This window comes from Paenibacillus sp. TC-CSREp1 (genome assembly GCF_050171015.1).
Taxonomy (GTDB): Bacteria; Bacillota; Bacilli; order Paenibacillales; family Paenibacillaceae; genus Paenibacillus; species Paenibacillus silvae.
In genome coordinates this window covers 1-115,343 of the sequence record NZ_JBNOKM010000017.1, presented here as the reverse complement: position 1 = coordinate 115,343, position 115,343 = coordinate 1, and the positions used below count along the sequence as shown (strand labels likewise).

Genomic DNA, 115,343 nt, shown 5'->3' with positions numbered 1-115,343 from the left:
TTGAAAAAGTTCAGTCGCTGACAACGAGTGAAGAGGAAACTCGGTGATGCCGGCGGATATTGTAACCAAATGATCAGTAACCAGAACACTCTCTTTTACCGATATGCGAATGTATTCTGCTATTAGATAAGCCATCATTGAATTGCTATCATGCAGCAATATAACGAACTCTTCACCACCAAAGCGGGAGCAGATATCTTCTGGTCTGACAGATGACTGAATTAACTGGGCTATCTTTTTTAGAACCTCGTCTCCAACGGAATGACCAAAAGTATCATTTATTATTTTAAAGTGATCAATATCGAGCACAATCATGGCAAAGGGAGCTTCATCCTGAATCCATTGCTGAATGACTTCTTCGAATGTTCTACGATTATTCAGGCCAGTTAACACATCCGTTCTCGCATCAATCACTAACTGATTTGTTTTGTTTCTGAAAATTTCCATAAATGCAAAAATTTTAAGATTGAGCATGTTTGCTTCTCTGTTCCAGTGTGGTTTCACAGGAGGCAGCTGCGTTTGCCCTGCGGCCACTTGGTTTATGAGATTAGTCAGAAATACAAAAGGTTGGGTTAGTTTTCGAGCGACCCTTAAAACAATCAAGATCAATATTATAAACGGGCCCAAGGTGTAGAGCAACAGCAACTCAATTTGGCGGTTTAACTGATCAAATACGGTTTGGGTCGGGGTAACGATAACGATGCCCCAATCGTTCGCTGGAACTTTGTAATAGCCAGCAAGCGAGTCGACATCTGATAGATTGACATATCGTTCTTTCCCGGACTGATCCTTTATTAATTTCTGCACGACTTTATTCTGGCTGATATCTTCCCCGATAAGGTTGATATTCGGATGAAAAAGCAATGTTCCTTTATGATCAACAATAAAAAAATAAGATCCATCGCTTCTTTTCAGTTGGTTTCCAAATGAAAGGTTCAATATGTTTTTTTGTTGCAAAAGTATGCTTCCACTTAAGATACCTTTATACTTCCCCTCCTTATCAAAGATGGGTTCACTGAGAAAGATAATTCTGTTTTTTGTATATGGTGTAATGTAAGCTTCCGATATGTAGGAGGCTCTGGCCTTAATTGCAGCTTTAGCATCTTCTGAACGAATATGTTTACCCACACTGACCAAAGAATACGGAGACATGCTTAATAGAAGTCCCGTCTCATCGGTCAAGGCTACGCTATTAAAATAGTCACTGCTATTCTGAATCAAACTGAGTGTGTTATTCAGCTTCAACTTGTGTGTGAAATCGGTATCTTGAAGATGAGAGGCACCGTACTTCAAACTTTGTTGCATCGACTGGAATAGTAAATCCAGGGTCTGACTCATCTGGACTGCGCTTTCATAGTTCAGCGCAAGAACGTTATTGATAAGGGACTGCTTCTGTGAAGTATATGAGGAGATAACCATGATCGTCAGGGTCATCAGAGTTGAAATGATAACCAGTCCACTAAGTAATGTGGTAAGGCTGATTTGTTTAAGATTATTGATCTCTGTACGCAACCTGTTTTTTTTGTTCTGTATAGTCATTTTGCTTCTCCCGGTTTACTAAAACGATTATATTTATAGTTTATAATATAATATTTCTTGTTGAACATGGATTAAAAAAGCATGCTAATCATACCATTTTTGAAGACTATAAAGATAGCCAAGTCACTGTTTCATGTTCGCTGTTCTTCCCGTAAGAGCAAACATCTACCCTCGATCAGCACGTTGACGTTGTGAAATACGTCCTTATAGGTGTCCTCCGTTTCGAAGCGTACCCGATGGTTTTTATGGTCAAGTTGTATTATTCCGTATTGAAGTCACCGTATTGAAAAACTTTTACCACGTCAAACGAGGAGTATAGCTCTAACGGGTCTTGTAGAAAAAACAGAACAGACTTAAGTCCAGTATCTCTTCCACCCGCAGCCCAGGGCTGCAATCCGTCCTTGGGCAGGTGTGTATTTGATCCTCAATTGGTATATTTTTTGAGGTAAAATATTATTTAGTTGGAAGGGGAACGGGTAAGTGAAAGTTTTACTGCGCATTTTTATGTATGTTTTTGTAGTTATCATTATTGTGGGAGGAGCAGGTGCGTTCGGTTTCATTCATACATCCAATGCTGGAATGTCCTTATATAATCAAAGTAATCCTCCTGCACTGGATCAGGTAAAGATACCTGCATATGATGCTAACAAGCCAACGGTAGCTGTTTTACTGTCTAATGAAGTAACGGAAGTTTTTGATTTTCTAGTCCCGTATGAGATGTTTGCTCTTACAGGAAAGTACAATGTATTCAGTGTTGCACCGGATTCGGGAATCAAATCATTAACCGGAGGCTTGGATGTCATTCCCCATTATTCTTTTGCTGATATGGACCAAATGCTTGGCAAAAGTCCAGATATTATCGTTATCCCTTATATGCCGATCCTGGATGAGAAAAAATATGCTCCCGTCCGTGAATGGATTCGCAAGCATTCGAGTGAACAAACGATTCTATTGTCCATATGTAATGGCGCAGAGAATCTCGCCGATACCGGATTGCTGAACGGTAAAAGTGCTGCGACACACTGGGGAGACATTCAACGTTTGATTAAAAGTTACCCGGAAATTCAGTGGGTAAAAGATCAGCGTTATGTTCCCCAAGGTAACATTGTCTCTTCAGCTGGTCTTACATCCGGAATGGATGCAACCCTCTATGTCATTTCGCAGCAGTTAGGTGAGGCAACCGCGAAGCAGGTAGCGAATGAACTCAATTATCCTTCCTACCATTATGTCATTGATCCGAAAATGGAACCTTTCACAGCAGGATTGAGTGATATTACGTACATTTTGAATCAATCCTATCAATGGAACAAGACCAAAGCAGGCGTACTGCTATATCCAGGTGCAGATGAATTAGATTTGTCCGCTGCCTTTGATACCTATGGAGCATCTGGAACAACGACGACTTTAACGATATCACGTGAAAATCAACCGATTGTAACCAAGCATGGCTTGAATTTGGTTGCGCGTTATCAGATGAACGAAGCTCCCTCTCTATCCAAGATGATTGTGGTTGGCTCTCAAGCTGAGACAACTGCTGCTAAGGATATCGGGCAATGGAAACAATTGAATAACGATACCGAACTGTTATTGTTACACAAAAATATGCAGGGAAGATTTGCAATGGATCCTGCGTTTGAAGATTTATCTAAACAAGAAGACGTCATGACTGCTCAATTTGCTGCCAAACGTCTCGAATATCGTGCGACAGACCATCTAAAACTGGAAGGAGCCCCTTTCTCTAAGGAATCGTTTGGGATACCCGTTTTACTTGTTGTGCTATCACTGTTGGCAGGTTATTTCCTGGATCGGCGATTATTTGTTAAAAAGCGAAAGTAGCTTGGGGAGTTCGCATCGCATATAGGTAGACCTTACAACTCAGAATGAAAGCTGTCTTCATATAATCCTTTTCTAGGTATTCAACCGGTACAAGTTCATGTTCTTGACTCTGGACACGAACTTGTACCGATAGATAAAAATGCCGCTGAAATAGCGACTTCAATGTGCATAAGGGCATTTTTCCTCTTAGTCAATTTTAAAAGCAATGTAAAAACTCCAATCCCTCATTTTCGATATCATGCCAGTGAGAAACACTCGTTTATTGACTTGTCTTCCCTCCTATATTCAATCACACCTTAAACAAATCACCGTTAGACGTAGTCACTATTTTCAGTTCTATATACTGCGTTTTTAAACTTTTATAGTGATATTAATATTTTAACATTACTTGACATGTGAATAGATTATCGGTATAGTGTGAATCAATTCTCAATACACCTTAAGGAGTAATCTATGCCAAAACATTCGTTCTTTCGTTTAGATGAAGCAAGGCGTGAAGAAATATCTAATAGTGCTATGTATCTTTTTGTTGATCATCTTTACGAGGATATAACGATGAAGATGGTTTTCGATCGTTTGTCTATGCACCCTGGAACATTTTATCGATATTTTGAAGACAAAGATGATCTTTATTGTCTCTTAATACGTAATGTTTCCCAGAAAAGAGCTGCCTATTTTAAGAACAATAATGGAGATTTCCTTAACCGGTTTTTCCTTACAAGCTTATTTGGTAACGCTAATGAGGTGGTGACCGAGCCGCTGAATGAGCTGGAAATCAAACTCACTGAAACATTTTTAAAAATTCCTGAGAACGTTTTGCTTAAAGTGTATCTGAATGTGCTAAAGGGCGAATCATTTCCCTTAATCAAGGACATTTTACGCCGAATGAGGGTTGATGGATATCTCCGACCTGATCTTGACGACGACCTGATTTCTTTTATGTTTGAGTCCATGCAGTTTAATTTAGTCATGTTTTTCAGAGAATTCGATATTAAGGATGCAACGCTGCAGCACAAGATTAGCAAATACTTTGCTGACTTTATGGGGCATGGGCTGCTTGAAGATCATAAATATGCTGAAATGGTTAGTGATCTCAAGAAAGCCAAGGAGTAGATAGGACTTTTATGAATCTAAGGGGGAACAAGAAAATGAAAACGTATGACTCATTTCCAGAACCCATTGGCAGCTATACGGTCGGTCGAACCCAGATGGATTTCGAGTATCTGGCATCCGATCACTCCAAAAGAGAACTGACGGCATTTGTGTACTATCCTTCTGACAGTAGTGAAGGTAAAACGACATCAACATATATGTTTCCTGAAGTGTACAAAATGTTTAATGAGCAGCCTCTTGTCACTGCATATCTTGAAGGGAAGGATTTTTTCTCTATAGATATCAGGACCCAATGTTATGACGACCTTGCTCTCTCCGAAAAACAGAAGCGTTATCCGGTTTTGTTCTATGTTTGCGGCGGTGGCGGTTCTCCGGAATGGGGTACCGTGCTCTGCACAGACCTGGCAAGCATAGGATATGTAGTGGTAAGCATCGGCCATCAAAATAGCACGATGTATAAGCGTAAAGATGGGCGCCTGTTTAATGTATCCAAGGATTTTTCGGATGTCATTATGGCGTTTTCTGAAGATCCGGAGATGCTGGCGTTAGCTGGCAAAATGGAGATGCGGCCTGATGACGAAACGGCCATTGCGATGTGCCGTAACGTGCTTGCACTGCCGATCCTTGCCAAGTTAACGGAGTATAGTAAATTACAGGCAGAAGATGTAAGAAACGTGGCCGATTATCTTTACAAACTGGACGCTGGAGAGTTCAATTCCATCTTTAAGGACAGATTGTTTCTAGACATTGGTATGGGCATCGTCGGACATTCATATGGAGGGCCTACGACGGCGATAGTTTGCCGGGACGACGACCGGTTCGTTTGCGGCATTGGCCTGGATAGTGGTGCGTTTGGACTTCTTGACAGCGACCTTAAAAAAACCTTCTTGCTCCTGTTTTGTGAACCGAACTATAACATGAATGCGATTATTGGTGCTAACAACAGCATGGAAACCTATTATTTCTCTATTGATCGTGTTGCACATTTAGATTACTGCGACATCGTGTTTACCCATGTTAATTCGGAGCTCAGAGGCGAACGGGATGCTATGGAGATGCGAAATCTTGTTACAGATTATACAAAGATTTTTTTTAATCAGTACATACTGCAGAAGGCTGCAAATGTTGAAAGCCTGGCATATGATGGCGTGAACTTGATCAAGAAGACCAGCAAGAAGTAACATAACTGAGAGATTGCTGATAAACTCAAGTAATTATATTTTTTGAAGCTACAACAAATAAAGGCAGCCGATCATGGTGATCATCACTGCCTTTTTTGGTTTGTATTCTTTGTTTTTTTATTCTATTTTTCCCTTTGAAAAAGGCTTCTATTAATCAAAAGGTAGTGCAGGTAATTCATCTATTTTCAAACGTAATAAACTATAAGGTTTTTTGCGCAGGTCTTTTCCATAATGAAATCTTGCCTGTCTATGTAATTAGTTCACAATTACATATAAGTATTGATCCGGCCCAATAGAAAACGTATCTGGCCATAAAATTCGGGGATCATGGGCAATGGTTTCCATGACTCCATTTGGCAATATCTTTCGAATGCTATCGTTCTCATAATCTCCAGCATAAACATTTCCTTTCGCATCCGTGATCATGCCATCCGATGCACCCTTCTCTCCCCAATACTGCACAAAATCACTTAACTTGAAATCCGGTATTGCTCTGTCTCTTAAAGATTCTGTTGAGATCGAGTATAACTGGCGGCTGCTTAACGGACAATAGAATAACGTTTTTCCATCAGGGGAAATGGCTATACCATCAGAGGCCAATCGAAAGGGAGATGTCGAACCATCTGCGTTTCGATTCATCAAAATTCTACCTTCCACTTTCGGTATAAAATACGGATCAGGTGAGGTTGAGCTTGCTCCATTCAACCGTCTATACGCATTTCCGTTTTCTAAATCCACAACGATAATAGCGCCTGGACCGTTGGAAGAAGAATCGGTTATATATGCGTAACCTGCTTTACCTACACGAAAGTCAAATCGGACATCATTCAGATACGTTGTCGGCAAGACTACATCCTCTGCAAATGTATATACCTTTCTTATCGTATTTGTTTTTAGATCTAAAGCAACTAATTTTGCCCCTCCCTTAATAGGCTCAGAAAAATTTGGTGCAGCCGGATCCAGGACCCACAGGGTTCCCCTTCCATCTGCAACTACACTTTGCACACTGATGAAGGACATCGTGATATTCGAAGGATTGAACAAATTCGTTTCTAAATCAGGATAAGGCTGCAACTGCCCCTCAACAATTTCCGCTACCGTAAATCTGACATCATCTCCCCATTTCGGAAAACAGATAAAAATACGTCCGGTTTCGGATACACTAACGCCTGTGGGCATAGCCCCATAAAATGAATGAACGAGTTCCAACTTACCAAAATATTCTTCCATAGGTAACATAGGTTTTATGATGTCCTCCTTAACCATAGTTGAATAGATATTACCTATAATATGTTCAAGACTTTTTCTAATACCTGGCCTTTAATCATTCTTTTTCTGTGTGTTTATGTAACGGTCCGAGACATCAAAAAAACAAAAAAACTTCGGCGCAAGCCGAAGCATTTTGACTGTGACTCTTTGTATCCTGGGACCCAGTATAACACCGGCGCCGTTTTATTGTTGGTCCGGCAGACGTAATGCGTTTGCTGAAGTTTGTGCTTGGTCTAAAAATTCTTCTGCTCGGGTTAATTGCTGCCGGGCTTTCTCCAACGCTTGTGAATCTGTAGCCGCATTGGATTCATTGACCGAGCTTATGGCCTGATTTAAAGCCGTTTGCACCTCAGAAACTGCGTTAGATGCATGCTGCTCCAGTGCATTTCCACTCGAGTTTAGTGCACCTTCTGCCGGTTTTTTTGCGTTTTCGGTGGCTAGATCAATCTTGTTTTGATTTGGCACAGTGAGCCCTCCTCCCTTTTGTAAACAACAATAAGTATCGGGTTAACAATTTGTTTATATTCCTGTGACTGTATGGGAAAAATCGGTCTTGCATCTACTTAAATCCATTACAGTATAAGAACCGATTGGATGGAAAGTCTAACGTTGATGAGAAAAGGAGGTGATCATTTCTCAATGAATAATCCAACGCTAGCGCCGCACGAATCGATGGAACTGCATGAAGCATTAAACTTTAAAACGCTGTGCCTCGCTAAATCAAAACTGATGCAAGGCCTGGTCTTTGACCAAGAGCTTAAAGCCTTAATGCAGAAAGACGTAACTCAATCCATACAACAGATCGCCGAGCTGCAAGCCATTTACGCGAAAGCTCCTTTCCAAGCGCCTGTTCCGAATAGTCCGACACCTATAACACATTAAGGGGAGTTCAAATGAATACCGATTATTTAGACCCGATTAATTCATTAAATATGCCGGAAATGGCAGATATGACTTTTGCCATGGACTTCCTTGTTCGTGCCAAGGAGGGTGTGCGTAATTTGTCCATCGCCCTTACGGAAGCGGCTTCACCAGATGTAAGAGCCCTGCTGCGCAATCACCTCAAGCAGGGGATTGCAATGCACCAGGAAATCACGGAGCTCATGATTCGTAAAAAATGGTTCCATCCTTACGAGCTGAACGAACAATATCAACTCGACCAGCTTTCAGCTAACAATACGGTGATGATCGGGCAGATGAATCTGTTCCCGGGTGATACGTCACGTAAAGGAATGTTTGATCGGACCCCAGATGAACATATTGGAGGACACCAAGCATGAAGGCGGTAACGTATCAAGGAATTAAAAATGTCGTGGTCAAAGAGGTTCCGGATGCAAAGATTGTGAAACCGGACGATATGATCGTAAAGATCACCAGTACCGCCATCTGCGGTTCTGACCTCCATCTTATTCACGGGATGATCCCCAACCTTCAGGAGAACTATGTCATCGGACATGAGCCGATGGGGATCGTAGAAGAAGTAGGCCCCGGCGTGACAAAGGTAAAAAAAGGTGACCGTGTAATCATCCCGTTCAACATCGCATGCGGAGAATGCTTTTTCTGCAAAAATCAACTGGAAAGTCAATGTGACAATTCCAACGAGCACGGGGATATGGGCGCATATTTCGGCTACTCGGGAACGACCGGCGGATATCCTGGGGGACAAGCCGAGTATTTACGGGTTCCGTTTGCAAACTTTACCCATTTCAAGATTCCCGAAAGCTGCGAACAACCGGACGAAAAGCTAAGCTTGATCGCTGACGCCATGACTACGGCATTCTGGAGCGTAGATAATGCTGGCGTAAAAAATGGAGATACGGTCATTGTTCTCGGATGCGGCCCTGTTGGACTCCTCGCTCAGAAATTCTGCTGGCTGAAAGGAGCCAAGCGGGTCATAGCCGTAGATTATGTCGATTACCGCTTACAGCATGCGAAGCGAACGAACAATGTCGAAATTGTAAACTTCGAACAAGATAATAACATCGGCAACAATCTCAAGGAGATGACCAAAGGCGGCGCCGATGTCGTGATTGATGCGGTAGGCATGGACGGCAAGATGAGCGATCTTGAATATTTAGCCAGCGGTTTGAAACTTCAGGGCGGCACCATGAGTGCATTTATCATTGCGTCTCAGGCTGTTCGCAAAGGCGGCACCATCCAGGTCACTGGAGTATACGGCGGACGTTATAACGGATTCCCGCTTGGTGACATCATGCAGCGAAACGTGAATATCCGTTCTGGACAAGCTCCCGTTATTCACTACATGCCGTATATGTACGAATTGGTTACGTCTGGCAAAGTAGACCCCGGCGATATTGTTACGCACGTCATTCCACTCAGCGAGGCCAAGCGGGGTTATGAAGTGTTCGATACGAAAACGGACAATTGCATTAAAGTTATCTTAAAGCCTTAAATATGGAGATACGTGGGAGGACAATCCGAATGAATTCCAATTACGCATTGCATGAGATGCTCGAGGTACATGAAATAGCTGCATTCAAGACGGTTTGTATGACGAAATCCATGACCATGCAAGCTCTGGTAACCGCCCCCGAACTGATGCAAATTTTGCAGCAAGATGTGACATTATCACAACAGCAGCTTCAGGAACTCGGTGGAGTGCTGTCTAAAGCGACTGTATAGGAGATAAAAAAATGAACCCAATACTAGAATACATGTCAGGCCTTCATACGATGACTGATGACGTGATTGCAATGGACTTTTTGATAAACGCCAAGAGTGCAGTCAGAAATTACGCGATGGCTGTGACCGAATGTGCTACCCCCGAAATCAAGCAAATTTTGATGAAACAGCTCGATGAAGCCATAGACTCTCATGAAAAGATTTCAAATTACATGATGCAAAATGGCCTATACCACCCTTACCATATTTCAGAGCAAATTCAACTCGATCTGAAAAACATTCAAACGGCTATGGACATACAGTCCTGATCCCGCTTAACTTAGATATTCGCCGAATCGGCAATCTCACGATGTTACTGACTATTCTGGCAATCGGTATAAGTTCTTGTCCTTTGCTGAGGATAAGAACTTGTACCGAGAAAATAAAAAAGCCGCTGAAAAAGCGGCATTCAAGGAAATATGTTCTTGTCCCAGAAGAGCCTGTATAGTTCAATACTCCCCTTTTATCACAAAGTACGTACCTCGAATTGTTCCAGCCAGTTTGGACTTTTGTCTGGCGAATTTAAACTTCTTTTCTTCCAGATCCTGAGGCACGTCCATTCTCTCTGAAAGCTTAAAACCAACGGCACGTTTTTTGGGGTCATCCACCGTATACAAGACATTGACTGCTAGACCATCCTCATAAAAGACAAAGGCCCACCTGATATTTTCCACTTGAAAGCGGGATGTCTCCAATGGTCTGGCCGCAAACTCAATACCACGTTCTTCTTTCAAAATTCGACTTACATATTCCAGCGTCTCTTGGCTCTCGCTGGCGGGTACGACCGTAAATTCATGCTTATATTTGTTCATAAAATAACGAGCTTCATTTGCTCGCAGGCCAGCAAGCTCTTCTGCAACAGGTGAAGATTCAAGACCAACGGTGGACACATTTTTAAAATCTACGCTATCGGACATGCTCGCTCCTCCTTTAATTTCATTTATTTCTTCACAACCGGAATCCACATTTCACCGAATACAAGGCCGTCTCGATGTTCCATCTCAACAGTTGTATTGGGCCCGCCAACATAGGCAAAATCGTCAGCTGCTGGCAAGACTTGACCAAAAGCGATACCGGTCAGCTTGTTACTCAACTCATCAGCCGTCTTCCCTTCCCCTTTAACGACGAGATATTGTCCCTTGGGGAATTGAATTACTCTGTGTTCTTCTTGTAATGATGCTTCTGTCATAACACCTGCATAATACATCATCTTATGATTTACTGCCTCGCTCACGGCAAAGATATAGTCGTTTGTTGCGATAGCCTTTAATTTGTCCAGCGTTCCATCCTGCGTCACAGTCTGCCAAAACGCCATCTTTTCTTTGTTTATACCCACGTAGTCCGTGTAATCGCTCTTCAGCTCCGTTCCGATACCTAACACAATGAAGCCGTCTTTTTCCTCAAGAGTGTATGCTGACATTATTCAAGCTCCTTTTATGAAATGGATTTTTCAAGGGATGCACATTGTCATGTTTCTTTAAAGATTTGTTTTTCCGCTTGATACGTTTATAATAGCCATAAATCATGTCAAAATATGATACTGTTTAGAGGGTCCCTATGAAAAAAGTGGAACGGATTAACATAATCATGCGGTATATCAATAACCGTGCTCATTTTACCATTTCGGAGATCATGCGAGAATTTAACATCTCTCGATCAACGGCTATTAGAGATATTCGGGAAATTGAAGCCATGGGCATGCCTCTTGTGGCCGAAGTAGGAAGAGACGGGGGATATTTTGTCATGAACAACTCTGTCCTCCCGACTGTCCGCTTTACGGATAATGAGATTAAAGCGCTGATTATTGCATTCATGGCTACCAAAAATCAACAACTCCCTTACCTCAAAAGTCGTCATTCTTTAGCAGAAAAATTATTAGGTCTCATCTCGGAAAGTCAGCAGGATGATCTCGTTTTGTTAAATCAGGTTCTTTTGTTTGAGGGGACCAACCCCCACAATCCTGATCTGCTTGATTTGTCTGATTTGCCCCATCCTATGTTGGAACAACTGATTCAAATTATTCTTGCAGACCGCTATTTATTGCTTTCCACGGAGGAAGCCGATGAAGTAAAGTCATATCCCATCTATTTGTTACATCTTTATCGTGAAAAAAACGCATGGCAAATCGAAGGCTTTGATCTTGAACAGCACCAGAGGCGCATTATTCCAGTCGACCTTCTCACAGATGTCAAACCCTATCCGGGGAAAAAAAGAATCCATCCAAAGAAGATTGCAGAGCGATTAAACAAACGGGAAGAAGCCATCAACCTTGTCTTAGAACTCGGGCCAATGGCGATTGCGCAGTTTAAAAAATACCATCCCTTAAAAATTTCAATGGCATACACCAACCCTTTTCAGACTACGGCAATTTTAAAGACTTTCATCAATGTTCAGCATAAGGATGAGTTAGCCGAAATTACAAATTGGCTGCTTTTCCTGGGTCGGGATATCCGGATCAGGGAAATGCCCAAAGAAGTTATGGAAAGTATTCATGCAACGATGTTTTTCTTATTCGGGGAATCTTAAAGCTCTTGATCCGTAGCACTACGGCTGCGCCTTTCATATTATTTAAATGGTACCCAAACGGATCGTGTCCAGGCAATTTGCATGCCGACTCGTTCCATATTGTTTTGACTGGAGCTGCCAAAACTTGCTTGAGCAACGACCAGTTCACAGTTCGCTTTATATGCTTCGTACATTCGCCACATCAGCAGGGCGGTTTGTAAACCTTTTTGTCTATACTCAGGAGCGGTTGCGGCTAATGTGAAAGAGGCAATATTGCTGCCGCTGCCGATATGCATAACAGCAACAGCGGCTGGTACGTCATCCCATGAGGCTAAGAATAATTTCCAACCGGGGCGATGAAGCAAACCGATATTGTTATTTACAAAATGATGTTTATGTATGATATCCATCCCGGACCCGACACAATGTATGCCTGCAAAGAGATCAAAATCCGCCTCATCTTCAATTGCACGAATGGTTATATTGGAAGGCAGCTTTGGTAATTCGCCTCTTGGCAAACCATACAGAACGGAATGAAAGCTGTCTTGATATAATCCTTTTTCAGCTAGTCGCCTTAACATTGCAGGATTAGTGGCCGCAGGATTGACATCTAGCTGAAATGCTCTATTTCTTTGATCATAGAATTCAATGATTTCTTCCAGCTTGTCAGTATCGTCCTGCGTGAAGCCCTTTACTGAATTGAATAAACCCCAAGGCATCGTTTGGATATAAAAAGCAGTCGTATCTCCGAGTTGCTTAATCTCCACTCCTTCCGGATTGCCGCTTCGTTCGCCAATGGATCTGATCCTTGAGGTCAAGTAATCGGTTTCACAATTCACAATACGTTTAGCGAGTTGTTCGTTAATAATGGGCAATTTCACTATTGCTCACATCCTCTTCATGTATTCATTCCAGCTTAAAATGATCAGCACTATGCTTAATAGGCATTTTGGCTATCTCTACCAATGTCATATTACTATTAAATTGAAACGAATGTCCAAAGATTCTTCACGGTGTTCCGTTGCTTGGGAAGCATATGTTCATATTGAAATCAAAAAAGAGGCAGCTTTTGTCAATAAAGCTGCCTCTCCTGTTCATCCATCCAACATAAAATAGGGTTCTCCGGAATGTAGAAACCCTATATGATCACTGCATTCCGGCGAGCTGCAAAACATCTTCCAGCTTCAATGTTCCAACAACTTGATACCCTTTATGATCTCCCAGTGGTTTAATAATGACTGTTTCCATACTCGCAAGTTCCCCTAAACCCACACCTGAAGGAAAAGAGTGAGCTACAATCAACCGGTTAGAACCCGCTTGAGGTGTTTGTCCAACTTCATTTGTAAATGCTTGAAGTGTACTGTTTACACTTTCAGTGTTTTGCATCTGACTGAGTTTATATATATTTAACCAGAATGCATTTACCTTTACGTCTTGTGTGCCAAAAGCAATCTGGGCGGTTTGGATCGTTCTACATAGGGGGCTTGCCTCTACGGGAAAAAGGACGGGGATATTCAGTTTTCGAATAGCATTACCATACTTCTCTGCCTGTTCCCTTCCAAGTGCACTTAAATTTCGCTGTGTGGAGCAATCTGCCAGACTGAAATTTTGCTGATCTTCCCCCACGGTTGCATCCCCGTGTCGAACATAAAGGATGTAACCACCTTTTTGGAGATCATTTATGAGAGAAGCTCCGGAAATTTCGGAGGCATCAGCTGTATAAGATGCTCCAACGATCAGAAAAAGACTCATGAACAAAACGCATAAACGGTACATGGAATTCCACCTTTTTTCTTCCTACGTTCCCCCTTATTATCCATTTTTATTCCAGCATTCCGATTTCTTATTGATTGCTCATCACGTGCAAATAAAAGTTCAGATCGTTTTCTAAATGTTTTTTCATCAATGCTTCTGCTTTCTCTCCATCTCTGGACTTAATTGCACTATAAATTTCCTCGTGTTCATCAATAAGATGAGGACGATTATAAATCACAACTGTTTTACGGAACAGATAAATAATAGCCTGCATCCGATCTATAATATCAATCATGAGTGGATTATTACTCGCTTTTACAATATCGTTATGAAAACTTTCGTTGGCTGACATGATCTCGTCCTTGGTCCCCGATCTCCCGATCTCCACATACTTGTACAGTTCCTCAATCTCATTGTCTTTCAGGAAATTCGCCGCGCATTTGGCCGAGTACCCTTCTAACAGTATACGAACATTAAATAAATTACGTAAATCCTTCTCGGTAGGCTTGACTACTCTCTTCTGAAGAATTAATCCTTCGTTCTCAAGCTTGCGTATCGAATCCCTGATGGGTGTTCTGCTCACTCCGAGCTCGGCAGCCAGCTTCTCTTCAACGATCTTCGTACCGCTAGGAAGATCACCATTCAAAATCTTGTCTCGAAGAATTTCGTAACACTGGTGATACGCCGGTCGCGAACTATTATTTTCATGCACTAACTTCACCTCAGTTTCATTTCTCATATCAATATAGTACCAAATTATGTTCATAAAAGCATTCCAATATACGAGGCTTCGCAATAAAAATATACGAAAACTCAAAAATTGTATACAAAATAAGATTTTAATGTATACAATTTTATATTTTTAGTATACAATGAAAACGCAAACAGCGATGTAAGCGGTTGCTGACAGGGTTTCAGGCTCTAGTTTAGAAAAGGTTTAGGAGGACAACATTATGGCTAAAAAAGTAGGTTTTATCGGACTGGGGATCATGGGCAAACCAATGGCTCTAAATCTTAGAAAAGCAGGACATGAATTAACCGTGAACGATCTTAATCAGGAAGCGGTTCAGATATTAATAGACTCTGGTGCTGCTGCAGCTTCTACGCCAAGAGAAGTCGCTGAAAACTGTGAAATTATTATTACGATGCTCCCTGCTTCTCAGCATGTGCAGGCTGTTGTTTTGGGTGAGCATGGCATTTTATCTGGAGCAAAAGAAGGCTCTATTATTATCGACATGAGCTCCATCACTCCTGCTGTATCCATCGCTCTGGCAGAAGAAGCGGCCAAAAAAGGAGTTGGCTTTCTGGATGCGCCAGTTAGCGGCGGGGAACCTAAAGCTATTGATGGAACTTTGGCAATTATGGTGGGCGGTAAAGAAAGCGTATTCGAGCAAGCCAAGTCAGTATTGTTTGATATGGGGACGGCAGTCACTCTCGTTGGGGATAGCGGATGCGGAGTTACAGCGAAGCTCGCAAACCAGATCATCGTTAACTTGAACATTGCTGCCATGTCCGAAGCGCTCGTCCTTGCAGCGAAAGCGGGTATAGATATCGAGAAAATGTACCAGGCCATCCGAGGCGGTTTGGCAGGCAGTGCAGTTCTGGATGCCAAAGTTCCGCTGATTCTGGAAAGAAACTTTGCTCCAGGGGGCACGATCGCGATTAATATGAAAGATATCACTAATGTCATGGAGACAGCACACGAGATTGGTGTACCTCTTCCCCTATCCAGTCATCTGTTAGAGATGTTCCATGCACTGAAGGTTGACGGGAAATTGATGCATGACCACGGCGGGATCGTGCAGTATTATGAAAAATTAGCGAATGTTGAAGTAAGGGGTCTTGATCATGCAAAACAATAATCGATCTGTTGAGGAAGTGTTCAATAACATACCTTCTGTAGATACCTCCCTTGTTCAGCAAATGATTGAAAAGGAACTTCAACAATTCGATCACAAAATTATCGTGCTCGATGATGATCCAACGGGTGTGCAAACGGTACATGGTGTATCGGTCTATACGGATTGGTCACTGGAAAGCATCGACAGAGGTTTTAAGGAAGAGCATCCCATGTTCTTCATTCTTACCAACTCACGCGGATTTACAGCTGCCGAGACAACAAAGGCACACCAGGAGATTGGTGCAAATATCGTTGAAGCTGCAAGGAGAAATAATCGCAAGTTTACGATTATTAGTCGTGGAGATTCCACATTAAGAGGTCACTACCCATTAGAGACGGAAGTGTTGAAGGATACAGTTGAAGCCAAGTCAGATATGCAATTTGACGGTGAGATCATCCTCCCCTTTTTCAAAGAAGGCGGACGCTTCACCATTGATAATGTTCACTATGTTCAATATGGTACGGAACTGGTGCCTGCTGGAGAAACCGAGTTTGCTAAAGATCGCACCTTTGGTTACTCCCGATCACACTTAGGCGAATGGGCTGAAGAAAAGTCGAATGGCCAGTATTCAGCAGAACATATGACTTACATCTCTCTTGAAAGTCTGCGCAGCATGAACATTGACCTGATCGAAAATCAGTTGTTGAGTGTTAAGGATTTTAATAAAGTCATTGTCAATGCGGTTGATTATACCGACGTACAGATCTTCACCATCGCTTTCATTCGAGCGATCCATAAAGGTAAGCATTTTATGTTTAGAAGTGCTGCTGCACTGACCAAGGTCATTGGAGGCATTAGTGACCGAAGTCTGCTAACGCGTGCAGAGATGATGAGTGACTACACCAATCATGGCGGATTAGTTATCATTGGGTCACACGTCCAAAAAACAACAGAACAGTTCGAAGAGCTGAAGAAGTCGAATGCAGTTGAGTTTGTTGAGTTTAACGTACATCTTGTTCTGGAACCTGATCAATTTGAGAACGAACTGAACAGAGTTGTTGAAACGACTAATAAATGGATTCTTGAGGGTAAAAATGTCGCTGTTTACACCAAACGGGAGCGATTAGATCTTGGAGAGGACAGAAAAGAAGATGAATTAAAGCTGTCCGTTCAAATTTCCGATGCCGTTACGAGTATTGTGAAACGTTTGGAAGTTCGACCGGCCTACATCATTGCTAAAGGCGGCATTACTTCAAGCGATATTGGAACCAACGGTCTTGAAGTCAAAAGAGCTACCGTTGCGGGGCAAATTCGTCCAGGAATACCCGTGTGGACCACAGGTAATGAAAGCAAGTTCCCGGGCATTTCCTATGTCATCTTCCCTGGTAACGTGGGTACCAAAACGGATTTAAGAGAAGTCGTTGAAATGTTAAGTGCCAAGTGATTCAAGTACATGCTTAATATGACCCTTATGTATGGAGCAGCACTGGACTGTCTATTAGTATGAAAACAGTGCCCTCCCTGCATGCGGTCTTTTGGATCAAGACCAATCAGAAAAGAGGAAAACATATGCCAATTATCTCCGTTACCATTGGAGTTGTTCTACTACTCATCTTAATGATGGCCTTTAAGTTAAACGCTTTCATATCATTGATTATTGTCTCTCTGGCTGTTGGAGTGCTGGAAGGAATGACACCGATTCAGGCTGTTGAGTCCATCGAATCCGGTTTAGGTGGAACACTTGGTCATTTAACGATGATTATCATCTTTGGAGGTATTCTCGGTAAATTAATGACCGATTCCGGCGGCGCACAGCGAATTGCAACAACGATGATCAGCGCTTTTGGCCAGAAACGAACGCAGCTGGCAGCCGTTATTACAGCAGCTATTGTTGGAATCGCTTTATTTTTCGAAACTGGGGTAGTTGTTTTGATCCCGTTGGTATTTACCATCGCCAGAGCTGCACGTGTGCCTGTTCTGTATCTTGGAATGCCTGTCATTGCAGCCCTTATAACGATGCACGGATTTGTGCCTCCGCACCCGGGTCCAACAGCTGTTGCTAATGTTTTTGGAGCGAATATCGGATTAACGATGATCCTGGGCATCCTGATTGCAATCCCTGCATTTATCCTTGCAGGTCCTGTGTACACCAAGCTGTTTAAAAAAGAAGCCTTGCAGATTGAAATCCCCAAAGGGTTATTTGATCCAAAGGAATTCAAGGAAGAAGAGCTGCCTAAATTCGGAATCAGTCTTTTCACGGCACTTCTACCCGTCATTTTGATTGCGCTGCAAACGATTGTGCATATTTTTGCACCTGGATCGGTAATCTCACCAGTGACTGATTTTATCGGTAATGCTAATGTGGCTTTGTTGATCTCTGTCATTGTTGCCATCTTCACGTTTGGATTGAATCTGGGCAAAAAAATGCCGGAAATCATGAAATCGCTGAGTGAGTCAGTAAGCGGCATCGGTATGATTCTTCTCATCATTGCTGGTGGCGGTGCGTTCAAGCAAGTATTGATTGACAGTCATATTGACCAATATATTTCCGATCTTATGGCAGGCTCCACTCTTTCTCCCCTCGTACTGACATGGTTGATTGCAGCCATCTTGAGAATTGCTGTTGGTTCTGCAACGGTAGCTGGTATGACAGCAGCTGGTATTGCCGCACCGCTAGTTGCCGCAACGGGGGTCAGTCCGGAACTGATGGTTCTGGCAGCTGGTGCAGGTAGTGTGACGTTCTCCCATGTAAATGATGCAGGCTTCTGGATTTACAAAGAGTATTTTAATCTGAGTATAGGCAAAACGATAAAAACCTGGTCCGTCATGGTAACGATTATATCCTTGGTAGGACTTGCGGGTGTTCTGATTTTGGATATGTTTATGTGATGTATTACCTAACCTAGAAGTGCAGAAAGAGTCGAAGCAGAGATCATCTCGCTTCGGCTCTTTCGTGTTTTCGGTCAATTCCCGCTCGTATTTCGGTTGTCAGGAGCAGCTTACTCTTCATGACCCTTCATATAATCATCATATAGCTGCTCAAAGGTTGCAAAACGTTTAACTTCCCTGCCGACCTTATGATACTGATCCAGATATTGATCCATTACTTCAAGGAATCTCTCTTCCATGACAGGAAGATCACTTGCATTAAAGTATTGCATCAGATCAAATCTCTTCGTGCCTTTTGTCATAGCCATTTCATCAAGATACTCTTGTGCTCCAAAAGCTGAAAGAAAGACGTAGGCGGCATCATTCGTTGTAACACTGTTTACGATTTTGTTACGATAGTTGCACCATAATTCCTCGTACGTTCCTCCCAGATTATCAAAGCTTGGAGCGGGTTTAACGATAAACATATCACACAGAGTGCGATGTAACATCTCAACGCTTTTCAACATATTAAAGGATGCCATTCGGATTTCTTCAATAGTGTGAGCTTCAATAATTGACATGTATAAGGATTCAAGATCATTCGGTACATAACGAAGCGATTGGATTTCCTCCAGATATCGCTTGATGCCTCGCTGGATACATGTATTATTCATGCTAACCAGGGCATGAACCAGATTGTACAGAACATTGGCAGAAGCCTGACGCACTGAACCGATCTCTTCACCCAGCATGGTGTCGCTGTATGCTTGCTTGGCCTGGTCGATCCATTCCTTTGCCCGGTTAAGACATGTTTCTCCAATCGGGGCTGCAAGTGCATCAAGAGCTTTTAGCCGGAAATCGTTCAATCTCTCCAAGTCTTCTGGCGCTGCATAATAGAGAATTTTTAAGTTGGTCAAGCTCGATACCGCGGGACTTTCCAAGGTGGATTGCGCTCGTATTCTTGTATCCCATGGTGTGCAATAGATGTCATATCCAACGTCCTCCAGAATGAAGCAATCGGATATTCCCCATCCCCGATCTGTATGATTAATAATAATCAGATCAAGATCACTCTTCTCATGAAAATCCCCCGTGCTAAATGAACCCGTAAGCCCAATAATGGCGATATCATCGGGAAAATCTCTTTTTGCGCGTTCAATTACCATGTTAATCAGCTGTTCATTTTTGTTCTGCAGCTTCTTCTTTATCATTTCGTTCATTCGTTACACCCCTTTTATAAAAGCTGCCCGTTTCTCTTCCCGGCAACCTTAACTTGAGTCTAACGATGCAGCAGTGTGGTGACTATGTATAAGTTGATTTAATCCATCTTTGCACAAAAAACCGCTAAACCGTCGATACGACCATTTAGCGGATGACATTAGCTCTTTTTATAAACAATTTTCTTAATGCTTTCGTAGGATAAAAAATACTGACTCGCCAATTCTTCTATGCTGAGCCCATTGCGAAATAACGATTGAATCTCCGCATTTCGAGCAGATACCCTGCTCTTGCTATGTGTTTTCTCGCCCCATTTCAGATGGGCCTCTTTGGGTTTCGGGATATAAATAAGTTCACCTTGAACGTATTCTTGAATAGTTCGCAGCAGTTCTTCAGGAAGAATAGATTCGGCATTGGAATATTTCATGGGCCTCACTCCTTATTTAATGGATCAATAAGGTGCAAAGCCAGTTATTTGAATACTAGGATTCAACGTTGGCAATATGGGTTGTTACTCAGCTCTACACAAAGCATTGCCATATCGTTCACTGGCTTTGCATAGAGCCAAGCATGTAAGAACCCCACTCCGATTTCTTTCACCAGACTCACCTCCCAGATTAATGAAAACTTCTTGCTATATAAGTTGAACTAAAATTTTACACCATCCACTCCAATTTGCTCATCAATCCAGACACATTAGTCAGATATCGTCTATCGCTCATGGCAAGTGGAAAGTGCAAGTCTGCCACCCTCTACTGCGAGCGCTAACGATCAGGAGAAGCCTTATTTCGGCATATTTGGGCTTTGGAAAATTCTAACGATCCCCAGAGACGCTATTCTGCTGAAATCAGCTTGATCAGGCTCATTTTTCAGGATTTCGAATGGAATAAGCTTCCTGGAGATCGTTAGAATTCAAATGTCCCCGATTCAGGGAAAATAAGCTCTATGGAGATCGTTAGCCTTCCCTCTTCGACTTAAACAGCCTACCAAGGCTGGTATCTTGCCCCATTACAGCGATCTTTGACGATCATGGATCGTTAAGCGGCATAATGTCGTTTCTTTAATTCAATTTATATAGCAAAATGAAAAACCTCAGCTCGGTTAAACCAGCTGAGGTAGCGTTCTAATTCCGTTAATAACGTATCAGGCGCTTTGAATAGCCTTGATGACTTCCACCTTTTTTTCCCCTGCTGTTTTCGCTATCTCTAATGTTGGATTATCCTGGATAAACACGATCGCACCAGCAGCCAGCATGGATACGGCTAAGACTGCGCTGAGGGCTATGGACATTTTCTTTTTGACCATAACGATTACCTCCAATGTAGATAAGATTTTCATTTTCCGGTTCAATAACATGAATCCGCAAGCAAGTTTCTTACACTAAATAACAGCATTTCTCTTTTATTGTTGGATAATGCACTTGTTTACTGCATTATATCGTAATACCAATGATTGTAAAAGGATTTTTATTCCTGCGGGATCAATTGAGAACAAGCCATGCATTGCAGTGTGTATTTCCATTAAATCTTACTAGCGAATTCACCATATAAAGTGGTTGTCCAGTTTCAGTAGTTTTTCAGAAAAAACTTCGTTGGCTCGGGTAGGTATTTGATCCTTTCGTCGAACGAGAGAAAAGTTTCTCTCCATCAGAATACCCGGAATAGAAATTTCTTTAAGCACTCCTGCGGACAGCTCCCTTTTTACAACCCAGCGAGACAACATCGCGATGCCTAAACCAGAGAACACGGCTTCCTTCACGCTCTGACTGCTGTTAAACACATATGAACGGCTTATGCGTAGTCCCGTCTGAGCCAGAAATCGGTCACTAACAGATCTGGTTCCCGAACCTGTCTCGCGAAGTACCCATACTTGATGCTGCAGCTGCTCCAGATCGATATTCATAGACAAGCTTAGCGGATGTGCTTCCGCAGCCACGATAATCAATTCATCCTGCATAAATGTTGTCACATTCAAGTCAGGAGCTTCAACGTCTTCCTCAACCAAACCAAAATCGATATCACTACGTCGAACAGCTTCAATAACCTGGGACGAATTTCGGATGAACACTTCCATGGAAACGTCGGGGTACTGCTTGGCAAAGGATGAGAACAGGCGAGGAAGCACATATTCTCCAATAGTAAAGCTTGCTCCGATCTGTAGTGACCCACTTACGTTATCTTGTAACCTGGCTATATCCAATTTCACCGATTCATACAGATTCAGCATTTCCTTGGCACGCACATAGAGTAGCTCTCCTGCTTCCGTCAATTTGACCCACTTGGGCGAACGATGCATTAACTTCACATTAAATTCCTTCTCCAATTTCCGAATCTGCGAACTAACACCAGGCTGTGACATGTGCAATATTTCTGCTGCTTTTGAAAAATTACGCTGTTCAACCACAGTGACGTATAACTTCAAGCTTTCAACAATCATGGTGAAGGTCTCCTTTTCTCGTTTAGATAGCTCTAATTCATTTTCTATTTCATACGGCTTCAATTCATTTAATAATTAGTTTTTATTATGATAAGCATTTCATTCCTGTATTTCTCTTCTGAATCATAACTAATTATAGTTATACATGAGCACGAAATAAAGGAATCGGATGTGATCTGCATGAGTCAAATTTACGTTTTACAGCAGGAGAACCACAAGGAAAAACGAGGCTTCCTGTCAGGCATTGCCTTAACACTCATCCTGGCGCTGGTTGCCAAATATGCAGCCAGCTTCCCATTGCTAAACATGATGGGTCAGCTCGTGCTCGCGATCCTGCTTGGTATGATCTGGCGGGCCATTCGCAATGTGCCTGAGCATATGGTAAGCGGCATTTCTTTTTCCTCCAAAAAGCTTCTACGATATGGAATTATTCTGCTTGGCATGCGATTGAACTTACGTGATATCCTCCATGCAGGTCCTAAGGTTGTTGTAATCTCCATTCTAAATGTTGCGATAACGATATTTGTTGTGTACGGCATTGCAAAATGGTTCAAGGTTGAAAAAAACTTGGGGCTGTTAACGGCATGTGGAACAGGCATCTGCGGCGCGGCAGCGGTTGTTGCCATTGCCCCTCAAATTAAAGCCAAGGATGAAGAAGCAACAATCGGTGCGGCTACCGTAGCCATTCTAGGAACTGTTTTTACAATCGCCTATACGCTTCTATATCCCTTTCTGCACTTGTCTTCATCAGGATATGGCATCTTTGCAGGAGCGACGCTGCACGAAATCGCTCATGTCATTGCAGCTGCGGAACCTGTGAATAAAGAGGCTGTGGATCTGGCAGTCATGGTAAAATTAACACGTGTTGCCCTTCTGGTTCCGGTTGCTATGTTGATGGGATTCTGGTCCAATCGTCAGTCTCATTCTAACGATACGGGGAACAGCAGGTTGAATACGAGAAGAAGTTGGAAAGCTCTGCCGATTCCTTGGTTTATATTGGGTTTCCTCATAATGAGCGCAGTGAATACGATGCATATTATCCCACATGATCTAACCAATCTCATCATTGTTACTGCATATTTGCTTATTGCTATGGCGATGGCTGGTCTGGGTCTTACTGTAGATACAGCCTCGTTCCGACAGAAGGGTTTAAAGGCTTTTGCGGCCGGTTTTATTGGCTCTGTGATTCTTTCCCTTATGGGGTATGCATTGATCCGAATGTTTGGGCTTGGCTGATGAGGGCGATTAATCTGTCAATTCCAGTGCCTGAATGCTAAAAAACCGTTGATCCGAAAGGGATAAACGGTTTTATCAAAGCGACTCGATTCTCTGTCTATTTTAATCTAAAACGGTTATGCGCATATTTTTTTACGAGAAGAACAGCGCTAGATAGATAGGCCGCAGTCAGGATTGTTAAAACAACGGTTAATGCCCATAGTGGAGGTGCCCAATACATCGTCACAATAAACCCCAAAGTAATGAAGCCGTTTGCCAATGAGAATAAAGGACTATTTGTCTCTAACTCCACTGTATAAGGTTGAAACAGATAATATAACAATAGATGGTGTACTGAGAAAAATGCAGCAAGTGCAGCGGTTATAACCCAAATGGGAAGTAGTGCACTTATGTTTGCCCCTTCAGTTAGTATGAGTACAGGTATACTTAGCACAGCTGCTAAACATAAACCTAATTTTAGATTTAACTTTAATATATTTCTCAATCTTAACAGAAAATGCTGTTGCGCATGCTCACGGTAAAATGGATAACGCATCAAGGGTCTATCACAATGGTAGAAGAAAGCTCTGCAAATCTGGCTTCCTACAGTTAGATGCAGCATAACTACAATGAATAAAGGAGAAAATCTTGCAATGAATTCAACAGAAATATGATCTTTGAAGATCAGTGCCAGGAAAGATAATATGAAACCAATGACCATAATCGCGATTAAACGTCTGCGGAACGGTGCCCGAAAGAGATTAGCGTGCCTCTTAACAAACAGCGCGTGCATTTGCTCGTATCCCTTGTTGCTTAGGGTGCTCTGTTCACCGACATAAAGGTTGGCCAGATCATTGTCTTTGGACTGAACCAATCTTTGCTGAAGATCGGCCATCATAATTTCTGTGTTCAACAATGGATCAGCATAATTTGTTACTGCACGCACTGCGGTTGCATAATCCGTATGTTTTAGCAGCGCATACCCAGCGACAATCCCTGACAGCAATATCAATATTACAAGCCATCGTTGATCAAATACCGCAGCTCCAAATGGAGGAATGCTCCATTGCGTTAAGGGAAGATAAGCAGCAGTCAGTGTAAGTAACATGGTCAAACTCATAAGCCATGTTTTTCGGACAAGAACGATGCCTTTCCATTGAAACAGCTGCAAATGAAAGAATTCGCACAGCACTCGCCAAAACGTCATGATTCCTACGACCATCCATGCGTGAATGATCGAAAAGTTAAAAAATACCGAAATAAGGGTAAATACAAAGCCATGATACAAGAAAAACGTTGTATACCTGTTTAAGAGTACAGCCCGTATAAACCGGTTTGGATTCATTCGCATAAGTCGAACAGCAGTATACTTCATCTTGTTGGATTCCAACACTTTTGCACCAGTTACCCCGCCCATTATGCCACTGATGCATAAATACATATGAAGAAGAAGTGTAAACCGCTCCGTATCCGGCCCTTCCGTCCATAACAGTATGGGCCATACGAGTAATACCCCAAAGTAGAGTATACTTTCGAACAAACCAGCACCAAGTCTTAAAATTACGGCGATTGCACCTAATATACGTTTCGTGCGAAAAGCAGCATACGTTTGATCACGGATTAACGAGCCTATAACCGGTAAGCTTTGCATGAAATATATTAAACGGTTGACTAGCGAAATCACCTGTAGCTGCCACATGCGAGAAATCGTACTAAAGATTCCCTGCATCGGCATTCTCCTTCTGAACATATTGCCCGTTGTCATCTCGCAATAACTCAATAATTTGTTCTTCAAAGTCGGGTTGCGTAAGGATTTCAGGTGAAATTGGAGTCAAACTGCCATGATTTAAAATAACTAATTCATCACACAGATCCGTTGCCAATTGTAAGATGTGCGTGGAGAAGATGAGAATATGATCCTTTTTCATATCACGCAGCAATTGTTTCATCTCGCTTGCAACGATGACGTCGAAGGAGGTCAATGGTTCGTCCAACAGAATCACCGTAGGTTTTATGAGTAAAAATAACAGCATTTGAACTTTATTTTTCATTCCGTGCGAGTAATACTTAATGAGCTTGTGTCGGTCATCCTCCGCAATGTGCATCATATCGAACAAGGCATCTAGATCCGTTCCTCGCTCTTCGATGACATCAGCATTAACCTCAATAAAAAAACGTACAAACTCATATCCCGTCAGAAATTCTGGCAGCATAGGCAGAGAATATACGTAACCTACGTCATGCATCTCTAAATTACGGGTTGTCGCTTCATGAACAAGTTTCATCGTACCGTTATCTGTTGGAAGCTCACCACTTAAACAATTAAACAATGTTGTTTTTCCAGTGCCATTTCGTCCGAGCAGACCATAAATCTTACCCTTTTCAAATTATAATCATTAATGAAAAAATAATACAACAAATCTTATTTGTATTCTTTTTCGAACAATGTAATTCCTTGTATTCACACAAAAAAGAATACCTGGCATAGCAAAAAAAGTCGCTAAAATAGCGACTTCAATGAGGATTTTGCGTGTGTCCTTCAATACGTATGATCGGATTCCAGTTTAATACAAATACCCTAATAAATCTAAAGCTCCTTTATTCCACTCTTTATTCCCAACGTTCTTTACCATTAATTCGTTCAGTGATTCGCAGCCTATTCCTGTGGTGGTCTGAGATTCATGATCAATTTTCATCCATGTACACTGGTTTTCAACCGTTGTATACCCATTTTTCTCATATAAAGCCATGTGATCTGCAAATAATAAAATAAAATCGATATTCCTCTCTACTGAGAATTTATCAACCTCTAACAATAATGAGGTGCCTATTCCCGCAGAGCGAGCTTGATGTGAAACACATAAATCAATGATACCTAATATTCTCACAGGTTCTCCACCTAGATTCATCACTCTGTAGTCTAAACCAACCTGCCCCACAAGCTGATTATCGTGATTAAACGCAAGAAATCTGAAATGAGGCAGCTGTTTAAAATAAATTCGATCTGAAGGATAAACTTTGGGAAAACAGCTACTTAATAAATCTTGGAGCTTTGTTTCTAATTCCTTATCAATATCATATTCAAATACTTGTTCTATCTTCAAACGACCACTCCTTGCAATTTACAACTTTTGTACAACATAGATAAGATTCATGCCTGCATCAAGAGTGCCCGGTAATTTGGTGAATTCAATTTCCCTTTCAACAATCAGCTTCCAAAATTCCGGATCATTACGCGCATTCTCCAGGGCAGCATCTCCAGCTTGCGTGTATAGTCCGGCAGAGCTTCTCTCCAGAACCCTAACTGGAAACGGAGCAAGTAATGCATCCAATTCGGTGCTTCTCATCATATGAATGTAATGCTTGCTTGAAACGGGATAATGCTCTTCATCTTGAACCCCTGTGCCCATAAGCCACGTTGTTGCTTCCATCCCGAACTGGTCTTTTTCAAGACGTGTCCATTCACGGTCACCATAGTTATCATATCGGTTTCTTGGAATTTCGGGGTTGTAACTCATGAAAGCATCTCCCTCTACTATTTAGTTTTAAAATCGGAGCAATATCACTAATATCGCTTTCACTCATACAACCACCTCCTCCCAATCCGCTTGCACCTATTATACTGCGACCTGAGCTGATTATCATACTAAATTTTCCAAGACATGGTCGAATGGAATTAATTTGATTTACATGCTATAGCATGTTTTAGCTATACTGCATTGCCTTTTCTAAAGTCTGGTTAATCTTCTTGATTTAGAAGAAATGATACACAGATACAATCAAACTGAGTACAAACAAAACCAGTGCAGGAATCGCTTTTTGTATCGGATCCTTAGCCAGAACAATCAAGGTGAACGCTCCGGCAAGCATGGTTCCGCCTAACAGTACACCAGCCAATATCGCCGTGACGGGCATCCATATTCCCACGATCATGCCAACGGCCCCCACAATCTCAAACGAACCAGTCATAACGTTAAAAAATGATGGCAGTCCAAAACGTTTAAATTCATCCGCCATTTTACCTGAAATGATTTTGCTTCCTGTAAAAAGGAAAAAGATACCCAATAAAACTTGTAGAACTGTGATAAAAATGCTCATTGCTATCCTTCTTTCATCCAGTTGTACATATACAAGTTAAATATGCTGTAGCATATTTAGTAATCAACAATCATATTTAACAACTATATGCCATAGCATGTATTTTGTTATATTTCGTTCTAAAAGTCAAGACACGCCCTAGTAAAATGACGTAAAAAAAAGCCGCTATCATAGCGACTTCAGAGACAAATGTTTTAAAATGTTTCTCCAGCATTTCCGAATCCATTAGCGACCCGCCACCATATCCAAATACCCTCTCAGCTGATCTTTGGCATTCGACTGAGTAGTCCAAGCTCCCAGATTCCAGGTCATATATCGAAGCCCCAGGTAACGGGAAGCGATGGTGTACAATTGATTCCAATGATGATCTGTAAATTCTATGCTCTTAGCAGATAGTAAATCCCTATAGTCATTCATCTGTTCAGGAGTTCTACAGCGCATAGCGATGTCGAGGAACAATGAGCCGTATTTAGCCTCTTCCCAATCAATAAAGATGACCTCCGTATTTTGGCGAACCAGAACGTTGCCTGGGTTAAGATCGTTATGAATCAAGGTTTGACTGCTCTGATCGTTTAATACATGCTGTATGTCCTTTAAAATGGCATCTGCTGCTGATTCCACTATGGGTATATAGTCGCCAAAAAGCGCAATAAAATGTTCATATTGTTTAGCTGCTTGCCACTGCGGCTTCCAATACTCGCCAATCATTTTTTCAACATAGCGAGTGTCTATCTCGGGCAGCCAGGATAGTGCTTTTTTTTGACCGAAATTTGAGATATGAATGTGTGATAAGGCTTTTATCTCACTTTTTTGAAGCAATCCAATGTCTAAGTTTGTATAGTCTGTTTGGTAATCCACATCCTCTATACAGAGAAGAGATCGTTCCTCTGCTTCCAAGTGATCAGAAACAGACCAAGATGACAAAGAAAAAGGTACATTTGCTTTTTGTGAGTAAAGCCATGTCAGCACCTGCTGTTCGATCCGGGCAGCTTGTTTTGAAACAAGAGATATACTTGATATTTGATCGGGTATCTTGAATTGTACATGATGACGCATCAAACGCACGGCCTGTGTACCCGAATGTATAGGCGTGGTTTCGATGTTTAGAATTTCTGCTGCAGGATGTATATATTCTTTTATTGTGCGCTGCAAAAGATTTTGAAGCTCATGATTTATTTCCATCTATTGCCCTCATCCATTCATAAAGTCAGCTCACTAGAAATATACCTGATTCAGGAAAATATATCTACTCCACGTCAACCGGGTGCTTTAATTGATCTTTATAGTAATCGATATAAAGCTTACCGTTACTCCCTATAACTGCATAGAAAACATCACTGATCTGTTTCTGATGTGACCTGAGCTGCTTCGTTAACTGGTCTTGGGAAACCTGACTTAAGCTCATATTATCTTTCAGTAATTGTCCGTCCATAATGATTTCGATGGGTAGTTGTTCCTTTGTTTTGTCTTTTTTGTGGATATCCTGCATCGTCACTGTCCTGAATTGCTTTTTCTTCATGACTGAAATTTGGCCGTTAACTTCTAATAAGGCGTATTCGACCTCGTTAATATCAAAAACCTCTTTTTGCCTGAGTGCCTGGTTAAGGGAATCCATAGTCATTTTGTTTTTGGACAGATTATGCTCCAATATCTTTCCGCCTTCAATTAACACTGTAGGAGATCCTTCTGCTAACAAACGGATTTTTCGACTTCGGAGGTTTAATTTAGACAGTAAATACGATGTCCCGGTAAAAACAACAAGGGAAATGATGAGATGGATCACCTCCATTTTTTCGTTAAATGCCAGATTCGCTGCAATGGCCCCCATAATCACAGCCGTAACGAAGTCATGAAAATTCATATTGGATAATGTTTGTTTACCAAGTATTCGTGCAATGACCAATAAGAGTAGAAATGCTGAAATACTTCGGATCAAAATAATGAAATGATCGTACAAAAGGATCACCCTTTCCTTGAAACTCAACTTCGGATTTTCCTAAAAGTATGTACATACCAGATTCAAAATATAATGTGTACACATGATTCTCAATTAAACTCAATAGTCAGTACACCATAGCTTTGCTGAAAATCATTTTTAAATGTGCTTGACACCGTACACGGGCGGCATCTGACGATGCTGCTTTTTTGCCTTTAAAATCATGAATTTTCTATAGAAATAAAAGCAAGTTCCTCTTTTTTCGCTGTATCTGCCTTTATTCATCTATGTAGCTTCGTGTTTGATTTATATATGCTTATATGGAGGCTGAATTTTCTATAGCGGCCAAAATAAATAAAGGAGAATTTTTTCGTGAACTCAAATATTGCTCTTGTAAGGAAGGATAACGCTGAGTTATCGTCTTCCAAACGTTTTCCGTGGATTGAGCTGCTGGCCTTGGCCATGGCCGTATTCATCTGCATTCTTACAGAAAGCCTGCCTGCTGGATTGCTGCCGCAAATCGCAAAAGATCTCGGAGTCACAGAAGCACTCGCTGGACAATGGATTACGCTCTATGCGGTTGGATCACTTCTGGCAGCCATTCCTTTAACAACAGCTACCCGAGGCTGGAGACGTCGCCCGCTTCTGCTGCTGTGTATCGTTGGCTTTCTTGTATTTAATACGATCACCGCACTATCTTCCGTTTATATGCTTACACTCGTGGCGCGTTTCTTTGCAGGTGTCTCGGCAGGAGTTCTGTGGGGAATGACAGCTGGTTATGCACGGCGCATGGTGCCTGATGCGCAGAAGGGTAAAGCGATGGCTGTAGCGATGATGGGCACCCCGTTGGCGTTGGCGCTGGGCGTTCCCTTAGGCACTTTTTTAGGTGCTTATACAGGATGGCGTCTTATATTTGGAGCAGTATCGTTGTTAACGGTAGTCCTTATTGGCTGGTTACTCTGGAAGGTACCGGATTTTAAAGGAGAGACTGCAGGTGAACAGCTCCCGATTCACAAGGTGTTCCTGATGCCGGGTGTACGACCGATTCTGTTTGTCGTGCTTGCATGGGTGTTAGCTCATAATATTCTATACACTTATATTGCACCGTATCTTGCGGAAACTGCGTTATCTCAACGCGTGGATTTGGTTCTTCTTATTTTTGGAATAACCTCGGTTGCTGGCATTTGGGTGATAGGTCTGCTGATTGACCGCTTTCTAAGAATACTGGTTCTAATCAGCATCACGGGCTTTGCTTTGGCTTCTCTATCCTTGGGCCTGGGAATGAATCAACCGGCTATCATCATTATCGGGGTTTCTGTATGGGGACTCACATTTGGCGGAGTTGCCACTTTGCTGCAAACAGCCATTGCACAAGCCGGGAGGGAAAATGCAGATATAGCCCAATCCATGCTGGTTACAACATGGAATGTGGCCATCGGCGGGGGAGGTATGATTGGCGGCTTATTTCTCGAATGGCTTGGAGCCGGCTTTCTTCCAGGCACATTACTGCTCCTCTTGATTCCCTCTTTGCTTGCGGTATGGCTAACAAGAAAGCATGGCTTTCCTTCCTGAAGGAGCCTTATGTGAGTAAATTCGCTTCTTCAATCAGGTTTTTGTAAGCAATCGGTGAAGACATCACAATTAGCGTAGTATAGGTGCCGAATTGATCGCAACGATTTTCAAACTCCTCCAGTTCCTGTGTTGTTTCTGTGAGGACCTTCAATAAATAGTTATGCTCTCCACTGATGCGGGAACATTCTATGACTTCTGGTGAAGAACGACAAAAATCAAGAAAAGGATAACAATTCCGAGTCCGAACAAGCATATAGGCTGTGCATTGCTTTCCCAATTTTTGCGAAGATATGACGGTTCGGTATTCCTCGATAACTCCCTTTTCTTCCATGCGTTTTACACGTTCAGTGACGGCTGGCTGAGACAGCCCCACCAGCTTTCCTAAATCTGTCATCGATAATCTGGCCTGATTCTGCAGATGGAGCAGTATATTTTTATCAATTTCGTCCAAGGTGATCGCCATCCTTCTTTTATAAAGTAATTTCTTTAGAATACCTTTGTAATCAATGCAAATCAATTTGTTTGCCTTGTTTGTCTTATGTAAGACGTTAGAAATTATTTATATAATAAACACACTTGCTATAAATAATCAAGTAAATCACTGTAGAAAAGGAGTAAGACGATGAGAAAAATGGATATTGAATTACTGCATAATGAAGTTAATGAAGTCATTAATCGCACACTTGAGGAAAAAAGAATTGTAGGTGCTGTCGTGCAAATCTCAAAAGGCGGGGAGCTAGTTTACAGCAGGCCTGCCGGCTGGGCCGACCGCGAGCAGCAACGACTGATGCAGGAGGATGCTTTGTTCAGATATGCTTCGGTAACCAAACCGGTTGTATCCACGGCAGCTTTAGTATTAATTTCGAAAGGAAAACTGCAGTTGGATGATCTTGTGGAGAAATGGCTGCCTGGATTTTGTCCCAAGCTGCCAAACGGACAACATACCTCTATAACGATCCAACAATTGATGACACATACTGCTGGCTTAACCTATCGATTCTTTCAGGAGGAAGGGGGAACTTATGCGCTGGCAGGGGTATCGGACGGCATGGATCTGGCGGGAATTACTTTGGAAGAGAATCTACGGAGGCTTTCTTCTGCCCCGCTTCTGTATAAACCGGGAACCATGTGGAGGTATTCTATCGCAACAGATGTACTTGGTGCAGTCATTGAAAAGGTTACGGCCATGCCGCTGCGTGAAGCGGTTCAGCTGCTTGTAACACATCCCCTCTCTATGATGGACACCGATTTCAGCCCTGTGGATATAGACAGATTGACCACGGCATACGCAGACGGAGAGGACGAACCGCGGCGATTGCATGAATTGGATTCGGTACCTTTTCTGGAGGGAACTGCGGGCTTCCTCCTTTCACCTGACAGGTTTGCTGATCAGTCAGCATATCCTTCCGGGGGAGCCGGTATGATTGGCAGCGCGGGAGATTTTCTTAAACTCCTGGAAGTTTTGCGGCAAGGAGGACATCCGATTCTGCCGAGGAATCTGGTCACAGAAATGATAACCAATCAGATTGGTGATCTTCCAATGCCCTATTGGCCTGGGCGAGGTTTTGGACTTGGATTTACGCTGTTAAAAGACCCGGTTGCTGCCAATACACCGGAATCTCCGGGAACATGGCGCATGGGTGGTACCTATGGTCACTCCTGGTTTGTTGATCCGAGTGAAGAGCTTAGTGTTGTAGCATTTACCAATACAGCGCTTGAGGGCATGTCAGGCAGATTTACCACGGAGCTGTGTGAATCTGTGTACAAAGCTTTGTTTTAGATGTTTACTTAGACGCATAAATAGGTCGTTACACCAGTCACAGTCCAAGACTTTATTTTTTCAAGTCTGTCGCTGTGGCTTTTTTTTTGCAATGGTTCTTCTATCACCCATACCCCCAGTTTATAGAATCCAGGCTTAATATTACGAGATATTGTTAAAGTGAATATACAAATTCAGATTGACAACAAACATAAATGTAACTATTATAGTTGCATGTTGTGTGATCTATGAGAAATTTCATATATGTTCTTTTTGCAAGTCAAAAAAATGGATGAGAAAGGTGTTATTATGAATTCTGAAAAAGAGCTTATCTATGTATGGGACGCTTATTGTGGCTGGTGTTACGGGTTTTCAAGTACAATTCGCAGTTTGCACGAAAATCATCCCGAATGGCCACTTACTATTTTGAGCGGCGGCCTGTTTGTTGGTGATCGCAGTCATTCAATCGCAGCATTCCCTCATATTCCCGAAGCCAATAAACGCATTAGTCAAATTACGGGAGCAAAATTTGGTCTTGCATATCAGGAGCTTCTAAACGAAGGAAGTTTTGTTCTGGATTCTGAGTCCGCAGCTATCGGATTTTATGCTTTGCGTTCACTGGCACCTGATCGTGCAATGGATCTTGCCTCTGCGATGCAAAAAGCTTTCTATTATGATGGCTTGAGTCTTAGCGCCCCACAAACTTATTATAAAATTGCCGTGGATCATCATATGGATGCAGACACAGTGATGAAGCTTTTAAGCAATCAAGAGACGGTTGCTGAGGTACACAAGGAATTTGACAAGGTTCAACGTCTTGGCGTAAACAGCTATCCAACCCTGCTTCTTCGTGATGGTGCTAACTTTGTTTCGTTAGGTGCGACGATGGATATCGATGAACTTGAAAAGCGTCTTGCGAGTACGATTGTTGCGCAGCCAACTAAAGAGGATCAATGTGCAGTGGATAATAAAACAGGCTGTTAAATTGAATCAAGCAAAAAGGGGTTAGTGGTAATTTGGGATGCCAATATTCCAGAAATCTCTCTGCTTCAGCATGCCCTGATGAGAGTAAAAAACAGCAGCTTAAGGCGCTGCTGTTAGAATTAATAATCAAATTTTCCCCTTTGAAAAAGGGAATCCAGAAAATCTGGGGATAACCGCTACTCTCCAGGTTGTTCTGTTATCGGAGTGGATTGTGTAAAGATTTTTAGTTCAACTTATATAGTCGCTTGCCATTTCAACCTGTTAACCTTTGCACTGAGCTGTTCTCACAATTCCGTCAATGACCTTCTCAAACAGCTGTTCCGGCAAATCATGCCCCATGCCTTCAAGCAGCATAAACTCAGCACCCGAGATAGCTTTCACTGTGTCTTCACCACATGCTGGCACAAACATGGGATCTTCCGCTCCATGGATGACTAGCGTAGGCGCAACTACTTTTGCGAGTTGCGGACGACGGTCGCCGGATACGGCAATAGCTGCAATTTGCCTTCCGATACTACCCGGATCATAAGCTCGCTGCAATTCCTCACGAATCATCGAGTGATACTCGTTCTCGTTAAACGGATAGCCTGTACCTGCAATTCGTCTGGCAAAAGCTGTGCTTTGAGCCAGGTACCCTGCTTCATCTTCTCTCGGGTTTGGAGCTGGACGAGTCATTAAAGCCATCACTTCTGGCGAGGTTGGCGGAAGTTCGGGATTACCTGTGGTTGACATGATTGAAGTCAGCGAAAGCACACGCTCAGGATAACGAATAGCAGTAAGCTGGGCAATCATGCCGCCCATGGAACGTCCGACGATATGTGCTTTCGCGATGCCCAGTGCATCTAACAATGCAATTGTATCATCAGACATATCCTCAAGCGTGTAAGGAATATTCGGGCGTTGTCCTGACATCAGCGTTCTGGCAAGTGCTTCAAAATCCAGTGTTTCGTGATCACTAAAATGGGTAGATAACCCGGTGTCCCGATTATCAAAACGAATCACCCTGTATCCTTTCGCCGCCAACATTTCACAAAATGGAACAGTCCATCGGATCATTTGTGTTCCCAGTCCGGCAATCAAGAGAATGGCTTCATTCTTTTCATCGCCATAACTGTCATAAGCAAGATCAATACCGTTAACGTTTAACATATTCATTGTTATGTTCTCCTTATCATTCATATCTCGGTAACTCTGTAATAGGCAAAAGCCGTGAATCTTCGATGGCGGCAGTTTGATGTCCGATCCCTTCCAGGTAAGATGTATGATCCGAAAAAGCCACGAATGACTCTATGCTGCTCTGACGGATCAACATGACAAAATCCCATTGCTCAGCCTCGGGACCAATCAGAAATTCTCCGCCTTTGCCCATAAAAACAATCTCGCCTCCGCTTTCTTCTAAAAACGGAAGTGTGTGCTGAATGTAACGCTGAAATGCTTCCTCTCCGCTAATCGGCTGCTCAGGGGTTAGATCAGGATGAGAGGAATAGTCAGCGATTTCACGAAAATGCAACAGATTCAACATGAATATACTGCCTTTAATATTTCGTCGCATCAGCTTCATGCCGCTAGTTTGAGTCGGTTCAATGTAACGAGTTGCTTCAGTCAAGTTGCTCTCCTCACTTTCCTTCTTTATCTGTTTTGCTTTTGTACACAGGATTAGTGCTGCATTAATTGTCTTCCTGCATGAACGCACCCTTGGCTAAATACTTGACATAGTCTCGGATATCTGGTGTCCAATCATCAATTAATTCGTTAAAGAGAGCTTCATTTCCCGCATACAGCGCTCTCAGAGCCTCTTCATATTGATTAAGATCCCCTGCCATTGCAGTCATAAAATGATACGCTGCTTCTTGAGCTGCGCGAACTTTACTTTCGCTTTCTCCCACACGGCGGGCCTCGTCAATCAGTTTTCGCAGTGTTACAGAAGCGCCCCCGGGTTGAGCCTTAAGCCATTCCCATTGTCTGGGGAGCAGCGTAACTTCACCCGATACGACGCCCAGCTTGGGACGACCAACCTTGCGAGCGGGCTGCTCATTTTCTTTTTCTTTTGTAACCGCAGCATGCCCTTCCCCACTCTCACTACTTAACCGGTCAAGCACTTCAGCTGTGCTCCCGCGAAAATCAACGTCGATTGGCTTACCTGTCCCATCATTGAAAATAAGGATTTGTGCAAGTTTGCTGTCCTCCAGAGAATCCTTCACGGTGGTCACCACATGCTGTAATGAGCCTTTGGCGAAGCATGCTCGATCTAGAAAAGCAGTGCAGCTGATTGGAATTAATGAAGCTTGCATATCATGCCTCCTTTTTTGATGCTTCACTAATATTACCCGGATAAAAACATAAAGTCAATATTACCCGGGTATAATTATTTTTAGCTAAAACAAAACAGCAGCCCGAGGGATGGACCGCTGTTATCAATCATAGTCAAGTTTGTAGTTTGTACTTTTTTAGTTTATACGCTGAGCTTTCGAACAGGACTTCCCTCAAGAAATGCTGCGATATCTTCCAATGCATGTTGATAATAGGTTTGGTAATTGTTCTGAGAAACATACCCCAAATGCGGAGTAGCAAGTAGATTGGGAGTGGAACGCAGTGGGTGTGAATCAGGGAGTGGTTCAACGTCAAATACATCAACGCCTGCTCCGGCTATCCAGTGATTGTGCAGCGCTTTAACCAGCATGTCCTGATCCACAATGGAAGCGCGTGAGGTGTTGATGAGATAAGCAGTCTTCTTCATTGACTTCAGTTCCGTCTCACCGATTAAATGTCGCGTCCGTTCGCTCAGAATGAGGTGGATGGAAACAATGTCACTTTGAGACAGGAGCTGCTCCTTCGTTGCAGCAAACTGAGCACCGGCAGCTTCTGCACGTTCAGAGGTTAGATTCTGACTCCAGGCGAGGACATTCATACCAAAAGCTCTGCCAATCTGAGCCATGGTTGTACCGATTTTTCCTAATCCAACCAGTCCAAGCGTTTTACCGCTCAGATCCGAGCAGACAGTGCTCTGCCAAGGGCCACCGCTTTGAAATGATTGATTTTCCGCAATAAGATTTTTGGTCAGACCCAAAATCAGAGCCCATGTTAATTCGGTTGGAGGCGCTGAACTGCTGGCTGTACCACATACTGTGATTCCCATGCTTTCAGCATACTTGATATCAATGGAAGCATTCCGCATCCCGGTTGTAATCAGCAGTTTTAATTTGGGTAATTGCGACAGCAGTGACGCTCTGAAAGGTGTTCGTTCCCTCATGAGTATGATGATTTCATAATCGCCTAATTCGGCTGCTGCCTCAGCTTCACTTGCAAAATGTGTTTGAAAGGATTTAACGTCTACCCTGTCGGATATCTTCGTCCAGTCTGCCATATTTAATGCGATATTCTGATAATCGTCCAAAATTGCACATCGAAGTCTCATCTCATGCTCCCCCAGTTCATTGATTCTTATCGTCCGTAATTAACTACATTATATATTATTATGTTTCCATGTGTTGGAAAATCTTCGCCAGACAACAAAAAGAAACATAACTCAATAGAGCCATGTCTTCTTCTCATTTTCATTAAGTTGTAAACAAGGTTTGAACGTTGCCTAAAGATGTTTCACCTTTGCAGCCTTGCATTATTTGGAAATCAACCTGTCCCTCCATGCAATTACGCCGCCTTGAAAATTAGAATGCCGATATTAATAACAGCATTTACGCTCACAGGAATCTTCCTTTCCATTCCTAGCAAAATAACAGCTCTTAACGGCATACAAACGTTTGAAGCCACGACGCGCCAGCATGCGTGCAGCTTTTTGACGGGAAAGCCAATTCCGTGAGAAGATCATGACTTCCTGATCCGGTGACAGCTCCTTCATCCAGACTGCGGACAATCGGCCAATGGATATATTGATTGAACCCGGGATATGATTTTCCCAAAACTCGCTTGAGTCCCTGACATCCAGCATTCTGACGTCAGACCACCGTTTGTGTGACGGGTCCCACTCCTCGCTGTTCACATAGGTTAGTGAGGAGACTGGCCACAGCTGAATAATAAGCCATATGATACCGATTGCGACTGCGATAAATACCAGTGTCATTCATGACATCCTTTCTTCACACGTGCTTGGGTTACAACAGTTCACAATCTTCATCGAACCAATTGATCGTAGTCCGTCCAGCTGCCAAGACCACCTGTCATATTCACAATCTGTAGACCTTTCTCATGCAAAAGCTCACAGGCAAGACCACTGCGGTTGCCGCTTCGACACATCACGATGATCTCCCCGGAGTCAGGCAACTCTTCTACCCGTTCCATTAACTGTCCTAACGGAATATGTTTTGCCCCCTGCACATGTCCTTCAATCCACTCCGCATCCTCCCGAACATCCAGCAGAAATAGCTGTTTTCCTTGTTTTAACTGTGCTGCTACCTCTTGCGGTGTAATTGCCTTTGGAATCTGAAACGCCATCTCAATCTGTCTCCAATCTGTTTTGGTTTGAAACGCAGCTAATCACGCAATAAACATATACCCCTATGGGTATTATAGCGTGAGATTAGAGCCTTCTCAAGCTCTGAATGGAAATGTGTTCAGCTATCTGCATTTCACAAGCAGTTCAATTGCTTCTTTCACCAGCTTGTCTGTATCCTTGTTGCCTGCTTCCTGCTCTGCCATGATACACTGCTGGAGATTCTCGGCAACCATCTGAGCCAGTGCTTTGTCAGATGCATTACGCACCGCAGACAGCTGAGCCACGACTTCTTTACATGGTTTTCCTTCATCCATTAAACGCAAAACGCCCCGAACCTGACCTTCAATTCTCCGTAAACGTGTTTTCAAGCTATCTGTGTAGTTATATTCCATCTGTGATCCGCTCCTTATGCATACCTGTATGGGTATATTATAAATGAAAATTCGCCATTGTACCATTTTACACACAAAGCGCTGGTTCATATTCGAACCAGCGCTTCCTTCGTTCATTTTACATTTCATCATCACATAGACCAATACGGGCTTCATACGGCTGCAATCGACCAGAAACCGGTTTCTCGTAGTTGTTCAGCCACATTTCTGATAACCGAATACCAAGCGCATCCTCCCCGATCTCCACGGTGTGTCCACTCAGGTTGATCAGCACCAGCACCTGTTTACTTTCTAATGTACGTGTGTATGCGAAAACTTCAGGATGTTCAGGCAATAAAAGCTCATACGTGCCGTAGATTAACGTGTCATGCTGTTTCCGTAGCCGAATCATCTGTTTATAGAATTGCAGGACAGAGTGAGGCTCCTGCAGCTGCTTTTCCACGTTAATATCGAGATAATTATCATTCACCCTTAACCAGGGAATACCTGTCGTGAACCCACCCTGGTTCCCTGCCGACCACTGCATCGGTGTTCTGGAATTATCCCGGCTGGATGCCCAGATAATATTCATAATCTGCTCGTGTGACATGCCTTCTTCCCGTTTGATCCGATACAGGTTATGGTCAGCGATGTCGTTGTAATCCTCAATTGAAGGATAAGACACGTTGGTCATTCCAATTTCCTGTCCCTGATAGATAAATGGCGTGCCCTGCATGAAAAAGTACATGGCACCAAGCGCTGTAGCACTTTCATACCAATATTGCGTATCGTTTCCCCAGGAGGAAACCTTGCGCGGTTGGTCGTGGTTTTCAATAAACAGTGCATTCCAGCCGATGCCTTCCAGTGCTTTCTGCCATTTGGTCATCACATTTTTCAGCTTGGAAACATCCAGCTGCCTGTCTGTGCTGTTGTTCCACAAGTCAAGGTGCTCGAATTGAAATACCATATTAAATTTGCCTCTGACTTCACAGATCCAGTCAAGTAAATCCTCGGAATCCTCTACTTTTACCCCATTTGCTTCGCCAACAGTGACAACATTATATTTGGACAGCGTTTCTTCCTTCATTTCCTGCAGATAACGTTGAATGCCTTTCACATTCATGTGCTTCTCAAATGAAGAAATGTATCTGACGCCTTCCTTGGCCGGCATATCCAGCAACCCCTCTTCTTTGTGGATGTGGCTGATCGCATCCACCCGAAAGCCGTCAATGCCTTTGTCCATCCACCAGTTCATCATCTGGTAGATGGATTTACGAACCTCGGCATTGGCCCAGTTAAGGTCCGGTTGTTTTTTGGAGAACAGATGAAGATAATACTGCCCTGTAGTTTCATCGTATTGCCAGGCCGATCCGCCAAAGATGCTTTCCCAGTTGTTTGGTTCCTCTTCGTTCCTGCCTTCTCTCCAGATGTACCAGTCCCGTTTCGGATTATCCAGGGATGAACGGGATTCAATGAACCAGGGATGCTCGTCACTGGTATGGTTAATGACCAGATCCATAATAAGCTTCATACCGCGCCGATGGACTTCCTGTAATAATTGATCAAAATCATCCATCGTTCCGAATTCATCCATAATAGAGCAGTAATCACTAATGTCATACCCGTTATCATCATTAGGCGACTTATACATCGGACAGATCCATATCAGATCAATACCAAGCTCCTGAATATAGTCCAGTTTGGACAGAATTCCTTGAATGTCGCCGATGCCGTCCCCGTTTGAATCCATAAAGCTCCTTGGATAGATTTGATAAGCGGTTGCCTCTTTCCACCATACTCTTTTCATTCGTACTCTTCCTTCTTTCTTAACTACGGCTGTTATCATTATATTTTTACGTCTCCATAAGGTACATTCTGGCTTCGTATGGACGTAATTCGTTATGAGCCAGATGATCTGAATAATTAGCCAGTAACAGTTTAGCAGATTCTGCCATTTGCTCCTGGAGCGGTAGTTCTACCTTATATCCCCGGAAATTGCAAACCACTATAATTTGTTTATCATGTAACGTTCGTTTGTAAGCAAACACATCGGAATGTTCCGGGAAAATCAATGTATAATCTCCATAAACAATGACTTTATAATCTTTTCTGAGCTGAATGAGCTGACGATAATAATGGAATATTGAATTCGGATTGTTTACATTTTCTGCGGCATGAATGTCCGTGTAATTCGGATTAACTTTGATCCAAGGTTCACCCGTAGTAAATCCTGCATGTTTGGAATCATTCCACTGCATAGGCGTTCTCGCATTATCGCGTCCCTTCGCGTAGATTGAATCCATCACATCCTGTTCAGCATACCCCTTCTCGATTCTTTCCCGGTACAAACGAAGCAATTCAATATCCCGATATTCCTCGATTTCATATTGAACATTGGTCATGCCCAGCTCCTCACCCTGATAGATGTAAGGTGTACCTTGCATGCCATGCAACAGGGTCGCAAGCATTTTAGCGGACTCAACTCTGAACTCGCCATCATTCCCCCAGCGTGAGACGATCCGTGGCAGGTCGTGGTTATTCCAGAACAGACTGTTCCATGCCTCTCCTTTAAGCTCGGTCTGCCACTTGGACAGTACCGTTTTCAATTCCATCAGATCCAGAGGTTTGAGATCCCACTTTCCCTTGCCCTCCTGCTCATCCAGGCTGATATGCTCAAACTGAAATACCATGGAAAACTCGCTGCCGTCCGGGTTGCTGTACAGTTTCGCAATGTCTGGCGTGGCTCCCCATGTTTCGCCAACCGTTAACAGCTCATTTCCTTTTTGGAACGTTTCCCGGCTTAATTCTTGAATATATTCATGGAGAAGAGGCCCGTTTCCTGTAATTTTGGCATCCGGCACTTTACCGATCAGATCAATGACATCGAGGCGAAACCCACCAACACCCTTCCCGATCCACCAATTGATCATATTGTACATTTCCTGCCGTACTTTCGGATTGGTCCAGTTAAGGTCCGGCTGCTTGACAGAAAATAAATGTAAATAATATTGGCCCATCTCGGGCACCCACTCCCAGGCTGAACCGCCGAAGGTAGAGCCCAAGTCGTTAGGCGGTGTTCCTTCAATCCCGTCTCGCCATACATAATAGTCATAGTATGGATTGTCTTTTCCCTTTTTGGCCTGCTGGAACCATGGGTGCTCATCGGATGTATGATTGAGAACCAGATCCATGATAATGCGTATGTTCCGTTTGGCAGCTTCATCAATTAAGGCTTCCATATCCTCCAGTGAGCCAAACATCGGATCAATATCCTGATAATCTGAAATATCATAACCGTAATCATCTTGAGGAGATTTGCATACGGGTGATAACCAGATTGCACCGATTCCAAGCTGCTGCAGATAATCCAGGCGGGATACAATGCCCTTCAAGTCACCAATTCCATCCCCATTGCTATCCTGAAAACTGCGCGGATAGATCTGATAAACAACCGTCTCTTTCCACCATTGCTTCGGTTCCATACGCTGCTCCACCTCTCTGACGCTGCCCAAGTGGCTGCGCCCTCTATCCTATTTTATTCTTGAGTGATTGCCCTTATATATTAAAATACTCACGTTTATGTTCTGATTGCAGCAGGTTATTCCTTGACCGATCCGACAACGATTCCCGTTACAAAGTATTTCTGGAGCAGCGGATAAATCAGCAGTAGCGGAATCACTGCCACTACGATTTTGGCCGCATTCAGATTTTTATTGGATATCTCGGTCAGATTGCTAAGCTCGCTGGAGTTTGTGCCAGCCTGGAGCAGGTCCGCAATATTCACGTTAAGTGACTGGATATAAGTCATAAGTGGATAGTTGCTCACTTTGGTCATGTAGATCAAACCACTGAAGAAATCATTCCATGTACCCACAATACTGAATAAAGCCACCGTTGCCAGGGCAGGAATAGACACAGGAACGTACACTTTGAATAAAACCTGAAGCGGGCTCGCGCCGTCGATGAACGCAGCTTCTTCCAGCGCTTTAGGAACGGCTGAGAAAAAGTTCATGACCAGGATCACGCTAAATATCGGTACCGCGCCGGGCAGTACAAGTGCCCAGATGGTGTTGAGCATATCCAGATTTTTGATCAGCAGGTAACTCGGGATCATGCCCCCGCTGAACAGCATCGCAAAGATCATAACATTCATATAGATGTTTCTGCCCTTGAATTCCCTTTTGGATTTGGACAATGGATAAGCCATCAAAGTAATCAAAATCATGTTCAGCACGAGGGAAAGCACTACACGCAGCACGGATATGCCGAAAGAACGCCAGAACTGAGCATCATCAATAATTCGCGTATAAGCTGCTGTTGTGAAGTTAACCGGAACAAGTCCAACTGCATTGGCTGATACCGCCTCGCTGCTGCTGAAGGAAATCGCTACAATATTCCATAAAGGCAGAAGGCAGATCAGCGCAAGCAGGATGACAATGGCATAGATGCAGAACCGGCCCAGTCGATCCTTGAAGTTTGCAGAGTATGACACAGACGTTGCCTCCTTAGAATATTTTGCGATCCGTATATTTTTTGGCGAGCTGATTGGCCGATAACAGTAAAATAATACCGATCACGGATTTGAACAAACCCACTGCCGTACCGAAGCTGTACTGTCTTCCAACCAGACCAATGCGGTAAACATACGTATCCAGAATGTCGCCTGATTCATAGACTACCGGATTATAGAGGTTATAGATTTGATCAAAGCCCGCACTTAATATATTCGTCAGACTCATGACACCCATGAGCAGAATAATTGGCAGCATGCCTGGTAGCGTAATGTGCCATACTTTTCTCCACCAGCTGGCCCCGTCCATGCCCGCAGCCTCATATAAGCCCGGGTCGATGGAGGTAATGGCAGCCAGATATACGATGGAGCTGTACCCGAATTCTTTCCATACATCTGTCCCGATAATCAGTGGCTGAAACCATGTGTTGCTGCCAAGGAAATTAATGTGCTGTACTCCGAAGAAGGTCAGGATTTGATTCACAATGCCATCCAGGCTGAACATATTAACAACGACCGAAGCAAGCACTACCCAGGATAGAAAGTGCGGCAGATATACAATCGTTTGTACCGATTTCTTAATCGTTTTGATGCGAATTTCATTAAGCAGCACCGAAAAAATGATGGCCATCAACGTACCGAGCAGAATTTTGCCCAGAGCGATGACCAGCGTGTTGCTCACCACTTGTGCAATGTCCGGCAATTTGAACATATAGATGAAATGTTTGAGCCCGACAAATTGAGAGCCAAACATGCCTTTGGCCGGGATATAGTCCTGAAAGGCTGTGATTACGCCAACCATCGGAATATAGCTGAATAGAAGCAAAAATAAAATGCCCGGGATCATCATCATATGGTACATTGTACCTGAGCTGATGCGGCCATTGATGTTTGATTTTCGTTGTTTCAAGAAGCATTCTCCTTCCCTGATGAAGAAAGGCCGCGCATGGATATACCCGTGCGCAGCCTCGCACATTCTGTAGATGTTTATGGTTGTGACGTGATCTCGGCTTCAATCTCTTGAATTACCTGGTCACCACCTTGTTTTTTCCAATTGACCACAAAAGTATCGAAGTAATCGAGCGGTTCAGACCCTGTCACAATTTTGATAAATGACTCCTGCTCCAGCTTGGTCAGGTTAGCCCAGGTCTGTTTCATGCTAGGTGTGGTTCCAGAAAACGCAGGAGTCATCCACACGAACTTGTCTTCTTTGGTCAGCTTGTCAATCAGTCCCACGCCGTTAATGCGTGAGTGATACTTCGACCAGGCTGTAGTATTATCCGTATCCATGTCGCTTAAATACGTTTTGATGCTGCCAATATTGTTTTTGGATTCGGTCGTACGGACCTCATCCAGGCTGATTTCGCCTTTAATTCCGCGAACGACATCCGAATAATCGTCCAACAGTGATGTCGCTGAGTTGACTTCGATGTTGAATGGCCGGGTCGATCCGTCGACGCCAGTCTCTTGATATTTGGCTGCTTCCGGCATCGTTGTTGCAACATCCTTGTCATTCGCCAGCTTGTCGTAGAACAGATTGACAATTTTAACCGCCAGCTCGGGGTGCTCGTATCCTTTTCTCACAACTATAAACTGGTTGGATGGATTCGCGTGTGCAACATTGACCTTGCCGTTTGCATCCTCTAACGTATAAGCCGAAAATTTGGCGTTTTTGTCCATCTGCTTCACACTGATCAGGCCCCAGTCAGGAATGTGCCAAGGTCCAAAGGCGATGCCGCTCTGTCCATTCGCATAAAGTGCGGTAATATCATCAAATGTACGAGTTCCGAATTGGGGATCAATGATGCCTGCTTTGAACCAATTTGCCATAATACCTAGCATTTGCTTCGTCTCTTCGGTTGTTGAGCCATAGAAGATTTTGCCGTCCTCACCTTTCATCCAATACTGTGGAAATGCATTCTGCGTTGAAGCAACACCCAGCATTGTATAGGCAGAGCCATTATAATCAGTCGTGTTCATGGTGTTTACAAAAGGAATACCGACCGGATTGCCGGATTGCCCCGGATCTTTTTTCAGAAATTGCTGCGCCGTTTGCTCGACCTCCTCCAGCGTGATCGCTCCGTCTCCATCTGCATCAAGCTTAATTCCGAGCAAATCCAGCCAGTCCTGGCGAACCCAAACCATCGTTGGCGCAGAATCCAGTGAAGTTGCCGGCAGTCCCATCAAACGCCCATCTATCGTTGCATTGCCCAAGGCACGACCATCGTAAGAATCGTATATTTTTTTAATCTCATCGGTGGCGTATTGATCATATACAGCCGTCAGGTCTTCAATCAGATCATTGTCTACCAGTTCCTTCAGCTCATCCTTGGAATCAACACGCATCATGTCGGGCAGCTCCCCGGATGCAATCGCAAGCGAGACCTGACGGCTATAGTCTTCACCGTTGGCTTCAAACTGGTCTGTAATTTTGGCATTAAACGTATCCTTGACCAGCCGGGTATATGCATTGTTCTCGTACGTATCTCCCGCCGGCAGTTTCGGATTGGCTGTGGTCACCCTTCCCATAGTGACGCTGATTTCGTCCTTATACGCACTAAAAGGCTCTCCCGGATTGACTTCATATTTGCCTGCATCCTCTGCAGTAGGTGCCTCTGTGCTTCCACCACAGGCAGCCAGAACAGTAACCATCATGGCAGACATGGACAGCACAGCCAAACGTTTCGTGAACAGATTGCTTTTCATGGACCTTTTCGTTGTCATCTTGTTAGATTCCCCTTCAATCTGATTATCATTTTTGTGTACGCTTTCATTATAAGTTGATTACTTCCCCTGCCGGGATAGGGATTGCGCGCTCAATTGGTTAGAGAAATGTTCACCGTTTTCGGGTGAGATTCCCCACATGACACAGCAGAAATACATTTATCCTACCTGCCGTCTTCCATTTGTCTACCCTTTGCTGATTCCACTACTCCATGTCTATGCCAGCTGTCGATATTCACTTGGCAGGAGTCCTGTCATCTCTCGAAAAATTCGGCTGAAGTATTTTTCATCTGTATAACCGACTTGCTCTGCAATCCACGCTATGGTGTGATTTGTATTGACCAGATATTCCTTGGCTTTCTCTACTCGAACGTATCGGGTGTAATCGTTAAATGTGCGTCCCATGAGCTCTTTGAAGCATTGACTGAAATAACTTCGGCTGATATTGAGCTGCTGGGATAGTCCGGAAGCAGTGTGCGCCTGTGTCAAATCATTTTGAATGATCTTCACGGCTTTTTTGACAGCCCCCATAATTTCAGGTGAATACCCGTGCTGCTGATCCGCTTGACGAATGCTCGCTGCTGTTTGTCTGATCCATGTCTCCACCTCGTACCAGGAATCAAATGAATGAATCATGTTGAGTTTCCCAAGAGAAGTCTGGGCAAACAGGCGATTCCACTCCATGACGATGAAGTACAACAGCCCCGTTAGCTGCCCTTTCTGCAACCGTAATGCTTTGAACTGGTGGATAAGTTCACGATAATGATGTTCATGATGTGTCCATGGTGTTTGAAACCAGGTTTGTTTAAGCTGATCCAGCTTCTCATCCTGCGGTGGTGCGAGTGTAAGCGGCTTGTCATCATTCATCGAAAGCGTAGTTACCCTAAGATCGGGAGTATATTTGTAGAACAACTCGGTTTCGGAGTAATGAATAATCCAGCTTTTGATCTGTGACCACGTTTGTGCTTGTACATCAGACAGCACGAATAGTGTGCTCTGCGGGGCTTGAAGCTGCAACTCCTTCAGCTGTTCAAACAGCTGCTGCTCCTGTTCTCTGCGAGCTGCCCACATACAGCAGTTGCGTTCAATCTCCCAAAGCATCTCATAGTCAGTCACGTTCATCTGTGAAACCCAGGGCTGTTCAGATTTGCGATCCTGAGACACAAGCACATATAAGGTTGAATAATGAACATTGGTTTCTTCGAGTGAAGGTACCGGGCGGGTTGGTTGAACTGACTCGTTAATACGTGTATAGATGCGCTGAAGAACATGCTCGAACTGCTCTTTCTCCAGCTGAACTTTGGCGATATAGTCAATGGCTCCCAGCCGAAGTGCTTCTTGAATATAGTCAAAATCCTGATGCAGGGTCAATACGACAATATGTAACCCCGGATAGAGCTGCTTCGCCGCTCTCATCAGCTCAATGCCGGACATGACCGGCATCGCCAGATCGGTCAGCATCAGATCGACAGGATGGGTTTGCAAAAATTCCAATGCTTTTTGCCCGTTGCCGGCTTCTCCAACTACCTCCATATCGAAATCCTTCCATGGCATTGCAGAGCAAATGCCTTTGCGTACCAGCTTGTCATCATCAACTATTAACACTTTTATCATGATGAGCGTCTTCTCCTTTTATAGGCAGTATCAACAGGATGTTTGTTCCCTTACCGGGTTCACTTTCGATGCGCAGCTGAGCCTGATTCCCGTATTGGGCCTTCAGCATGCGAAGAACATAATTCAGTCCGATGCCCATCCCGACTTTATCCTGCTCGGCTACCCGATTGTTCAGCAACTTCTGAATGGTCTCCTCGCTCATGCCTGCCCCGTTATCCTGGATCATAATGTTCAATGTAGAAGTGCAGGTGACCTCGATCTGAATAAAACCTTCATCGCTTAGTCCGTGATACAGCGAATTTTCAACCAGCGGCTGCAGGATAAAGCGAGGTACAGGAATCTGAAGCACCTGCTCATCTGCTGTGATGCGAACATCAAATTCAAAATCATATCGAATCTGCTGCAAAATCAAATATTGTCCCAACGCATTCAATTCTTCCTGCATGGTTGAGACTTGTCCCAGCTTGCCCAGGTTATAGTAAAGCAGCTTGTTCAGAGCCTGTACCAGCTTGTCGATCTCTCCCTGCCCGTTCATCACGGCGAGCCAGTGAACCGTATCCAGCGTGTTCATCAGAAAATGTGGATTGATCTGATATAACAGCTTCTCCACCTCCAGGTCAGCGCGAATTTTTTCCTTCTGCTGCACCTCCGTAAACAAATCGCTGATCTGATGCTGCATGTTGGAGAATTCACTGAGCAGAAAATCGAATTCGGGAATAGCTGTGCGAGCCTGCTGCCGATCTGCGGTTTGTGGATTTTTCGACATCCCATTAATCTCGGAATGAAACAGACCAAGCGGTTTATATACCATCTTCCACAGCAGCCAAGCGAGGAAAACGGTAAACCCGAGGAAAAATAAAGCAACCAGCATTATTCGAACCAGCCATTGATTTTTCTCCTGCTGGTATTGATCCTGGGAAATGACGGACACGACGCTCCATTTCTGCGGAGAATCGGTCTTGAACCAGTGATAACCGCGAGATGTGCCGTCTTTGCCGGATGCGCTCGTTAAGCTGTTGAAGTTTTCTCCGACTCGGATCGTATCGGGTATTTCACTGTAGACCGTATTGCCTTCGGCATCCAGAATAAGATGAGATACGGTGCTGCTCGATTGATTGGAACCCAGAATATCCTCGGTCAGACGAAAGCCGGATTCGACATAAATATACACATCATCTCTGCCAGAGAGCTTCACTTTACGCATTGCGGACAGAACCAACTCGTCATTGAAACGGTTCATGCTGACATGCGGGCTATAATAGCTGATGCCATAGGATTGAAAGAGGATTGGCAAAGCTTCGGGAGAAAACCGATCTTTGATCGGAAAATTGCCGAATTGCGTGGTCCCTTCTTTTTGAAAATAATACAAGGTCAATCCGATATTCGGATTGGTAAATGTCACAACACTTAACTCGCTCTTTAATTCGTCTCTTGCTTCAATTTTCTCAAATATACCAGAGGCAGGGTCCAGAAATTGCTGCAGCCTTTTGCCTGCCGTACCACTGTAGGACAATTGCTGGGTTACGTGGTTCAGGTTGGTGATGGAGTTCTCCAAAGACGAGGTCACCTGCTGCAGATTACTTCGAATTCCATCGTCAATCTTATTGGCAAAAATGGAGTCGATCGTGTAATACGAGATGGCAAATATACTGATAAAGGGGATAAACGCACTGAGGAAAAACAACAAAAAGATTCTTTTCTTTAGTGTCATGTTGATATTCTCCTTGCTAAATGAAACAGCAAGCCCCCTGCTGTGGAAGCTTGCCTTTGCTTTCATAATTATAGAAGGTTATTGGAATAAGTCAAACGCTTTCATCTGGAATTTTGATTAATCTCAATGGCATTAAACAGAAATGGTTTTCCGTCTAAATAGTGCTGAAGGATCGCTTGAGCGTAGGGCTGCTCCGCTTGAAGACTCTCGGTTTCGCGGGGATTGGGCGCATGATGGCTGGTATTTTCAATCAGGACCATCACGGCAAATGCCTCTAATGCAGCATACCAATCTTGATCCAGCATTCTGATGCTTTCGTAGCCTTGAATAACTAATTTTCTTTGTGCGGGATACAGACCCAGAATCACATGGGCCATATCGTATGTAAAGAATCCGTAGCCACATCTTCCAAAATCAATGGCGCGAGGCTGCCCGTCATGAAAAACGATATTGCCCTGATGGAGGTCTCCATGGATCAAGCCGTAGCTGTTCTTTTCAACCGAAAGTGTGGCGAGCCATGAGGAAACCCGGTCGGCGGCTTCACGATACAGCTGGAATTCTGCTTCACGCAGAAAGTTGCTGTAATACTTCGTTAATCGAGCCCAGGCTTGCTGAAATGTCTGCTGCCCCCATGCAGGACGTTTGAAATTGGAGTTTTGGGCGAGCGTCAAACCCTCGGCTGCTTGATGCAGTTTAGCCAAAAGCACACCTTCCTGATACACCTGATCATCCGTAAGCGCCCCTTGCGAATGCTCACCCTCAACCCAACTTAGTAATGTGGCATGATATTCGACATTACCATCTCGTTCGAGTGTAATTACTCTGGAGCCGGCAGCACTTACAAGCCCTTGAGGTATGATCAGGTCACTGTTTGCATGAAGAGATTCAAGTAATAATAATTCAGCTTCAATCTCCTGTATATCCATTCCCGAATGAATTCGAAGCAAAAGCTTTTGCTTCTCCTGTGTCTCCAATACAAAGGTACATGTGCCCGAGAGCTGGTTGAATCGAATCTGATCCCAGTCCAGCTGATAATAGGGTATTGCCTGTAAAGCGGCCTGTTTACATTGCAGCAGCGTCTGCTGAAGTTCTTCCTCTGATTCAAAATGAAACATGATGAGCATCCCCTTTTCCTGACGTTTAGTGTCATATGAACATGTATTAAAACAAAGTATCCATATCTGTAGTGTACAGGGAAGCTGATCTTCAATTATAGGCAGAGTCTGTTTATATTCATTCCTTACATAACATTCCTGAAGATGATGAATCAGTTTGTGTCGTTAACTTCGTTTGATTCATCTAGGATTAATATGATGAACCCGATCTGTAAGTCTGGTTGTAAATTCTTCAACCATTTTAGGAACCGGTTCATTCACTTTTGTAATTCTGCCCAATATAGCTTTGTTATCGGAACTGAGCTGTTCAATTGGAACTGTGACGAGCTGTTCCTTATAGGTGGAGGACAACGTATTCACGATAAAATCGGGTGCAATGGTAATTGCATTCCCCTTAACGACCATCTGAACCAATGCATCCGTGTTATTTGTAATCAGGGATATACGATTGCCAGCACTGGCAGACATCAGATAATGAGCAATATTCTCGATATGTTCGTCTTTATATAGAACAAACGCCTCATTTTCCAAGGCTTCTGGAGATATCGTTTTGAAATAACGTAGTGGTGAACTGATATTCATAACGATTACGGCATTACCGTCTACGATCGGCACCCATTCAAGCGAAGAGTTCTGTTGACTTTTACTATAGGATAATAAACCCATGTTTGCATAACCGTCCTGAACGTGCTTTATGACAGTTTGAGTGTCACCTTCGATCATCTGCACCTTGAGTGTGGGATAACTTTGCATGAGCTCTAACGTAGCCTGAACAACTTGCGGAACAAAACCGGGAATGGTTGCTATTGTAATGCTCTCCATATGATCTTCTTTCAGTATAAGCAATTCATTCTGCATGCTGTCTATATTTTTCAGAATAGCTGCGGCATGCTTCAGAACCAACTCCCCTTCGACTGTGGGAGCAACGCCCTTTTTGGTGCGGTGAAAAATAATCGTGTCCATCTCTTCTTCAAGCTGCCTGATGGATTGGCTGATTGTCGGTACGGTCAGATGATGCACACTTGCTGCCTTGGTAAATGAACCGAATTGTGCAGCAGATATCAGATACTGCAACTGAGTAATGTTCATCTCATTCTCCCTATCCTTAAATAAAAGTTTATGATACTAAATTATAATTAAATATATTTTATAATGCTAATCAAGTATGATTTGTCTAAGGAGGTCGGTATTATGCGTAGTATTCGAAGTTTTCTTGTAGAATTGTTGCTCAAAATGACAAAAAGAAAAATGAATGTACATGAATTTATCGAAGAACGTAGAAAAATCAATAGTGTGCCCTATGAAGTTCCCGCAAAACTAAAACATAAATACAGTATAACCAAGGATCAGAGCCTCCCCGTAGATACTTACACGATGAAATCGAAATCTCGATCGGATGAGCGGATCGTTCTATATTTGCCCGGTGGAGGATATATTGAGCAGCCACTGACATGGCACTGGCATTTCCTGAATCATCTCACGGAGCAATTAAATTGTACGGTATATGCAGCGGTGTATCCAAAGGCTCCGAATCATCAATGCATCGATGCGATTGCTAGTGTACTGATCGTCTATCAGCATATCTTGAAAACAGTTAAACCAGAAAACATCACCATTATGGGTGATTCTGCGGGTGGTGGCCTTTCTCTCGCCTTCGCGCAGTATTTGAAAGAACAAGGATTGCCGCAGCCAAAAGACATTATTCTCTTGTCTCCATGGCTCGACATTACTTTGAGTAGTCCGGAGGTTATGGCAATGATTGATAAGGAGCCTATGCTGAATTGGGACATGCTGGTTGCATCTGGTAAATTATATGCAGGTGAACTGCCACGTTCTCACTACCTGGTCAGTCCAATTCATGGAGAGATCAAAAATCTGGGTGAAATCTCGGTGTTTATCGGAACCCATGAATTTTTCCTTCCCGATGCACGTAAATTCAAAGAAAAAGCAGCCCGGCAGTCTGTTCATATCAACTATATTGAATACCCGAAAATGAATCATGTGTTCCCCGTGTTTCCGATCCCTGAAGCCAAAAAGGCACTCAAGCAAATTGTAGATATAATCAAAAGCTAAATGCTTAAATGTGCTCTGCCCGGCTCCTTAGATATAAGCAACTGAAAATACTGTCCTTTTGAACAGCTGGAAGTGTCCCGACTGTGAACATACGTTATATGAAAAGAATATTCAGAAGCATCAAAAAGCCCAACAATCTCCTGATCTGAGGGTTGGGCCAGTTTCTTTATTTGAACCATGGTGAGGCCAGGACAACGGCCGTGATAAAAAATAATTGCAGCAGCAAGCGGGGAAACACGGGCAGTACCTGTTTCCCATTGATGGTTATTTTATGGCGTGCGGCATGAATATTGGCAGGAAACATGAGAATTAACATAAGCAGAAGTCCGATAGACGCAATCCAGTCAATACCAGGAATCAGAAGGCCTGCAGCGCCTGCAATTTCGAGTATGCCTGTCCAGGTTACTGCCCGCTCTTTGTTTTTAATGCCCGGCGGGACCATATTTAACAGATCTGTTCTCCTTTTGCCCCAGTGAGCCGATGCGGTCATCAGAAACATAAGCGCTACTGCAAGCTGGAGAGCGGGATGCCAATGATCCAGCATTGGAACACCCAGCCAGCCGATTCCGCGGAACATGAGAAACGTTGTACATAATACGATAAATGGTGCCATCGTGCATCCCCTTTTCATCATTCGTCAGTGAATGTGTTATTGTGAAGCAGTTCTTAAAGTCTCTGCCATAAATGAAGCAAGTTCCTTTGGTTTAAGTCCGTCCTGGTCGTTCGTTTTCATAAAGCTTCGCACACGTAATCCCATGGAAAGCAGTACAAAGAGCTCTCCCATACTATTGGCGTCAACAGAACGGTTAATGACCTGATGCTGCTGCCCTAGTTCAATCCAGTGTGCAGAATGTTTAACCGAGGTATCGTAGAACTGCTGTAAAGCTTTGGATACTTCAGGATCATCTTCTTTCCCTAGTAAATACGCTAGAACCTTATTCGTAATCAGCTCCCGATCCTCCATCCCCGATAGATTGGCTGCGATAATCTGCATCGGTCCCTCGAACGTTTTGATCTCGGCTTCAGCAACGTTATTTAATACAGCTTCATGAATCATGTCGAGATGCTCAAGAAGGATCCAGACAAAAATTTCGTCTTTGGTTTTAACATAATGAAAGATGGCCCCTTTGGATAAGCCGGATCGCTCCATAATTTCTTTCAAGGTAATGGAATGGCAGCCCTTCTCATGCAGAAGTTCCTTTGTTGCTTTTAACAGCTGCTCTGTTGTCTGTTTACGTCGATCTTCATTTTTCATCAGAAGTCCTCCCAAATATGTTACCTTCATTATATAAACCGACCAGCGGTTTGTAAATAGCGATACGTTAAATTTCCCCATTTCTAAGGACGTTAACGTATTGAAAAAGAGCGATGCTGCTGCAGTAAAGCTTTAAGTTGCGTTATAGCCTGATTGTGGGATAGAAATTGGGGAAATTGGCCGAAACATCTGCGACGAATATTCCCCAGACGAATTCATCTGTCAATCGTTCTCAGTCCTTTTCTATAAAATGATCTACTGCAGCTTGCTCAATGGCAAGCCCTTTCTTGTAACGTTCCATGAACCGGGCAAATCCGTGCACGTCAACACGGTCTGGCTCCACCTTGCTCGCTTCTATACCATTAAACACTTGAAGTGTTAGAAAATCCACCAAGCTCTCGTTTTTCTTCTTCTGAATCATATAGGAAGCTAATATAGCTATTCCCCATGACCCGCCTTCACCAGCTGTTGACATCACGGATACGGGAACATCTAGTGCAGCTGCACATATTTTTTGACCGACAAGCGGCGTTTTGAATAATCCTCCATGTGCCAGAATATGATCGACAGTTACATTCTCCTTTTGCGTCAAAATATCCATTCCAAGTTTTAATGCGCCAAATGCACTGAACAGATGTGTCCTCATCAAATTAGCCAGATTAAATCGACTTTCCGGGGAACGGACAAAAAGCGGACGCCCCTTGCTTATTCCAGTAATGTTCTCACCGGAATAGTAACCATAACTCAACAACCCGCCGCCGTCGGGGTCTGCCTCCATCGCTTTATTAAACAAAACATGAAATAAATGATTGTGGTCAATTTCTAATCCCATGGCCTCACAACATTCATGGAACACTCTGATCCATGCGTTGATATCACTGGTGCAATTGTTGGCAAGAACCATGGCAACCGGGTTTCCATCAGGTGTAGTGACAATATCAATCTCGGGATATACCCCGATATCTTTGTCCAGAACGAACATTGCAAAAATGGATGTGCCAGCCGATATATTGCCGCTGCGCGTTTGAATACTATTCGTAGCGACCATGCCCGTTCCTGCATCACCTTCCGGAGGGCAGAACGGAATGCCAGCTTGCAGATCGCCAGATGGGTCGATAAGTCGTGCACCGGTCTCGTGAAGATAACCAGCATGTTCACCAGCCGTAAGTACAGAAGGTAAAATGTCTTCAAGATGCCAAGGGTAAGCATTTTCGCTAATGAGTTCGTTAAACTGTGCAAGCATCTTCTCATTGTACTTGCATGTTGTCCTGTCAATCGGGAACATGCCCGAAGCATCGCCCGCACCGATAGCCTTACTTCCTGTTAGAAGAAAGTGCATGTAACCTGACAACGTTGTTATATATTTAATGTGCTTGACATGTTCCTCATTGTTTATAATTGCTTGATACAAATGTGCAATGCTCCATCGCTCTGGAATTTTAAATTGAAATTGTCGGGTCAAGCAAGTTGCTGCTGTACTCGTGGTGGCATTACGCCATGTACGAAATGGAACTAATAGTTCTCCTGATTCATCCAGAACAATATACCCCTGCATCATGCCAGAGCATCCGATGGCACCTATTTTTTGCAGCTTTACTCCATAGTTTGTCATAACCTGTTGCTTGAGTTGACCATATACATCTTGTAACCCACGAACCATCTCACGTTGATGATAGGTCCAATAATGACCGATTAGCTGATTTTCCCATTCATAACTGCTGGAAGCGATAATTTCAAACTGGTTATTGATCAGGGCAGCTTTGATCCGTGTAGAACCAAATTCAATACCAAGTGAGCTTTCTCCGCTGACAATCGCTTCTTTAAAATGTTGATCCATTGGGTTCGATGCACCACCTTATAGGTTGATGAATGAGCTTTAGATTTTATTTCTGATGAGATGATAACATGTTCAAGGTACTTTGTATATTGGATAAACTAAGTTTGTTAATAAAATGTAAAGAGACATCTCTTATTCTCTATTTGCGTTTAATAGAAGGTTGACCAGCCGTCTACGCAAATGAGAACAAAACATGTCTCTCATCAGTATTGTCTATATAGCGCCCTACTCACTTTAAGCTGCTCAGCTTTTCAACAGCCTGCTGTTCATCTGGCAGGAAGAATATATCATTACCATTATTACTCTCATAAATAAAGTCTTTGAGGCTTTTACTGGTGTAACTCGAGAAGTCGCCAACGATTGCAATTTTGGTTTGATAGTTGATGAACTTTTGAAGCACTTCCCCTGCCAAACGTGTTTTCAGATCAAAGAACTCTTCACATACATCAGCTTTGTTAACAATAATGCGGTGACAATCGACTTCATATCTAACCGTTGCCATGAGATCGATCGCAGACTGAACATCTGTAATTAATTGTTCACTGCCAGTAACGTAAGCAATAGATACGCCATTTTCGTTGATTTTTTTAATGTTCATTTTTTATTCACTCATTTCTCAAATTTCATGACCCAATATCTTGCTCCAGGTTCGCCCTCTTCTACAACAGGCTGCCAGCCTTGCTTCTTATAGAAACCAAGTGCTTTATGATTGTCAGACACACATTTCAACGTAACGGGTGTTCCCAGTTCTTCGACGGATTGCTGAAGCAGCAGTTTACCCGCGCCTTTGCCCGCAGCAGTGGGGTCCACAAACAAATTATGAATAAAGCGGTCTGGTACGTACAGCGAAGCAAATCCAAGCACTTGACCATCTTCCTCTGCCAGCAGAATTTGTTCTTCTGATGTATCCCGGTCAAAATCGTCAAGAGACATCTCATCGGCATTCGCCCAATGGAAGCTCTCACGACGGGAATCCAGATATATTTTTCTTAATTTTGGGATGTCTTCAATATTTGCTTCTCTTATGATCATTCGATCAATCCCCCTGTCCTTTATTTGGTGTTGTGGTTTTATGGGTCGCCGTTTCTATAATTTGTTTGGCCTGCATCCGTCCAGCCTGCAACAAGTCATCGCTGAGCTTTGAATCGCTGACCGCACGTGCCAAAGCAACTGAACCGACCATACTGCTTACCAGCGCGTACCCCCCAGATGTATCAATCTCTGCCATGTTTGTGACAAATTCGATAAAGCGCTGTAGCTCTTGGGTGTAGGCTTCGCGAATCTCCTTCGATAATTGAGGTATTTCTCCCGACAAAGCGGGCAGAATACAGCCAATCTCTGACTGATCCCGATGAAGGGGGCTTAAATAAAATTCAATCACGGCCTCAATCGGCAGCTGGTCTTCATCTTTGTTTTTGTCAGCCACGCGCTGTAACGTTTCAATGGTATCACCAATGGCAAACTGACATGTCTCCATCACAAGCTGATCCTTGTTCTGAAAATGAGAGTAGAACCCTCCATGTGTTAGTCCCGCCCCCTTCATAATGTAGGGAAGGCTGATGTTTTGAACCCCGTGGGTTCGGAAAGCTTTTGCCGCGCTGGTGATAATATGCTGTCGCACTTTGAGCTTATGCCCTTCGGGATAAGGCATGTGACCTCCACTCCTTAATATAACTCTAAAATATGACAATTCATATAGTTCTAAAAATTTTTATTAATATAGCTCTAAAATATTATAACCATCATATTGTATAGGTGTCAATTCTGATGAGAGTACGTTGTACAAACGAAATACATCAGAAATCTCATATTGACTCCTTTAAAATATGATGACTATAATATATTACGTTCATCATATTTTAAACCCGGAGGTGCTCCACAATGAAACAGTTAGAACTCGTAGATACTTTAGTCATTGGCTCAGGACCAGGAGGTTATGTTGCCGCATTGCGCTCGTCACAGCTTGGTATGAAGACCGCCATTGTAGAGCGTGAGCAGGTTGGTGGTGTGTGTACACATGTGGGATGTATTCCTTCCAAAGCGCTGATTGCAGAAGCAGAGCGTTTTCATATACGCAAGCAGTTGGGGGCAGTTCACGAAGCTGATGCTTATCCGCAAGCTCAAGCTTTCAAGCAGGCCGTGGTTAACAAGCAGTCTGGAGGAGTTCAGTTTTTGCTAAAAACGGCGGGCGTTACCCTTCTGGAAGGCGAAGCTCGCTTAATCGATGCTCATACGGCCCGGATACATCATGCTGAAAACGGTGTGCAGCAGATCGGCTTTAAACATCTCATTTTGGCAACGGGGTCTCGCCCGATTGAGATCGCTTCTCTTCCCTTTGGCGGTCGTATTCTGTCCTCCACTGAAGCACTGTCCCTGCCTCATATTCCGAAGAGTCTGGTTGTCGTTGGTGGTGGTTATATCGGAGTAGAGCTGGGTCAGATGTTTGCCAGATTCGGAGCTAACGTAACCATTCTGGAGGGCGGTGAGCAAGTGCTGCCCGGATTCGAAAGTGAAATTGTGTCCCCTGTCATTCGCCAGCTGCAGAAGGATGGCATCACGATGATTACAGGAGCTAAGGTTTCAGGTGCCGAGCAGCATAACAGCAATATTGATCTGAATTACACGCGTCAGAATGAACAGTATGTTATACAGGCTGAATATGCACTGGTAACCGTAGGTCGAAAACCCAATACGGACGGAGCTCTCGGGCTCGAACATATCGGTTTGACCTCTGATTCAAGAGGCTTGATCGAGGTCGATGAGCAGTGTAGAACGGCTATTCCGCATATTTATGCGATTGGCGATATCGTTCAAGGCCCTGCTCTCGCTCATAAAGCTTCGTATGAAGCGAAGATTGCAGCAGAAGCGATCGCAGGCCAACCGTCCGCGATTGACTACAAGGCACTTCCGCTGGTTGTATTCTCACATCCAGAAGTAACAAGTGTAGGGTTAAGCGAGACGTCGTGCAAGCAACAATCCATCCCGGTTATCGTTGGGAAATCCGTTTTCTCTATTAATGGTCGTGCTCTGGCTCTCAAGGAAACCGAAGGTTTTGTCAAAATCGTTGCTCATGCCACAACCGGTCTTGTATTAGGTGCACAGATTGTTGGTGCTGAGGCTTCTACCCTCATATCCGAGCTGTCGCTTGCCATTGAGATGGGAGCAACGGTGGAGGATTTGGCAATGACCATTCATCCCCACCCGACGTTGGGGGAGATCATCATGGAGGCAGCAGAACATGCCTGCCGGAAAATCGAAAAGAATTAAAAATAGGGAGAGATCGTTGTGAAGTTTAAATGGGTAACTTATATGGTCATAGCTGTAATTATTATTTTGGCAGGCGGTTTGTTAGTTGCTGCAGGTACAGATGCTGTAAGTAAGGCTGAGAATACAAAGCAAGCTATCTTGAATACAGAGCCCGAAACAGAAGCGTTTTATGTAGACCTGTACATCCCGGAATCACAAATTAAGCAGTTTCGTACTCAGCAAAAGATAGATGTTCATTTTCCTTATTTGGAAGAACCTCTTGTAAAGCAAGGTGTGATTACTTCGGTATCTCCCTCTCCCCAGTTCGCCAACCTGCGCATGACGCGGGATAAGGGGCAGTCAGATTTGAGTATGTTCCTGATTCGAGTATCCATTCCATCCAGTAAAGAGCTGCTTCCCGGGATGACAGCGGAGGTGCGGGTTGATGAAATCACTGGCTGATGAGTGGAAACACATACGCGGGAGTAAATGGATTATTGTTATTTTCGTTGCTCCTCTGATTGCTGCTGTATTTTTCGGGCTTATGTTCTCCCGAAATCAGTTAAGCGAAACACCTGTTGTCGTGGTGGATGAAGACCATTCCTCCTATTCGAGACAACTTATCGAGAAAATCAATGCATCTCAATATATCGATGTCACCAATGTGTTTGCCAATCGACTCTCTCCCGATATGCTGCTGGCTAATGAGCAGGCTGTGGCTGTTATATACATCCCGGAAGGCTTGCAGCAGCGTAAAGACAAGGGGTTGTCTTCAAGTATCGGAATCTGGATGGACAATACGATGCCTTCCAGCCTGAGCGGGATTCGGCCTGCCATTCAGGAGATTATAACGACCGAAAATATGACGCTTTCTCTAACCCATCTTGCTGAAAGCGGTATGGACATGGAATCAGCCAGAAATCTGTTGTCCCCACTATCTATGGCACAACGCATGTTATATAATCCAACCTCCAGTTATGTTGGTACAATGGTGATTGGCTTTGTAAACATTATTATACTGATGCTTACGACAGGTGCGGCCGGTGCGATTGCTCCCCGCCTTCGGCAGGAAGGAAAACTGATGTCGGCTGGAGATTCTCCCTTCCATCTCTGGATTAGAGCTGTACCTTATGCATTATTGTGTACCTGCTCTTCCCTGCTCAGTTACGGGATGTTAAAGCAGGTAGGACATATGCGATTTGAAGCAGCACCTTATATCTTTGTTGTGCCTCTACTGCTGTATTCGATGGCATTATGTTTGCTGGCAGTGCTGCTCGGATACTCTGTTCGAAATGTATCCAAGGTTGGTGCACGAATGAGTATTATTCTGTACCCTTCATTTCTAGTAACCGGTATTCAATTAACACCGCTTGCGTTCCCGACATTCTTTCAGGTAACTGCATGGGCTCTGCCGATGAACTGGCTCAATCGTATGATCCGGGGGATGGCCTTCCGGCACGGTGAATTGGGTTTTTACAGCCTGGAGCTGGGAGCTTGTATTCTCATCATAGGTTTGGCCTCGCTAGGGATTGGAATATTCCTGCGGCGAGAGCTGCGGAAACAGTCCTCCCAAGCCTACGCTGAAGCTGCTGTATAACATGAAAATCGCCGCCAGCCTGTTATTGTTATCACGACAGGCTGCGGCGATTGTTGTATATAAGGTGAAGTACGCTGGAGTCTACACGTTACACAGTGGCGTACCTTCAGTTTTGTAGTGCTTACAGCTCATGGTTTATGAGGTGTTTCTACCGTTTTGCTCCCCATCGACATGGAAAGCTGTACACTGATCATCAGCACTACAATGACCAGCATAGCAATGATCGAGGCGTTGAAATGTCCGCTCAGATCAAAAATTCCTCCGATAACCAGCGGGCCGAAAGCTCCCATAGTATAACCACCCATCTGTGACATGGCCGACCAGGTTCCCGCTTCCTCTGCCGTACGCGTTTCTACAATAGGCAGCATTAAGGCCAAAGGGAATAATCCACCGGCACCTATGCCCAGAAAAATTACGGCAGGAAGCATGGGAACTGGTGATAAGAGTAATGCTAGACCAATGAGTTCCGAAATGCTGCACAAAACCAGCCACAGCTTGAGCTTGCCTGAGCGATTCACCAGATTTGGAATGAGCAGCGCAGCGGGCACTTGAATCAATGTAAACAAGGTAAGCAGGATCGTTGCATCTTGTGTGCTGTATCCAAAGCTGAGAGCAATCGGTGATATCCAGGCTGTCAGGCTGTAGAACATGCTGGCCATAAAGCCGAAGAACAAGGTGAACCGAATCGCTTTTTTGTTGCCCAGCGGAAGCCGAAGACGCTGCATTCTGCTGCTGGAAGATTGTTTTTTGCGAATAAGTGGCAGCCAGAAAATCAAAGCTAGTATTCCCAGCACAGTCCAGCAGGACAAAGCGAGTGTTAAGTTATTTTGGGCCTGATGATAGATCGGAATAGTCAACCCTGATGCCAGCGCCGCTCCAATCGTCATGGAGACGGAGTAGATACTGACAACGCCGGGGCTGCCGGGGAAATACTTTTTGATATAGCTGGATAACAGAGGGCCAGCGAAGCTGATCCCGATTCCTCCCGACAAAGCGGTAACCAGAAGCATCGTGACGGACTGATCTGCACCGCGCAGTGCAGTCGCTAATGTAATCAGCAGCAGTGATATAAAAAGCGTTCGCTCCAGACCCAGCCGCTGACTAAGCGCAGTGGCAGCAGGGGCAAACAGTCCCATACACAGCACAGGCAGCGTTGTTAGCAGACTTGCGGTTAATGCACTTATACCAAGCTCGGACTGAATCATGCCCATCATTGAAGCTACAGAAGTAATGATAGGACGCAGGTTCAATGCCGCGATCGATAGCGCCAATAATAAGAATGTTTTTTTCATCGTGTTCTTCCTCCTGAGTCTTGTTGAAGTCACTTTGAGTATAAGCTCGCCTGTTCCATTGATCAATCCAATAATTCGTATTATTATAATAGTAAAATACTATTATTTATTGGGGTGAAGTGTATCGATACTCGAAATATTACGTATTTTATGGCCGTATTTGAGCATCTTCATTTCACAAAGGCCGCAGAAGAATTGGGCATTTCCCAGCCTACGCTGAGTCAGCAGATTCGTCTGCTGGAAGCGGAATTGGGCACACCTCTCTTTGACCGGATTGGCAAAAAAGTCATTGCAACCGAGGCAGGCAAGCTTCTCAATCAATACGGGATGAAAATGCTTCAGGCGGAGATGGATGCGAAGAATGCGATTAAAGAGCTGTTATCCGAGAAACGTGGAACCGTACGTCTGGCTGTATTACCCTCTGACCTTGATTTTCAGCTCGTTCCGCTTTTTGTCGAGTTCAAAACCCGCTATCCTGATACTAAACTGCAGGCCTTCTCCACCATTTACGTTCGGGATGAAGTGCTGGCACATCAAGTCGATCTCGGGGTTGGTCTGCGTGCTCCTGTGGATAAAAGGCTGGTACAGATTCCGCTAGGCAGTGAGCCGTATGAAGTGTTTGTTCATACCTCAAGCGAGCTGGCGAAGAGACATGAGATTGCTCTTGAAGAACTGACGGAACACGCTCTTGTAATGTATCCTAAGGGGTATTTGGGCAGAGATTTGGTGGATGATGTTTGCCGGGAACAAGGCCTGGAATTAAGTACGGTTATGGAGGTTGGGTCTGCGTCTTCCCTGCTGCAGCTGGTTGCGGCAGGCATCGGTGCCACAATTCAGCCAAGAGGGCTACTGAAACAGCATTCCGGCTGGTCTGATATCGTTTCCATCCCGATTGCTGGACCTGTGCCTGTCAGGCATATGGAGCTGACTTATTATGCGGACCGTTTTATTAGCAAGGCTCAGCAGCAGTTAATGGAATGGCTGATTGACTTTTTTAAATCCAGAGTAGACTGAGCTTCAGTAGAACTGCTTGAATATTACGGATAACAGCGAAGACTATTAAAAGTTAAAGGATGATTTGTTGATGGAGAAAACAAACGAAGCGTATGCGGTGTCGGAGAGACTTGTTATTCGATCATTTAACATGCAGGATATACAGGCTTTTTATCAATACAGGGCTAATCCAGAGGTTGCTCGTTTTCAATCCTGGGAAAATTATACCCTTCAGGATGCTGAGACCTTTGTCAGTAAACAAATGGCACAATCTCCCGATCAAGCCGGGACGTGGTTTCAATACGCCATTGCCTTGTCCGCTAATAATCAATTGATAGGGGATTGTGCAATCCATACCCTTGGAGCTGAACCTCGTAATGTCGAGCTTGGCTTCACGCTGGCCCCCGAGTACCAAGGTATGGGATATATGCATGAAGCACTTTGCGCCCTGCTTGACTATGTATTTGGCTCACTGAACAAACATAAAGTGATTGCTTTTGCTGATGTGCGTAACGCCAAATCCATTCGAGTGCTTGAACGATTAGGAATGAGGCGGGAGGGACATTTGCTCGAAAATTACATGTCCAAGGGTCAGTGGATAGATGAGTATCAATATGCAGTTTTAAGATCAGAATGGATGGACAAGCCGTAACGTCTATAATTTCAGTGGGGTGATTACTTTATTCGGTACCCACCCCTTCTCCCCATCAGCAGTGAATACGAGACTCCACTCATTCAACTCTGATTCCTTCTCCACAATCATGCCCGGGGCAACATTCAATTCATGTGCAGAATAGTTTTGTTGAACACTTGCCATCAGTTTATCATCAGGTGCACTCAGGATTTGCTTTGGCACCCAGCCTTTCTTCCTGGAGTGCAATGCTTCACAGAAAATCCAGTTCGGGAATTCGGTATCTTCTTTTCCGTACAGAACCACATCTCCCTTGGACAACACAATCGGATCTGGATAATTCGAATGATGCGTGTGAACGACTATATACTTCTTCATATGTATTCCCTCCATCTTTCAAGGTTGTATTCTACATCATGGAATGACGCCCATAGGCGCAAAGAAAGACACGTACTCCTTCAGTAAGGATACGTTTGGTCTGGTCTTTCTCCAAAGCCCCATTTTTTTTAGGTTGATTAAATACCATTAAAAACGTTAATGCGGCAAAGTGTTTTGCTGCCATCTCAGGATCAGATACATGGAGCAATCCGGTTTGTCCAAACTCGGTAAACCTTCTGATAAGCCCCTCTTCCGTTGCATAATCCAGCTTTTCCAGAAATGAGGTTGGCAGATTATCAGCTTCTACCGTAACCAGACGGATCAAAGCACTGTAGTCAGACGAACCATTGGCCGAAGCCACGAATTGTTCGCAGAATGTGACAAGCGCCTGCTCCAAATCCTCGAATTCGAAAAGATGGTCTGCAATCCCTTGTTTGATCAGTTCGAGAACCGCCCCGCTCGTTTCTTCCACAACGGCAAGCAGCAAGTTCTGTTTGTCACCATAATAATCATAGACGGTCCGTTTGGAAACTCCTGCTTTTGCTGCCACTGCATCGACGCTGGAACGATCAAATCCATCTAAAAGAAACAGGTCTCTAGCTGCCCCAATAATTTTAGCTCGTTTGTCTAAAGAGCCTTTGCGAACTTTTTTGTTTTCCGTATTCTCCATTCGTAAGTTCCCCCTTATAGATATACTATCAAAAATAAGTTCCGCTTTACAAACTACACTGCACGGTGTAGTTTAGTATGTGTAACATAATAAAATATGAATCAAGGAGGATTTTACCCATGAAAGTCATGCAATCTTTTGTTGATGTCCTTATTGTCGGTGCAGGACCAACAGGACTTACCCTTGCTTGCGACCTTGCCCGTCGAAACGTTGATCATCGTATTATTGAACGAGGCGCCTCGTATAACACAGCCTCTCGCGCCAAAGGAATCCAACCTCGCTCACTTGAAGTCATTGATGATTTGGAGGCTGTTCAGTACATTATCAACACAGGTGTCGTGGATTTGCCTGTTCGTTATTACACTGAAGATGGCGGGTTTGCAGACAAGCCGCCAATTACAGTTGCAGCCAGCGCTGAACTTGAGACACCCTATCGTGATCCACTTTGGATTGCTCAATTTGATGTGGAAAAAGCATTGCGTAACCGATATTCGGTGCTTGGCGGCCAAATTGAGTTGGGAAAGGAAGCTGTCAAGCTCGTTCAGAATTTGCATAGTGTAGTGGTGACTGTGGACACGCCACAAGGAGAAGAACTCATTCACGCTCGCTATGTAGTTGGTGCTGACGGGGGAAAAAGTAATGTACGGAAGTTTATTCATTTGCCGCTGGTTGGTAAAACACACGATCATGAGCGATGGTATCTTGGTGACGTGCGATTGGAAGGGCTGGACCGTAATCATATTCATATCTGGACATCTCCGGAGGGTATGGTTGGGGTGACACCGTTACCTAAATCCGACATTTGGCAATTGCAGGCCACAATTCCTGCTGAAATCAAGGACCCGGAGGAGCCAACGTTAGAAGTGTACCAAGCTATGTTTGACCGACGATCGAGCGGCAAGGGGGTTCGGCTTATGGATGCCTCCTGGTTGTCCATCTACCGCATTAATGTCCGCATGGTTGAAAGTTACCGTAACGGCCGGGTATTCCTTGCGGGTGATGCTGCTCATGTTCATTCGCCAGCCGGCGGTCAGGGCATGAATACGGGGATTCAGGACGCATATAACCTGGGATGGAAGCTGGACGCCGTCCTGCGAGGAGCCGACGCAGCTTTGCTTGACACGTACGATGAGGAGCGCCGACCTGTGGCTCAAGCGGTGCTTGAGGATAGTACCAAAAAGATGGGAGGAGTCATCAGAACGGCTAGTGAGCGTGGAGCATTATCCCAATCATTAAGTACGGTTTCCGACGATCTGACGAGCGGGTTACTTATTTCCTATCGCTCGAGTTCTCTTGCCTATCCATCGCATCAAACGAATATTTCTCGCTTGATGCCCGGCGATCGTGCTCCTAATGCGGAGGGATTGCAGGGTGTGGGGTTTACGGGAAGTCTTTTTGACTTGTTTCGCGGTCCCCACTGGACTCTTCTGGCTTTTGTAAACTCTGCAGATATCCTTCCTCTCGAGAACTTCACATACGACGCAATTCATCTACATGTCATTCTGCCATCTCATGCCGAGGGTGTGGAAAATATAATCGACAAAGCAGGAAATGCCTATCGAATTTACGATGTGGTCAGCGATGAACTTATATTAATTCGTCCCGATGGTTACATCGCACTCCGCACCTCCATCCAGGACAGTCCAGAGATCTTTGAATATTTCAAATCCAGACTGACACTCGAACTCATTGAACATGACTCTTATTCATAAAACAACCATTATTCGAGTCTTGCTTGAGATGAGTAGATTATAGAATAAAAGCTCCTGATATCTAAAAAAGGCTCCCAGATAACGGCCAGATAACGGGAGCCTTCTTCTTAGTCTTTATAATGTGGTATACCGAAAATAATCAAAATCAGCATGCTTGCGTGTTCCGCCAAGATCCTGCACACAGAGCCCAATGTAGGTTCCGGTGAAGCGAATGTACTCCGGAGATTCATCACATAAATGCGTAATATCCGTCCACTTACCAGCCTGAATCCAGGAGGAATGCTCGTCTAAGCTGTAGTAAAAACAGGCACGATCATGATCAATCACCGTTTTCAGACGAATTCGATTCCCCTGCGTCAGAGGAATATCTTCCACCATAAGCTCATCATACACTCCATATCTGGATTGAATGATCCCAAGGCACAGCCCCTTCTCTTCATGATGTGTCACTCGCAGATAGAGATAATCCTTAGTATCGTAATAAAGAATCAATCCGGCCATCTGCTGTGGATGATCCGGTGCGAATTCAAGACAGGTCTCCGCTTCACCTTCAAAGGTTTGCAGTCTGCGGGCAACCATACTTTGTCGATGCGTAGAGCTCATCGACTCCATACCATACAGACGCAAGTAACCGGGGCGCTCCGTCAAACTAAGCCACGACGGGTCAGGCGGAATGCGAAGTGTATTCCAGTCGTTTCGAAGCACAGTCTGATCAAAATGATCCTTATCGGGCATCGCTTCAAAAGGATGCGGTGTTACGTTAGGTGCAGCGACCTGAAGCTCTGGATAACGATCTCCAGTAGCAAGTCTCAACCATCCTTCTTCGCTCCAGATACAGCGCTGCAGAGCCGTCTCTCGACCAAGAATGCAGTGCTTATCCTGGACGGGTCTTCCAACGAGATGTGCCATGTACCATTCACCAGTGTGTGTTTCCACGAGACTGCCATGACCTGCTTTTTGCAGGGGTAAATCCGTTCTGCCATTGGATGTGAGTATCGGGTTTGCCGGGTCAACCTCATAAGGGCCTTGTAACGTCCGTGAACGTGCAACGGTAACGGCGTGCTCATAGCCTGTTCCACCTTCTGCGGTAACCAAGTAATAATAGCCGTTGTGCTTATACAGATGCGGTGCTTCTGTAAGTCCCAGCTCGGTCCCTTTGAAAATATTAACTGCGGGTCCGATCAGCCTCTGTTCCTGAACGGAATACTCCTGCAGCACGATGCCTGCGAAGTGATTTTTGCCTTTACGGTGATCCCAGATCATATTAACCAGCCATTTGCGCCCGTCTTCATCATGGAATAAGGATGGATCAAAACCGCTGCTGTTCAGATAGATCGGGTCAGACCATGGTCCTTCAATATCCGATGCGGTGACAAGGTAATTATGTGTATCTTTAAAAGCACCCACCCGGCTCTTCACATCGGTATATATTAGATAAAACATCCCGTTATCATAACTGAGGCAGGGCGCCCATACGCCGCCTGAATTAATGTTACCCTCCATGTTGAGCTGCGCCTTGCGAGTTAGCGGATACGGCATTGCGCGCCAATGAACGAGATCCTTGGAATGGTGAATGCGTACACCCGGGAACCACTCGAACGTAGATGTAGCGATATAATAATCTTCTCCCGCCCTGCAGATAGAGGGATCGGGATGAAACCCGGGAAGAATCGGATTGATGATCAAAGGGTTGATCGTATTCATTGAATAAACCTCCGGTACATAAGTAATATCTGTTCCAAAAATATATACAGGCCAGAGCACCGATGCCAGAGTGACTTTGTTTATCCAGGTCCTGTTGGTTTAGTGCCAACCCAGTGCTTTTTTCCCCGCTTCGAGTGCGGTGATAATTCGATCGACATCATACACATTGCCTCTCCAGGTTCCCCCGCTGACCGCTTGAAGTGCGGCCCACAGGCGTGTATCATCTGGCAGCGCTTCATCTGCACGCATATTTGGATGAAACGATCTCTGTGCCAGAATAAAGGCTCCTTCCTCGGGAGTTACCTCCATGCCCACTGTTCCGACAAAATTAACACTTCCATCCAGTGTGCTTCGATTCACTACAATGTCAATTAGATCACCATCCCGCAGCTTGCCAATTGGCCCGCCCGCCAGAGCTTCAGGACCAACATGACCAATACATGCACCTGTGGAGACACCCGAGAACCTTGCATCCGTAATCAGGGAGACGTATTTGCCAAAAGACAGATGTTTGAGTGCAGACGTTAGCTGATAGGTCTCCTCCATGCCCGTGCCTGAAGGCCCTCGTCCAAGCAGTACGATAATGTCTCCGGCCTGAATTCCGCCTGTTTTGATGGCACGAATGGCTGCACGTTCGGTGGTAAACACCTTGGCAGTGCCCCGGTGACGATATATCCCATGCTCATCCAGAACATCCGGGTCGATAGAGGTCGATTTAATAACCGAGCCTTCTGGAGCGATGTTGCCGGTTGGAAAGGTCACTGTTGAGGAAATCCCGAGATGCTTCGACTGTTCTGCACTCATAATGACGGTGTCCGGATCAATGCCATCTCTCTCCTGCAGCTGCTTGCGCATGACATGACGACGTTCTGACGATTCCCACCAATCCAGTACATGATCCAAAGGCATGCCAGTTACGGTCGGTACAGAGACATCCAACAGGCCCAGGCGTCTGAGATGAAGCATGACCTCGGGAACACCGCCGGCCTGAAATACCCGAATGGTCGGGTAAAAGACAGGACCGTTCGGCAGCGCGCTTACCAGTCTGGGCACCTGTTTATTGACCTGAATCCAGTCCTGTACACCCGGCAGGGTTAAACCTGCGGCATGAGCAATCGCTGGAATATGAAGCAGCAGATTCGTAGACCCGCCGAAGGCAGCATGTACAACCATGGCATTGCGAATGGAAGCATCTGTAATAATGTCAGACATCGTCATACCCTGCTTCTCCATATGCATGAGCGCGCGCGCGGATTGACGTGCCATCTCGGTCCAGATCGGCTGTCCTGAAGGGGCCAAGGCAGCGTGAGGTACCGTCATGCCCAAAGCCTCCGCGACAACCTGCGCGGTTGCAGCTGTTCCTAGAAACTGACATCCCCCGCCAGGTGTAGCGCAAGCCCGGCACCCCAGCTCTGATGCCATCTCCAGTGAAAGCTCTCCATTCGAATACCTTGCACCAATAGTCTGAATTTTGCCAGCGTCCTCTCCATCCGTAGGCGGAAGGGTAACACCGCCCGGAACGATCACGCCTGGCAGCTGCGGCATACCTGCAAGCGCAAGCATCATGGCGGGCAGTCCCTTGTCACAGGTGGCAACCCCAAGCACACCTTTTCGCGTGGGCAGAGATCGAATCAAGCGGCGGAAAACCATTGCCGCATCGTTCCGATACGGAAGCGAGTCGAACATGCCGGTTGTTCCTTGTGATCTGCCGTCGCAAGGGTCACTGACATAACCGGCAAAGGGGATGCCGCCATGGCTGGACAGTTCTTCGGCAGCCGCCTTCATCAGCAGCCCAACCTCCCAGTGGCCCGTATGATAACCAAGAGCTGCAGGGCTGCCATCTTCATTTCGAATACCGCCCTGTGTGCTTAAGATAAGGAACTGTTTGCCGTTTAATTCTCCTGGCTTCCAGCCCATGCCAACATTCTGGGACATGCCGAACAAGTCACCGCTTGGAGCATTACGCAGCAAATCATCGGTCAATGGCAGATGACCTGTGGGCCCTGGAGCATGAGCTGTAATCTCGTAGCGGTCTGACGCCATATTCTCTCGATCAGACGCCGTTCCTCTCAGTTCGGTCACTGTTCCATCCTGTTCAAATGCTTTTCCCTCCAGAACAGCTGCTTTTCCCTCCATAATTGATAGGATCTGTTCGTACATGATATCCTCCCCGCAGGTTATGATTTCACGAAGATTGTTTTGATCGCGGTGAAAAATTCTATAGCCGCTTGTCCCTGCTCTCTGGAATGCGAGCTGGACATTTTCATCCCGCCAAACGGTGCCTGCAGCTCTACCCCTGCGGTTTCTGCATTAATTCTGACAAGTCCGGCATCCATATCCCGAATAAACGAGAGCATCGAACCAACGTTCTGCGTATAGATTGAAGCACTTAAACCATAATCGCTGTCATTGGCGAGTGTTATCGCTTCCTCGATAGAGTCAACGGGCATCAAGGCCAGCACCGGGCCAAAAATTTCTTCCCTGGCAATAGACATATGGGATTCGACACCTTCAAATACGGTTGGTTCTACATAAAAGCCCTCTGCAAGCTCGGGATTATTTGGTCTTTTTCCCCCAGCAAGCAGAACTGCGCCTTCATCCTGTCCTTTCTGAATGTAGCTCAGCACGGTGTTCAGCTGCCCTTCACTTGCACACGGCCCCATCCAGCTGCCAGCAGACATGCCGTCTCCCAAACGAATCTCCTGAACCTGTGACAGCAGCTTTTCCTTGAAGGCATCATATATTTTTCGTTCGATAATAACGCGGCTGGTCGCTGTACATTTTTGCCCTGTTGATTTCAGACCACCGCTGATCGTTCCTTCTACAGCCAGATCGAGATTAGCGTCTGCGGCAATGATTACCGGGTTTTTACCACCCATTTCAAGCTGGTATTTGGCACCCCGAGCGAGGGCAGCCGCACCAACCCGTTTGCCGACTTCATTGGAGCCTGTGAATGTAATTCCGTTTACATCCGGGTGCTCCGCCAGCGCGGAACCGATGACGGAGCCTTTACCACATATCAGGTTAAGAACTCCTGCTGGAAGACCCGCTTCCTCGAAGCATTCCATTACTATGGCTGCGGTAACCGCCGTTTCCTGAGCTGGCTTGAGTACAACGGTATTGCCGTAGATCAACGCAGGCGCTGTTTTCCAGATCGGGATCGCCACCGGAAAATTCCAAGGTGCAATCACACCTACCACACCAAGCGGTACACGGGTTGTGAACATCAGAGCTTCACTGTCCGTTGACGGAATAACATCACCTGTTTTGCGCATGCCTTCTCCTGCGTAATACCTGAGAATCGCGACGCCGCGCATCGTCTCTCCCTTGGCTTCAGGAAAGGTCTTCCCCATCTCCCTTGTCATCGCTTCGGCTACCTCGTCTGCCCGACGTTCGAGTACATTGGCAGCCTGAAACAGATAATTGCCGCGTTCCGCGCCAGTTAACCTGCGCCACGTTTTGGCTGCCGTTTTGGCCGCTGCCACAGCATGATTCAGGTCCTCCACACCAGAAGCTGGAACATAACCTACAATTTCGTTGCGATTCGCCGGATTAAGGCTTGGTTCGGTCTGGCCGGAACCTGCCTTCACCCATTCACCGTTAATAAAATTGTTATACGTCTGCTCTAACTGAAAACCCATTGCGCTCATCCTCCCTGTTCATTTGTTCGAATTCATCGATTATCGGTTTGAAATAACAGGATTCACCAGTGTGCCGATGCCGCTGATCGTAATTTCAATGCGGTCTCCTGGCTGAAGTGTAAAATCGTTAGGCGGTACGATATTTGTACCTGTCAGCAGCACGGTTCCGTCAAACAAATCATTATCTCTTGCCAAAAAGGAAACCAGCTCATCCAGCTTCCGGTTTAATTCGCTTGTACTTGCCTCACTATTCACCACAACCTTGCTATCGCGATAGATTTCGCAGACGATGTCAAGATCATAAGGATTAGCTACCGTTTCTGCCAAACGTATAGCTGGACCAATAGCGCAGGAGCTGCGCCATATTTTGGCCTGCGGCAGATAGAGCGGATTTTCACCCTCGATATCCCGGCAGCTCATGTCATTGCCAACGATGTATCCCACAATGCTGCCATCTGCGGTAATTACCAGTCCGAGCTCGGGCTCTGGAATCTGCCAGGTGGAATCGCTGCGGAGTGTTACAGCTTCATTAGGACCCACGGTCCGGGCAGCTGTTGATTTGAAAAAGATTTCCGGCCGTTCTGCATCGTAGACCTTATCGTAAAAGGTGTTCGCATCCAGCTTGCCGTCTGTCGCTTCATAATTACGCGCTTCCCGGCTTCGCTGATACGTCACACCCGCAGCCCACACCTCCGGAGCGTCAATTGGATTAATAAAATGCAGGGATGTCCAATCCTCTGTCAAACGGTTCACGGGTTTAAGAGCGCTTTCAACAAGCTGTACTGGAGATATCCCCTGTTCTCTGGACTGATGGATCAATGTGATGAAATCGGCTTGTGGCAAACGATAGGCTTGTTCGTCATCCGTAACGGCTGCAAGCCACTTCTGTTCTCCATCCAGAAATCGAATAATTCGCATGTAAGCGTGCCCCCTGTTTTCCCTTGGCGGGTTGATAATTATACCTTAGCATCATGAATGTCTCATGACGATGCTCTAATCCATCCGAAGAGTTACCCTTTTCACGCATTATTTTTCTGGTAAGATAAGGTTATATTTATTCGACAAAGGAGCTGAGCTGGTATGACCAAGCATGCGGAAGCGATGTATCTGGGCCGTCTTCCTGATGTTCGCATGTCGTTTCAACTCATGGGTCTGCATGCCCGAAAGGCAGATTCGAACTGGACCTATCCATCTCACGAGCACACGATGTACGAAATACACTGGATGATGGAGGGGCAGATGGATATGGTGGTTAATGGGCAGCTTTACAAACAGTCCAAGGGTGACCTGTTGTTCATCCGCCCTGGAATGACCCATTCCTGTACAGGCGCAGGGCCAGAGGGCTTCAGTTATTTTTCAGTGCATTTCAGTGTGCATGATACATCCTTCTGCCGGGAGCTCAACCGTTGTAATGATATCTATTATCCGGCTGTTTCCAATCTGGCCACGGGATTATCGGCCTCCCTGTCTGCATTATATGAGCTGTCAACGGAGCATTTGTCCGATTCATTATCCTCCTCCAAACAGATGAAGGTGCATGCTGCCGTATTTGAGCTGCTTGGCTCGCTGGTTGGACAGTTATCTGATCACGCCTCCGTTACATTATCCAGAAAAGAAATCATTGCCCATCAGATCGCGGAGCACATCGAGGATTCAGTAAACTACATTCATCTTCATGGCGAGATTCAGGAGAATAACCGTACATGGATTCAGGATATCGCCAAATCGTTGAATATGAGCACATCCCAGGTGAATCGGATTTTTCGCGAAATCTACGGTCAGCCGCCACGCAAATTTTTATCCGAGACACTTCTGAACGAAGCACAGCGACTCCTTAAACAGACGGATCTGACGATCGACCATATTGCCATGATGCTGGGCTATAAGACCAATGCGCATTTCAGTCGTCAATTCAAGCGGTGGACGGGCATTGCACCAAGCGAGTTTCGCAACCATTCACAGCAAGCAGAGCATGAAAAAAGCAGCTAATGGCGATTGACTCTCCACTAGCTGCTTTACATCCACCACATGATGCAGACATACATCACATGCCGGAAAAGGCGTGTAACCGCTTCTACTGAGGCATTCTTTGAATTCCGCCTAACATCTTATTCCAAGGCAAATGAAGCAAGACTTGCTCCGCCATTTCCTATATAAGTAAAATACAATGCTTGTGTGCCGTCCGGGATGGTGATTGGCGCGGTGTAAGCCTTCCATTCATTGGTAAAGTGAACCGGGATGGTTCCCAGAACCGGGCCGTCCCATGAGGTTTTCAACTCGAAAGCTCCGCTGCAGTATCCTCTTACCCTCAGGGTAACCTGGCGAATGCCATGACAATGGAAGTATTTATAACCTGCTGTTGCTGAATCAACCATATTGGCAATATACCCGATCTCCTCATCACCGTCTCTGCCGTCCTGTGTAATTTTCGGAAAGCGACTGTCCAGCCAGGCCCCTGCACCGAAACCTCCGGTGTATGTTTGATCATCACGAGTAAACAGATTGCATGCAATGTGTGCAGGATATTGTCCTTTACCCTCAAGTGCGCCTCCATTAGCGCCACAAGAGGTCATCTCCACCTGAGGAATTGATCCGTCCTCTTGAAATGAAATTTTCTCTATGCAACCCTGCCTGTTAAATGCATCTCCATTAGTGTGCCGGTGATAGAAAATATACCAGTCTGTATTCATTTCGATAATGCTGCCGTGATTGTTGCCTCCGTAATACATCGGCATATCGGCCGGTTTGTAGGTATCGATGTGGAGATCACAGTTACTCACAATTACGCCCCCGTATTCAAAACCTGCCGTTGGGGATGTGCTGGTGGCGTAGCATAATTCATGCATCACAATCGAGGAATAAACGAGATAGTACAGGTCCCCCCTCTTGCGGATCGAAGGTGCCTCAAAAAATTCATGTCCTTCGAATCCACTGCCCTCGCTGTACGGCTGACTTGGTGCGATGAAAACGGGTTCCTCCACAATCGTTAACATGTCCGGTCCAAGTACGGTTGCCATGGCGCCGTGTCTGGAACGATCGCCAGGTGCACAGAAGCCGGTATACAGATAAGTCAGCTGTCCTTCCGTCAGCACACCGGGATCAAACTGTGGCTCATCCCCTTCTCGTTCTCCAAGCCGGGTGCCATCCTCATATTTTACATAACCATAGAATTCATATTTACCAGCCGGTGTATCACACACAGCAACGGACACAACCGGAACTTTATCCAGCACATAAAATAGATAATAACGTCCGTCCGGCCCTACCGTTACATCGGGCGCGTACAGACACATATGGCCATCCGGGTTCAGCGGATCATCTGTTTTCAAATAAATGACGCCCTCATTGCGCCAGTTACCAAGATCGTCTATTGGTGCAGACCAGCATACATAATCGTTCAGGCAAAACACATGCCCGTTAAAACGGTCATGCGACCCGTACACATATACTCTGTCGTTAAATACGTAAGGCTCACCGTCAGGAACGTACTCCCAAGCCGGGAGGTAGGGATTCAACGCTTGCTTTTTCACTCGAGATGCACTCCTTATTGAAAAGATATTGAAGTTGAAAAGATATTGAAGATATTGATTAAAGGTTTAGATGAAAATAAATGAATGTATTTGCCGAGCGTTTAAGACAAACTTCCGTTTAATATAGAGCAGAAGTAACCGTATAATAGAAAACAGGAATAACCGTATATTACAAAGCAGGAGTAACAGTGTCCAAGTTCATATCAATTCCACAACCTGTATGGTAAAGGTGAAGAACGATGAATACTATTTTTTACGTTGAACATGATGCGGTACATCACAGTGGATTTGTGTTTGATGTGCCCGAAGGGCATGATTGCTGGCTTTTGGTCATCACAAAGACGGCGGCACAGTTCTGGGTAGATGGTGAGCTGAAGGAATATCCACCCCATCATGCTGTTCTATATGCACCCCATCAGAAAATCTATTATCGTGCGTGTGCGGAGCAGTATGTAAACGATTGGATTCGTTTGCATAGTGCTGAGCCTTATATCACCGAAAGCCGCCTCCCGCGCGGGAAGCCATTCCCGTTAGATGATCCTGAATATTGTCACAAGCTGTTCCAGTTACTGGTGGCAGAGCATTCTTTCAAGAAGGATTACCAGGAAGCATCGATGGATTTTTTGCTTCGAACGCTGTTTAACAAGCTGCTGGAGTCCTGTGTTCTTGAGAATATTGGCCCGCAGCATTATCCTCTAATGAAACTGCGGACGGCGATTCACAACAATCCCGGTCACCCATGGACGGTTGCGGCCATGGCCAAAACGATGAGTATCAGTCCAGGGTATTTGCAGCTGATTTATAAGAAATCCTTTGGTGTATCGTGTATGGATGATGTCATCCACAGCCGCATTCGTTTAGCCAAAGAATACCTCAGGCATTACCTTTACTCGGTAGCTGAAATCGCTGATCGCTGCGGGTACCGCAATGTGGAGCATTTCTGCAGACAGTTTAAACAGATCACAGGGGTATCACCCAAGCGATTCAAGCAGCAGAGCGTCAATGTTTTGACGGACAGAGCCAATCTTGATCAATAGTTTGATGAACGAAATAGACAGTTGAAGGTTATTTCATTTTGTATTTACGCTCAGCCTATGTTCAGATCCCTTCTGACTTATGTGATGGCATCGGTTACTAATATATTCAGGGTAAGGTATCGGGCATACAGTTGCAATGATGTATACTGATGGATTATTGATCAATCCTCATATGCTTCTTATATGTATCAGCTTATGCTGAATTCTGTAAAATGAAAAAACCACCGAATTAACGGCGGCTTGGTGGTGGACTATGTATCTGGGTTAAAAGTTTTTATCATAGGTCTCACGTTGGATAGTCTGCTGCTTGCTAGGGTTTAACTTTGTATTGGTGAAAAGGATTAGATTTGTTCAGAAAATCTGGATTGTCTACATTGTCTAGATTTTCTACATGGTTTGGGTTATCTAATTTGTCTACGTTGTTCAGATGGTCCACGTTGTTTGGACTACCTGGATTGTTTAGGTGATTCAGTTGGTTTTGAGCTGTCGCTTGGTTAAGCTTTTTGCGTTTTTGGAACATCATATAGGTTGTAAAGATCAAGATAGCCGGAATTCCTATATAAATCAGAATGATTAGAAAAATAGATCCAAAAACAATAATAAAGGTTTCCATCGGTGTGAAGATGTCGATCCCTCCTTTCAGAAAAATGTTATTGACCGTGATCTGTATATTATAATGCAAATCTGTAAAAATGCACCACTAGAACTTGCTCCTTTAATCCTGCTCCTTTCAAGATTGACATACTCCGCCGATGCTTCAAAGAGCTCTATTTTCTCTAACGATCTCAGGTAACGCTATTTGGCCGATTTTATACGTATTTCATTTCTAACGAATCGAGGGGACCCTATTCTCGGCATTTGGTGGGAAAATGGGTGTTTATTTTGCAATTTCAGCGAAATAAGGTTTGTGGGGATCGTTACAATTTGAGAGGGCTCAATCTTGATTAAATAAGCTCATATGGATTCGTTAGAGCAGGTATGTAGCTAGATAGGTAGGTTCTTCTGAGAAATGCTGCTGATAAATCGGTGTTTGGCGGGTAGCTACGATAATTGAAAGAATAATCCATTGAAGCTTACGATAAATGAAGGGTTAAATCCGAACCAGAGTCCAAAAGAGAATTCAAAAGAGAACGTGCACCAATATTGTAACCATGACGGACTCTAACCTTAACATCATGCTATGAATGTGATCTGCGCTGGGGTTCTATCTTGATTAATGGTAAAATAAACAAAAATCAATTCTAGTTAAAGGGGTTTTAGCATGAATATGAACGACAACCACATGAACGAACGACCTGAGTCACAAGAATATGCGTCCTTTTATGAAGGATACATTCGTCAAGTTCCTGAAGGCAATGTGTTGGAACTGCTGGAGAAGCAAGCCAAACAAGTGATTGCAGCTCTTCACTCCTTGACTGAGGATCAAGCGAATTACCGCTATGCCGAAGGGAAATGGAGTGTTAAGGAGGTTTTTGGCCATCTTATTGACAATGAACGTATTATGAGCGGTCGTTTGCTGCGGGTTGCGAGAGGTGATATGACATCGCTTCCGGGATATGATCAGGACACACTGATGGGCAGTCATCCATTTGACTCGTATACTGTGGCCGATCTGGCAGAAGAATATGAAGCTGTTCGGCATTCTACCCTGCTCATGCTTCGCCGCCTTAGTCCTGAAGCATGGCTGCGCACAGGTGTCGTCAATGATTACTCGACTACTGCTCGTGCAATTGCTTGGGTGATCACCGGACATGAGCTGCATCATTTATCTGTTCTTCGTAATCGTTATGAAGTACGTGTATAACGCACCAATGGCAGTATAAGAAGTGTAGAACGACGACAACAGCCCATCTATTCTATCGTCTGGAGTGAAGCCAGTTGAACTTATCTGCATCTTATTTAAGCCAGATTCGGCTGAAGCGTGATCAAATTGCTGCTTTTAATCAATATCCGTTTGACTTGGCCGTGATTCAACATCTACATACGCTAAATTTCCACCCCAAGGTCACGTATATCGTTGGTGAAAATGGAATGGGCAAGTCTACGCTGATGGAATCTATTGCTGTCTCCTGGGGATTTAATCCCGAAGGCGGAACGATGAATTTTTCATTTTCTACCCGGGCCACGCATTCCAATCTGTTTCAGTATATCCAACTGGTCAGAGGGTCGCGGCGTCCCAGGGACGGCTTCTTTTTCAGGGCTGAAAGTTATTATAATCTGGCGACAACGATCGATGAATTGGACAACGAGCCTTCGTATGGACCTCCGATAAAAGATTCGTACGGGGGAAAATCTTTACATGAGCAATCTCATGGAGAGTCTTTTTTTGCTACGTTTATACATCGTTTCGGGGGCCAAGGTCTGTATATTCTGGACGAGCCCGAGGCGGCTTTGTCACCGCTTCGCCAGATGGCTATGCTCGCTCGCATTCATGAACTGGTGCAGCAAAACTCACAATTCATCATTGCTACCCATTCCCCTATTTTAATGGCGTACCCGGATTCACAGATCTTTAATCTGACTTCAGAGGGCATCGAGCTCCAGACGTTGGAGGAAACAGATCATTATCAGATCATGAAGCAATTTCTGAACAACAAGGATAAGATGCTTCAACAGTTATTTGAGGAAGCTGACTCTGAGGGCTAAAGGGCACTAGCATAAGCAAGCAAATAACGAAGAATACGGGATAATGTAAAAAGAAGAGCATGAGCAGCAATTTTGACATGATAGACGCGGGTAGGTCTTTGCTTTGATCAATTCCTGTCACTCAGCGAGCGTTATACCCTGGAAGCAGCGAGTGATATAAATGATATACTAAATCCCCTATTCTATTTTTATTCTATTTCCATGAGAAAGAGACAGCAACTTTATATGATGAGCTGTCTTCTTCTCTATTCTTATCTTTGTTTTATCTTTATCTTTATCTTTATCCTTATTCTTATCCATTTTCTTCCTGCTCTTCTTTCTGCTTTTCTCTCTTATAGTTATTCTTCTTAATACCACTGTTCTCTATTAGGTATACTTCTTTTTAACCCTTATAGTAGAAATCCGGGATACTTGTCCAGCGTCTTTTAAGCTCATGTGCAATTGCCTTTGGTTTACGATCGCGTGTGAAAATGCCTTTTTTATTGCCCTGCACTCGAATGATGCCCTGACTGGTTGCGAAATCAGCAAAATTCCAAACCTGTTCTCCAACAAACTGTGGAAACTCATCGAACACTTCATGGTTGGCTTTGTAGAATTCAACCTGGTACTCTTCAGTAAACATAACGGGCTCGACATCGTGTAATCCGGCAACGGTATCTGCACCATACTCTGTCATCATCATAGGTGTGTGTGGACATCTTTTTAGCCACCCATTGAGTTCAGCGCGAAGTTTCTGTTTTGCCAAGTTCAGTTCCCCGCCATCCACATACCATCCGTAATAACGATTGAAGGTGAGCATATCCAGCAGCTCTGCAATCTGATCCTTCTCCGGCGACGATTCGATTTGGGTGACAATCGTAATCGGACGCTTCTGCGGATCTAATGCTCTGGTTAACTCCACTAGCGGTTTGAAGTATTCGTAGGCGCCCTCTTCTTCTGAAGCAGGCTCATTAGCGATGTTCCACATGACGACACATGGGTGATTTTTATCCCGCTGAATGAGCTCCCGAATTACGTCTTGATGATGTTCAAACGTTTCCAGTTCATCCCACGTATTTTTCAACACCCCGCCGCGATGGAGAACCAGCATGTTCAGATGCATACCCACTGCGGGCACCTCGTCAATAACAACAAAGCCCTCCCGATCGGCCAGCCGCATCATCTCTTCCGAATATGGATAGTGCGCGGTGCGGAATGAATTTGCCCCACTCCACTTCATCAGGTTACAATCGAGCACATTGGCCGCTTCATCAAAACCTCTGCCATGCATCGCGGTATCCTCGTGTTTACCGTATCCTTTGAAATAAAACGGTTTGTTGTTAATGAGGAACTTGCCTTCCTTTACCTCAACACTTCTCACCCCGAATGGCTGTTCATAGACATCTACGGTTTCATTTTCAGATTCCGTTTCAAGTTCAATGCGAAGCGTGTACAAGTAGGCATTTAGCGGCTCCCACAACCTGACGTCTGGAATGTGTGCCAGACCTGATGCCCCTGCAGATTCTGCCACAACCGCTCCTGATTCGTCCAGTACTTTAACTTTCACTTTAACTGCGGCCGAGCCTTCAATCTCGATAGCATAATCAACCTGTCCATCCAATTTGGCAACGATAGTGACGTCCTGGATGTAAGTTGCAGGGGTGGTGTATATTTTAACGGGACGATGAAGACCGGCGTAGTTGAAAAAATCAAAATTAGGCAGGTTCTGCACGACCTTCCCTACTCCGGCGATGTGTTTCTCAACAACTGAACCGACAGGTAAGGTAGTTTCGTCCACAACATTATGGACAGCAACGGTTAACCGATTTTTCCCTCTTTGCAGATAAGGGTTAATCACAGCTTCAAAAGGCAGAAATCCGCCCTTGTGCTCCACTACGAATTTGCCATTCACATACACTTTCGCAGCATGAGTGACCGAACCAAACCGTAAAACCAATCTCTCCCCGGTTAACAAATCCGGAATGGTGATGTCGCGCTCATACCACACCCAGCCCACGTGATCACGAATTTTTGCACTTACTCCAATGTCATTATATGAAGCAGGCACAGCCATGCATATCGTATTTTTGAGCTTTTCCTGCTGCCAATTCTCCTGAAAGCCCTGGCCTGAATCGAGTTTAAAATTCCATATTCCGTTCAGATCAATCACGTTGCGAGTCTCGGTAAGTATAGGGTATAACATATGAACATCTCCTTCATTCTCTTTTAAAAAGAATACCCTTGCTCTACCTCCCTTCGCTGTATATCTTGTTGGTCAGCTAATTGCTCATTCTCTTCGCGTTGATATCGCTTACAAGTTGAGCTGTGCGTTTTTTGTTTAAAGGATACAGCACAGCAATACATACAAAGACAAGAAATAATCCGATTGCGGGTACAAGTGTTGCTAACAGGTAAATCCCTTTAAGTGTCTCCGCAGTCTGCACTTGCAGTGAAGCGTTATATCCAACGGCTGCAACGGCTACACCACCGATCCCTCCGGCAACAGCCTGTCCGACTTTGCGTGAAAAGGAATAAATGGAGTAGATTGTGGCGTCCTCTCGAAGCCCTGTCAAATACTCATGATAGTCGACCAGGTCGGTTATAAATGCCCAGCTGATCAGATTAAACAGAGCGTAACCAAACAAACCGACGGACAAAATGATCATATATTGCACCACCGACAGATCAGGAATGAGATACAAAAGCAAATAGATCACCGTTGAAAGTAAAAATCCTGTCGCGGCGACTTCTTTTTTACCAAATTTTGCGACTAGCGGTTTAACCAAGGGCATGCCGATAAATATCGTTGCCGATTGAACGAGGCTGAGCACACTTAACAGTTGCGCGTTACCAAAGTAATCTTTGAACAAGTACGTGTTTACAGTACCAATCAGCATGAGATTGATTAAAAATATTAATGATCCGATCAGGAAAATGATCAGCGGTTTGTTTTTCAGCAGCCCCTGCAATGTTTTCTTCAAGTTTGTGTTGGGCTTCTCATTCTCATCCATGACAACACGTTCGATGGACAGTTTATAACATGCCATATACGAGGTGATTGACAAAATTCCGAAAATGACAGCACCCATCAGGAATCGATTGGCATTCGCTTCATTATTCACAAACATCAGCAGCGGGCCAAGCACGCCAACGATAAGCTGAGCGAGAGTTGCACCGAGTGATCTCCAGGTGGACAGCACGGTTCGCTCTACAGGGTCTGCGGTAATAACCGAAGCCATAGAGCCGTAGGGAATATTGACCGTACTGTACAACGTTCCCCACAAAATATAAGTCACATAAGCATAGGCAAGGTAGAATCCGTCGGACATTCCCGGGATGTATACAAACATAAGCACACCTGAGATGACCAGCGGGAAGGACATACGATAGATCCAGGGCTTGAACTTTCCATGCTTCGATGCTTTTCTCGTATCAATAAAACGCCCCCAGGTAATATCCGCTACGGCATCCCATAAGCGTGCTAACAGGAACAAGCCCCCCACCGCTGCAGGATGAATATGGAATACGTCCGTGTAATACACCATCAAAAACGAAGCTACCAATGCAAAAAAGAAATCATTCCCGAAATCACCAAACAAATAACCGAATTTATCTTTATATCCGAATGGACGCATAGTAACCCACCTTTTTATGTTTAATTGGGCATATCTCTGAATGATCATGGATGATATGAGATAGAATGATAACGCTCTCAATTTGTGAAATGCAACGTCTATTTATGCCAGTTCCAGTGATGTGACCTCCTTCAGATCTAGGCTTGAAATCGATTTCATGGAAAATTATAATCGGTATGATCCGTTTGATATGGTATTTTTCACAGATAAATCGGATGATTCACGTTTTATTTTAATAGGAATGAATTGAATTGGAGGTTTTGACGTGCAAAGCTTTACGGATGAACATCTGGAGTTTATATGTACGGTGGCCCATCATTTATACAATGTACCCTTCTACTATTTCGGAGAGCATAATCAACTGCATTATCGCATTCCTGTAAATATTGAACATAATCCTCTGTTTTCCTCGGATCACGAGATGATCGCAGCGTTGTTTGATGGCACGGAGGATCGGCGGTATCCGATTATTCGGGAAACGGTCTATCTGGAGAAGTTTTTTGCTATAAACCTCTTTGCTGACGATCAGCGGATAGGACGCCTCGTTGCGGGACCTGTAATTCATTTTAAAATGACCGAGTCCATCATTCATGTCACATTAAGTGATCTGCTAACCAAGGCAAATAACCAGGAACTGAGTATCTACTACGATCAAGTACCTGTAATGAGCAATTACACATTTATCAATTTTGCGATGGTTGTATATTACATGCTCTATCAGGAGCAGTTAACGCTGGCCGATGTATTGGGTAATCTGGAGAAGGATGACTGGAGAAAAGCAGCACTGGAGATCGAGCACCCGTATCATCAAATTATGGATGCGCGCCAAAATAACCTCATACACACCGAGATGCATAAAGAGAAAAAACTGCTGGATTATATTCGGTTAGGCAGAACAGATAAAGTGCTGGAAACCTTTCATTCCATCCATAAACAAGGCAAGAAAAGTGTTCTGTCCAAAACCAGTTATGTCAGAAGTCAGAAAAATCTGGCCATCTCCCTTATTACGCTTGCAACCAGAGCAGCGGTAGAAGGTGGTGTATTTCAAGAAATTGCTTACAATCTCAGTGATCTGTATATTCTTAAACTTGAGGAGTTGACGGATAGTAAAGCGGTGGATGATTTGATGGAAGATGCCTTGCTGGACTTTACGAAACGTGTGGAACACAGCAAAAAAAATAAATACTCCAAACCTATTAATATTTGTCAAGATTACATCTTCAATCACCTGCATGAACGGATCACCATTGCGCGACTGGCTGAACTGACTTCACTTCATCCTAATTATTTATCCAATCTGTTCAAAAAAGAAGTAGGGATCTCCATATCCCAATTTATGTTGAAAACCAAAATAGAAGAGGCTCAAAATTTATTGACATATTCTAATTATTCTCTGGCGGAGATCGCTACTCTTTTGAACTTTAATGATCAGAGTTATTTTGCGAAAGTGTTCAAAACCTATACAGGCTGTACGCCGAAACAATTCAAGGACCAAAAATAACAGACGTCCTGCGGCTTGCATAAGCAGCAGCACCAATCATCCCGGCTTGTCCACCCAGCTTCGCCTGTACGATTGTACAAGCTCCTGAAGCAAGCTGTAATGAATGCTTTTGAACGGTGTCCCGAACGCTGTTGAGAAGACGGTCACCTGCTGCTGACATGCCTCCGCCTACGATAATCCGTTCCGGATTTAACAGATTGATTACGTTGGCCAGACCAAATCCAAGAATCTCTCCTGTTTCATGCATAACCTCCATGGCAAGTGTGTCGCCAAGATCGTACGCATCCGAGATCATGTGAGCTGTAATTTGGGTGTGGTCTCCCTCTACCCATTCTGTAATGATACTAAGCTTGCCCGCATCAAGCTTATCTGTCAGCGTTCTGACCATGCCAATAGCCGATACATATCTTCCCAAACAGCCTGAGCTTCCGCAGCGGCAAGCGCGACCCTCTCTGTACATATTCATATGACCTATTTCCCCGGCACTGGAGGTTGTACCATAGATCACCTTGCCGTCATTGACAATACCAGAACCCAACCCGGTGCCCAATGTAATCAGTACCATGTTGCGATACCCGACACCCGCACCAAACAACCATTCACCATATAGATTTACGCGCACATCATTATCAATAAACACTGGAAACTCAAAATGCTGTTTCATGTGGTTTACCACATGAATATTCTCCCATTCAGGAAAATTAGGCGAAAAAACAGAGTTGCCCGTTTCGGGGTCCAACAATCCCGGTACACCAATTCCCATGCATTGAACTGCATCCGGCTGGATTCCGACAAGCAGCATCATCTCTTTTGCAATGTTCACCATTTTATTCAGTACATGAATGGGGCCTTGATCTGCTTCTGTTGCATCGCTTCGTTCGTGAATTTTTTTGAATTCCGTAGTGAATACGGCAGATTTGATATTCGTACCGCCCAGATCGATCCCGATAATATATTTACTCATTGCAGTTCCCCGATTCTGTTTATTAGAAATATCCAATTATTAAACTATAAAATCTACACGTTATTAAACCATATAAACCTACACGATGAATATAGTCTCTCCTTCACATGTACTCATTCCCATCTCCGTATTAGTTGTTCCAATGGTCCGCGGCTGTGACGTTTTTTCCAATAGAACGAAAAGCCTGCAGCGCCTGCGTAGAATATCAATGCATAGATGGTTGGGAAGACAACACTGCCATTTTCCAATAGTCCTGTTAACTGAAGTGGCACAAGTCCAATCATAACATGGGCAACATAATGTAAAAGTGAAAGTTGTCCTGTGATAGTCAGCGCTTGGACCCATGCTCCCTTCCTCCAACTCTCGGCTGCTTTAATGCAGACCACTATCTCATATTAATGGTAGTTTTCCGACCAGTCATAGCTGTAGTCCAACATAAATAGTTGAAGGATCGACACGATCACTGTGCATATTGCACCGATGAGTAGATGTGAGCTGGATGTCCTGATTAACACAGCAGCAATGACAAGGAAGACCGCATAACTCCTCTTCCGAAGCTCAGCGATACACCTATGCCTGCAAGAATGACAAATAACGCAGAAACCCGTCCTTCCAAAATCCCTGTGGTTGCGTGGATCCACCCCGGCTCTGCGGCTTGTGGATCCATCGCCAGCTTGTAATTAACCAGAATCATACCAATGACAGCAAGAGCCCTTGCCATGTCTAGTCCCAAAATTCTCCCTTTGGTCGTATGTAAGTTCATGCTATAACCTCCCCTTCTGCTTCTCAATAATGTTTGCAGCAACAAACACAAGATGAAGCATAAGGGCTTGGGAAAGACCTAAGGTCAAGTCTTATTCTAGTAAAATGAACAGCAGACTTCCATAAGAAGGCTGCTGTTTGGGTGAGCTGCTGTATGCAAAGCAAGCTAAGTTATTTTGCGTACAGCAAACCAAAGTTCTACAAATTGCTGCCCATCCTTACTTCCTGTAATTTCGAATTCCAAACCGTTCACCTGCTCATATCCCGCCGTAGGAAGCCATTCGGTAAAGAAGCGTTGGTATAAAGTTTCCATGACCCCATCAAATTGATCCCAAGTAAACGGCTCGGATGGAAAGATCGCCCAAGTAAACGCAGGTATACTGATTACCGTGTACCCTTCGGTTGTGCTTGTTTCCTTTTTGAAAGCACACAGCATATATGGAAATGTCTCTTCCTCCGTCGCTGTATAACTACACACCGAATGAACCTGATGATAGTGCGGATTCAAGAAACCAGGCACTCCTCCTGCATTCGCAGCAAGACGCTCAACCTCACCGTTCTCATGACTTTGCTTCCAGAAGTCAGCCGGAGTTTCTTGTCCATTTAGACTGAATATGCGCTCCATTCCAAACACTTCAAAGCTCTCTTTGGTTTCAATCCGATAATTCACAGGCTCAGCCCCTTTAATCGAGATGAGAAAGGACAGGCGCGGATAGGCTTTGAGGGCTGTTCCTTCTTCTCTAGCCTTGGCAGGATTCACACCATGTAACGCATAGAAAGCTCTTGCAAACGATACTGGAGATTCGTAGCCGTACTTGACTGCAATATCAACCACTTTGGTATCGCTGTTCTGAAGTTCGATGGCCGCCAGAGTAAGCCGCCTTCTCCTTATATACTCTGCAAGTGAAACATTAGTGATAAACGAGAACATTCGCTGAAATTGATGGGATGAGCAACAAGCACACTGAGCAACGTCTTTCAGCACAATCTCATTCGCTAGATTCATTTCAATATGATCCAAAGCGCGGTTCATTCTCATCAGCCAATCCATCTGATCCCTCCTCTCGATCAAAGTATAGTGTTCTGTCTGTCCTGTTTCGCAACATTTTGTGCACACTTTAGTTTCGTAATTGGATGTTGCAGAAACATATTGTCGAGTATAACGGTGCAGTAGTCCCAATAAAGCATAACTAGTTTAACGATAAAATCCAAATTTCATTTTAGTACATAAATTTTGAAGATACTTTATCTCCCCTCCGTATACTACGAAATATTTTCCGTTAGTCCTCTCTGTTTGTCATCTCGCACAATTCAAATCAATCATGTTATGTTATTTGACATATTTGTTTGACTGGAACCGATTCTCATGTTACATTTTCATACATAAGCAAGAACTGGAAATGATTACAAAGGAGCTGCTGTCTATGCATTTAACGGTACAGGAACGTGAGAAATTACTGATGTATCTGGCTGCGGATATGGCTGAAAAGCGTCTAAAACGAGGCGTTCAACTGAATTATCCGGAAGCCGCTGCTTATATTTCCGGGTTTGTTGTCGAGGGTGCACGGGATGGGAAAACAGTGAAACAGCTGATGGAAGAAGCACGTCACCTTTTAACCGCATCACAGGTCATGGATGGTGTGGCCGAGCTGATGAGCGAGGTTCAGATTGAGGCTACATTTCCAGACGGAACGAAGCTGGTGACCGTACATGAGCCTATTGCCCGTATAGACGGTGCGATTATACCTGGTGAATATGAATTCGCTGACGATCCTATTGTGCTGCTACCTGACCGTAAACGCATTACGCGTTCCGTGACCAACACGGGAGATCGACCGATTCAGGTCGGATCACATTTTCACTTTTTTGAAGCCAACCCCTCGTTATCCTTTGACCGGGAAGGCACCAAGGGCTATCGGCTGGATATCGCTTCAGGTCTTTCCGTTCGCTTCGAACCGGGAGAAACACATGAGATTACACTGGTTGAAATTGGTGGCACGAAGGAAATCTATGGTTTTGCCGGATTAACGAACGGGAGGATTGAATCATGAACACCATTGACCGTGCAACGTATGCAAGTATGTATGGACCTACGACAGGAGACCGGATTCGGCTCGCAGACACCTCGTTAAAGATTGAGATCGAGAAAGACTTTACCGTGTACGGAGATGAATGTGTTTTTGGCGGAGGAAAAACAGTCAGGGACGGTATGGGCCAGCACCCTCTGGCGACACGGGATGAAGGTGTGCTGGATACTGTCATTACCAACGTTGTCATTATAGACACCTGGGGCATCGTCAAAGCGGATATCGGGATCAAGGATGGCTTGATTGCGGGTATTGGGAAAGCGGGAAATCCGTTTGTAATGGATGGCGTACATCCTGATATGTATATTGGAGTGGGTACAGAGGTCATCTCTGGTGAAAATTTGATCGTGACTGCTGGCGGCGTAGACAGCCATGTTCACTTTATTTCTCCGCAGCAAATTGAGATTGCGCTGCAAAGTGGTGTTACTACGATGATCGGCGGAGGTTCCGGGCCAGCTACAGGGACACTCGCGACCAACTGTACCTCAGGTGTGTGGCACATTGAACGAATGCTGCAGGGGCTCGATTCACTTCCTATGAATTTTGTGATGCTCGGCCGCGGCAACAGCTCAAGGCCTGAAGCGCTGAAGGAGCAAGTGCTCGCAGGTGTCGGCGGATTGAAGATTCATGAGGATTGGGGCAGTACACCTTATGTGATTGACAAGTGTTTAAGTGTGGCCGAGCAGTATGATATTCAGGTCAATATCCATACGGATACGCTGAATGAGGCCGGATATGTAGAAGACAGCCTGCGGTCGTTTAACGGTCGTGCCATTCATACCTATCATACGGAAGGTGCGGGTGGCGGTCACGCGCCGGATTTATTACGTGTCGCTTCCATGCCTAACGTGCTGCCTTCCTCTACCAGTCCAACCATGCCTTACACCCGAAATACGGTCGATGAGCATCTGGATATGCTGATGATCTGTCATCATCTCGATCCCAAAATTCCCGAGGATGTGGCCTTCGCCGCGTCACGAATTCGTGAAACGACGATTGGTGCGGAAGATATCTTACATGATATCGGGGCGATCAGTATGACCAGTTCGGATTCACAGGCAATGGGTCGTGTAGGTGAAGTAGCGATCAGAACGTGGCAGACGGCGGATAAAATGAAAAAACAACGCGGCTCCCTTACCGGTGATAACCAGGCAGATAACGAGCGCGTCAAACGTTATATTGCCAAATACACGATTAATCCGGCCATTACCCACGGCATCTCCACTTATGTAGGCTCGATTGAAGTCGGTAAAATGGCCGATCTCGTCCTCTGGAAACCCGCCTTCTTCGGCGTTAAACCAGAGCTTGTCCTTAAAGGCGGCATGATTATTCATAGTGTGATGGGAGATCCCAACTCCACCATCTCGACACCACAGCCGTACATGTACAGACCTATGTTTGGCAGCTATGGCAAGGCACGTTCAGCCATTTGTGCGACCTTTGTTTCCCAGGCTTCAATTGATGCCGGCACCCTCTCCCCTCTCGGGTTGAGCAAGTCATTAAAGCCTGTGACTGGCTGTCGTGCAGCAAGCAAGAAAGATATGATTTTGAACGGAGAGACACCGAATATTATGGTCGATCCGAAAAATTATACCGTATCCGTGAATGGTGAAACATTGCAGTGCCTGCCAGTTGATGAACTTCCGATGGCCCAGCGCTATTTCTTGAGTTAACATGATGAGAGGTTCATCGAACTTATTCATCGCTTTATATCAATCTTCAAAAAAAGCCCAGCTGATGCAGCTGAGCTTTTTACGTTTTGACTTTATTTCTAGTTGTATCATCCGATTCTTCAGACTATTCCCGAATAAAGCCGCCTTCTGAATGAATCACCTGACCCGTGATCCACGCCCCTGCTTCACTCACCAGGAAATCAATGATGTTAGCTGCATCCTCTGGTGCTCCGATTCGTCCCAATGGAAATTTGGGCAACAGATAGTCACGAATGGAGTTATCCATCCAGGTTGTATCCGTCGGCCCCGGATTTACGGCATTTACGGTAATCTTGAGTGGTGCCAGTTCACGGGACAAGGACTTGGTAAAAGCTGAAATCGCCCCTTTGGTCGCAACATACGCCAATTCACCAGGCATCGGCGATATATCCTGTCCAGACGTCATATTGATAATTCTGCCTGAGGTTAGGCTGGATTTTTCAAATTCGCGCGCAAAGATCGTACATAAGAGAAAAGTAGATCTCATATTAACGGCATAGTGGTTGTCCATGAGGTCAGCATCAAAGGACTTGTAATCGGTGTTGACGCCATAAGCAGCATTATTAATCAGTATAGAGGGCTGGCCCAGCTTCTCGACTGCGCTTTCATAAACTTGCTGCGCTGCATATCGTTCAGCCAGATCGACATCCAGCGACGCACAACGCACACCCATGTCCTCTATTTCCTTGTGAAATGTTATGATCCTCTCAGGATCAGCCCTGTAATGAGTGAAGAAAATGTCTATATCTCGTGAAGCTAACTTGCGGCAAAAGGCACTTCCCATATCCCTCGGACTGCTGGCACCTGTGATGATTGCAATTTTTCTCTGGTTTTGAGTCATTCTATTAACCTCCTCATATAAAAGACGTGTATTGTTCTCGTCAATTATAGTAAACAGAAGTGAATAATTAAACGATATTGCTTCATTTAAGGTGATTCCCCTTTCAATTCCAATCCAGATGTATTCTAATAGAGAGTAAAGATTTTTCTATTTTACCCATGAGGTGATTCCCGTTTGATGAACTTATATGGCGCGCAGCATCACATTCTTGTGCATTCTAATGTCATTGATGCTGAGACGCATCAACATACCTTTATTCAAGTTACGATCGCTTTAGAAACTGAATTTCAGATTGAAGTTCAGGGAGAACATATATGTACTTCCGGGATTGTGCTTAATTCCAATGTAATTCATCGTTTGCAAGGTTTGGGACAGCCTCTGGTATTGCTTCTAATAGACAGCACCTCCAGCATAGCTGCGGCCTTTAAGCATTATATGGGCAAACAGGCATACGCCAATTTTCCTTCAGAGCTTAGTCTTGTCATGGCCGAATATATTAAAAAACGTTTGCCGCAAATTCATACGGCCGAGAGTTACGGTTTGTTTTTCCAAGAACTCATGACGCTGTTTAACCTCGACTATACTCCGCCGGCGATTACGGATACACGAATCGAAGCACTGATTCAACATATGAAACAATGCACAGATTCGGAGCACTCTATTCGTACTTACGCTGAGCAGTTTGGTCTTTCGAGCAGCAGACTCTCACATCTGTTTAAAGAAAATACAGGAATATCCCTTAGTGGTTATCTCGTCTTACATAAGCTGCAGAAGGCATGTTATCTGATTTTTGAAGGACTGAGTATTACGGATGCGGCCATGGCTGCCGGCTTCGATACCCCCTCCCATTTTGCCAATACAAGTAAGCGATTGTTGGGTATGACAGCCAAAGACATTCGTAAAGATAGCGTGTTTTTGCAAGTTTCCTCCCTGCACTGACGATACAATGATTGCAGGAGGTGCTCATCATGAACAACTATCTCGAGCAAACGGAATTGTTAAACTTCAATCATTCGTCCATTCAGGACCTCATTCTCAGACGTCAGTGGGCTTCGCTTCCAGTAAAAGAGCAGATTCTGTACGTGTATAACTATGTTCGAGACGAGATTGAATTTGGTTATAATCGCAGGGATGATATTCCGGCTTCAGAAGTATTGCAGGATGGCTATGGACAATGTAATACCAAAGGCATTTTATTTATGGCACTGCTCAGAGCGCTAGGCATCCCTTGTCGAATTCACGGTTTTACGATTGATAAGCAATTGCAAAAAGGAGCAATGACTGGCTGGTACTACCACCTATCTCCGAAAGAGATTATCCATAGCTGGATTGAGGTGTTATACAACGACAAGTGGTTAAATATAGAAGGTTTCATTGTGGATCTGCCTTACCTGACCAAGCTTCAGCAAAAGTTTAACGAATGTACCGGCTCATTTTGTGGTTATGGCGTAGCGACGAATGATTTTCAGAATCCCGCTATTTTTTGGGACGAGAATGATACCTATGTACAAAAAGAAGGCATTGTTCAGGATTTCGGCACGTTTGATCATCCCGACCAATTCTTCACTCTTCATCCTCAGAAGTTAAGTCCGATCAAAAGAAGGATATTCAGCAGCCTGGTTCGGCATTTAATGAATAGAAATGTCAGGCTTATCAGGAAAGGTTGAACCTCACCTTAGGCAGAAACAAAAAGCGGAACGATCCAGGGGAAATTCTCTGTTTCGTTCCGTTTGCATATGCCTTTTTAGTTGCGGCTTACGCTTTTTCCAAATAACGCTCGTTTATGCCTTCACCAAGCCAAGCCCCTTGACGAACAAGTCTGCATTGCAAAGCACTCACATCTATGCTTCGTGTCTCCTTCGCCCCATTCTCTCGGAGCATCGCAGCAGCTGTTCCGGCGGCCTCACCCATGGCAAAACAATTTGGCATAACGCGCGCAGAGCCCTGAGTTGCTCGGTCCGTGGAGATTGATCTTCCGGCAACAATGACATTATGAATACCTGCAGGAAGTAGAGAACGGTAAGGAATGCCATGTGATTCCCCTGCCGGCAGATGAATCATCGTCATACCACTTGTCGGTTTGGCCATATGAATATCGATAAAATAAGCATTACGTGCGATGTCATCAGGGAATGAACGGCAAGCCATAAAATCGTCAGCTGTAATCGTATAGTCGCCCACAATGCGCCGGGTCTCCCGAATGCCGACCTGTTCTCCTGTCACCGTCAGGAAAGCGTTCTCAAAGCCAGGGATGGTCTCACGCAGCCATTCGGTGATATGCGCAGCTAATGCCCGGCCTTCGATCGCCCCGCGTGTTAAATCTTCCGCATTCGAGCCGTCGATACCAAATACATGACCGAAGTTAAGACCTGCCGTATGGTTGTTCAGCCATGAAATCCCCGCCCACTCTCTTGCTACACGCAAACGTCCTTGTGCTTTAGCTTGACGAATGGCGTGTTTTAAATCTTTGCCATGCACCTCCACGCTGGAGAAGAACTTGCTCCGATCCAGATTGTTCAGCACAAAACACATCGTTCCTGGCTGCAGCTCTCCGTTTTCTCCGCCTTTTATGAGCTGTCCGCCAGCAAGATGGGTGATATCCGCGTCACTGGTTGCATCGATATAGATATTTCCTTTCACGGCTTGTGTGCCACTTTTGTTATGAATCACAGCAGCTTCCACATAGCCATCTTTATGCAAAATATCGCCAACGAACGTATGATACAGCACTTGAACGCCAGCTTCCATCATCTTTTTGTCCAACACTCGTTTTAATACTTCGGCATCAATCGGAACCCAATCGAGTAAATCCTGCCAGTCCTTACGAAACGTTTCCTCCATATTAAGCTTCATATCATTCAGAATTTCGAGCCCGATCCCGCGAATGACTGGTTTAACCTGATCCGTGTAGGGACAAAAGGCGGGGACCTGAGATACCGTTGCCATGCCTCCAAGGTAACCTCGCTGCTCTATCAGTAAAACGGATGCTCCGTTTCTTGCAGCAGCAAGTGCTGCGGCTACACCAGACGGCCCTCCTCCAGCGACCACAACATCTACTTCGCTATATAACGGAATACGACGCTCCGGGACATGAATTTCAGATTTTGTGTGAGTCATGTGAACACCTCCATGAATTACTTTCATTTTAACTGCCATAGAGCATAATTTTTAGTTACACTTTAGTTTCATTTTTATTTTGTTTTTTCTATAATAATCGTAAAAGTAGTCATAAAGGTGGTTCTTATGCCCATTCCTAAAAAAGTTACGTTAAAAATGATTGCAGATCAACTTGATCTGACTGTTCATACGGTTTCCAAAGCGTTACGTGGTCTACCGGGGATGTCTGAACATACACGTAACGAGGTGGTTGCTCTTGCCGCACAATTAGGGTATCGCACCAAGGAACAGGAACGCAGCATGGCAGTAGAGCAGATTCCACTCTATTCCTCCAAGTCAAGAAGGTTCGCGTTTATCGTTCCGAACACTGAACGGGCTTTTATTCATCACTCTTTATATGAGGGAATCAAGTCCAGGCTAGCCGAGTTTGGACACAAACTGGAAATGCTTTTTGCACCACAAGGGACAGTTTCTGATTCAAAATTTATCGATTGGATGGAAAAAAATGAATTGCTTTATCTGGACGGTTTCTTTATCGGGCCGATGATTCTTCCTCCCGTGGAAGCCAAATTGATGGAGCTTCAGCTCCCCAAAATTCTGCTTAATTATCCGCCGCCAATCGCGCAGGTGGACAGTGTCATATGGGATGTTTCATCGGCAGTTCATCAATCGGTTCGTTACCTCGTTAGCAAAGGGCACCGCCGGATATTGTATATTGGCAATGTGCGTATGCATCGCGGCTTCCGACTGCGCTGGCATGCTTTTCAGGAAGCTTTGCAGCTGGAAGGCATTTCTGTGAGTGAAGAGCAGCATTTGACACGTCTGCAGTCCAAAGAGACATATATCCAGCAGTTAACGGACCTATTGGAGAAAGAAAAACCAACGGCGATTCTGGTGGGCATGGAGCATGATCTGGCCTGGATTTATTACGGCTGCAGCCTGCTGGGCCGGCAAATCCCTCAGGATTGCTCTCTGATTGGCTTGGAGCATGCTGCTCCAGAGCTGATCCCTGATTTGACCCGGCCTAAACTGCCTGTGAAAGAGGTAGGTGTACGGGGTGCTGATCGGATGTTATGGAGAATTTCCAACCCGAGTCTGCCGTTTGAGCATATCCGGCTGCAAGGCGGATTTCACTCTGGAGCAACCGTAAAAGATATTACGTAACCATAAACATGAGAATAATACCCATTGTATTCGTACTATTTTGCTTCAGGTCCAATAGAACGCTCCTGTCGTTTGAATTCGCCCGGTGCCACTCCCCAATATTTGCGGAACACTTTGGCAAAATAACTGACATCCCGGTAACCGGCTGCTTCAGCGGCATCATAGACTTTAACCCCGTTTAATAACTGTTCTTTGGCGTATTCCATACTGCGCTTCAGAACGTATTCGGAGAACGACCTCCCCTCTTCTTTTTTAAAGAGGCGGCTAAGGTACGAAGGGTTGACATATAAACGCTCGGCAAGCGTATGCAATGTCAATTCTTCTTTTCCCAGCATAAGCTCAACCGCCTCGATCATCTTTTTAACAAGCTCATGACTGGAATGCGTCCTTTCTTTCTCCCGATAGAGAATGATTCGACTAGCGACTCGTTTGGCCCACGACACGATCTGATCCTTGGACAACAACGACCCGAAGGACAGAAAAGCCGAATAGTCTTCCTGAAGCACCTCTTGCATCGACCAGCGTCTCGATTGAATGATTCTTGTAAACACAGTGCTCAAATACAAGAGATGTTCATATACGCGCTGGGTAGACACTTCGTGTGAATACAACTGCTCAAAGTAATTGTCGATCAATCGGGTGACCGCAATTGAATCGTCAGTGTGAACAGCGATCTCCAGTTGTTTTTCAAATTCAGAATCAAATTTTACGTGTTGTCTGTTGCTCGTCACATCCAGATACGGGATGAACATGTCGCTCCCATAGATCGCTCGTTCTTGTAAAGCTCTGCACGCTTGACGATATGAAAGCGATACATGATCCAGGGCGCCCAAGGTGCCCTGACCAGCACTGGCTGTAATTTTCAAGCATTCCTTAACGACATTTAACAGCCGCGATACGTTAACATTGATTCGCTGGATCATGTGCTGCTCGGATTCTTCTGCTCTTCCGAGAAATAACAGTACAGTGGCCCCGTCAGCATCTGCAAACACGCGGCAGTCCTCTTCCTGAAGACATTCGGAGCTGATGCATTCCAGCGAAAATTGCAGCAAGGATTGATCGGACGATGTATATCTTCCCTCCTCCTCAGGAAGCGGGTCTATTTCACATACCGTAACGACAAAACGCGTGAATGCATCCAGGGACAGATTTAACTCCTGCATATGCTTCTGCAATTCCCATGTGGCGTAGCGATCCAGCATCCAGTTTCGGTAAAAGTCATCTTGAAGCTGAGGCAGCCGATCCTGCCACTTCCGCTTTAATTCAAGCATGCTGTGTTTCTCCATAAGCTCTTTGCGAATCTCCCCGGCAGCGTGTAGAACCGCATCCATAATCTCTTGATCTCCGGCAGGTTTAAGCAAATACTTCATCACGCCCAGCCCCACCGCAGCTTGAGCATAATGAAAATCGTCATGGCCGCTGAGCACAACCAATTTAATCTGTGGTTCCATTTCTCGAACGGATTTAGCCAAAGTCAGACCGTCCATTTCGGGCATTTCAATATCCAGCAGTACGATATCCGGTTTTTTACGTTCGATGAGACTTAACGCTTCGTGCCCGTTCTCGGCAGCAGCCACCACCTCAATGCCATGCTCATTCCACGGGATATTGTTAACCAGACTATTCATAATTCGAATCTCATCTTCAACGATCATCAAGTTCATGTTCTGACTCCCTTCTGTCATTGTTGCAGCGGTTGACGGGTAAGTTTATGGTGGCCGTTGTGCCTTCACCTTCTATGCTTTCAATGATCAGATCAGCGGTCTCTCCGTAATAAATGCCTATACGTGCTTGTACATTGAGCAAAGCAAAAAACGATGAATTTCGTTCCGAGGGCGGCGTTAAATTTCCTTTCTTCGTGAGTGCGAGTGCTTCCTGAATCTGATCTAACCGTTCTTTCGGAATTCCACGCCCGTTATCACGAACTTGAATGATTAATCGATCACGAATAACGTTTGTACTTATGTTCAAAGCACCGCCTTTTTTTCGTTTTTCCAGCCCGTGCAAAATGGCATTCTCAACTAACGGCTGAAGCAGCAGCTTCAAAATATGCAGATGACGACTATTCTCAGAGGCGTGGTAGGCGATGGAGAACTGTTCGGAAAAACGAATCTGCTGAATTCGTACATAATAATGCAGGTGTTTGAACGTTTCCTCTACCGTAAACGTTTCTTGACCTTTGCTCAGGCTAAGTCTGAAAAAGCTCGACAGATTCAGTACCATGGAACTGATTTCTTCGGCATCATAATTTTTGGCTGTCCAGTAGATGGAATCGAGTGTATTGTACAAAAAGTGCGGATTAATCTGTGCTTGCAGCAGCTTCAGCTCTGTTTTGGTCATGCGCAGCTGCTGTTCATAGATATCTTTGATTAAATGCCGCTGCTGAGTCACCGTCTGATTAAAGGAATCCGTCAAAAAGCCCAATTCATCCTGTCTTTTATTCTCAAGCTGGATGTTTAAATTCCCCTTTCGCAGCTGCCTCATGCCTGAGACCAGGCCGGAAATCGGCGAAGCTATTCCACTGTACACCAGCCAGGCAATCCAGAATGCAAGGATTACGCTGAGCACGATGATACCGTAGGTGAAAATTTGCAGCGGTTTTGATTTCATATATACTTCTTTCTCAGGCTGCACCAGTAAAATGGACCATCCGCTTTGGGGTGAGGTCACCCGTAGTATCATGTTTTTTTCGTTGCTCTCCAGGCTGTCTTGCACAATGATTTGATCTGCCTGAAACTCATGAAGCTCAAAGGCTTGTGGTTCTCCGGCAGCATTGGAGACAATCATTCGATCCTGATCATCGTACAGATAGAGCTTGGAATGATTTTTTTCCACTAACGAGGACAGAGAACGCAGCAGCTTGCTTTTGGATATGGACAACATCAGTACGTTTTCACCCTTATCCACACGGTAAAAATCAAGCAGTCTCATCATGATGAGGTCGTTACGATTATAGATGGAGTCTGCTTTTCCTGCCATTGTCTCTTTGTAACGGTCTGGCAAGTAGTAGATGCTTGCACCATTTGCTTTCAGAGCTTCCGCATGCCAACTCTCCGAATCAGAGGAATCCAGGTGTATCAGACCAAGCTTGGTTGTCATTAATGAATTTGAGGCGTGATGATAGATCATGACGTTGCTTAAATAATCATTGACAGCAGTGATGTCTGTGATTCGCTCAATCACGCGGGAGAAATCCATAATGGCACTGGGGCTCAGGGTCTCTTCTTCATGAGAAAGTAAAGATAATAAATTAGAGTCTGTTGAAATAAGCGTAGACAAGTTTTTGATGCTGCCGAGCGTCAGATCCACAAACTCCAGACCCGAACTCATTGCACTAATCGTCCGTTCACCAAGCTCCTGCTCCAGAATCTGCTGGGATTTCACATTGGCATAGATACTGAACGCAACCAGTGGCAGCAGAATCAAGAGGAAATAACAGGTCAACTTTACCTGAATGGACTGGGAATAAAGATGCTGGAATCGTCTGAGCCATTTCATACGCTACCCTCCCCAATGACAGATGCGATATGTTGTGTTTATTGATAGGCCTGGCAGGAGGTGTTGCTTGTTGAACCAGCTGAAACAGCGCCCGATTTGAGCGCTGTTTCAAAATTGCTTTTCTCCACCTATAATAATTGAGATAACAGCGATTGGAAGGTTATTCTGTCATCGGAGTGTACGTGAAGAACATTTAAGTTCAATTATTCTGGTTCACTTCATTCGTAATTTCCTCTCCACCGTTCTTCTTCCAGTCTTCAACAAACTGGTCGAAGGCATCCAGTGGCAGATCACCCATAATGATTTTGGTGAATATTTCATTCTCCATTTTTCCGAGTTTCGGACCATATTTCCCCATGCCTGCTGTTGGAACTCCCAGGTATTGATTACGAATGGCAACCGTATTGATCTGATCAATAATTTCATTGAGCTTGAACTCCATCCCGAGTGAATCCAGACGGTCTCTGGAAACTTCCGCTTCAAACGGAACGATCGCTTCACTCAGTGTCTGACGGTAAATATGTTTGTTGTGTTCATCAAAATTGGTGACAACCTTACCGTCCTGCGTGTTCCACACCTCCCCTTCGAAGCCGAGAACAAGTGTGCGATATCCATCACCAATCATGAAATCAAGCATGCGAATGACCGCATCCGGGTTTTTGCTTGTAATTGGAATGACATTGTAACCGGATACATAATTGTTGCCCCAAGTTCCTTGTTTACCATCCGGTCCAGTCGGGTACTCCAGCGTGATCCACTCGGCTTTGGCATCATTCTTCTGATTGGTTAGGATAGGCCCCCTCGTATCATACCAGTTCCCTGAGAACAGCCCGACTTTACCACTTGCAACCTTCTCATCCACATTGGCCATTTTGTTTAAAGCCCATTCGGGATCAATTAATTTCTCCTTATACAGGTCGGCGAGATACGCCAAAGCTTCTTTCATTTCAGGTAAAGTGCTGGACATCACCAGCTTGCCGTCTCGTTCTGTCCATTGACCGCGCTGAATTCCCCATGCACCGATGAACGGAGCTGTTTTGCCCAGATTTTCTTGCAGGATCAATCCAAAGGTGTCATTTTTACCGTTTCCGTCCGGGTCCTGCTGTGCAAAAGCACGCATCACATTTTTATACTCTTCAAGAGTCTTGGGTGCCTTCAACCCCAGTTTATCAAGCCAGTCTTTGCGTGCAAATATTATTTCATTGCCCGGGATCGGATTCAGACTTGGAATGGCATAAATTTTCCCGTCGACGGTTACTGTTTTCCACGCTTCTTCAGGTATATTTTTTTTCAGATTTTGCCCGTATTGATCTATCAAGTCGTTTAATGGTGTTAGTGCTTTTTGTCTAACATAGCTTTCAAACCAGTTCGGGTCGTAGGACAAAATCATATCCGGCAGATCACCCGAGGCCATAATGACATTTAGTGCTTCCCCGTAACCGTCTGCTGGCGGGGTCGTCAGCTTGATGTCCATGTTCGTATTTTCTCGAATATAATCGATGTACGGATTTTTGTTTTCATCCATGCCTTCGGGGAACTTCCGACCCGCATTATTTAATACAATCTCGATGGATGGTTTCTCACCGGTTCCATCTGTTGCTGCTTCTTTTGCTCCGGAAGAACATGCGGTAACGATGAACAAGGCGGCCAGAGCCATGACGGTTACAGAACGTTTCATATAGTTCCCCATGCTTGATCCATTACTTTTAATTCTTTTCATATGACAATCCCCTCCGTGTGGTCAGCTTCATGTTATCCTTTTACAGAACCAAGCATAATGCCTTTGACAAAATGTTTTTGCAAGAAAGGATAGACCAGCAATATTGGAAGTGTACTCGCGATCAGTGCCGCAGCCTTCAATGACTCCAAAGCGAGCAAGGTGCTGTCGATGTTGGCGGAATATCCATTATTATTGCTGATGTTGGATTGATTGAACATCACTAATTCTCGCAAATAGACTTGAAGCGGGAAAAGCTTGCGATCGGTTACATACAATACAGTGTCAAAAAAGGCATTCCAATGCCCGACAGCGTGAAACAGTGTGATCGTTGCGATCACAGGCATGGATAGTGGAACAACGATGCGTATTAATGTCCCGACATTGGACGAGCCGTCAATTTTGGCGGATTCCTCAAGTTCGAGCGGCACACTTTGAAAAAAGTTTTTCATAATAATTACATTAAACGCACTGACAGCTCCAGGTATAATATACACCCAGAACGAGTTCAGGAGTCCAGTCGCTTTGACCACCAGAAACGTCGGAATCATGCCCCCGCTAAACAACATCGTAAATACAATCAGAAACATAATGGCTGAACGCCCCTGAATATAGGACTTGGATAACGGGTAAGCAAGCATACATGTGATCACGACATTTACCGCTGTTCCGATGACCGTACGAAGCAAGCTCACTTGAAAAGCGTTCAGAAACGCTTGCTCTGCCAGCACCTTCTGGTAGGCCTCAAAACTGAAATCTACGGGCCACAGATGTACTCGCCCTGATGTAATTGCCTGGTGACTGCTGAAGGACTGGGCAACGACATGCAGGAAAGGAAGCAAGGCCAGCACCGCGAAGAGGCCAAGCAGCACAACATTCAGTCGGGATATTAGGCGTTCTCCCCTTGTAAGTCTCACGTGATTTGCTCCTCCTCTACCATAAACTGTCCTGCCCGAGTTTTCTGGCTGCTTTGTTTGCGAATACGACCAGAATGAGGCTGATGACCGATTTGAACAAACCTACGGCTGTTGTAAAGCTGTACTGGGCCTGGGTGATACCCGTTCGGTACACATAGGTTTCAATGACATCGGCGACGTCGTAGACGAGTGGATTGTAAAGCACAAAAATTTGTTCAAACCCCACATCCAGCACACTTCCCAAACGAAGCACAAACAAAATAACAATCGTTCCCATGAGGGATGGCAGCGTGATATGAATCAATTGCTTCCACTTGTTTGCTCCGTCTACCACTGCGGCTTCATAAATTTGGGGATCAATGGAGGAAAGCGCCGCCAGATAGATAATCGCCCCCCAGCCTACCTCCTTCCAAATATCGCTGGCTACAAGAATCGTTCTGAACCATTCCTTGCTTCCAAGGAAAAAGATCGGTTCCAGTCCAATCATGCCCAGAAGTTGGTTAATGATGCCTGTAGACGGGGATAAGACATTAATCAGAATACCTCCGATAATGACCCAGGATAAAAAGTGCGGCAAATACACAAGTGTCTGAATGGAGCGTTTATACAACATGTTGCGAACTTCATTCAGCATCAAAGCCAGAATGATCGGCCCCGGGAAGCCCCAGACCAGCTTGTAGAGACTGATTAACAGCGTATTTTTGAAAACCGAATAGAATTCACCATCCATGAACATGTTTCTAAAATGGGTGAGTCCTACCCACTCACTGCCGCGTATGCCGGCAAATGCGCTAAAATCCTGAAATGCAATGACGATGCCCCCCATCGGCAAGTATTTAAAGATGATAAAATACGCGAGCCCTGGCAGCATGATCAAATATAAGTCCCAATATTGTTTAAAAGATCTGAATCGCTCGGGTTTAACCTTGCGGGGTACGGGAGTTTCTGGTTGTTCCAGCGCTGCCACATCTGATGCCACTTGCATACCTCCTTTTCTTCGTTGTGTATTTTCTTCGTCTGCCTCTTCTCGTTGAAACCTATCTGTTTGAACACTCTCATTGTACCTTCCAAACATGCGCTGCTTTAAGACCAATCCCATGACTGTTTAGGTGAATTTGATGACTATTTGCATAGAAGTGGATAAATCCAATGGATGCTTGGAGTTCTTTAGCTACCGGAAATGAAAACGAAGAACGATTATGAGAAGACAGAGCATGAAAAGACGATGAAGATGCCTTGTCTTTGCGAAAAAGAGAATATCGTAGGAAGTCTTTTGCAAGGTTATCGCAGGCACAGGCTTCCAAATAGTAGAGGTCGGTGGTGAGGACGTAAGGTGTGTCTCCTGCGGAGGGTCATGGGGTCGGAGGTGTAGGTCTTCTGCGAAGGTGCGTGGCGAGGATGTAAGGTATATCTCCTGTGAAGGGTCATGGTGAGGTTTTTGCAAAAGGTCATGGCGAGGACGTAGGGTATGTCTCATGCGAAGCTGACGATTGGGCTTTCTAATTGATGCATGAGCTGGTTTATCTCCAATTTTCAAGGGGATGAACCGCTATCCGATTGTGGAGTTAATCGGGAGTCTTGCTACTCTAACGATCTCCACAAACGCTATTTAGGCGAAATCAAACGTTTTTCATTTCTAACGATCCCAGGAGAGCTTATTTTTAGAAATTGATGAGAAAATGACTGTTTATCTTGTCTTTTCGGTGAAATAAGGTTTCTGGGGATCGTTAGAATTCCAGAAGGCTCTATTTTGCTTAAATAAGCTCATCTGAGATCGTTAGAATAAAGAGGTATGTTGAGAACACATATAAGCATCCATCTTAAATACATCTATCCAATCGTCGGTTACGATGCCATGCGATATGCTGAGAATGAGCTCACATGTGCCCTAAAAACAAAAAAACGGAACGAAGCACCATAAGCTATGCCTCGTTCCACTTATTATTTTTTGAGATGCAAGAAAGGTATCTGTACTGTAATATGATGTGCTGTTCTGCACCTGTGCTGTGCTGTACCTGTACTGTAATGTGCTGTGCTGTACCTGTACTGTATTGTTCTGTACTGTGTTGTGTTGTACTGTGATGTACTGTGTTGTGATGTGTTGTTCTGAGGTGTTCTGTTCTCTTCTGTTGTTCCTGTTCTGCTCCCCTCTACTTTCCTCAATCTACTCTGCTGCACAGGATCTACTGAATGGAGAAAACTTCTTTCTGCAATAATGCTTCAGGTTTCTGGCCGATGGGATCACTGTGGAAATAATCACGAATAACTCCATCCTCCAGATAGTTGGCAATGGATACCATGATCATACCTTGATCCAGTGCCAGGTAAGCTTTGGCGATTTCTTTGGTTTCCAGATTGATGGAGTCATATAATCCATACTTGCCCATCATGTTTAGCTTTTTCAATGTTTTGATGTTTTTGCGAGCCTCTTCAGGTGCATAGTCCAGAGCGAGGAATGTTGCATGTGCGGTTACTGTGGCTCCGTCTTTATAACCCGAGATGCCAAGCGGTGTTGCAGCAAACTCACTATATCCGGTTGGTGTTGCAGACGGGGAGAATCCCCACGCAGCATACCCTTTTTCTTTGGCATATTCAATCTGCAGTTCGACATGACGCTTATTGTTTAAACCTAGTGCCTGAGTCCCCAAGTCTTTTTCCTTAATCACCAAACCAGGCATAAGTCCTTCAAACATGCTGCCTCCCCAGCTCGGGACAAACTTTTTCCCTTTATACTCATAACTTCCTTCGAAAACATCGACACCATCATAATTTACCGTATGACCCTGCGGGGTCTGAGACTGCCAATCCCACTCCAGAGGCATGGTACGATACATCTTCCACCAATGCTCCTGCGGCACATCCCCTTTGCCAATGGCAATATAACTTGCTACACGCGGTTCTGTATAAAATGACCCATAGTGATGCTCTGTCAGTGCGCCTTTAGCGACATCATAACCACCCCGGAACTGGCCGACTTCAGGATCATACAGAGTTGTATAGTTCATCTGTTTAACCAGTGCACTGGTCTGTGCATTTAATTCTTTGTAGGCTTGACCCACAACGATTAATCCTGCGGACATCCAGCCGTTATCTACCTGAGATATAAATTGCCCCCAATCTTTTTTGACGGAGCCATCGTCCGTGTTGTACCAGTTATAAAATAATCCGTTCCACTTATCCATTTTTTCCAGCGTGTTTAGTGTTGTTTTCAAGCGGGATACCGCTTCTTTCTTCGAAAGGATACCCATCTGTTCCGCTGAAACGGTACTCATCATGTACATGGCGATGTTCGTGGGTGAGGTGCGCTTCGCTTCTTCCATCCCTTTGTCCTTCATTCTGACCTCATCAAACGTCAACCCGGTTGTCGGGTCGGTAAAGTCTTCGAAATATTTGTACGTTTTTTTGGCAACCGCTTTCAATTCTGGCTTGAAGCCTGGAGGTTTGCCTGAATCATGTGCCGATATGACAGGAGCGAAAGCTGTGGTGGCAAACAGACAAAAAGTTAAAACAAATCCTAACCTTTTTACGATGTTCATCCCTTTTCTCCTTTCAATATTAAACTCGAAACGTTTCGTGTTTATGATATCATGGATGTACATATTTGGTAAACCTAAAAATGAAAACCCTTACTTTTAAAAGGTGATTATCATTTTCCGAGTATACTTAATTTTTCGAAACGTTTCATAATCCATCCTGTATATGAATCGGGCCAGAACATGAACAGCACACAAAAAGCCGCTGAATGCAGCGGCCTTCCATGCTTGTATTTTTGTTATAAGACAACGGGTTTCATCCGGCCATCCTCTCCAAAAAAGACAGGGGCAATGCACACTTCACGGTGATATCCTTTGCCTGTGGAAAAGCGGGACAGCGGCGTAACAAAGCGGTGATATGCCATGTGATACTGCTTGCTTTCCGGATCATAAACCATACAGTGGTGACCTGTACCAAGCATGTTTTTCTCCACATTTTTGCTGAGAACCGTATAGTGATACGTAACCGGGCCGTATAAATGCTCCGAGGTTCCGTAATTGACATGATAATCTTCACTGCCCGTATCATCACAGGACCATGTAAAATGATAGACCCCATCACGCTTCAATACAGTGACGGCTTCCATGAAATCATGCAGGCCTGCAAGATTACGCATCGTTTCTTCACGTACACGGATCATATTGTCATGCAGCTCAACAATGGCGGCATCTCCGTTGCCAAACAACATGTACGTTTTCCCATCCTCTTCGATGTAAATGGAAGGATCGATTGCCTGGCTCATCGTGATGCCAAGACGCCTTAATTGATCCATCGTAATTAGAGGCTGCGGCTCGGCATGAAAAGGTCCGGTTGGAGAATCCGCTACAGCGACACCAATTGCACTTTCATCATTAGGCATTTTACCGCAGAAATAGAAATAATACTTGCCGTTACGGCTGCCGATTGCTGGTGCCCACGCATTTCCTACTGCCCAAGGCACATCATCTGTTGCCAAATCCAGAATAACGCCTTCATCCTGCCAATGCCTCAGATCGCTGGAGGAGAATACCTTAAACTGTGTTCCTGACCATCCTTCAAAGCCATCGGTGGTTGGATACATGTAATAGCGTTCGCCGAATTTTGCCACGTCAGGATCAGCAAACTGTCCGGCAAGCACTTGATGCCCATCCCCATATGCAGCCAGCAAATGGTTGCACTCCTCCGCCGTGATGGGCAAAATGCCACCATGCCGCTTCTGATTTGTTCCCATATCAAACTCATGCTCTGGAACAGTACGGAAATCACCGCTGTCCAGATCGGTCGTCAGCAGCGGCAGATACCCTTTGCCCTCAGCAAAGCGATCTACAATCAGGCACCACTCTTCCTGGTCATTCAATTTAAAAATCTGAGGTCCCTCTACCCCTTCAATTGCTTCCAGAAGCGGAGCATGTAGCGGTTCAAAAGTATGCTTTTCCAGTGAAGTTCCCTTCTCAACACGAATATTCTTGGTTGTTTCGTCCTTGGAGTAGCGATAATAAAAACCGGATGAAGGAAGAATGGTCGTGTCAATAATATGATTCTCTCGCTCTATGTACTTCTCCGATGGTGTAAAGCTGCGGAAGTCCTGGGTACGCGCACTGTAAATTTTTTGTTTGCGTTCCGTTTCATGTGGTTCCTGTGTGGCAGAAGCCCAGAATACAAGAAACTCGTCTGTCTTTTCATCATAGACCGCTTCAGGTGCCCACACACAGCCTGCGCCCTCAACACCAACCGTAACGTTCCAGGGTGATGACCATTCTACCAGATTGCCGGACTCCCACACGATGATATCGCGGCTGCCAGCATGAACGGCTGTATCCCAGCCTTTGCCATTTGCAATGCGCAGATCGGTTGCAATCAGATAATACTTGTTATTCTTCGCAGAACGAATGAGAAACGGGTCACGTACGCCTTGTTCTCCCAGATTGGAGCGTAGTACAGGTCTGCCCCCATTGAGATCTTTCCAGTGAAGACCATCCTCGCTGTATGAGAAATAAACCTGCTCTCCGTCAGGCTGTTCACCTATAAAATGCACAAAAAGATATCCGGCATAGTTCACGTTCTCGTTAGTGTTCGACAAGTTCATTAGCCTCCCCACGATAATTATCCATGATTTTCAGAAAAATAAAGCGCTTAACTTATTTAGTATCATACTTCAAAATGTGCCACAGGAGTAGAAAAACTTGCCGGATTCGTTTATTTACTGACTCTATGGCATCATATACAATGGTATAATTGCACAGCTGAGCAAGATATGAAATGGAGGAGTTAAAGCTTTATGATTCAATCGATTATACATATCGCCCTCGTTGTACACGACTATGATGAAGCGATCGCATTCTATACTCAGAAGCTCAGCTTTACGCTGCTTGAAGATACCTATCAACCCGAGCAGGACAAAAGATGGGTTGTCATCTCCCCTCCCGGCTCTGTAGGCACAACAATTCTACTCGCCAGAGCTTCCAAGCCTGAGCAGGAGCCGTTTATAGGCAATCAGGCTGGAGGGCGTGTGTTCCTTTTCTTGAATACGGATGATTTCTGGAGAGATTACAATGACATGGTAGCTAAAGGAATCGAGTTTGTGCGGGAGCCTAAGGAGGAATCCTATGGTATCGTCGCTGTCTTTAAAGATCTATACGGTAACCTGTGGGACTTGCTCCAGATGAACGAGGATCATCCCATCTCCAAACGGATAAAGTAATGTATTTTGGATGAAGGTATGTAACGTACTGGCAGATTGGAAAACAAAAAAACATAATACAAAAATACCCCTCTGTTGAGGGGCATCATAAGTAATGAAATGATTGAACTTATATACTGTTTGCGTACTTTAACTGTACATCACTTTTAGATTTTCCCCTTCTCTTCCTCCGCCATGGAACGGATATAGAACGCCCCCAGCACCGAGCAGAGCAAGAACGAGAAAAATGCAATGGCAGCTGCCTGTTCGCGTTCCTGGAATACACTAAATACCTGCTGCATCGATACACCGAGCATCTGAGGAGAGTTGGCTCCAATCAGGAACGGTGCGGTGAACGATCCGATAACACCCATGAAGACAAAGGTTAAAGCAACGAGGAACGTTTTGTACGACAGCGGGAAAATAAATCGGGTAAACAAGGTGAGCTTGCCTACGCCCACATCCTTTGCACTCTCAATCACCGATGAAGGAATACCCGACAACGCGGAACTCAGCAGCATTGTGGTGAACGGAATGTTGAACCAGAGATTGGCAATGATAATGCCTTTTTCATCAAAAATGATACGTGGCAGCGTGATGCCTGCAACTTCAAGCATGCGGGCAAGCCAGCCGTGATTGCCAAGCAGATTGATCAATCCATACGTTGCAATGACCCCTGGAATGAAAAGCGGAATCATGTATGTTTTACGAATCAGGTTCACAATGGGCCCGTTGTTAAAACGCATGTAGACTGCCAGGGTGTAGCTGACAAGCATCACGGCAATACAAGTGATGGCTGTGATCCGCAGTGTGAAGATGATGTTGTCACGCATGCCTTTATCCGTAAACAAAAACGTATATCGGCTCAGATCATATCCGCCTGAATCATTGCTCAGACTCATTACAAAGGATTGAATGATCGGAATAATGACCACAATCAGCAGAATTGCGAAGGAGGGGAGCACCATCGCTAACCCTGTAATGGACTGTCTGATGTCCTTGCTCATTGCGCAGCTACGTCACTCTGCCAGCGTTTATTAATCTCTGTGCCCAGATCCCCGATGTTAAATGTGCGGAAGCCTTCAGCTACCCCGTCGAATTTGCTCTGCACTTCCTGTGGCATGTTGGAAAGCTCAATACCGGGGAAACCGTTCATCTTGTTCACAATCACTTCCTGCGCTTCTGGAGACAGCACGAAATTCAGGAAGGTGTTGACCGCTTCTTTTTTGTCGGAGGCCTGATTGACCATCAAATAGGTTGGCCCACCGTTGAAGCCTGGTGTAATCTGCTGCATTTTAATCGTATCCGGCAGTAAACCCTCGTTCAGCTGCTGCAGCACCATATCGGACCAAGCCGGTATGATCGACACCTCTCCGTTCATCAGCAAGTCAAGCGTACCCTGGTTTTTCTTAGGATAGATGCCTTTGCCGTACACATATGGGCCCAGCTCTTTGAGCGTATTAAAGCCTGTGCTCCATTTGTCCATAACAGCCGGGTCAGCGTTGTGAATGTCTTCCTCCGGCAAGTCCTTATACACGATCGTCTGCACAAATGAACTGCCGGAACCTCCTGTGGACGGGTCATTGTAAGCAAATTGACCAGGGTTTGCTTTGATCCATGTCAGAAGCTCATCCAGTGTTTTGGGCGGGCTGCTTACTTTGCTGCTGTTATAAGCCAGCACTACTGCGGAGGAACGATACGGAACCGCATAGTTGTTCACATCCTTCATGGTGCTTGCGCTGACTTTGCTCAGATTAGGAATGTCCTTGACGTCCAGTTGTGCCCACACCCCGTCTTTGATGCCTTGAGAGACAGAAACGATGCCATCTTCATACAGGTCAATATCGCCTGATCCCTTGCCAGCCTTTTTCGCAGCTACGATTCGATCATATGTCGGCTCCGCCCCGGTACCCGATGGAATGTAGACCATTTTCACGTCAATATCCGGGTGTTCCTTTTCAAACATCGGTTCGAGAGAGTCCCAGAGGTCCTTCACATTTTGCGAGCCTGTAAAATAAAAGTTAAAGGATGCCGGCGTGCTGCTTGATGCACCCGTTCCAGTCTCACTTGCAGTGCTCTTGGCATCACTTGCGCTGCCACAGCCCGCCAGCAAAGACATCGACAAGCCAACTACGGTTAACAGAGATAACAATGGTTTGTTTTTACGCATTCTCTTCATCCTCCTCAGTATGATTCCTCATGTGGAAATGCAGTCATTTTGCTGATCGAAACGTGAACCTGCTTGCCTGTGTGAAGCTGCTCCACGCTGTCTTTGTTCAGAAACGCACGGATTACGCCCCATTGCTCCAGATCAACGGTAACCTCGGCGTAATGTCCAAGTATCATGACCTGTTTGATTTTACCCGCCAGGCTCTGCTGACCTTTAGTTGTTCCCACCTGCACATCTTCTGGGCGAATCGCTGCCACCACCTCTCCGTCTAGCTTTTTCTCGTTTGGGAGATGAATATCTCCAATATGAATGCTTTCCCCTGCTGCCACCCCTCTCAAGAAATTCATTTTGCCGATAAAACCGGCAACATATAATGAAGCGGGCTCATCATAGATGCGCTGTGGTTCTGCAATTTGTTCAATGCGCCCGTGATTCATGACAATAATGCGGTCCGACAAGGATAAGGCTTCCTCCTGATCATGTGTTACAAACACCATGGTAAGCCCTGTTTTCATCTGAATCTCACGCAGCTCCTCGCGCATCTCATGTCTCAATTTGGCATCGAGCGCCGAGAAGGGCTCGTCCAGCAGAAGTACGGCCGGGTGAAGCAGCAGAGAACGTGCAAGCGCAACGCGCTGCTGCTGTCCACCGGACAGCTCTGCAGGATATTTCTTGCCAAAGCCCGACAGCCGAACCAGCTTGAGTGCATCCTCTACAGCGGTTTGAATCTCGGCCTTTGGCATTTTACGGATTTTCAGACCAAAGGCCAGGTTGTCATATACCGACATATGGGACCAGAGATTATAGCTCTGGAACACCATGGAGGTCGGGCGTTTTTCCGGGGGCAGCTGGATGACACTTTTACCTTCTATTAAAATGTCTCCCGAGTCCGGCTCCAGAAATCCACCGATGCTCCGCAGCACCGTTGTTTTACCGCAGCCTGAAGGTCCGAGCAAGGTGACTAGCTCGCCCTTCTGAATATCGATGTTGATGCCGCTGACACCATCACCGGTTTTATATCGTTTGCTTAACTCACGTACAGACAACTGCATGATACGTATGGCCTCCCTTTTCCCCTGATGTGGACTACCAGAACATTGTTATTTCATCTGAAAACCGCTTGCCAGCACATCAGCACTGACCAGCCGCTGGGCTGCCAGCAGCAGAATAATGGTTGGCAGTGTTAAAATAATCGAGAAGACGGCTCCCGCACTGCTCGGGAAATCGGAGATGATTGAGTACATCACAATCGGCATCGTTTTGAAATCCGGGATACCGACCAGAAACGTGCCTTGTGCTTCATCCAGTGAGTTCAGAAATGTGAAGATGGACGCGACCATAATACCAGGCATAGCCATTGGCAATGTAATGCTGCGAAACACCTTGAACGGGCTTGCACCAACGTCTCTTGCAGATTCCTCCTGTGCCCGGTGTATGTTGCGGAATGCGGAGGTAGGAATCCACGTCATGAACATCAACACGTTAATCATATGAATGAGTACAACTCCGAGCAGCGTGTTCATCAGTCCGATCTGATAGAACAATACGGCAATGGATACGTACAGCCCCATTTTGGGAAAGGCATGTGTCAGCAGAAACGAGAACAGAAACATACGCTTGAGTGGAAACTGCAATCTGGCGAAAGCATACGCTGCCGGGATACAGATCACGATAGAAAGCAGTGTTACAAGCGCTGCAATCAGGAAAGACAGTGAGATGGATGATACGATATCATCCTTGGCGAGCACGAAATTCCACCATTTGAAGCCCCAGACCTGAGGCAGAATGTCCGGGTAGTTCCATTTTTCACTGAAAGCAAGTACCAGCAGATTGACCAGCGGTCCGGCGAAGAAAACGGCAAAGATGGTGAGTAAAAGGAATTCAATAATTCTTCTGGGTCCAACATGTTTCCAGTACCACAGCATATCTACTTCTCCTCTCTTGTCGTTGATTGTCGAACCAGTACGTGGCTCTCATATTCGGTCAGACGAGGTATATTCTCTTCCCCACGTATCAGGCGATCCAGCATGGATACAGCATCTCGTCCGATACCTGTGGCATCCACGCTGACCGTAGTCAATGAGGGGTGAACCATGCTCGACAGCTCTGTGTTATCGTACCCCATAACAACGGCCTCCTCCGGCACTTTCATACCGCGATCCAGCATCACCTTCATCGCACCCAGCGCAAGCATGTCATTGGTACTGAAGATCGCGCTGTACTGTGCCTCCCGAAAGGAATTAAAATGCTGCTCCATCAGCTCGTGACCGGATTCAAAGCTGGAGTCGAGTGATTGCACAATGGTGACCTGTCCTTGAGAGGATGATATACCAAGGGATTCCAGACGTTGGCAAAAGCCTTTCAAGCGTAAGGAGTGGCTTCGATGCTCGCCGGGTCCGGCAATAACAAAAAATTTGCGATGACCACCAGCTGCGAGATGTTCAGCGGCGCGCTCACCTCCCGCCTCATCATTGCTGACGAGATGCACCACATCGGGGTCTTCCGTTGAGCCGTTAACCATTAGATAGGGAATGTTAAATTTTTTAACGTAATCAATTACATTTTTTTGCAATCTGCTAATCAGGATGAGTCCGTCGACGCGCTGCTCCAGCATATAGTCGGTAGAACGCAGCGACATTTCCCGATCTGTCTTTAGAAAAATGGAATAGCCGAGTGCTTCAGCCGCCATCAGAATCTCATCAATAATACGGCCGTACAATGTGTGTGATACTATCGGCAGCTTATCGCGAAAGACGATAACCCCGATGTTGTACGTACGCTTGGCAACCATGGCTCGGGCAACCGCGCTCGGTTTGTAGCGCAGCAGATCAGCGGCCTGGAGCACGCGTTCTCGTACGTCCGGGCTTGCGTATCCGTTACCAGAGATGACACGGGATGCTGTTGATTTCGACACACCCGCCAGCTCTGCAAGTTCCCGCAAGCTATAATTCAGCTTTTGATTCAAACCCGTTCTCCTCCGCTCGTTTCATCTCTTCCCGTACTGCTGTCAGCAGCAGTGGGTTACGAGTTGTAATCGAATGTACTCCCCAGCGTGCAAGCCTGCGCATATCGTCTGCCTCCATAACGGTCCATACATATACACGCAATCCATTTGAGACTGCAATATCTATACATTGCTCCTGAACAGCCTGATAAGGTAAATTCAGCCCGAAGCAACCAGCAGCTTTAGCTTCTCTGCACATCTGAACAATTGCTTCCGTATAGGGGAGACGTTCGAAATGCTGCAGGTTTACGTTTAACAGCCGGCGAAGGCGAGGTGCATATTTTGCGGCCTTCTTAGCCATCTCATAAGAACAACCGCTGAGAAATACCTGTTCCTGCATATGCAGCTGCTCAATCAGAGCCGCTATCGGTTCAAGCGCAAGCGTTGTTTTGATATCCAGGTTCATAATGTTGTCAGCTTCACGAATGTGACGTAGTGTATGCTCAAGGGTGGGGAACGCCACACCACTTTCTTCAGCCAGCTCCTGCCATGTCAAGCTTTCGAGACTGCTCTGTACACCTTCCGTCAATATAACCTCATCGTCATGTGCCAGCACGGGAATCCCGTCTCGGGTTACACGGATGTCATCTTCGTAAATATCTACCCCGAGTGACAAGGCTGCCTGCAGGGATTCGAGGGAATGATCCGGGAACCCCATACTGCCGGTATGCGCTGTAATCAGCGGAAAGCTGTTCATGTTTGCCGAGCTCCTTCCTCAAAATAGATTGCATTCGTAAAGGCAATTTGTACATATGCGCCTCTGATCGTTCCCCAGCATTCAGCCCGAATCCACCTGCGGCAAGATTCAGCCGCAGTACCAATCTTCAGAGGCATACTGAAGTTGATCCTTTGCTGGTTTGGATGCCACTCTATCTTCACCTGCTGCTCCTCGCCCAGATTGGAACAGAGCTTCAAGGTCAAGGTTTGCTCTGGCATCGACCATTTTCCGGCACGTACCATGAAGTCCACGGCAACATGTGCGAGCAGCTTTGCATCGACAGGCTGCGACCTGCTCTGTTGCGCTGGAATGACAGCACCGAGAGAATATGTAATCTCATCACTGCTGATTGTCAGTGTAAGCAGGGGACCCATTGTGACAGCGGCACGGCCTTTGCGCAGTGAGTTGATCAAGTCTTTCTCATCAACGGAACCAATCCATGCTTCACCCTCAGCATATGTATTCATCCCGGATTGACCTTCCAGCGGACTCTCGCTTTGCCTCGTTTCATCTATCTCTTCAATGCCAAGATAGGTTACGGAGATTGGATCATCCGTCGGTTCCTGTGTGTGCCAATCCCGACCTGAAGTGGCCGTGATGCGGTATCCTTCATTCAGTTTTTGAGTCCACAGCTCGAACGCCCGGTGGTTACTTCGCAGAATTGAGGGGAATGTGCCTGACCATACCTCGATATAATCGACTTGGTTCCAGTCGTTCAGCTCATACTCCCAGTAACATCCTGTGCATGCCGGACTTCCAATGCGGAATGGGTGTGCAATCCCGGCAATTCCGCCATGCTGATGAACGGCAGCAATTCCCTTGTCGATATCATGGCGGTTCACATCCCGCCAATCTGCGAATGCTTCCAGCCCAATAGTCACCATATGACCGTAGAAGGTGGTCCACTCCATTCCAGGGATGATATGTACCCCATACTTTTGCCCGATTTCGGCTCTCCCGATCAAGCCAGACATTGTATTATGATCTGTTAAGGCAATGGCATCGAACCCGAGCCCGGCCGCACCGGCAGCAAGCTCCTCCAGTGTCTGGCGGCCATCACTATGCAGGGTATGGGTGTGCAGTTCACTGGCAAACCATTTCATAACACATCCTCCTCTGTTGTCCAGACTTGCAGCTGATATGCACACGCTTCGGTCACGATACAATGCACACTTAACGTGATGCTCCAGTTACCCATAGGCAAAGTACCTGCCATTAGTCCAGGCGAGGCCTCCTGTTTGCTGATGTACAGCTCCTGAATGTCGTCATGGCGATGACAGGCCCCGCGGTATCCGTTTGTGTCGTCTAGCGAGAGGGTGATCAGGTTTTTCAACGGAAGATGCTGATCTGCATGGACTGTGGCATATTCCTGGTGTTCAGGCAGAATATACAGCTCATAACTTTCCTTGAGCAGCTCGATGGATCGGCGCCGATCTTCAAGGATTTTGGGACTGTATTGCAGACGTATATGCAGCTTCGCGCATCGGGCTTCGACAACAAACGGCACGCAGATATGTGTTTTGGAATCATGGGGAGTGAGGCTTCCCTGCAAATCGAGCTGCTTCATTCGAAGCACACCACCCTTCAGTAGGTTATTAAAAAACAAGCATCTCTCTTGTGTGGGACCGTTCCCACATCCATTACTTATGTTAAAGTGAAATCATCAGCCCTGTTTCTGGCACATGTTAATATTCTGTAAAGCGCAAAAGGACCTGTCTTCTATTAAAAGAAGTCAGGTCCTTTTGATATGTCTTGAGCAGATTGTTTTCGCATGCACAACATCATTTACCGTGTTTTACCAAACGGAACGATACAGGCTCCGCAGGTCACTTGAAACCAGATGCACTGCACTCAGTACGCGATACCCACACGTTTATGGATATATTGACGATTCGTAAGCTGTTGATAGGTGAATGCAGCGGTATCCGCTACAGAAATTTCAGTGCCGCCTTCGGGTAGCAAATCAGGCATTACCCGGTAGCTTCCCACCCGCTCTCCATCCGGCAAATACGTAGGACATACAATGGTCCATTCCAGCGAAGATTGCTGCAGCAGCGTGTATACCCGTTCATGCTCCTTGGCGGCGCGGGTTGAACGGCGTTTGGATTCACTGGATTGATAGCGCAGTTTGTCCGGCTCGGTTCGACTTTGCAAAATCCCGGCCGTGCCCACCGTAATAATACGCTGTATACCTTCGCTGTACATATTCTCGATAAGCAGTGGCATGCTGTCTGACAGGGTGCTGGTTCCATCTGTATTCAGCGCGCTGATGACCACCTCAGTGCCATGAATACCACGAAGCAAATCCTCCTGACTCAGCACATTACCTTGTACAATAGTTAAGTTCTCGTGATGACTCTTTATTTTCTCCGGGGAACGAACGAGCGCTGTCACCTGATGCCCCTCTTGTAAAGCTTGTGCAAGGACATGGCTTCCCACCCGTCCCGTCGCTCCTAGCAATAATATGTGCAAGTGAAGCATCCTCCTCAGGGGTTCAATCTTGATTTTCCATATTTTTAATCTGAGATTTGAATACCGTTGTCTATGGGATTGAATTCGGTGGATTTCGAATCCAAAAGAATAGAATAACAGAAAAATCGCTCAAGGTGTATCAGAATAAAACAAAATGAAATGAATCATTCCGCCTGAGGCGGCTCTGATTCCATAACAGATGTGCGCTAACGATCTCCAGAAAGCTTATTTCGCTATTTTTGAGCATCTTGAAAATCTAACGATTCGTAGAACACTAGCCATGCAAATAACCTAACATTATAAATTAATATTTTTAGCAATTCTCTTTAACAGTGAAATAAAGAA

109 protein-coding genes and 1 pseudogene (1 of these 110 running past the window's edge) are annotated in these 115,343 nt (G+C 45.0%); 34 read left to right on the top strand and 76 right to left on the bottom strand.

Annotated elements, in window-relative coordinates; all coding sequences use genetic code 11:
* Positions 1-1,539 carry the 5' portion of a sensor domain-containing diguanylate cyclase gene (locus ACQSGY_RS24290; protein ID WP_427181278.1) on the bottom strand. It extends 81 nt beyond the left edge of the window, so 1,539 of the gene's 1,620 nt are visible here — the first part of the coding sequence; its start codon is at positions 1,537-1,539; its stop codon lies off the left edge, out of view.
* Positions 1,540-2,019: 480 nt separating this feature from the next.
* On the opposite strand from ACQSGY_RS24290, the gene ACQSGY_RS24285 reads away from it, so the two are divergent.
* From ACQSGY_RS24285 to ACQSGY_RS24275, 3 genes are all read left to right on the top strand, one after another.
* The gene (locus tag ACQSGY_RS24285) at positions 2,020-3,375 is read left to right on the top strand and encodes a DJ-1/PfpI family protein (protein WP_427181277.1); all 1,356 of its coding nucleotides are present in this window, start codon (positions 2,020-2,022) and stop codon (positions 3,373-3,375) included.
* Between the two features lie 453 nt (positions 3,376-3,828).
* Positions 3,829-4,488 (top strand): TetR/AcrR family transcriptional regulator, encoded by a 660-nt coding sequence (locus ACQSGY_RS24280; RefSeq protein ID WP_427181276.1) that lies wholly within the window; start codon positions 3,829-3,831, stop codon positions 4,486-4,488.
* 35 nt (positions 4,489-4,523) lie between these two features.
* Positions 4,524-5,669, top strand: coding sequence for a choline esterase (locus tag ACQSGY_RS24275; RefSeq protein ID WP_427181275.1), 1,146 nt, complete (start codon positions 4,524-4,526; stop codon positions 5,667-5,669).
* A 150-nt stretch (positions 5,670-5,819) separates the two neighbouring features.
* Here the strand turns inward: ACQSGY_RS24275 and ACQSGY_RS24270 are convergent.
* Positions 5,820-6,935 (bottom strand): annotated as a pseudogene (locus ACQSGY_RS24270) (L-dopachrome tautomerase-related protein).
* A 186-nt stretch (positions 6,936-7,121) separates the two neighbouring features.
* Positions 7,122-7,403 (bottom strand): hypothetical protein, encoded by a 282-nt coding sequence (locus ACQSGY_RS24265; RefSeq protein ID WP_289372655.1) that lies wholly within the window; start codon positions 7,401-7,403, stop codon positions 7,122-7,124.
* Between the two features lie 174 nt (positions 7,404-7,577).
* Between ACQSGY_RS24265 and ACQSGY_RS24260 the strand changes: the two genes are divergently transcribed.
* From ACQSGY_RS24260 to ACQSGY_RS24240, 5 genes are read left to right on the top strand one after another with little or no spacing between them, the layout of a single operon-like run.
* Positions 7,578-7,820, top strand: a complete 243-nt coding sequence (locus tag ACQSGY_RS24260) for a spore gernimation protein GerQ (RefSeq protein ID WP_145402172.1) — start codon at positions 7,578-7,580, stop codon at positions 7,818-7,820.
* A gap of 11 nt (positions 7,821-7,831) precedes the next feature.
* Positions 7,832-8,218 carry a spore coat protein gene (locus tag ACQSGY_RS24255; RefSeq protein ID WP_145402173.1) on the top strand — a complete coding sequence of 129 codons (387 nt, stop codon included), beginning with the start codon at positions 7,832-7,834 and terminating at the stop codon, positions 8,216-8,218.
* A complete protein-coding gene (locus tag ACQSGY_RS24250) occupies positions 8,215-9,351 on the top strand; it encodes a zinc-dependent alcohol dehydrogenase (RefSeq protein ID WP_427181274.1) in 1,137 nt (378 codons plus the stop codon). Before ACQSGY_RS24255 ends, ACQSGY_RS24250 begins: the two co-directional genes overlap by 4 nt.
* Before the next feature lie 29 nt (positions 9,352-9,380).
* Positions 9,381-9,581 carry a hypothetical protein gene (locus ACQSGY_RS24245; RefSeq protein WP_427181273.1) on the top strand — a complete coding sequence of 67 codons (201 nt, stop codon included), beginning with the start codon at positions 9,381-9,383 and terminating at the stop codon, positions 9,579-9,581.
* Positions 9,582-9,592: 11 nt separating this feature from the next.
* Complete coding sequence (locus ACQSGY_RS24240) at positions 9,593-9,889, top strand: spore coat protein (protein WP_427181272.1); 297 nt, start codon at positions 9,593-9,595, stop codon at positions 9,887-9,889.
* A 180-nt stretch (positions 9,890-10,069) separates the two neighbouring features.
* On the opposite strand, the gene ACQSGY_RS24235 is transcribed toward ACQSGY_RS24240, so the two are convergent.
* Positions 10,070-10,537, bottom strand: coding sequence for a phage tail protein (locus ACQSGY_RS24235; RefSeq protein ID WP_427181271.1), 468 nt, complete (start codon positions 10,535-10,537; stop codon positions 10,070-10,072).
* 23 nt (positions 10,538-10,560) lie between these two features.
* Positions 10,561-11,040 carry a GyrI-like domain-containing protein gene (locus ACQSGY_RS24230; RefSeq protein ID WP_427181270.1) on the bottom strand — a complete coding sequence of 160 codons (480 nt, stop codon included), beginning with the start codon at positions 11,038-11,040 and terminating at the stop codon, positions 10,561-10,563.
* Between the two features lie 137 nt (positions 11,041-11,177).
* Here ACQSGY_RS24230 and ACQSGY_RS24225 point away from each other — a divergent pair, with 137 nt between their 5' ends.
* A complete protein-coding gene (locus tag ACQSGY_RS24225; protein WP_427181269.1) occupies positions 11,178-12,146 on the top strand; it encodes a helix-turn-helix transcriptional regulator in 969 nt (322 codons plus the stop codon).
* A 38-nt stretch (positions 12,147-12,184) separates the two neighbouring features.
* On the opposite strand, the gene ACQSGY_RS24220 is transcribed toward ACQSGY_RS24225, so the two are convergent.
* From ACQSGY_RS24220 to ACQSGY_RS24210, 3 genes are all read right to left on the bottom strand, one after another.
* Positions 12,185-13,006 carry a GNAT family N-acetyltransferase gene (locus ACQSGY_RS24220; protein ID WP_427181268.1) on the bottom strand — a complete coding sequence of 274 codons (822 nt, stop codon included), beginning with the start codon at positions 13,004-13,006 and terminating at the stop codon, positions 12,185-12,187.
* A gap of 265 nt (positions 13,007-13,271) precedes the next feature.
* Positions 13,272-13,877, bottom strand: coding sequence for a histidine phosphatase family protein (locus tag ACQSGY_RS24215; RefSeq protein ID WP_427181267.1), 606 nt, complete (start codon positions 13,875-13,877; stop codon positions 13,272-13,274).
* 91 nt (positions 13,878-13,968) lie between these two features.
* Entirely contained in the window at positions 13,969-14,619 is a 651-nt protein-coding gene (locus tag ACQSGY_RS24210; RefSeq protein ID WP_289376905.1) for a GntR family transcriptional regulator, read from the bottom strand.
* 214 nt (positions 14,620-14,833) lie between these two features.
* Here ACQSGY_RS24210 and garR point away from each other — a divergent pair, with 214 nt between their 5' ends.
* The 3 genes from garR (at position 14,834) to ACQSGY_RS24195 (ending at position 18,610) form a co-directional block, all read left to right on the top strand.
* A complete protein-coding gene (gene garR, locus ACQSGY_RS24205; protein ID WP_427181266.1) occupies positions 14,834-15,742 on the top strand; it encodes a 2-hydroxy-3-oxopropionate reductase in 909 nt (302 codons plus the stop codon).
* Positions 15,729-17,165, top strand: a complete 1,437-nt coding sequence (locus ACQSGY_RS24200) for a four-carbon acid sugar kinase family protein (protein ID WP_427181265.1) — start codon at positions 15,729-15,731, stop codon at positions 17,163-17,165. The genes garR and ACQSGY_RS24200 overlap by 14 nt, the downstream gene beginning before the upstream one ends.
* Positions 17,166-17,290: 125 nt before the next feature.
* On the top strand, positions 17,291-18,610 hold the full coding sequence (locus ACQSGY_RS24195) for a gluconate:H+ symporter (protein WP_289372679.1): 1,320 nt from the start codon (positions 17,291-17,293) through the stop codon (positions 18,608-18,610).
* 110 nt (positions 18,611-18,720) lie between these two features.
* Here ACQSGY_RS24195 and ACQSGY_RS24190 read toward each other — a convergent pair whose 3' ends face one another.
* The 4 genes from ACQSGY_RS24190 to ACQSGY_RS24175 form a co-directional block, all read right to left on the bottom strand.
* Positions 18,721-19,812 carry a nucleotidyltransferase domain-containing protein gene (locus tag ACQSGY_RS24190; RefSeq protein ID WP_427181264.1) on the bottom strand — a complete coding sequence of 364 codons (1,092 nt, stop codon included), beginning with the start codon at positions 19,810-19,812 and terminating at the stop codon, positions 18,721-18,723.
* Positions 19,813-19,970: 158 nt separating this feature from the next.
* Positions 19,971-20,237, bottom strand: coding sequence for a CD3324 family protein (locus ACQSGY_RS24185; RefSeq protein WP_111270944.1), 267 nt, complete (start codon positions 20,235-20,237; stop codon positions 19,971-19,973).
* A gap of 716 nt (positions 20,238-20,953) precedes the next feature.
* Positions 20,954-21,115 (bottom strand): hypothetical protein, encoded by a 162-nt coding sequence (locus ACQSGY_RS24180; protein WP_427181263.1) that lies wholly within the window; start codon positions 21,113-21,115, stop codon positions 20,954-20,956.
* Positions 21,116-21,349: 234 nt separating this feature from the next.
* On the bottom strand, positions 21,350-22,246 hold the full coding sequence (locus ACQSGY_RS24175; protein ID WP_427181262.1) for a LysR family transcriptional regulator: 897 nt from the start codon (positions 22,244-22,246) through the stop codon (positions 21,350-21,352).
* A gap of 180 nt (positions 22,247-22,426) precedes the next feature.
* Here ACQSGY_RS24175 and ACQSGY_RS24170 point away from each other — a divergent pair, with 180 nt between their 5' ends.
* The gene (locus tag ACQSGY_RS24170; RefSeq protein ID WP_427181261.1) at positions 22,427-23,482 is read left to right on the top strand and encodes a YeiH family protein; all 1,056 of its coding nucleotides are present in this window, start codon (positions 22,427-22,429) and stop codon (positions 23,480-23,482) included.
* A gap of 97 nt (positions 23,483-23,579) precedes the next feature.
* On the opposite strand, the gene ACQSGY_RS24165 is transcribed toward ACQSGY_RS24170, so the two are convergent.
* From ACQSGY_RS24165 to ACQSGY_RS24135, 7 genes are all read right to left on the bottom strand, one after another.
* Positions 23,580-25,190: a hypothetical protein gene (locus tag ACQSGY_RS24165; RefSeq protein WP_427181260.1), complete on the bottom strand. Its 1,611-nt coding sequence runs from the start codon at positions 25,188-25,190 to the stop codon at positions 23,580-23,582.
* Positions 25,174-25,833 (bottom strand): ATP-binding cassette domain-containing protein, encoded by a 660-nt coding sequence (locus tag ACQSGY_RS24160; RefSeq protein WP_427181300.1) that lies wholly within the window; start codon positions 25,831-25,833, stop codon positions 25,174-25,176. Before ACQSGY_RS24160 ends, ACQSGY_RS24165 begins: the two co-directional genes overlap by 17 nt.
* 192 nt (positions 25,834-26,025) lie before the next feature.
* Complete coding sequence (locus tag ACQSGY_RS24155; protein WP_427181259.1) at positions 26,026-26,565, bottom strand: GNAT family N-acetyltransferase; 540 nt, start codon at positions 26,563-26,565, stop codon at positions 26,026-26,028.
* A gap of 18 nt (positions 26,566-26,583) precedes the next feature.
* Positions 26,584-26,979: a hypothetical protein gene (locus tag ACQSGY_RS24150; RefSeq protein ID WP_427181258.1), complete on the bottom strand. Its 396-nt coding sequence runs from the start codon at positions 26,977-26,979 to the stop codon at positions 26,584-26,586.
* A gap of 235 nt (positions 26,980-27,214) precedes the next feature.
* Positions 27,215-27,565, bottom strand: a complete 351-nt coding sequence (locus tag ACQSGY_RS24145) for a DoxX family protein (RefSeq protein WP_427181299.1) — start codon at positions 27,563-27,565, stop codon at positions 27,215-27,217.
* Between the two features lie 219 nt (positions 27,566-27,784).
* The gene (locus ACQSGY_RS24140) at positions 27,785-28,741 is read right to left on the bottom strand and encodes a phosphotransferase (protein WP_427181257.1); all 957 of its coding nucleotides are present in this window, start codon (positions 28,739-28,741) and stop codon (positions 27,785-27,787) included.
* 64 nt (positions 28,742-28,805) lie between these two features.
* Positions 28,806-29,525, bottom strand: a complete 720-nt coding sequence (locus ACQSGY_RS24135) for a DUF421 domain-containing protein (RefSeq protein ID WP_427181298.1) — start codon at positions 29,523-29,525, stop codon at positions 28,806-28,808.
* Between the two features lie 342 nt (positions 29,526-29,867).
* Between ACQSGY_RS24135 and ACQSGY_RS24130 the strand changes: the two genes are divergently transcribed.
* Positions 29,868-31,067 (top strand): MFS transporter, encoded by a 1,200-nt coding sequence (locus ACQSGY_RS24130; protein ID WP_427181256.1) that lies wholly within the window; start codon positions 29,868-29,870, stop codon positions 31,065-31,067.
* Positions 31,068-31,074: 7 nt separating this feature from the next.
* Here the strand turns inward: ACQSGY_RS24130 and ACQSGY_RS24125 are convergent, their stop codons facing one another.
* Positions 31,075-31,518 (bottom strand): Lrp/AsnC family transcriptional regulator, encoded by a 444-nt coding sequence (locus tag ACQSGY_RS24125; protein WP_216514248.1) that lies wholly within the window; start codon positions 31,516-31,518, stop codon positions 31,075-31,077.
* A gap of 171 nt (positions 31,519-31,689) precedes the next feature.
* On the opposite strand from ACQSGY_RS24125, the gene ACQSGY_RS24120 reads away from it, so the two are divergent.
* Together ACQSGY_RS24120 and ACQSGY_RS24115 are read left to right on the top strand one after the other, a co-directional pair.
* Positions 31,690-32,847 (top strand): serine hydrolase domain-containing protein, encoded by a 1,158-nt coding sequence (locus tag ACQSGY_RS24120; protein WP_427181255.1) that lies wholly within the window; start codon positions 31,690-31,692, stop codon positions 32,845-32,847.
* A 243-nt stretch (positions 32,848-33,090) separates the two neighbouring features.
* Entirely contained in the window at positions 33,091-33,810 is a 720-nt protein-coding gene (locus ACQSGY_RS24115) for a DsbA family protein (protein ID WP_427181254.1), read from the top strand.
* 261 nt (positions 33,811-34,071) lie between these two features.
* Here the strand turns inward: ACQSGY_RS24115 and ACQSGY_RS24110 are convergent, their stop codons facing one another.
* From ACQSGY_RS24110 to ACQSGY_RS24035, 16 genes are all read right to left on the bottom strand, one after another.
* Positions 34,072-34,965, bottom strand: coding sequence for an alpha/beta fold hydrolase (locus ACQSGY_RS24110; RefSeq protein WP_427181253.1), 894 nt, complete (start codon positions 34,963-34,965; stop codon positions 34,072-34,074).
* Between the two features lie 16 nt (positions 34,966-34,981).
* Positions 34,982-35,416: a DUF1330 domain-containing protein gene (locus ACQSGY_RS24105; protein WP_427181252.1), complete on the bottom strand. Its 435-nt coding sequence runs from the start codon at positions 35,414-35,416 to the stop codon at positions 34,982-34,984.
* A 61-nt stretch (positions 35,417-35,477) separates the two neighbouring features.
* On the bottom strand, positions 35,478-36,101 hold the full coding sequence (locus tag ACQSGY_RS24100; protein WP_427181251.1) for a DUF2239 family protein: 624 nt from the start codon (positions 36,099-36,101) through the stop codon (positions 35,478-35,480).
* A 161-nt stretch (positions 36,102-36,262) separates the two neighbouring features.
* Entirely contained in the window at positions 36,263-37,225 is a 963-nt protein-coding gene (locus ACQSGY_RS24095; RefSeq protein WP_427181250.1) for a D-2-hydroxyacid dehydrogenase family protein, read from the bottom strand.
* Positions 37,226-37,489: 264 nt separating this feature from the next.
* Positions 37,490-37,888: a rhodanese-like domain-containing protein gene (locus tag ACQSGY_RS24090; protein ID WP_427181249.1), complete on the bottom strand. Its 399-nt coding sequence runs from the start codon at positions 37,886-37,888 to the stop codon at positions 37,490-37,492.
* Between the two features lie 50 nt (positions 37,889-37,938).
* On the bottom strand, positions 37,939-38,259 hold the full coding sequence (locus ACQSGY_RS24085) for a rhodanese-like domain-containing protein (protein WP_111272879.1): 321 nt from the start codon (positions 38,257-38,259) through the stop codon (positions 37,939-37,941).
* Between the two features lie 123 nt (positions 38,260-38,382).
* Complete coding sequence (locus ACQSGY_RS24080) at positions 38,383-38,652, bottom strand: metal-sensitive transcriptional regulator (RefSeq protein WP_111272880.1); 270 nt, start codon at positions 38,650-38,652, stop codon at positions 38,383-38,385.
* A gap of 118 nt (positions 38,653-38,770) precedes the next feature.
* Positions 38,771-40,438, bottom strand: a complete 1,668-nt coding sequence (locus tag ACQSGY_RS24075; protein ID WP_427181248.1) for a glycoside hydrolase family 13 protein — start codon at positions 40,436-40,438, stop codon at positions 38,771-38,773.
* A gap of 46 nt (positions 40,439-40,484) precedes the next feature.
* Positions 40,485-42,113, bottom strand: a complete 1,629-nt coding sequence (locus ACQSGY_RS24070) for a glycoside hydrolase family 13 protein (protein WP_427181247.1) — start codon at positions 42,111-42,113, stop codon at positions 40,485-40,487.
* A 116-nt stretch (positions 42,114-42,229) separates the two neighbouring features.
* Entirely contained in the window at positions 42,230-43,123 is an 894-nt protein-coding gene (locus ACQSGY_RS24065; RefSeq protein ID WP_111272882.1) for a carbohydrate ABC transporter permease, read from the bottom strand.
* A 13-nt stretch (positions 43,124-43,136) separates the two neighbouring features.
* The gene (locus tag ACQSGY_RS24060) at positions 43,137-44,003 is read right to left on the bottom strand and encodes an ABC transporter permease (RefSeq protein ID WP_427181297.1); all 867 of its coding nucleotides are present in this window, start codon (positions 44,001-44,003) and stop codon (positions 43,137-43,139) included.
* A gap of 125 nt (positions 44,004-44,128) precedes the next feature.
* Positions 44,129-45,865 carry a sugar ABC transporter substrate-binding protein gene (locus ACQSGY_RS24055; RefSeq protein WP_427181246.1) on the bottom strand — a complete coding sequence of 579 codons (1,737 nt, stop codon included), beginning with the start codon at positions 45,863-45,865 and terminating at the stop codon, positions 44,129-44,131.
* 216 nt (positions 45,866-46,081) lie between these two features.
* Positions 46,082-47,479 carry a response regulator transcription factor gene (locus ACQSGY_RS24050; protein ID WP_427181245.1) on the bottom strand — a complete coding sequence of 466 codons (1,398 nt, stop codon included), beginning with the start codon at positions 47,477-47,479 and terminating at the stop codon, positions 46,082-46,084.
* Entirely contained in the window at positions 47,457-49,190 is a 1,734-nt protein-coding gene (locus ACQSGY_RS24045) for a sensor histidine kinase (protein WP_427181244.1), read from the bottom strand. Before ACQSGY_RS24045 ends, ACQSGY_RS24050 begins: the two co-directional genes overlap by 23 nt.
* A gap of 101 nt (positions 49,191-49,291) precedes the next feature.
* Positions 49,292-50,305 carry a phosphotransferase enzyme family protein gene (locus ACQSGY_RS24040; RefSeq protein WP_427181243.1) on the bottom strand — a complete coding sequence of 338 codons (1,014 nt, stop codon included), beginning with the start codon at positions 50,303-50,305 and terminating at the stop codon, positions 49,292-49,294.
* 180 nt (positions 50,306-50,485) lie between these two features.
* Positions 50,486-51,394 carry a LysR family transcriptional regulator gene (locus ACQSGY_RS24035; RefSeq protein WP_427181242.1) on the bottom strand — a complete coding sequence of 303 codons (909 nt, stop codon included), beginning with the start codon at positions 51,392-51,394 and terminating at the stop codon, positions 50,486-50,488.
* A 63-nt stretch (positions 51,395-51,457) separates the two neighbouring features.
* Here ACQSGY_RS24035 and ACQSGY_RS24030 point away from each other — a divergent pair, with 63 nt between their 5' ends.
* Complete coding sequence (locus ACQSGY_RS24030) at positions 51,458-52,378, top strand: alpha/beta hydrolase fold domain-containing protein (protein WP_427181241.1); 921 nt, start codon at positions 51,458-51,460, stop codon at positions 52,376-52,378.
* A gap of 166 nt (positions 52,379-52,544) precedes the next feature.
* Here ACQSGY_RS24030 and ACQSGY_RS24025 read toward each other — a convergent pair whose 3' ends face one another.
* From ACQSGY_RS24025 to ACQSGY_RS24000, 6 genes are all read right to left on the bottom strand, one after another.
* Positions 52,545-52,991 (bottom strand): DoxX family protein, encoded by a 447-nt coding sequence (locus tag ACQSGY_RS24025; protein WP_427181240.1) that lies wholly within the window; start codon positions 52,989-52,991, stop codon positions 52,545-52,547.
* Between the two features lie 36 nt (positions 52,992-53,027).
* Entirely contained in the window at positions 53,028-53,633 is a 606-nt protein-coding gene (locus tag ACQSGY_RS24020) for a TetR/AcrR family transcriptional regulator (protein WP_111272895.1), read from the bottom strand.
* Positions 53,634-53,865: 232 nt separating this feature from the next.
* Positions 53,866-55,470 carry a xylulokinase gene (locus tag ACQSGY_RS24015; RefSeq protein ID WP_427181239.1) on the bottom strand — a complete coding sequence of 535 codons (1,605 nt, stop codon included), beginning with the start codon at positions 55,468-55,470 and terminating at the stop codon, positions 53,866-53,868.
* A 229-nt stretch (positions 55,471-55,699) separates the two neighbouring features.
* A complete protein-coding gene (locus ACQSGY_RS24010) occupies positions 55,700-56,068 on the bottom strand; it encodes a DUF4180 domain-containing protein (RefSeq protein ID WP_427181238.1) in 369 nt (122 codons plus the stop codon).
* A gap of 11 nt (positions 56,069-56,079) precedes the next feature.
* Positions 56,080-56,502 carry a GNAT family N-acetyltransferase gene (locus ACQSGY_RS24005; protein WP_216514056.1) on the bottom strand — a complete coding sequence of 141 codons (423 nt, stop codon included), beginning with the start codon at positions 56,500-56,502 and terminating at the stop codon, positions 56,080-56,082.
* A gap of 4 nt (positions 56,503-56,506) precedes the next feature.
* The gene (locus tag ACQSGY_RS24000; protein WP_427181237.1) at positions 56,507-57,121 is read right to left on the bottom strand and encodes a TetR/AcrR family transcriptional regulator; all 615 of its coding nucleotides are present in this window, start codon (positions 57,119-57,121) and stop codon (positions 56,507-56,509) included.
* Between the two features lie 230 nt (positions 57,122-57,351).
* Between ACQSGY_RS24000 and lpdA the strand changes: the two genes are divergently transcribed.
* From lpdA to ACQSGY_RS23985, 3 genes are read left to right on the top strand one after another with little or no spacing between them, the layout of a single operon-like run.
* Entirely contained in the window at positions 57,352-58,737 is a 1,386-nt protein-coding gene (gene lpdA / locus ACQSGY_RS23995) for a dihydrolipoyl dehydrogenase (protein ID WP_248062123.1), read from the top strand.
* 18 nt (positions 58,738-58,755) lie between these two features.
* On the top strand, positions 58,756-59,178 hold the full coding sequence (locus tag ACQSGY_RS23990) for a hypothetical protein (protein ID WP_248062121.1): 423 nt from the start codon (positions 58,756-58,758) through the stop codon (positions 59,176-59,178).
* Entirely contained in the window at positions 59,162-60,313 is a 1,152-nt protein-coding gene (locus tag ACQSGY_RS23985) for an ABC transporter permease (protein WP_248062119.1), read from the top strand. Before ACQSGY_RS23990 ends, ACQSGY_RS23985 begins: the two co-directional genes overlap by 17 nt.
* A 128-nt stretch (positions 60,314-60,441) precedes the next feature.
* Here ACQSGY_RS23985 and ACQSGY_RS23980 read toward each other — a convergent pair whose 3' ends face one another.
* Entirely contained in the window at positions 60,442-61,605 is a 1,164-nt protein-coding gene (locus tag ACQSGY_RS23980; RefSeq protein WP_145402218.1) for a CynX/NimT family MFS transporter, read from the bottom strand.
* 123 nt (positions 61,606-61,728) lie between these two features.
* Here ACQSGY_RS23980 and ACQSGY_RS23975 point away from each other — a divergent pair, with 123 nt between their 5' ends.
* Both ACQSGY_RS23975 and ACQSGY_RS23970 read left to right on the top strand, forming a co-directional pair.
* The gene (locus ACQSGY_RS23975) at positions 61,729-62,619 is read left to right on the top strand and encodes a LysR family transcriptional regulator (protein ID WP_345799094.1); all 891 of its coding nucleotides are present in this window, start codon (positions 61,729-61,731) and stop codon (positions 62,617-62,619) included.
* Positions 62,620-62,689: 70 nt separating this feature from the next.
* Positions 62,690-63,250 (top strand): GNAT family N-acetyltransferase, encoded by a 561-nt coding sequence (locus tag ACQSGY_RS23970; RefSeq protein WP_427181236.1) that lies wholly within the window; start codon positions 62,690-62,692, stop codon positions 63,248-63,250.
* A 3-nt stretch (positions 63,251-63,253) separates the two neighbouring features.
* On the opposite strand, the gene ACQSGY_RS23965 is transcribed toward ACQSGY_RS23970, so the two are convergent.
* Both ACQSGY_RS23965 and ACQSGY_RS23960 read right to left on the bottom strand, forming a co-directional pair.
* Positions 63,254-63,607 (bottom strand): SH3 domain-containing protein, encoded by a 354-nt coding sequence (locus ACQSGY_RS23965; protein ID WP_188592035.1) that lies wholly within the window; start codon positions 63,605-63,607, stop codon positions 63,254-63,256.
* Between the two features lie 31 nt (positions 63,608-63,638).
* The gene (locus ACQSGY_RS23960; RefSeq protein WP_427181235.1) at positions 63,639-64,277 is read right to left on the bottom strand and encodes a TetR/AcrR family transcriptional regulator; all 639 of its coding nucleotides are present in this window, start codon (positions 64,275-64,277) and stop codon (positions 63,639-63,641) included.
* A 119-nt stretch (positions 64,278-64,396) separates the two neighbouring features.
* On the opposite strand from ACQSGY_RS23960, the gene ACQSGY_RS23955 reads away from it, so the two are divergent.
* A complete protein-coding gene (locus tag ACQSGY_RS23955; RefSeq protein WP_427181234.1) occupies positions 64,397-65,989 on the top strand; it encodes an FAD-dependent monooxygenase in 1,593 nt (530 codons plus the stop codon).
* A gap of 114 nt (positions 65,990-66,103) precedes the next feature.
* On the opposite strand, the gene ACQSGY_RS23950 is transcribed toward ACQSGY_RS23955, so the two are convergent.
* From ACQSGY_RS23950 to ACQSGY_RS23935, 4 genes are all read right to left on the bottom strand, one after another.
* Positions 66,104-67,693 carry a glycoside hydrolase family 43 protein gene (locus tag ACQSGY_RS23950; RefSeq protein WP_427181233.1) on the bottom strand — a complete coding sequence of 530 codons (1,590 nt, stop codon included), beginning with the start codon at positions 67,691-67,693 and terminating at the stop codon, positions 66,104-66,106.
* Between the two features lie 99 nt (positions 67,694-67,792).
* Positions 67,793-69,736 carry a YjhG/YagF family D-xylonate dehydratase gene (locus ACQSGY_RS23945; protein WP_427181296.1) on the bottom strand — a complete coding sequence of 648 codons (1,944 nt, stop codon included), beginning with the start codon at positions 69,734-69,736 and terminating at the stop codon, positions 67,793-67,795.
* Between the two features lie 134 nt (positions 69,737-69,870).
* Positions 69,871-71,334 carry an alpha-ketoglutaric semialdehyde dehydrogenase GucD gene (gene gucD, locus ACQSGY_RS23940; protein WP_427181232.1) on the bottom strand — a complete coding sequence of 488 codons (1,464 nt, stop codon included), beginning with the start codon at positions 71,332-71,334 and terminating at the stop codon, positions 69,871-69,873.
* 39 nt (positions 71,335-71,373) lie between these two features.
* Positions 71,374-72,252 carry a fumarylacetoacetate hydrolase family protein gene (locus tag ACQSGY_RS23935; protein WP_110898749.1) on the bottom strand — a complete coding sequence of 293 codons (879 nt, stop codon included), beginning with the start codon at positions 72,250-72,252 and terminating at the stop codon, positions 71,374-71,376.
* Between the two features lie 162 nt (positions 72,253-72,414).
* Here ACQSGY_RS23935 and ACQSGY_RS23930 point away from each other — a divergent pair, with 162 nt between their 5' ends.
* Positions 72,415-73,323: a helix-turn-helix domain-containing protein gene (locus ACQSGY_RS23930; protein ID WP_427181231.1), complete on the top strand. Its 909-nt coding sequence runs from the start codon at positions 72,415-72,417 to the stop codon at positions 73,321-73,323.
* 119 nt (positions 73,324-73,442) lie between these two features.
* Here ACQSGY_RS23930 and ACQSGY_RS23925 read toward each other — a convergent pair whose 3' ends face one another.
* Entirely contained in the window at positions 73,443-74,864 is a 1,422-nt protein-coding gene (locus ACQSGY_RS23925) for a family 43 glycosylhydrolase (RefSeq protein WP_427181230.1), read from the bottom strand.
* A gap of 239 nt (positions 74,865-75,103) precedes the next feature.
* Here ACQSGY_RS23925 and ACQSGY_RS23920 point away from each other — a divergent pair, with 239 nt between their 5' ends.
* Positions 75,104-75,901, top strand: a complete 798-nt coding sequence (locus ACQSGY_RS23920; protein ID WP_427181229.1) for a helix-turn-helix transcriptional regulator — start codon at positions 75,104-75,106, stop codon at positions 75,899-75,901.
* Positions 75,902-76,211: 310 nt separating this feature from the next.
* Here the strand turns inward: ACQSGY_RS23920 and ACQSGY_RS23915 are convergent, their stop codons facing one another.
* Positions 76,212-76,514: a hypothetical protein gene (locus ACQSGY_RS23915; protein WP_427181228.1), complete on the bottom strand. Its 303-nt coding sequence runs from the start codon at positions 76,512-76,514 to the stop codon at positions 76,212-76,214.
* A gap of 669 nt (positions 76,515-77,183) precedes the next feature.
* On the opposite strand from ACQSGY_RS23915, the gene ACQSGY_RS23910 reads away from it, so the two are divergent.
* Together ACQSGY_RS23910 and ACQSGY_RS23905 are read left to right on the top strand one after the other, a co-directional pair.
* Positions 77,184-77,705: a DinB family protein gene (locus tag ACQSGY_RS23910; RefSeq protein WP_427181295.1), complete on the top strand. Its 522-nt coding sequence runs from the start codon at positions 77,184-77,186 to the stop codon at positions 77,703-77,705.
* Positions 77,706-77,809: 104 nt separating this feature from the next.
* Positions 77,810-78,547, top strand: coding sequence for an AAA family ATPase (locus ACQSGY_RS23905; RefSeq protein ID WP_427181294.1), 738 nt, complete (start codon positions 77,810-77,812; stop codon positions 78,545-78,547).
* Between the two features lie 177 nt (positions 78,548-78,724).
* On the opposite strand, the gene ACQSGY_RS23900 is transcribed toward ACQSGY_RS23905, so the two are convergent.
* The 3 genes from ACQSGY_RS23900 to ACQSGY_RS23890 form a co-directional block, all read right to left on the bottom strand.
* Complete coding sequence (locus ACQSGY_RS23900; RefSeq protein WP_427181227.1) at positions 78,725-78,847, bottom strand: hypothetical protein; 123 nt, start codon at positions 78,845-78,847, stop codon at positions 78,725-78,727.
* A gap of 82 nt (positions 78,848-78,929) precedes the next feature.
* Positions 78,930-80,729: a beta-glucuronidase gene (gene uidA / locus ACQSGY_RS23895; protein ID WP_427181226.1), complete on the bottom strand. Its 1,800-nt coding sequence runs from the start codon at positions 80,727-80,729 to the stop codon at positions 78,930-78,932.
* A 76-nt stretch (positions 80,730-80,805) separates the two neighbouring features.
* On the bottom strand, positions 80,806-82,161 hold the full coding sequence (locus ACQSGY_RS23890) for an MFS transporter (protein WP_427181225.1): 1,356 nt from the start codon (positions 82,159-82,161) through the stop codon (positions 80,806-80,808).
* Between the two features lie 265 nt (positions 82,162-82,426).
* Between ACQSGY_RS23890 and ACQSGY_RS23885 the strand changes: the two genes are divergently transcribed.
* Positions 82,427-83,662: a helix-turn-helix transcriptional regulator gene (locus ACQSGY_RS23885; RefSeq protein WP_427181224.1), complete on the top strand. Its 1,236-nt coding sequence runs from the start codon at positions 82,427-82,429 to the stop codon at positions 83,660-83,662.
* Here ACQSGY_RS23885 and ACQSGY_RS23880 read toward each other — a convergent pair.
* The 4 genes from ACQSGY_RS23880 to ACQSGY_RS23865 all read right to left on the bottom strand — a co-directional run bounded on the left by ACQSGY_RS23880 (position 83,646) and on the right by ACQSGY_RS23865 (position 86,439).
* Positions 83,646-84,626 carry an ROK family protein gene (locus ACQSGY_RS23880; RefSeq protein ID WP_427181223.1) on the bottom strand — a complete coding sequence of 327 codons (981 nt, stop codon included), beginning with the start codon at positions 84,624-84,626 and terminating at the stop codon, positions 83,646-83,648. The genes ACQSGY_RS23885 and ACQSGY_RS23880 overlap by 17 nt on opposite strands.
* A gap of 113 nt (positions 84,627-84,739) precedes the next feature.
* The gene (locus tag ACQSGY_RS23875) at positions 84,740-85,012 is read right to left on the bottom strand and encodes a DUF418 domain-containing protein (RefSeq protein WP_427181222.1); all 273 of its coding nucleotides are present in this window, start codon (positions 85,010-85,012) and stop codon (positions 84,740-84,742) included.
* Between the two features lie 122 nt (positions 85,013-85,134).
* Positions 85,135-85,389 carry a heparan-alpha-glucosaminide N-acetyltransferase domain-containing protein gene (locus ACQSGY_RS23870; RefSeq protein ID WP_427181221.1) on the bottom strand — a complete coding sequence of 85 codons (255 nt, stop codon included), beginning with the start codon at positions 85,387-85,389 and terminating at the stop codon, positions 85,135-85,137.
* 165 nt (positions 85,390-85,554) lie between these two features.
* Positions 85,555-86,439: an AraC family transcriptional regulator gene (locus ACQSGY_RS23865; protein ID WP_427181220.1), complete on the bottom strand. Its 885-nt coding sequence runs from the start codon at positions 86,437-86,439 to the stop codon at positions 85,555-85,557.
* A gap of 373 nt (positions 86,440-86,812) precedes the next feature.
* Between ACQSGY_RS23865 and ureA the strand changes: the two genes are divergently transcribed.
* Positions 86,813-87,439 (top strand): urease subunit gamma, encoded by a 627-nt coding sequence (gene ureA / locus ACQSGY_RS23860; protein WP_145402233.1) that lies wholly within the window; start codon positions 86,813-86,815, stop codon positions 87,437-87,439.
* Complete coding sequence (gene ureC / locus ACQSGY_RS23855; RefSeq protein WP_427181219.1) at positions 87,436-89,148, top strand: urease subunit alpha; 1,713 nt, start codon at positions 87,436-87,438, stop codon at positions 89,146-89,148. The genes ureA and ureC overlap by 4 nt, the downstream gene beginning before the upstream one ends.
* 124 nt (positions 89,149-89,272) lie before the next feature.
* Here ureC and ACQSGY_RS23850 read toward each other — a convergent pair whose 3' ends face one another.
* Positions 89,273-90,028, bottom strand: coding sequence for an SDR family oxidoreductase (locus ACQSGY_RS23850; protein WP_427181218.1), 756 nt, complete (start codon positions 90,026-90,028; stop codon positions 89,273-89,275).
* Between the two features lie 177 nt (positions 90,029-90,205).
* Here ACQSGY_RS23850 and ACQSGY_RS23845 point away from each other — a divergent pair, with 177 nt between their 5' ends.
* Both ACQSGY_RS23845 and ACQSGY_RS23840 read left to right on the top strand, forming a co-directional pair.
* On the top strand, positions 90,206-90,967 hold the full coding sequence (locus tag ACQSGY_RS23845; RefSeq protein ID WP_427181293.1) for a helix-turn-helix domain-containing protein: 762 nt from the start codon (positions 90,206-90,208) through the stop codon (positions 90,965-90,967).
* Between the two features lie 29 nt (positions 90,968-90,996).
* On the top strand, positions 90,997-91,695 hold the full coding sequence (locus ACQSGY_RS23840; RefSeq protein ID WP_427181217.1) for a transglutaminase-like domain-containing protein: 699 nt from the start codon (positions 90,997-90,999) through the stop codon (positions 91,693-91,695).
* Between the two features lie 88 nt (positions 91,696-91,783).
* Here ACQSGY_RS23840 and ACQSGY_RS23835 read toward each other — a convergent pair whose 3' ends face one another.
* Positions 91,784-93,145 (bottom strand): FAD-dependent oxidoreductase, encoded by a 1,362-nt coding sequence (locus ACQSGY_RS23835; RefSeq protein WP_427181216.1) that lies wholly within the window; start codon positions 93,143-93,145, stop codon positions 91,784-91,786.
* Between the two features lie 126 nt (positions 93,146-93,271).
* On the opposite strand from ACQSGY_RS23835, the gene ACQSGY_RS23830 reads away from it, so the two are divergent.
* A complete protein-coding gene (locus ACQSGY_RS23830; protein ID WP_427181215.1) occupies positions 93,272-94,309 on the top strand; it encodes a LacI family DNA-binding transcriptional regulator in 1,038 nt (345 codons plus the stop codon).
* Positions 94,310-94,344: 35 nt separating this feature from the next.
* On the opposite strand, the gene ACQSGY_RS23825 is transcribed toward ACQSGY_RS23830, so the two are convergent.
* The 7 genes from ACQSGY_RS23825 to ACQSGY_RS23795 all read right to left on the bottom strand — a co-directional run bounded on the left by ACQSGY_RS23825 (position 94,345) and on the right by ACQSGY_RS23795 (position 106,034).
* Complete coding sequence (locus ACQSGY_RS23825) at positions 94,345-95,973, bottom strand: response regulator transcription factor (RefSeq protein WP_427181214.1); 1,629 nt, start codon at positions 95,971-95,973, stop codon at positions 94,345-94,347.
* Complete coding sequence (locus ACQSGY_RS23820; protein WP_427181213.1) at positions 95,954-97,807, bottom strand: sensor histidine kinase; 1,854 nt, start codon at positions 97,805-97,807, stop codon at positions 95,954-95,956. Before ACQSGY_RS23820 ends, ACQSGY_RS23825 begins: the two co-directional genes overlap by 20 nt.
* Positions 97,808-98,006: 199 nt before the next feature.
* The gene (locus ACQSGY_RS23815; RefSeq protein ID WP_427181212.1) at positions 98,007-99,527 is read right to left on the bottom strand and encodes an extracellular solute-binding protein; all 1,521 of its coding nucleotides are present in this window, start codon (positions 99,525-99,527) and stop codon (positions 98,007-98,009) included.
* 32 nt (positions 99,528-99,559) lie between these two features.
* Positions 99,560-100,441 carry a carbohydrate ABC transporter permease gene (locus ACQSGY_RS23810; RefSeq protein ID WP_289372791.1) on the bottom strand — a complete coding sequence of 294 codons (882 nt, stop codon included), beginning with the start codon at positions 100,439-100,441 and terminating at the stop codon, positions 99,560-99,562.
* 16 nt (positions 100,442-100,457) lie between these two features.
* On the bottom strand, positions 100,458-101,426 hold the full coding sequence (locus ACQSGY_RS23805) for an ABC transporter permease (protein ID WP_427181211.1): 969 nt from the start codon (positions 101,424-101,426) through the stop codon (positions 100,458-100,460).
* Between the two features lie 1,198 nt (positions 101,427-102,624).
* Positions 102,625-103,977 carry a glucoamylase family protein gene (locus tag ACQSGY_RS23800; RefSeq protein WP_427181210.1) on the bottom strand — a complete coding sequence of 451 codons (1,353 nt, stop codon included), beginning with the start codon at positions 103,975-103,977 and terminating at the stop codon, positions 102,625-102,627.
* Positions 103,978-104,213: 236 nt separating this feature from the next.
* Positions 104,214-106,034: a family 43 glycosylhydrolase gene (locus ACQSGY_RS23795; RefSeq protein WP_427181208.1), complete on the bottom strand. Its 1,821-nt coding sequence runs from the start codon at positions 106,032-106,034 to the stop codon at positions 104,214-104,216.
* Positions 106,035-106,232: 198 nt separating this feature from the next.
* Between ACQSGY_RS23795 and ACQSGY_RS23790 the strand changes: the two genes are divergently transcribed.
* Positions 106,233-106,655, top strand: a complete 423-nt coding sequence (locus ACQSGY_RS23790; RefSeq protein WP_427181206.1) for a VOC family protein — start codon at positions 106,233-106,235, stop codon at positions 106,653-106,655.
* A gap of 146 nt (positions 106,656-106,801) precedes the next feature.
* Here ACQSGY_RS23790 and ACQSGY_RS23785 read toward each other — a convergent pair whose 3' ends face one another.
* The 9 genes from ACQSGY_RS23785 to ACQSGY_RS23745 all read right to left on the bottom strand — a co-directional run bounded on the left by ACQSGY_RS23785 (position 106,802) and on the right by ACQSGY_RS23745 (position 114,998).
* Complete coding sequence (locus ACQSGY_RS23785; protein WP_427181204.1) at positions 106,802-107,641, bottom strand: ABC transporter permease; 840 nt, start codon at positions 107,639-107,641, stop codon at positions 106,802-106,804.
* Positions 107,638-108,804: an extracellular solute-binding protein gene (locus ACQSGY_RS23780; RefSeq protein ID WP_427181202.1), complete on the bottom strand. Its 1,167-nt coding sequence runs from the start codon at positions 108,802-108,804 to the stop codon at positions 107,638-107,640. The genes ACQSGY_RS23785 and ACQSGY_RS23780 overlap by 4 nt, the downstream gene beginning before the upstream one ends.
* Before the next feature lie 14 nt (positions 108,805-108,818).
* Complete coding sequence (locus tag ACQSGY_RS23775; RefSeq protein ID WP_427181200.1) at positions 108,819-109,856, bottom strand: ABC transporter ATP-binding protein; 1,038 nt, start codon at positions 109,854-109,856, stop codon at positions 108,819-108,821.
* Between the two features lie 48 nt (positions 109,857-109,904).
* Positions 109,905-110,729, bottom strand: a complete 825-nt coding sequence (locus tag ACQSGY_RS23770) for an ABC transporter permease (protein WP_111272935.1) — start codon at positions 110,727-110,729, stop codon at positions 109,905-109,907.
* Positions 110,730-110,731: 2 nt separating this feature from the next.
* Positions 110,732-111,769 (bottom strand): LacI family DNA-binding transcriptional regulator, encoded by a 1,038-nt coding sequence (locus ACQSGY_RS23765; protein ID WP_427181198.1) that lies wholly within the window; start codon positions 111,767-111,769, stop codon positions 110,732-110,734.
* Positions 111,747-112,505, bottom strand: coding sequence for a glycerophosphodiester phosphodiesterase (locus ACQSGY_RS23760; protein ID WP_427181196.1), 759 nt, complete (start codon positions 112,503-112,505; stop codon positions 111,747-111,749). Before ACQSGY_RS23760 ends, ACQSGY_RS23765 begins: the two co-directional genes overlap by 23 nt.
* Entirely contained in the window at positions 112,502-113,629 is a 1,128-nt protein-coding gene (locus ACQSGY_RS23755; protein WP_427181194.1) for a CehA/McbA family metallohydrolase, read from the bottom strand. The genes ACQSGY_RS23760 and ACQSGY_RS23755 overlap by 4 nt, the downstream gene beginning before the upstream one ends.
* Positions 113,626-114,093, bottom strand: coding sequence for a hypothetical protein (locus ACQSGY_RS23750; RefSeq protein WP_248062064.1), 468 nt, complete (start codon positions 114,091-114,093; stop codon positions 113,626-113,628). Before ACQSGY_RS23750 ends, ACQSGY_RS23755 begins: the two co-directional genes overlap by 4 nt.
* 284 nt (positions 114,094-114,377) lie before the next feature.
* Positions 114,378-114,998, bottom strand: coding sequence for an NAD(P)-dependent oxidoreductase (locus tag ACQSGY_RS23745; RefSeq protein ID WP_427181192.1), 621 nt, complete (start codon positions 114,996-114,998; stop codon positions 114,378-114,380).
* Between the last annotated feature and the right edge of the window lie 345 nt (positions 114,999-115,343).

Excerpts from the sequence above, each read along its gene's own strand:
- ACQSGY_RS24050 (WP_427181245.1), bottom strand. The coding sequence starts at position 47,479 with ATGATAAAAGTGTTAATAGTTGATGATGACAAGCTGGTACGCAAAGGC.
- ACQSGY_RS24235 (WP_427181271.1), bottom strand. The coding sequence starts at position 10,537 with ATGTCCGATAGCGTAGATTTTAAAAATGTGTCCACCGTTGGTCTTGAA.
- ACQSGY_RS23785 (WP_427181204.1), bottom strand. The coding sequence starts at position 107,641 with ATGAGCAAGGACATCAGACAGTCCATTACAGGGTTAGCGATGGTGCTC.
- ACQSGY_RS23830 (WP_427181215.1), top strand. The coding sequence starts at position 93,272 with ATGCCCATTCCTAAAAAAGTTACGTTAAAAATGATTGCAGATCAACTT.
- ureA (WP_145402233.1), top strand. The coding sequence starts at position 86,813 with ATGCATTTAACGGTACAGGAACGTGAGAAATTACTGATGTATCTGGCT.
- ACQSGY_RS23825 (WP_427181214.1), bottom strand. The coding sequence starts at position 95,973 with ATGAACTTGATGATCGTTGAAGATGAGATTCGAATTATGAATAGTCTG.
- ACQSGY_RS24005 (WP_216514056.1), bottom strand. The coding sequence starts at position 56,502 with ATGATCATAAGAGAAGCAAATATTGAAGACATCCCAAAATTAAGAAAA.
- ACQSGY_RS24150 (WP_427181258.1), bottom strand. The coding sequence starts at position 26,979 with ATGAGTTACAACCCCGAAATTCCAAGAAACCGATATGATAACTATGGT.
- ACQSGY_RS24045 (WP_427181244.1), bottom strand. The coding sequence starts at position 49,190 with ATGACACTAAAGAAAAGAATCTTTTTGTTGTTTTTCCTCAGTGCGTTT.
- garR (WP_427181266.1), top strand. The coding sequence starts at position 14,834 with ATGGCTAAAAAAGTAGGTTTTATCGGACTGGGGATCATGGGCAAACCA.
- ACQSGY_RS23915 (WP_427181228.1), bottom strand. The coding sequence starts at position 76,514 with ATGGAAACCTTTATTATTGTTTTTGGATCTATTTTTCTAATCATTCTG.
- ACQSGY_RS24025 (WP_427181240.1), bottom strand. The coding sequence starts at position 52,991 with ATGGCACCATTTATCGTATTATGTACAACGTTTCTCATGTTCCGCGGA.
- ACQSGY_RS24280 (WP_427181276.1), top strand. The coding sequence starts at position 3,829 with ATGCCAAAACATTCGTTCTTTCGTTTAGATGAAGCAAGGCGTGAAGAA.
- ACQSGY_RS24090 (WP_427181249.1), bottom strand. The coding sequence starts at position 37,888 with ATGACACTGGTATTTATCGCAGTCGCAATCGGTATCATATGGCTTATT.
- ACQSGY_RS23880 (WP_427181223.1), bottom strand. The coding sequence starts at position 84,626 with ATGAGTAAATATATTATCGGGATCGATCTGGGCGGTACGAATATCAAA.
- ACQSGY_RS23980 (WP_145402218.1), bottom strand. The coding sequence starts at position 61,605 with ATGAAAAAAACATTCTTATTATTGGCGCTATCGATCGCGGCATTGAAC.
- ACQSGY_RS24170 (WP_427181261.1), top strand. The coding sequence starts at position 22,427 with ATGAGTCAAATTTACGTTTTACAGCAGGAGAACCACAAGGAAAAACGA.
- ACQSGY_RS24070 (WP_427181247.1), bottom strand. The coding sequence starts at position 42,113 with ATGGAACCGAAGCAATGGTGGAAAGAGACGGTTGTTTATCAGATCTAT.
- ACQSGY_RS24260 (WP_145402172.1), top strand. The coding sequence starts at position 7,578 with ATGAATAATCCAACGCTAGCGCCGCACGAATCGATGGAACTGCATGAA.
- ACQSGY_RS24035 (WP_427181242.1), bottom strand. The coding sequence starts at position 51,394 with ATGAACATTACTCAGTTGCAGTATCTGATATCTGCTGCACAATTCGGT.
- ACQSGY_RS23970 (WP_427181236.1), top strand. The coding sequence starts at position 62,690 with ATGGAGAAAACAAACGAAGCGTATGCGGTGTCGGAGAGACTTGTTATT.
- ACQSGY_RS23890 (WP_427181225.1), bottom strand. The coding sequence starts at position 82,161 with ATGCGTCCATTCGGATATAAAGATAAATTCGGTTATTTGTTTGGTGAT.
- ACQSGY_RS23760 (WP_427181196.1), bottom strand. The coding sequence starts at position 112,505 with ATGAACAGCTTTCCGCTGATTACAGCGCATACCGGCAGTATGGGGTTC.
- ACQSGY_RS24200 (WP_427181265.1), top strand. The coding sequence starts at position 15,729 with ATGCAAAACAATAATCGATCTGTTGAGGAAGTGTTCAATAACATACCT.
- ACQSGY_RS23935 (WP_110898749.1), bottom strand. The coding sequence starts at position 72,252 with ATGCGAATTATTCGATTTCTGGATGGAGAACAGAAGTGGCTTGCAGCC.
- ACQSGY_RS24040 (WP_427181243.1), bottom strand. The coding sequence starts at position 50,305 with ATGTTTCATTTTGAATCAGAGGAAGAACTTCAGCAGACGCTGCTGCAA.
- ACQSGY_RS24055 (WP_427181246.1), bottom strand. The coding sequence starts at position 45,865 with ATGACAACGAAAAGGTCCATGAAAAGCAATCTGTTCACGAAACGTTTG.
- ACQSGY_RS23965 (WP_188592035.1), bottom strand. The coding sequence starts at position 63,607 with ATGAAGAAGTATATAGTCGTTCACACGCATCATTCGAATTATCCAGAT.
- ACQSGY_RS24275 (WP_427181275.1), top strand. The coding sequence starts at position 4,524 with ATGAAAACGTATGACTCATTTCCAGAACCCATTGGCAGCTATACGGTC.
- ACQSGY_RS23900 (WP_427181227.1), bottom strand. The coding sequence starts at position 78,847 with ATGGATAAGAATAAGGATAAAGATAAAGATAAAGATAAAACAAAGATA.
- ACQSGY_RS23815 (WP_427181212.1), bottom strand. The coding sequence starts at position 99,527 with ATGAAAAGAATTAAAAGTAATGGATCAAGCATGGGGAACTATATGAAA.
- ACQSGY_RS23755 (WP_427181194.1), bottom strand. The coding sequence starts at position 113,629 with ATGAAATGGTTTGCCAGTGAACTGCACACCCATACCCTGCATAGTGAT.
- ACQSGY_RS24210 (WP_289376905.1), bottom strand. The coding sequence starts at position 14,619 with ATGAGAAATGAAACTGAGGTGAAGTTAGTGCATGAAAATAATAGTTCG.
- lpdA (WP_248062123.1), top strand. The coding sequence starts at position 57,352 with ATGAAACAGTTAGAACTCGTAGATACTTTAGTCATTGGCTCAGGACCA.
- ACQSGY_RS23930 (WP_427181231.1), top strand. The coding sequence starts at position 72,415 with ATGACCAAGCATGCGGAAGCGATGTATCTGGGCCGTCTTCCTGATGTT.
- ACQSGY_RS23960 (WP_427181235.1), bottom strand. The coding sequence starts at position 64,277 with ATGGAGAATACGGAAAACAAAAAAGTTCGCAAAGGCTCTTTAGACAAA.
- ACQSGY_RS24000 (WP_427181237.1), bottom strand. The coding sequence starts at position 57,121 with ATGCCTTATCCCGAAGGGCATAAGCTCAAAGTGCGACAGCATATTATC.
- ACQSGY_RS24085 (WP_111272879.1), bottom strand. The coding sequence starts at position 38,259 with ATGGCGTTTCAGATTCCAAAGGCAATTACACCGCAAGAGGTAGCAGCA.
- ureC (WP_427181219.1), top strand. The coding sequence starts at position 87,436 with ATGAACACCATTGACCGTGCAACGTATGCAAGTATGTATGGACCTACG.
- ACQSGY_RS23955 (WP_427181234.1), top strand. The coding sequence starts at position 64,397 with ATGAAAGTCATGCAATCTTTTGTTGATGTCCTTATTGTCGGTGCAGGA.
- ACQSGY_RS24175 (WP_427181262.1), bottom strand. The coding sequence starts at position 22,246 with ATGATTGTTGAAAGCTTGAAGTTATACGTCACTGTGGTTGAACAGCGT.
- uidA (WP_427181226.1), bottom strand. The coding sequence starts at position 80,729 with ATGTTATACCCTATACTTACCGAGACTCGCAACGTGATTGATCTGAAC.
- ACQSGY_RS24240 (WP_427181272.1), top strand. The coding sequence starts at position 9,593 with ATGAACCCAATACTAGAATACATGTCAGGCCTTCATACGATGACTGAT.
- gucD (WP_427181232.1), bottom strand. The coding sequence starts at position 71,334 with ATGGGTTTTCAGTTAGAGCAGACGTATAACAATTTTATTAACGGTGAA.
- ACQSGY_RS24245 (WP_427181273.1), top strand. The coding sequence starts at position 9,381 with ATGAATTCCAATTACGCATTGCATGAGATGCTCGAGGTACATGAAATA.
- ACQSGY_RS24230 (WP_427181270.1), bottom strand. The coding sequence starts at position 11,040 with ATGTCAGCATACACTCTTGAGGAAAAAGACGGCTTCATTGTGTTAGGT.
- ACQSGY_RS24110 (WP_427181253.1), bottom strand. The coding sequence starts at position 34,965 with ATGAATATGTTAAACGTTAACGGTATTGATCTTGCTTATGACAGTTAT.
- ACQSGY_RS24195 (WP_289372679.1), top strand. The coding sequence starts at position 17,291 with ATGCCAATTATCTCCGTTACCATTGGAGTTGTTCTACTACTCATCTTA.
- ACQSGY_RS24060 (WP_427181297.1), bottom strand. The coding sequence starts at position 44,003 with ATGTACCATATGATGATGATCCCGGGCATTTTATTTTTGCTTCTATTC.
- ACQSGY_RS23870 (WP_427181221.1), bottom strand. The coding sequence starts at position 85,389 with ATGAACTTACATACGACCAAAGGGAGAATTTTGGGACTAGACATGGCA.
- ACQSGY_RS24020 (WP_111272895.1), bottom strand. The coding sequence starts at position 53,633 with ATGAAAAATGAAGATCGACGTAAACAGACAACAGAGCAGCTGTTAAAA.
- ACQSGY_RS23805 (WP_427181211.1), bottom strand. The coding sequence starts at position 101,426 with ATGCAAGTGGCATCAGATGTGGCAGCGCTGGAACAACCAGAAACTCCC.
- ACQSGY_RS23790 (WP_427181206.1), top strand. The coding sequence starts at position 106,233 with ATGATTCAATCGATTATACATATCGCCCTCGTTGTACACGACTATGAT.
- ACQSGY_RS23910 (WP_427181295.1), top strand. The coding sequence starts at position 77,184 with ATGAACGAACGACCTGAGTCACAAGAATATGCGTCCTTTTATGAAGGA.
- ACQSGY_RS23850 (WP_427181218.1), bottom strand. The coding sequence starts at position 90,028 with ATGACTCAAAACCAGAGAAAAATTGCAATCATCACAGGTGCCAGCAGT.
- ACQSGY_RS24250 (WP_427181274.1), top strand. The coding sequence starts at position 8,215 with ATGAAGGCGGTAACGTATCAAGGAATTAAAAATGTCGTGGTCAAAGAG.
- ACQSGY_RS24015 (WP_427181239.1), bottom strand. The coding sequence starts at position 55,470 with ATGGATCAACATTTTAAAGAAGCGATTGTCAGCGGAGAAAGCTCACTT.
- ACQSGY_RS24165 (WP_427181260.1), bottom strand. The coding sequence starts at position 25,190 with ATGCAGGGAATCTTTAGTACGATTTCTCGCATGTGGCAGCTACAGGTG.
- ACQSGY_RS23820 (WP_427181213.1), bottom strand. The coding sequence starts at position 97,807 with ATGAAATGGCTCAGACGATTCCAGCATCTTTATTCCCAGTCCATTCAG.
- ACQSGY_RS24010 (WP_427181238.1), bottom strand. The coding sequence starts at position 56,068 with ATGAACATTAAAAAAATCAACGAAAATGGCGTATCTATTGCTTACGTT.
- ACQSGY_RS24140 (WP_427181257.1), bottom strand. The coding sequence starts at position 28,741 with ATGGAAATAAATCATGAGCTTCAAAATCTTTTGCAGCGCACAATAAAA.
- ACQSGY_RS23950 (WP_427181233.1), bottom strand. The coding sequence starts at position 67,693 with ATGAATACGATCAACCCTTTGATCATCAATCCGATTCTTCCCGGGTTT.
- ACQSGY_RS24215 (WP_427181267.1), bottom strand. The coding sequence starts at position 13,877 with ATGAGTCTTTTTCTGATCGTTGGAGCATCTTATACAGCTGATGCCTCC.
- ACQSGY_RS24190 (WP_427181264.1), bottom strand. The coding sequence starts at position 19,812 with ATGAACGAAATGATAAAGAAGAAGCTGCAGAACAAAAATGAACAGCTG.
- ACQSGY_RS23835 (WP_427181216.1), bottom strand. The coding sequence starts at position 93,145 with ATGACTCACACAAAATCTGAAATTCATGTCCCGGAGCGTCGTATTCCG.
- ACQSGY_RS24255 (WP_145402173.1), top strand. The coding sequence starts at position 7,832 with ATGAATACCGATTATTTAGACCCGATTAATTCATTAAATATGCCGGAA.
- ACQSGY_RS23840 (WP_427181217.1), top strand. The coding sequence starts at position 90,997 with ATGAACAACTATCTCGAGCAAACGGAATTGTTAAACTTCAATCATTCG.
- ACQSGY_RS24095 (WP_427181250.1), bottom strand. The coding sequence starts at position 37,225 with ATGAGACTTCGATGTGCAATTTTGGACGATTATCAGAATATCGCATTA.
- ACQSGY_RS23775 (WP_427181200.1), bottom strand. The coding sequence starts at position 109,856 with ATGCAGTTGTCTGTACGTGAGTTAAGCAAACGATATAAAACCGGTGAT.
- ACQSGY_RS23920 (WP_427181229.1), top strand. The coding sequence starts at position 75,104 with ATGAATACTATTTTTTACGTTGAACATGATGCGGTACATCACAGTGGA.
- ACQSGY_RS23945 (WP_427181296.1), bottom strand. The coding sequence starts at position 69,736 with ATGGCGTCAGACCGCTACGAGATTACAGCTCATGCTCCAGGGCCCACA.
- ACQSGY_RS23865 (WP_427181220.1), bottom strand. The coding sequence starts at position 86,439 with ATGGATTGGCTGATGAGAATGAACCGCGCTTTGGATCATATTGAAATG.
- ACQSGY_RS24185 (WP_111270944.1), bottom strand. The coding sequence starts at position 20,237 with ATGAAATATTCCAATGCCGAATCTATTCTTCCTGAAGAACTGCTGCGA.
- ACQSGY_RS24180 (WP_427181263.1), bottom strand. The coding sequence starts at position 21,115 with ATGGTCAAAAAGAAAATGTCCATAGCCCTCAGCGCAGTCTTAGCCGTA.
- ACQSGY_RS23845 (WP_427181293.1), top strand. The coding sequence starts at position 90,206 with ATGAACTTATATGGCGCGCAGCATCACATTCTTGTGCATTCTAATGTC.
- ACQSGY_RS24115 (WP_427181254.1), top strand. The coding sequence starts at position 33,091 with ATGTTCTTTTTGCAAGTCAAAAAAATGGATGAGAAAGGTGTTATTATG.
- ACQSGY_RS23750 (WP_248062064.1), bottom strand. The coding sequence starts at position 114,093 with ATGAAGCAGCTCGATTTGCAGGGAAGCCTCACTCCCCATGATTCCAAA.
- ACQSGY_RS23770 (WP_111272935.1), bottom strand. The coding sequence starts at position 110,729 with ATGCTGTGGTACTGGAAACATGTTGGACCCAGAAGAATTATTGAATTC.
- ACQSGY_RS24120 (WP_427181255.1), top strand. The coding sequence starts at position 31,690 with ATGAGAAAAATGGATATTGAATTACTGCATAATGAAGTTAATGAAGTC.
- ACQSGY_RS23780 (WP_427181202.1), bottom strand. The coding sequence starts at position 108,804 with ATGCGTAAAAACAAACCATTGTTATCTCTGTTAACCGTAGTTGGCTTG.
- ACQSGY_RS23985 (WP_248062119.1), top strand. The coding sequence starts at position 59,162 with ATGAAATCACTGGCTGATGAGTGGAAACACATACGCGGGAGTAAATGG.
- ACQSGY_RS23800 (WP_427181210.1), bottom strand. The coding sequence starts at position 103,977 with ATGAACATCGTAAAAAGGTTAGGATTTGTTTTAACTTTTTGTCTGTTT.
- ACQSGY_RS24080 (WP_111272880.1), bottom strand. The coding sequence starts at position 38,652 with ATGGAATATAACTACACAGATAGCTTGAAAACACGTTTACGGAGAATT.
- ACQSGY_RS24075 (WP_427181248.1), bottom strand. The coding sequence starts at position 40,438 with ATGAAAAGAGTATGGTGGAAAGAGGCAACCGCTTATCAAATCTATCCA.
- ACQSGY_RS24030 (WP_427181241.1), top strand. The coding sequence starts at position 51,458 with ATGCTAATCAAGTATGATTTGTCTAAGGAGGTCGGTATTATGCGTAGT.
- ACQSGY_RS24100 (WP_427181251.1), bottom strand. The coding sequence starts at position 36,101 with ATGCAAGCTTCATTAATTCCAATCAGCTGCACTGCTTTTCTAGATCGA.
- ACQSGY_RS24225 (WP_427181269.1), top strand. The coding sequence starts at position 11,178 with ATGAAAAAAGTGGAACGGATTAACATAATCATGCGGTATATCAATAAC.